Below are 112698 nucleotides of genomic sequence, written 5' to 3'. Positions count from 1 at the left end.
GGACGGTCGTATGTTATGCCGGGGAAGAAAGTTGCCAGGCACTGCCCAAGCCTCTGGTATCTTGGGCCGGGGTAACGTATCCTTCAAAGAGCGGCTCCCAACTTCGGATCTGTTTCTCGGACCCTTCCGAATGCATCCAAACCGCGGCAACTACACGACGCAGTACCGAGGGCGACTTTATAAGCATTGGAATCTTGCAGAATCCAAATGACCTCGTGTATCGGGGCAAGATATTCGCCAGCTTCACCTATTCCGGAAATGACAACATACCTTCGCAGCTAATCCTTTATTTCGAGGGTCAAAAGGGAAAGCCCCCAACCAGCCACCTTATGACCGGGAACTGTTCATCCGCCGGGAAACGCTCGAGAAAATAGGTTCAGCAGGGCCGGTACCTCATTATGCTTCCGGATTGTTCGCTTGATGTTTGGTCAAGTTTTCCTGCATGACGGTTTAACCACTCGACTTGCCGTCCTGCATTATTCAATGTCGAGCCAGATCTTGGAGACTAACATGTACGATGAACGGGTGTCCTCGGGGGGGAAATACAAGAATGCCGACGAATCGTCTGCCCGCAATGCGCAATCACGCGACCCAGGCGATGCCTGGCCCGCGCGGCCGCAAGGGTTCGCAGGGTTTTCCAGTACATCCCCAGATTGGTATGCGTGGATCAATGCCATGCCACCAGGCCTGCCGTCACTTCATGTACTCGGCGATGTTCTGGTTGCTAATCCCGGGGTTTGCGCGACCCTGACCATGCGCAGTCCACAAGGCTTGAACCCTCAGATTTTGATTCTTGACCTCACTCTTTACCAGCAGCCAGGCAACTGGATAGCCCTCGTTTCGAATATTCAGGCCCGGTTTGAGCGCGTTCTTGTTCCTGGATCGCAAGAGTACACGGGTGTCGACATCATCCTCAACGGCGAAAGGGTCGCCTTTATCGACGAAATCGTCAAGGCGGAATAATCCAGCTTCGATCGAAATAATGTTAACGGCGCGCATGCCGGCGGCACGAGGAGCTGCGCACAGACGCAGCTTCGTGCTTGTCCCCTGTCTAGTGCCGGGTCCAGCAGCCGATCATGCTGAAAGCGAGTGAGGCCAGGGCGTGCTTCGACATGGCGCCAAGTCCGTTTATCGCGCCAGCTGTTTCAGCTTTCGCTCGACGAATCCCTGCAGCTCCTGCGTCAGCGTCCCGCTGTCGAGCGCCTTCTGGAAGGCCCCGGCTGCTTCCGGGTTGCGCTTCTCGCCCTGCAGCGAGATGCCCAGCCCCATCCACCACACCCCGTTCTGCGGCGCCGTGCGCAGCGCCACGCCGTAGTGCTCGGCCGCCTCGCGGTGGCGTCCCTCGCGCTGCAGCGCGCCGGCCAGGAAGGCATGGTAGTCGCCATTGCCCGCCGCGTAAGGCAAGGTGCGCAGCAAGGTGTCGATGCCGGGACTGCCGCGCTCCATCTGCAGGCGCGCCATCAGCATCGCCAGCGCCGGCTGGCGCGGGTCGAGCGCCAGGGCTGCGCCGAGCTGGCGCAGTGCTTCGTCCGGGCGCTTCGCTTCGATCAGCAGGCCGACCAGGGTCTGGCGCGAGGGTTCGTGGCGCGGATCGACCCCGAGGGCCGCCTGCAGGCCGGCGATGGCTTCGGTGACGCGGCCGTCTTCGAGGCTGGCCAATGCGCGCCGGTAGGCATTCTCGGCGCGCTGGCCCGGGGTCTCGACGCGGCCGCCTTTCGTGGCCGGCGCCGGCGGCGCTGCTTTGGCGGCCCTCGGCAGGGGTGTGCGCTCGGCCGGCTGGACGGCCTTCGCGAGCTTGGGTGCGGCCGGCTTTTCGGCCTTGGCTACCGGCTGCGGCGCTTCCTCCGCCGGCGGAGGCTCGGATGCCATCGGTGCCTCGGCCGGCGCAGGCGACGAGGCGGCATCCTGGCGTGGCGGCACCGGAATCTCGAGCGCGATCACGGGCGCCACTTCAGCGGGTTTCACTGGGACAGGGGCGGCCACCGGCGCCGCTACCTGCGCAGGCGCCGGATTCTGTCCAAGGAAGCGCCAGCCGGCCAGGCCCGCCGCCGCCAGCGCCACGGCCACGCCGCCGACGACGGCGACGCGCTTCCACGGCAGGCTGCGCTCCGAGGGCGCCACCGCCCTGATGTCGGACGGAAGCGGCGCCGCGCCGGGCTGTCCGGCGCGCGCATCCAGGTCCTGCAGCATCTTGTTGATCAGGCTCATCGCGTCAGGCTCATCGTGCAAGCGCCCATGCCAGGCCGGCGGCCGCCGATGCGGCCACCGCGCCCCCGGCCAGCCAGGCATTGATGGTGCGCTGCACGCCGATCGTATCACGCGCCGCCGTGGCTACGTGGCTGCCCGCGACCTCGCGCTTGCCCTGGCCGTAGCTGAGCATCATGGCCTTGTGCGCCATGATGTTGACCAGGCGCGGCACGCCGCCGCTGGCGCGGTACAGCCCGCGGATCGCGGATCGGCTGAACAGGCGCGCGCCGGTGAAGCCGGCCACGCGCAGGCGGTGCGCCACGTAGTAATCCAGGTCGTCGCGGCTGAGCGCGCCCAGGTGGTAATGGAAGGTGATGCGCTGGGCCAGCTGGCGGATCGACTCCAGTTCCAGCTTGCGGTTCAGCTCCGGCTGGCCGAACAGGACGATCTGCAGCAGCTTGCGCTTTTCGGTCTCGAGGTTGGTCAGCAGGCGCAGGGCTTCCAGGCTCTCCACCGGAATCGCCTGGGCTTCGTCCAGGCACAGCACCACGCGCAGGTCCTGGCCCGCCAGTTCCAGCAGGCGCAGGTTGATCGCCTTGAGCAACTGGTGCTGGTCGACGTCGCGCTCGAGCACGATTTCCAGCTCGTCGGCAAGGGCCAGCATCAGGGTGCGCGGCTCCAGGTAGGGATTCGGGATGTAGGCGGTGACGAAACCCTCGCCCAGGGTGGCCATGAACTTGCGGCACAGGAGGGTCTTGCCGGTGCCGACCTCGCCCGTGATCTTGATGAAGCCTTCCCCGCCGCGCGCCGCCACCAGCAGGGTGTTCAAGGCTTCCTGCGAATGCGCGCTGCCGAAGAAGAAGCTGGTGTCCGGGGTGATCCCGAAAGGCAGCTCGCGCAGGCCGAAGTGGGCCGCGTACATTACTTGCGCTCCCGGGTCCGCGGGTCAAGCGCCTCGATGCGCCGGCCCGCATCCAGCAAATCCTGGCTCCAGTCGTTGGCGCCTTCGACGATGGTCGGCTTGATCAGCACCACCAGCTCGCGCTTCTGGCTGACGCGTTGCTTGTTGCGGAACAGCGCGCCCAGCAGCGGCACCTTGTCGGCGCCCGGCAGCTGGTCGACGTCGCCGCGCGACACCTGGCGCATCAGGCCGCCGATCGCGACCACCTGGCCGCTCTGGCCGCGCACCAGGCTGTCCAGCTCCGAGGTCTCCGACGCCGCCAGCGGCAGGGTCAGGGTGCCGGCGGAACCGAGGTCGACGTTCTTGGTGACGGTCGACACCTGGCTCACCGACGGGTGCACGTGCAGAAGGATGTTGCCCTTGTCGTCGATCTGCGGGGTCACGTCCAGCACCACGCCCGAGAAGAAGGGCTGCAGGGTCACGCTCGGCGTATTGGTGGTGCCGTTGTCGTTGCTGTTGATGGTGTTGGTGACGCCGGTGACGAAGAACTCGTCGGTCCCGATCTTCAGCACGGCCTTCTGGTTGTTCATCGCCGCCACGCGCGGACTGGACAGCACGTGCACCTGGCCCTGCGACTCCAGGAAGGAAATCAGCGCGGCGAAGTTATTCGTCTGGAAGGCGAAGCCGAACAGCGAACCGGCCGCGGTGGCCGCGTTCGACAACGAGAAGCCGGTGCTGGCGGCCAGGCCCTGGCCGTTGTTGATGACGCCCGGCTGGCCGCCGGTGAACGGCAGCGGCGCCAGGTTGGCGCCCGGCGCAATCATGCCGCCCGAGACGCGGTTCGGATGCGAGCTCTTGATCGAGGCGAAGGACGCCCAGTTGATCCCGCTCTGGAAGCTGTCGTTCAGCTCCACCTCGAGGATCTTGGCTTCCAGGATCACCTGGCGGTCGACCGCCAGCTGGGTCGCTTTCAAATAGGCGTCGACGCTGCGCAGTTCGTCCGGCATGGCGCGCACCACCAGCACGCCCGACTGCGGGCTGATCACGACGCTGCGGCCGCCCTCCTTCGAGCCGACGATGGCTTCCAGCGCCAGCTTCAGCTCGCCCCAGAAATCGTTGTCGGAGGTGGTGCGGATATCGGTGCTGTCGACCTGGGCGTTGCCGTTGCCGCTGGCATTGCCGGGCGTATTCGAGCCCTCGTTGCCCTGGCTGTTGCTGGTATTGTTGCGATTGCCGGCCCCTTCCCTGCCTGCGTCCGCGACCGAGGTCGAGCTGACCCGCAGGTTCGAGCTGCCGCGCCGCTTGGCGGTCAGGTAGTTCACCTGGAACATCCGGGTCTGCATCGTCAGCGGGCGGATCGTGATGCGGGTGCCGTCGATCCTGTAGTCGTAGCCGTACATCTCGCGGATCGCTTCCAGCGTCTCGGCGATGGTCACGTCCTTGAGGTTGGCGCTGATGCTGCCGCTGACCTCGGGATGGACCAGCATGTTGTAGCGGGTCCCGGCCACGATCGAGCGGAAGAACTGCTGCGCCGGCACGTTGTTGAAGGAGACGTTGAAGCGTTCCTCGAGGGCCGGCCTGGCCTTGGGCAGCTGGCTGGCGAGCGCGCTGGGCGGAGGCAGCAGCGCATTGGCGACGGCGTCGTCGACGGCCGGCGCGGCCGCCGGTTTGGCCTGGGCCCTGGCCATCTCCTTGCCGATCGCATCATAGGTCTCGTGCTGCGGGGTGCTCTGGCAGCCGGCGAGCAGCAGCGCGCCAGCGACGGCGCCCGACAACAGGGAGAGCTTGTTCATCGTGGTCCTGGACATGGAGGGCTTGGTCATTGGGCCGCGCGGGTCATACCTGCACCTATGCCTGCGACGGCGTCAGCGGCCGCATCCAGGCGCAGGACCTGGCGTTCGCGGCCGCGTACCAGCTCGACCTCGCTCTGGGTCATGCGCGCCACGCGCGCGCCGCGGAAGCTGTCGCCCAGGCGCACCGTCTCGCCGTCGATCACGGCGACGTGGCGTCCGCCGCTGCGGGGCGAGATCAGCACCGACTGCAGGCGCGGCAAGCCGTCGCCGGCGCCTTCGGGACGGCTGGTGTCCAGCGCGGCGGGCGGGCGGGTCGGGTCGGCCAGGGTTTGCGCGGCGGCCGGAAGGCCTGCATACAGCAGGCCGGCGATGATTGTCAGGGTGAGTTTTTTCACAGCTTCATCCATTTGCGGTCCAGACTCAGGGTATAGAGCGTGAGCGTCAGGCGCGACGCCGGGTACTCTTCCACGTCGAGCTGCGCCCTGCCCCAGAACAGCCGGGTCGGCATCGCTTCGAGCGCGCTCATGTAATCGACCATGTCGAGATAATTGCCGCGCACGGTGACTTCGACGCCGTGGCGGTACAGTAATTCAGTGGTGGGGGCCGCGCCGAGCGCCGTCATCGACTCGACCGGCAGCGTGCGCATCGACACCAGCTTGAGGCGGGCATTCGCGCGCAGGATGGTGTCCACCAGCGGCGCCATGCGCTCGGGCGGCACCAGGCCGTGTTCCATGGCCAGCAGCGAGTCGCCCAGCGCGGCGGTTTCCTGCTTGATGGCTTCCAGCTTTTCGCGCGCCGGCGCATCCGGATCGACCTGGTAGGCGAGCACCTTGGCGGTGATCTCGCCATCCAGGCCCATCAGGTTGTTCTGCTGCTGATTGATCTGCGTGCGCAGCGCGGCGTGCTCGCGGTAGATCGGTCCCAGCACGGCGGTGTGTCCGATGAAGACGATGACCGCCGCGACGGCGGCGAACAGCAGGCCGCGTTCGCGCAGGGTCAGCGCGTCGACGCGCGCCATCAGGGCAAGGAGACGCTGTTTCATTTGCGCGGCTCCTCGGGCACCGACTGCAGGCTGAACTCGACCCAGGGTGCGGCGGCGGGCTTGCCGTCCGGGCCGTTGACCGAAGCGGGCTGGTTGATCGAGAGGCTGGCGAAGGACTTCCCCTGCATCAGCGGCTCCCCCGTCAGGCGTGACAGGTAGCCCGGTATGGTGGCGGGGTCGATGGTGCGGCCGCGGATGCCGATGTCCCTGCCGCCGCCGGACACGGACACGCTGGTGAGCCACAAGCCGGTTGCGCTCTGGCGCGCCAGGGCCTTGAAATAGCCGGCATAGCCGGCGGTGTCGCCCAGTTCGCCGCGCTCGATCACGCGCGCGATGTTGCGCAAGGCCGCCAGCTGGGCCTGGGCCTCGGCGATCTCGGCATCGATGTCCTTGTTCTTCTGGCGCGGCGCGAACTCGGCGCTGACGCCGGCCAGGCGCGCCTGCTTCTGTTCGAGGCGCCTGGCGCCGGCATCGGCCTCGGCCTGCAGGGCCGCCGTCTGCACCCGGCCGTAGCTGGCCAGCGCGGCCACGCCGGCCACCAGCACCAGCAGCGAGAAGGCCATCATGGCCGCGGACAGGACCTTCTTCTGCGGCTCGAACTGCGGGTTGAACAGGTTGATCTGCTGGCTCATGCCGCGCCCTCCGTGCGCAATGCGGCGCCAAGCGGAATGAAGAAGCGGCCCTGCATGGCAGCGTCGAGCAGCTCCGGCGTGCGGCTCAGGTCGAACACCTTGGCCAGGTCGAGCGTCTCGACCGGGGTGTACAGGTTGCTCGACAGGTAGTCGTCGAGGCCGCTCACGCCCGACGGCCCCAGCACCAGCTTGGCGATGCTGATGAAGGAATACTGGCGCTCGAAGTTGTCGAGCGAGCGCTGCAGTTCCAGGGTGATGCGGTCGAAGCTGGCGTGCTTGCGCTCGTGGTCCGGCTCGAGCAGCTGGTCCAGGGTGACGTCGATCCGGCGCGACAGGTAGAGCTCGCCGCGATAGGTCACGGTCAGCAAGCCCCCTTCCGGGCTGAAGGACAGCATGGCAATGCCGCGGCTTTCGGGCGCGACCAGGGCCGAGATATTGCGCTGGGCCATCTCCGGGATGTCGATGACGCTGAGCTCGACCTTCCCGTCGCGGAACAGCTGCTGGCGCGGCTTGACGGCGCTGTTGCGGGCCGCAACCACGAACACCGACTGCTGGGCGCGGGCCTGGCTGGCATCGACGGGAATGTCGAGCACGTCGATGGTCGCTTCGTCGACCGGGAAATCGAGCATGTCCTTGAGGCGCCAGCGCACCGCGGTCTTCATTTCCTCGCGCGGCACGTTGGGCGCCTCGAGGCTGATCACCTGGTATTCGCCGGGGCCGAGCAGGGTCACGCAGCGGTAGGCATTGGCATGCCCTTCGCGCGCGGCCTTTTCCAGGGCCACTACGTCGGGCTTGCCGGGCAAGAAATGGGCGAAGCGCACGAAGGGCATGCCCTCCGCGACCGGCTTGATGCTGGTGGCCACCACTGCGTCATCGAGGACAGCAATGGTCAGCCAGCCATCTTTTTTCTTGGCTCTCTTAAAAAAACGCATGCAAGCGGTCTGTGGTCCCGGAAATGATTTCGGTGCAGCAAAGGCTTGATTATATTCAAGCCGCGCTCCAAGGGATCACAAAATCTGGACTTGACCCTCAAAACAAGCAGTTTTTTAGGTCGCTTTGCCACGATTTTTTGTCAATACATCTCGCGCACGTAGATCACGGGGCTTTTGAACTGCCCGAAGCTCACTTTGCCGAAGGTACTCGGCAGGTATTCCTCGCCATTGATGAAGAGGTCGACGTTGCCGGTCCGGTCGCCGACCGGCGCCAGGACCAGGTTGGCCTTGCCGTTTTTCAGCAGCGGCAGCGCGACCTGCTCGGTGCCGGATTTGGTGCCGGCGACCATGACGACGCTCATGTCACAGGCGCCGTTCGCCGCCGTGCTCAGGCGCAGGCTGCGGCGGCATTCGGAAAACTCCACCGCCCCCATGACCGGCACGGTCTGCTCGGCCAGCGCGCTGTTCGCCTCCCAGGCACTGCCGCTCCAGTACTGGGCCTGCAGCGGCACCGGCGTTTTCGCCAGCGGCGTACCGATCGTATTGCCCACCATGAGGCGGCCGTTGATCACCATCATGCCGCCTTCGACCGACGGGTTGCCCACGCGCAGCGAACTGATGGTGTGCGGCGCGGCGCCGGCCGCGGTCTTGCGCAGCTCCGGCGCGGTGGCGCGCACGTGCACGGCGGTCGGCACGGTCCAGTTGCGGGTACCGGCCTTGGCATCGTAACCATTGGCAAGACGGTAAGCGACCTGGCGATCGGTTGTGGCGGCAGGCTCGCTGCCCTTGAAGAACTTGTCGAGTTCCTTGCCGGTTTCGCCAGGCATGCTGACGGCGGTCAGGGTAATGGCGGGCACCAGCTGGTCCTTGAACTTCTGCAGCACCTGGCCATTGCGTCCGTAGGCGCGGACGATGGCCTTGAAGGACTGCTTCGAGAAGCTTGCGCGCGTCACCAGCTGCGGCGCGTCCGCCGGGCAGCCCATGCGCTTGAGACAGCCGAAGCCTTCGTCGGTTTCGGTCCTGAAGTAGGCCGGATAGAAACGGCCGACGAGCGCATTATCGGAAGCCACCGCATCGGCGCTGTCCAGGTAGCCGTCCAAGCTGGCTTTGAGCATGGCGGTACCGGCCTCGTTCCAGGCGAAGCTGCGCTTGAACTGCCTCGCTTCGAACTGCTTCCCTTCGGATACCCATGCGGCGTCCAGCGTCTCCAGCGGCAGCTCATCTCCTATCGCCGCAAGTGACAGCCTGTCGGCCACCGCGAATCCGCCCGTTTCAAGGCCGAAGTTCGGCAGCTTGATACCGCCTTCGCCGAGTGCATACACCACGGCCCGGAAGGGCTCGCCCGCCTCGGCGAAGCCCGCCTCCGACAGCGAGGCAGTGCCCGGGTTCGAAACGCCGTCGTTCACACGCAGGTAATCCACGCCAAGCTTTGCTGGACGCGAGACGAAGCTGGCAGCGATGACGTTACCGGCGGCGTCGCGCATGCGCAGCGTGACGCGTCCGGCATCCGCGTAACGGAACTCATACTCTTTCGACACCTCGTTCGCGGCAAATTCCAGCAGGGCCGCGGTTCCGGCACTCGCGTCCGCGGGCGTGTCGTTCTTCACACAGGCGGGCAAGGTCTTTCCCGCGTAAGTGGCGGTGAGGTTCGCCGTCGACGTCGGGTTATTGCATTCCAGGCTGTAGCGAACGTCGACCGTGCTCTTGCTGGTCGTGCTGACCGGCTTGGCGATGCCGCCCTGCGCACTGGTGATGAAGATCCTGGTCTTACTGCCGGCAATCACCGGCCCCGTAAACCTGGCGCAGCCTTCTCCCGAAGGCTTGATGACCGTCCCTGCAAGGCAGGCACCGGTGGTGAACACATACGCGTCCCGGCTGACCGGCAGGCCGCCGGTGTCACCCTCGACCGTCGACTTGTTGTTGCCGGGCACGCTGTCGGCCGTCCCGGACACCTCGGCCGTGTTGCTGACCTTACCGTCGGTCGTGATTCTCGCCCTGATCTGGACGCTGGCACTGGCTCCTGCCGCGAGCGGCTTGCCGTACTTGCAGGTCACGGTCCGCTCGGACAGCGCGCAGGTCCAGTCGGTGCCGCTCGCCGACACATAGGTCAGCATGCCCGACAGCGTGTCCCTGACCTGCACATTAGGGTCGGCGCGCGCGCCCGCGTTGGTGACGGCAAGGGTGTAGGTGATCTCGTTGCCGAGCTTGAATTCGCCGGACTGGCTCTTCTTGATGGACAGATCCGCCGGCTTCGACGGCAAGGCGAGGATGGCCGTGCCGAGCAGCACCCGGTCGCTTTCAGTGGTGAAGACGGCCTTGGCGTCGGTCGCCCTCGCGGGCGGCGCGGCGAGGGTGACGGTGTCGAAGTCGATCCCAAGCGAGTTTTCGTCCGAATTGGCGCCGCTCTTGGAATTGAATGCGTTGTCCTTATGAATGAACGGCTCGCTGCTCAGCGGCACGCCGGCGAAGCTGACATGGTCCCCCTTCTGGTTGCCGGTCCTGTCGCCTTCCCAGACGATGTAGCCGAACTTGCCCGATCCAGTATTGTCGGCCGGTGGCGTGTAGTCCGGCATCTGCACCGTGACGCTGGTGTTCTTAATCGCCTGCAGGCCTTCGTAGACGTTGACCGTGCGGTAGCGTTCGGACGCGTGCGAGTACACCACCGCCAGAGCGAAGCCGGCCACCATGCTGTTTTCCTTCTGCTTCTTCGAGCAGTAGGTCTCCGACGTGTCGACATCCAGGCCACTGAAGGTGAAGCTGGTCTTTCCCTGGACCTGGGTGGTGACGTCCGCGGCGGCGGCGAAATAGGTGAAGCCGTCGATGGACGAGCTGTAGCGGCGATTGGCCGCTGCGCTCACCTTGGCGCCGTCGAGCAGCACTTCCGTGTCGACGGTGCCGGTGCCGGTCCAGTACAGGATCGCCGAGACCACGGTGGCGTTGGCGGGCAGCGAGATTCCGGCCTGCGCGCTGCCAGCCAGGTCGCACACCTTGGCGCCCCCGGACTTGCTCTGCAGGCTGGCCTGGGTGCCGGCGAAGTTGACGTTGCCTTCGAAAGACTTAGTCAGGGCCAGCGCTTCGGCTGCGGCGGGATTCGCCACCGCACCGGCGATCATGCCGGCGCACATGGCCAGGCGGGTGAAGTTCAGCAGCGTTCTCATATCTCTACCTCGAGCCGGCGTTGTACGTAATCGGGATTGTTCGGGGCTTGCTGGCCGCAGGCGCCTTCGACCGGCTGGTTGCAGGCCACGGCACGGAGGCGCCAGCGCATCACCGGATCGCCATCGGTATTCTTCAGCTCGTCGAGCGGGATGCAGCCCACCGTCACGCGGAAGCTGCCCAGGGTACTCGTGGCGGGAAAGCCGAAGGAGGTGCTGTCCACGCAGCGCCCATGGCGCAGCTGCTCGTACAGCCCCCACTCGATGCCGGCGCGCGCCGCCTGGTAGGCCTTGGCGCCCTCGAGGTCCAGGTTGGCGCTGGCCTGCTGCGAGGTGAACAGGGTGACCGAGGCCACCCCGAGACCGGCCAGCACGACCAGCAGGAAGATCGCGGTGACCAGGCCGACACCGGCCTGGCGCGAACGGAGGACAAGCTGGGCGATCGGCTTCATGGAGTGTTGTCCACGTGGACCTGGCTGACCAGGCGCACCAAAGTATTGCTGTCCTTGCCGACCCGCAGCGCCAGGTTCAGGATCACCAGCGCGCTGCGCCGGGTTGCGTCGCTGCCGTAGCGGAAGATCTGGCTGCAGTCGGCTACGTGCGAAGCGATCACCGCGCGTTGCGGACCGCCTTGTGGCGGCGTGTTCTGGCCGGCCGCGATATCGTAGCCCCAATAGCGCACCAGTTCGTTGCCGCCGTTTCTCAGGGGCTCGCAGGCATAGCTGACCGGCCCGGTCACGACCTGGAAACGGTCGCTGGGCGAACGCATCGGCGTGGCCTGGGTGGCGAAGGGATTGCTGTCCATCGTCACGATCGGGTTCTCGGGCGCGGTGTAGTCGACGGCGGCGACCCGTTCGATGTTCCTGCCCGTCGCGCCGGACCGGTACTGATAGGCGTTCGACTCGATGTCTTCGGACGGAGTAGCCGCACCGCCGACGTTGTAGACGACGATGAAGTCGCCCGGCACGATGCGGCGCATGGTGCCGCCCACGGCGGTGAAGCTGCGGTTCGTGGCATTGTCGAAATCGAGGACCGGGAATCCGCTAACGTCATCGTCCATGGTCAGGTAGCGTCCGCCCGTCCTGGTGAGCAGGAATTCGACCGCACTGCCCTCGTCGTTGACCCGCACGCTGTTGGGCAGGGCCAGGCGCAGGTCGCGCGCCATGCGGCGCAGCGCCAGGTCGGCCTCGTCGGTCGCGGCGGCGCGCGCGGCGGTATCGACGTAGCCCTGCACCGGGGCGCGGATGAACACGGCGACGATGGCGCCGATCACGCCGATGATGACGATCACCAGGACCGCCTCGACCAGCGTGAAGCCGCGCGCGCGGCGGGGAGTCTTTGCTGTCCTCATAGGAAATTCGGCGCGTAGCGCGTGCGGTAGCCGTCGAGCACGATGGTCTCGCCGCCGTAGCGCACTTCGACGCGGATGCGCAGCACGTCGACGTCGGGCGAGGCCGCGTTCGCAATGGGAATGCCGCCGATCGATTCCGGCGTGATGCTGACGCTGGCCGTATAGCCCTCGACGTTCATGGGCTCGCCGTTGGCGTCGGTCAGCTTGCCATTGATGTCGTTGAACGGGTTTGCGCTGCCGTTGGCCTTGGCCGCATAATCGTTGATGTTGTCGAAGGGGCGCTTGCCGCCCGCTTCCGGGCCCCAGTTCTCGGGCACGTCACAGTCCGCGCTGCCCTTGACCCCATCGTCACCGGCCTTGTCGGCGGTCGGGTCGCAGTAGGTGAAACGCGCCAGCTGGACTTCTTCGAGCAGGCCCTCGGCGATCATCAGGGCCTGCTTGCGGCGCAGCGGATCGGCGCTGGCCTTGGTGGTGAGGTTCAGGACGCCGATGATGCCAGCCAGCGCGACGCCGATGATCATGATGAACATGATCAGCTCGATCAGGGTCAGCCCAGCCTGGGAGGTCTTGCGCACCGGCTTACTGGACATAGCCGGTTTCCTGGTTCACGGACACGGTGCGGCTTTCGCCGGGGCTGGCGATGGTCATGACGAGGCCGTCGAACTTGCCGCTGGTCGCGACAGGGCGTCCCAGGGCATCGAAGCTGAATTCGGTCATGGCTGTGGACAGCGAGACCTGCACGCCCTGCGGCAGGCCGAGGCAGTACCAGCGCTCGTCCTGGCAGTGTATCTCGGAGGCTGCGCCGCCGATGCCACTTCCGGTTGCGGCGACCCGGTTCGCGGCTGCGCAGTTGCCCTGAGGCTTGTCATAGCAGAGCGCGATGCGGTCGTCGTCGAGCTGGACGAAGACAGGGGAGTTACGCGCGATGGCTGCCTTCTGGGCGTAGCGCAGCAAGGCGCGGGTCTGGTCCGCGAAGGCATCGGCGTCAAAACCGCTGCGCTCGAAGAAGCGGCTGCCGGCGACGGCAGCCAGGATACCGGCGAGGACCATCACGATGATCAGTTCGACCATCGTGAAACCACCCTGGCGCGCCATATTGAAACGATGGTTCATCGGTTCATCAGCACTGTCCAGGGTGGAAATTCCCAGCAAGGCTGGGGCGGTAAATTACTTGCAATCGAGGCCGGTAACGTCTGCGATCACAGGTGCAGAGGTTGCAGTTGCCTGCGTATAGGTGAACGCGCACTTGGACTTATCCGCTGCGCCTTCTACCTTGAAGGTTTGTACGCCTGCTGCAACGGTGCTGAAATCATAGTCGTTCGAGCTCAGACCAGCAGCCTGTGCGAGCGAAGTACCGGCGCTTGGATAACCATTGGCCAGGTTGACAGACACGCCTTCCATGTCGATCGTTGCCGCGGTGTGGTTCTTGACCAAGACCTTCGCATGCACCAGCGACGAAGCCGACGACACGGCGCCTTTGGCGGCCTTCAGGCTAGCCAGACGGGCATCGGCACCCAGATCGGCGAACTTCGGCAGCGCGGTGGCAGCCAGAATGCCCAGGATCACGATCACGACGATCAGTTCGATCAGGGTGAAACCGCCCTGCGCGCCCTTGCTGGAATATTTGTTCATGTAACTCTCTCCGTAGAAATTGTGCGGGTGAGCCCGCGGTCTTGGGTTATTGTTTTCCGGCCCCGACTTCGTCGATGACCAGGGCGCCGTGGTTCCGGCTCCGTCCGCTGCTACCGGTCGGATAATTCGAGCTGGATAATTCTACCTTGAACTTGAGCAAGTTAGATGTCCCAGAAGAAAAAGTGTCGCTACTTAGCACATAATTGACCGTCCGATCAGTACGGTCGAAGAACCATGCGCCACGCCGTAAGCTCTCCAAGTCGGGCGAGTAATACTCTCCCAGATAGTTGGCTGGCTTTCTGGCAAGCCAAGTCATCGGATTTTCTTGCATTAAAGCAATTAAAGCTTCCTGGCCGCCCGCCGCCCCGAACTGGGTCGCCCGTGCCGCCATGGCAGTGCGCAGCGCCCCCACCACGTGATAGGCGGCGGTACGCTCTGACTGCGCACGCCACTCGAGCAGTCGTCCGAGCAGCACCCCCGCCAGCAGGGCCATCACGATGGCGCAGACGATGAACTCGAAGCGGGTGGCTCCGAGGATGCGGCCGGGCCGCATCATTTCCCGCCGCGCAGGGCAGCCTTGCCCAGGTCCCAGATCGGCAGGAAGATGCCCAGCGCCAGGACCAGCACCATCACACCCAGGAAGGTGATCAGGATCGGCTCGATCTGGCTCGACAGGGTCTTCAGCTCGTAATCCACCTCGCGCTCGTACATCTGCGCGATCTCGTCCATCAGCTCGTCGAGCGAGCCGGATTCCTCGCCCACCGCGATCATCTGCAGTACGATCGGGGTGAACACATTGGCGGCCACCGAGGTGCGCAGGATGCTCTCGCCGCGCTCGACGCCGTCGCGCATGCCTTCGATGCGCGAGCTCAGGTAGGCGTTGTCGGCGGTCTGCGACACCACCGTCAGGGCCTGCACGATCGGCACGCCGCTGCGGGTCGACAGCGCGAAACTGCGCGCGAAACGGGCCATCGTCGCCTTGTGGATGATCTTGCCGGCGATCGGCAGGCGCAGCTTGTGCTTGTCCCAGGCCATCCGGCCCTTGGCTGTCGCCACCCAGCTGCGGAAGCCGAACACCGCGCCGCCCACCATGGCCAGCATGGCCGGCCAGTAGGCGACCGTGAAGTTCGAGGTCGCCAGCAGGATGCGTGTCATCAGCGGCAGCTGGGCATTGAAGGACTTGAACACCGACGCGAACTGCGGGATCACGAAGACGTTCACGATCACCATCGCGATCGCCATCGCGATCATGACGAAGGTCGGGTAGCGCATCGCGGTCTTGACCCGCTCGCGCATGTCGCGGTCGAACTCGAGGTGGTCGAACAGCCGCAGGAAGACTTCTTCCAGGCGGCCGGTCATCTCGCCTACCCGCACCATCGAGAGGTAGAAGGTGTCGAAGACCTTGGGATGGCGCGCCATCGCGGCCGACAGCTCGCGGCCGGCATCGAGCGATTCGCGCAGGTCCTTGATGATCTTGCCGAAGGATTTATTGATGGCCGATTCCTGCAGGCCGGCCAGGCCGCGCATGATCGGCACGCCCGACTTGAGCAGGGTGTAGATCTGGCGGCTGAACAGCTGCACGTCCATCGACGTGACCTTCTTCTCGTTCAGGCGCGCGAGCAAGCCTTCGCCGCCGGCGCCTTTCGAGCCCGGGCCCCTGCGGCTGGGGTTGATCTCGATGGGCGTGGCGCCGCTGCCGAACAACTGGTCGGCGACGGCGCCGCTGTCGGCGCCTTCGAGGATGCCCTGCAGGAGTTCACCGGCGCCGTTGCGCGCCTTGTAGGAAAAGTAGGGCATCAGTCGTCGTACTGGTTACTGATGCGCATCGCCTCGGCGATGGTGGTCCTGCCCTGCACTGCCAGGCTGACGCCGTGGCGGCGCAAGGTCTCGCCCTCCATCTCGGCGTGCGCCACTTTCAGGAAGTGGCCCGGGTCCGGATGGTTGGCCGCCTCGGTGACGGCGCGCGTCATCTCGAGCAGTTCGTAGACGCCGGTACGGCCGCGGAAGCCGGTGCCGTTGCAGTGCGAGCAGCCCTTCCCGTGGAAAAAGGGCGTGGTGGCCGCACGCTCGCCCAGCTCCGAACGCAGCCAGGTCACTTCACCCGGCGTCGGCTGGTAAGGGGTGGTGCAGCTTTCGCAGATCACACGCACCAGGCGCTGGGCCAGCACCGCCTGCAGCGAGCCGCCCACCATGTAGCGCGGCACGCCCATGTCCATCAGGCGCAGCGGGGTCGATGCGGCATCGTTGGTGTGCAGGGTCGAGAGCACCAGGTGGCCGGTCATTGCGGCGCGCAGGCCGATCTGGGCGGTTTCCTGGTCGCGCATCTCGCCGACCAGCACGATGTCCGGGTCCTGGCGCAGCGCGGAACGCAGCACGCGCGCGAAGGACAGGTCGATCTTGTCGTTGACTTGCACCTGGTTGATGCCCTTCAGGCGGTATTCGACCGGGTCCTCGACCGTGATCAGCTTCTTCTCCACCGAGTTCAGTTCGGACAGCGCGCTGTACAGGGTGGTGGTCTTGCCGGAGCCGGTCGGGCCGGTGACCAGCACCAGGCCGTTGGGACGCTGCACCAGCGCGCGGAAGCGCTCGACGATCCGCGGCGGCATGCCGATCGCGTCCAGGCGCAGCGTGGTGCCGCCCTGGTTCAGCAGACGCATGACCACCGATTCGCCGTACTGGGTCGGCATCGTCGAGATACGCACGTCGATGCGCTGGTTGCGCACCTTGACCGCGAAGCGGCCGTCCTGCGGCAGGCGCTTTTCCGAGATGTCGAGGTCGGCCATCAGCTTGAGGCGCAGCGCCAGCGGCGTGGCCACCTTCAGGTCGGCCTCGGTCTGCAGGTGCAGCACGCCGTCGATACGGAAGCGGATCTGCAGGCGCCCGTCCTGCGGCTCGATGTGGATGTCGGAGGCGCGCACCTGGGAGGCGTCGTCGAACACCGACTGCAGCAGCTTGACGATCGGCGCCTCTTCCAGGCCCGGGTTGGCGGCCAGCGCGCCGAAGTCGATCGAGGTGTCGCCCAGGTCCTGCTCGACCTCGCGCGCGAAGTCGGTGATCTGGTCGGTGCGGCGGTAGATGCGGTCGATCGCGCCCACCACCTCGGTCTCGTTGACCACGGCCAGTTCGACGGTCTTCTTGAGCAGGCGCGCGATCTCGTCGTAGGCGAACAGGTCGGTCGGGTCGGACACGCCCACCAGCAGGGTCTCGCGGCGGTCTTCCAGCACCAGGGCGCGGAAGCGGCGCGCGGCCGTTTCCGGAAGCAGGCGCACCAGTTCGGCGTTGATGTTGTAGAACTTGAGGTTGATATAAGGGATGTTCAGCTGGCGCGCGAGCGCGCCCGAGATCTGGTCTTCGGTGACGAAACCGCTCTCGACGAACACACGGCCCAGCTTGCGCCCGGTGCGCTTCTGGTCCGCCAGCGCCTGGTTGAGCTGCTCTTCCGACAGCAGTTTCTGCTGGATCAGCACCTCGCCGAGGCGAATTTTTTCCGGCCTTGCCATGACATCCCTTGTTTTATTACCTGCAACGAATATTTTATGCCAGATCCTGCAAAAATTGACTGCTGGAATTATCGATAGTGACGAAAAGTGTCGCCGTTTCGCCTCGACGAAATGGCATCGCGTGTAAGATGGCCAAGAAAAAACGACAAGGACGCCTCATGGATGAGCCCCGTACGCCGGCGCAGCGCCGCCGCATCTACCTGATGCGGCACGGCAGCGTCACCTATTTCGACGACACCGGCCGACCCCATCTTCCCGAAACCGTGGCACTGAACCCTTCCGGCCAGGTCCAGGCCGATGCTGCCGGCCACGCCTTCCGCGAAGCCGGCGTACGCTTCGACCGCGTGATCGTGTCCGGCCTGCCGCGCACCGTGGAAACAGCGCAGCGGGTGCTGGCGGCGAGCGGCCAGCGGATCGAGCTTGATACCTGGCCGGACCTGCACGAGATCCGCGGCGGCCGCCTGTCCGCGATTCCGACCGATGAACTGAAGCGCGCCTTCACCGGCGCCTTCGAGGGCCTGGTCGACGAGGACCAGCGCTTCCTTGGCGGCGAATCGGTGGGCGAGATGATGGACCGGGTCCATCCCGCCATCGCGCGGCTGCGCGCGGACCGGGACTGGGATACGCTGCTGCTGGTACTGCACGGCGGCGTCAATTGCGCGATTTTATCGCTTGCACTGACCGGCGAGCGCCTGTTCCTGGGCGGGCTGGCCCAGGCGGCCGGCTGCATCAATGCCCTCGACGTCGGCGACCACCCGGCCGACTGGGTAATCCGTTTCGTCAACTACGTCCCGCCGGGGCCGCTGCAAGCGGATGCGCGCGCCACCACCATGGAGCAGCTGTTCGCCCAATACAGCAAGGGCAGATAGGCGCATTCAAAAATAGCACGGCCGTACGCTTCCGCGCTAGAATAAAGAACAAAGCACAACAATGGAGACGCCATGTACGAGGAAATGATGGGCACCAAGCCTGTGTCCGAACGCCAGCGCTTCGACGTCGACGCCCTCGGCGCCTGGCTCGCGGCGCATGTCGAGGGCTATCCCGGCGGCGCCCCGCTGGTCGAGCAGTTCAAGGGCGGCCAGTCCAACCCCACTTTCCGCCTGACCGTCGGCGCCACGCGCTACGTGCTGCGCACCAAGCCCGGGCCGGCCGCCAGGCTGCTGCCCTCGGCCCATGCGATCGATCGCGAGTACCGCGTGATGACGGCGCTGCACGGCGCCGGCTTCCCGGTGCCGCGCCAATATGCCTTGTGCCTGGACGAAGCCATCATCGGGCGCGCCTTCTACGTGATGGAGTGCGTCGAGGGCCGCGTGCTGTGGGACCAGTCGCTGCCCGGCATGAGCCCGAGCGAACGGGCCGCCATCTACGACGAACAGAACCGGGTGATCGCCAAGCTGCACACGGTCGACTACACGGCGATCGGCCTGGCCGACTACGGCAAGCCGGGGAATTATTTCGCGCGCCAGATCGAACGCTGGACCAAGCAGTACCAGGCCTCGGTTACCGAGCCGATCGAGGCGATGGAGCGCCTGATCGAATGGCTGCCCCGGCACATCCCGCCCGGCGACGACACCGGCATCGTGCATGGCGACTACCGCCTGGACAACATGATCTTCCACCCGACCGAGCCGCGCATCCTGGCGGTGCTGGACTGGGAACTGTCCACCCTGGGCCATCCGCTGGCCGACTTCTCCTACCACTGCATGAGCTGGCACATTCCGCCGGGACGCTTCCGCGGCATCGCGGGCCTGGACCTGGCGGGGCTCGGCATTCCCTCGCTGGACGCCTATGTGGCGCGCTATTGCGAACGCACCGGCAAGACGATCCGCGCCGAGGACTTCGATTTCTACCTGGCCTACAACATGTTCCGCCTGGCCGGCATCATGCAGGGCATCATGAAGCGCTACGTGGACGGCACCGCCGCGAGCGCCCAGGCCCTGGAGAACGGCAAGGCGGCCCGGCCGATGGCCGAGATGGCGTGGCAGTTCGCCTCGCGCAGCAACTGATCCCCCCTACTGCAAGGACAAGCACATGGACTTCGCCTATTCGGAGCGCTGCAAGGAACTGCAGGCGCGCCTGCTCGCCTTCATGATTGATCACATTTATCCCAACGAGCGCGCCTTCAACGAAGAGATCGCGGCCAATGCCCGCGACAAGGGCACGCGCTGGCTGCCATTGAAACTGATCGAAGGCCTCAAGCCGCTGGCGCGCGAGGCCGGACTGTGGAACCTGTTCCTGCCGCGCTCCACGCGCGCGCCTGAAGGACTGTCGAATCTCGACTACGCCCCGCTGTGCGAGATCATGGGCCGGGTGCCCTGGGCGCCGGAAGTGTTCAACTGCTCGGCGCCCGATACCGGCAACATGGAAACGCTGGAGCGCTACGCCTCGGAAGAAATCAAGAACACCTGGCTGGAGCCGCTGCTGCGCGGCGAGATCCGCTCGGCCTTCGCCATGACCGAACCCGAGGTCGCTTCGTCGGATGCGACCAATATCGCTACCCGCATCGAGTGTGACGGCGAGCATTACCTCATCAATGGGCACAAGTGGTGGATCTCCGGCGCGGGCGATCCGCGCTGCAAGGTCTTCATCGTGATGGGCAAGACCGACCCGGACGCGCCGCGGCACCGCCAGCAGTCGATGATCGTGGTTCCCGCCGACACGCCGGGCATCCGCATCGTGCGCCCGCTGCCGGTGTTCGGCTACGACGACGCACCGCACGGACACTGCGAGATCCTGTTCGAGAACGTGCGGGTGCCGGCCGCCAACATGCTGCTCGGCGAAGGCCGCGGCTTCGAGATCGCCCAGGGCCGCCTGGGACCGGGCCGCATCCACCACTGCATGCGCGCCATCGGCGTGGCGGAGCGCGCCCTGGAGCTGATGTGCAGGCGGCTCGAGAGCCGGGTGGCCTTCGGGCGCAAGCTGTCGGACCAGGGGGTCTGGCGCGAACGCATCGCCGAAGCCCGCATCCGGATCGACACCGCGCGCCTGCTGACGCTCAAGACCGCGTACATGATGGACACGGTCGGCAACAAGGTGGCGCAGGCGGAGATCGCGATGATCAAGGTGCTGGCACCCAACGTGGCCCAGGACGTGCTGGACTGGGCGATCCAGGCGCACGGCGCGGCGGGCGTGTCGGACGAATTCCCGCTGGCTTACCAGTGGGCGGGGAACCGGGCACTCAGGCTGGCGGACGGACCGGACGAGGTGCACCGGAATGCGGTGGCGAAGCTGGAGCTGGCGAAGTACGGGTCGTGACAAGCGTACGGTGGTCGGCGCTGCCGACCACCGTACATCAGGCGTAGGCGCGCACCAGGAACTCGGCGGCGCAGACCGGCTTGGCGCCCTCGCCCTCCGGCTCGATCGTCACGCTCCACGTCAACTGCACCCCGCCCTCGATCGGCTCGCAGCCCGCGAGCAGCCAGCGCCCGCGCACCCGGCTCCCGCCCGGCAGCGGCGCCGGGAAACGCACCCGGTTCAGCCCATAGTTCAGCCCCATGCGCATGCCTTCGATGACGAGCGCGTTCTCCAGCATCGCCGGCAGCAGCGACAGGGTCAGGAAGCCGTGTGCCACCGGCGCGCCGAAGGGCGACTCGCGCGCGCAGCGTTCCGGATCGACGTGGATCCATTGGCGGTCCTCGGTGGCCTCGGCAAAGGCGTCGATGCGCTCCTGCCCGACCGCGAACCAGCCAGACGTCGCGACTTCGGTGCCGACCAGCCGCGGCAGGTCGGCGAAGGGGATCGATCTAGGCATCGTCCGCTCCCGCGGGACGGCGCCCGAACATGCCCATGCCCTCGATGGTGCAGACTTCCTCGCCGTGCTGGTTGGTGGCGATCCACTTCGACCAGACCACGCCGCGATCGGGCTTCGAGTTCGAGGCCTTCACCTGGGTGGTGAGGTAGCGCACCCTGAGCGTGTCGCCGGCGCGCACCGGGCGCAGCCAGCGCACGCCGTCCAGGCCCGGTGAACCCATGCTCGACGCGCCGCACATCATGCCGTCGACCACCATCCGCATCATCATGCTGCAGGTATGCCAGCCGCTGGCGATCACGCCGCCGTAGATCGAGGCGGCGGCCGCCTCGCGGTCGACGTGGAAGGGCTGCGGGTCAAACTCGCGCGCGAAGGCGATGATCTCTTCCTCGGTCACGGGTCGCTCGCCAAGGTCGATCTCCTGGCCGGCATAAAAATCCTCGAAATACCATTGACGCGTCATGTGCCCTCCTCAGGCAGCCTGCCGGAAGCCCGGCTGCGCCATGAAGCGCGCCAGGTGGTGGTCACGGTCGCCCAGGGTCAGCTCGATCATCGACAGGCGCTTGAAGTAGTGGGCCGCCGCCAGCTCGTCGGTCACGCCCATGCCGCCGTGCAGCTGCACGGCCTGCTGGCCGATGAAGCGGGCCGCCTGGCCGACGCGGTACTTGGCCGCTGACACCACGCGGCGGCGCTCCGCGCCGTCGCCGCCGTCGAGCTTCACGGCTGCCAGCAGGGCCATCGAACGCGCCTGCTCCAGGTGGATCACCATGTCGGCCATGCGGTGCTGGAGCGCCTGGAACTTGCCGATCGGGACGCCGAACTGCTGGCGCGTCTTCAGGTAGTCCAGCGTGGCATCGAACAGCGCCTCCATCGCGCCCAGCGCCTCGGCGCACAGCAGGCCGGCGCCATGATCCGCCGCCGCATCCAGGATGTCCCAGCCGGCGCCCGGAGCGCCGATCACGGCGCTGGCGGGCAGTTCGACGCCGTCGAAACGGAGATTTGCAGCGCGCTGCCCGTCCAGGGTGCGGTAGCCCGTCACCTGCACGCCCGGCGCATCCTTCGGCACGGCGAACAGGGTGATGCCGGCTTCGTCGCGCTGGCCGCCGGCGCTGCGCGCCGACACCACCATCACCCCTGCCTCGGCCCCGTGTACCACCGCGCTCTTGGCGCCGCTCAGGCGCCAGCCGGCGCCGGTGTGCTCCGCGCGGGTGAGGATGTCGCGCAGGTCATGGCGCGACTGCCGTTCGCCCAGCGCGCAGGCCAGTTTCAGGTCGCCGGCGGCGACCCGTTCGAGCAAGGCGCCGTGGGCGCCGCCCAGCTTGAGGAAGTGGGCGCCGAGCACGGTGGCGAAATACGGCTCCGCCACCAGGCCGCGGCCCAGTTCCCGCATCACGACGAACAGGTCGACCGCCGTGCCGTCGAAGCCGCCCTGCTGTTCCGGCACCGGCAGCGCCGTCATGCCCAGCTCCGCCAGCGTGGCCCAGGCCGCATCGGACGTTCCCTGTTCGGAGCGGACGATGGCGCGGCGCTGCTCGAAGCGGTAGTCGCGTCCGATCCAGCGCTTGAGCGCATCGGCGAACTGCAGCTGTTCTTCCTTGAAATCGAAGTTCATGGCATCTCTCCTTACAGCCCCAGGATCATCTGGGCGATGATGTTACGCTGGATCTCGTTCGAGCCTCCGTAGATGGAGGTCTTGCGGTAGTTGAAGTAATAGGACGCGAGCGGCGCCGCATCGTCGTCGCCGGCGACGCTGCGTTCGCTCTCGCCCTCCAGGTAGGCCGGGTCGAAAGGCAGCGCCAGCGGGCCGGCCGCTTCCAGCATCAGCTCGGTCAGCGCCTGCTGGATGTCGGTGCCGCGCACCTTCAGCACCGAGGCTTCCGGTCCCGGCGCCTTGTTCCCCTTGGCCAGCACGCGCAACACGGTCATCTCGAGCGCCATCAGCTCGATCTCGAGCTCGGCGACCCTGGCGCCGAACAGCGGATCCCCGAGCAGCGGGCGGCCGTTCTTCTGCTCGCGGAGCGCCAGGCGCTTGAGGAAGGCCAGCTCGCGCTTGCTGCGGCCGACCGCCGCGATGCCGGTGCGCTCGTGACCCAGCAGGTACTTGGCATAGGTCCAGCCGCGGTTTTCCTCGCCGACCAGGTTGGCCGCCGGCACCCGGACATTGTCGAAGAAGACTTCGTTCACCTCATGGTCTTCGTCCAGCATGATGATCGGACGCACGGTGACGCCGGGCGCATGCATGTCGATCAGCAGGAAGGAAATACCCTCCTGCTTGCGCACCGACGGGTCGGTGCGGACCAGGCAGAAGATCATGTCGGCGTGCTGGGCCAGCGTGGTCCAGGTCTTCTGGCCATTGACGATGTAGTGTTCGCCGTCCCCGTCCACGCCGCGCACGGCCGTGGTCTTGAGCGAAGCGAGGTCGGAACCGGAACCCGGCTCGGAATAGCCCTGGCACCACCAGTCCTCGCAGGACAGGATGCGCGGGAGGAAATACTCTTTTTGTTGCCGGCTGCCGAAAGCCATGATGACGGGCGCGACCATGTCGATACCGAAAGGCATCACGCGCGGCGTGCCGGCGCGGGCGCATTCTTCTTCGAAAATGTGGCGCTGCACCGGCGTCCAGCCGGGACCGCCGAATTCGGCCGGCCAGCCGGGCGCCACCCAGCCCTGCCCGGCGAGGATCTTGTGCCAGCGGACGAAGTCGTCCTTGCTCAGCCGCAGGTGCTTGAGCACCTTGGCTTGCAGGTCTTTAGGCAGATGGGAATCGAGAAAGGCGCGGACCTGGTCGCGAAAGGCCAGGTCCTCGTCCGTGTAGTGCAGGTCCATGTCGTCTCCTTGTTATCGTCGCCTGGAAAAGCACGATCGTTCACAAGGATTGTACCCGACAGTTTTGCCGTACAGTCAAGAATTGTGAAGCGAGGCAGGGTGTGCGCACCCTGCCCGTGATCAGCGCGTGCGGCGGCGGGTGACCGCACATGCCCCCATCATACCCAGCAGCATCAGCGCGATGCTCGACGGTTCCGGCACGGTCGCTTCCGGGGTTTCCAGGAGCGGAATGGCCAAGCCGTTGTCGTTCGGCTTGTTGGCCTGTGGCGGGAGGAAGATCACTTCCGGCCGGTTGCCGTTTTCGCCGGCCTGGCTGCCGTTGCCCGTCGAACCCGTGTCCTTCGAAGCGCTGTCGTTGGTGCTGCCGTTGCCCGCGCCACCGCCGTTCGTGCCGCTGGAGTTGTTACCGCCACCGGTCGAGCCGGTGCTTTGCGAACCATTGCCGGAGGTGCCGCCGCCGCCGCTGGAGACGACCTGGTTGCTGCCGCCGCCGGCGACCAGTCCGGGCGCCTTGGTCACGCCGTTCGAGAGGACCGCACCGTTGGCCGATCCCACCACCGACATGCCCGGACCGGCAGTGGCCGCCAGGATGCCGTGGCCGGACGCCAGCAGGTAGTTCGCCTCGATGCCGCGCTGGAAGAAGAGCGTGGTCTGGCCGTCGACATTGCCGATGGTGCCTGCGACCTTTCCGTAGAGCACGTCAGCGAGACTCACACCGGCACCGGCGGTGTGCGCCACGCCGGCGACGAGGTTCAGGTTGCCCTGCAGGACACCGGAACTCAGCACATCGGTTCCATTGCCCGTAGTCCAACCCGACACGACGCCGGATGGCGGCGCGGCCTGAGTGGAAATGGTGTCGGCGTGGGCTGCGGTTGCGCTGGCCAAAAGGCTAGCGATCACGAGGCGGCGAATTAGCATAACGATAACTCCTTGGGTGGTGTTCAATTGTTCTTCTTACAACCGTAGAGTTATGCTATCACAAGTTAAAGAAAGACTATTTTGAGCGTAACTCAACCGTGCGCGGGGTACGAAATCGAGAAAAACGCCCGAAAATCGGTAGGAATGATCCTACTCGCTATTACCGAATATCCATTTTTGTGACCATCTTTCGATATCAATCGGACAATTCCTACAACTACCTGAGCCAACAACGAAAGGCGCTGTCATCGTTAGCGATGGATGAGGATTGAACTGCTGAGCTCACCCATGATCCGTCGCCCACGAGGCAGTGAACCTGAGCGCGGACGAGCGGGTCCGTCGCGGCAAAGCCTGCGCCATCCATGTGCACTCGATGGCGGACGGAATACTTCTGTTGAATAATTGCTGCGCATCGCAATCGGAGTCATCCATAGGCAACGGTGACGGCGCCAACGAAAATGGCCGGGTCCCGCTTTCGCAAGACCCGGCCATGTTGCCGGTTCAGCACAGGCGCCCTAGGCGCCCGGAAATTAATTGCCGGCGCGCGGGGTCGCCATATAAGGCATGGCACGCGAGGCCATCCGGGTATCGGTACGCAACATCCCCACCTCGTCGGCCAGGATATTGGCGGCCTCCTGCAACAGGATGTCCTTGGCGTCCTTGGCAGCCTTTTCCGCCGCCAGTTCCGCCTGCAGGTCGCGCTCGTCGTACTGCAGGCCGTCGTCCTGGCGCGGCGAGCCGCGCACCGCGGTCACGGCCTTGGCCGGCTTGGTCGGCGCCGGCACCTTGCCGCGCGCTTCCTTGCCGGCCGGGCTGGCGGCCGGCTCGTCGGTGTTGGTGCCGCTGGCGCCGGCCAGGCGTGCTTCGCGCAGCTTGGCGCGGGCATCCTGGGCGTCGCGTTCCTTGCGGCGCACCGCTTCGTTCAGCGAAATCGCATTCTCCTTGCGGATCTTCAGGATTTCGGCGATGTCTTCCTGCAGAAACTGGAACTCCTTGTCCTTGGCGATACGGGCTTCGTGGCGCTTCTGCAGCGGACCAATCAGCTCCTTGAGGTCGCCCGCCGCCGAATAGCTGGCCGGCTTGATCGCCACCCAGGGCAGTGCGTTGTCGTAGGACGATTCGCCAAAACTCTCGAGGTCGGACAGCACCGGCAGCTTGATGTCCGGCGTCACGCCGCGCAGCTGGGTGGTGCCGCCATTGATACGGAAGAACTGCGCGATGGTCATCTTCAACTCGCCGTAGCGCACCTTCTCGGCCGGCGAGAAGCGGTCGAGGTCGATCAGGGTCTGGACGGTACCCTTGCCGAAGCTCGGCTCGCCGATCACGATGCCGCGGCCGTAGTCCTGGACTGCGGCCGCGAAGATTTCCGACGCCGAGGCGGAACCGCGGTTGATCAGGACACCCATCGGACCGTCCCAGGACAGGCCCGGCTGCTGGTCGGACTCGACCTCGATGCGGCCCTGGGCGTCGCGCTGCTGCACCACCGGTCCCTTGTCGATGAACAGGCCGGTGAGTTCGATCGCCTCGGTCAGCGAACCGCCGCCGTTGTTGCGCAGGTCGATCAGGACGTTGTCGACCTTCTCTTTCTTGAGCTCGCCGAGGATGCGGGCCACGTCGCGGGTGGCGCTGCGGTAATCCTTGTCGCCGCGGCGGCGCGCCTCGAAATCGAGGTAGAAGGTCGGCAGCGAGATGACACCCACGCGGCGCTTGAAGGCCCCATCCTTGACTTCGATGATCGACTTCTTGGCGGCCTGCTCTTCCATGCTGATTTTCTTGCGCACCATGGTCACGGTGACGTGCTTGGCGTCCGGACCGGCATCGCCCGGCAGCACGTCGAGACGCACGGTCGAACCCTTCTCGCCGCGCACCAGCTGCACCACGTCGTCGATGCGCCAGCCGAGCACGTCAGTGAACGGGCCGTTGCCCTGGGCCACGCCGGTAATGCGGTCGCCCACCTTCAGCTTGCCCGACAGCGCAGCCGGGCTGCCCGGCACGATTTCGCGGATGACCGTGTATTCGTCGCGCGACTGCAGCACGGCGCCGATGCCTTCCAGCGACAGGCGCATGGCGATGTCGAAGTTGTCGGCCGAGCGCGGGCCAAGGTAGTTGGTGTGCGGCTCGATCGCGGTGGCATACGCGTTCATGAACATCTGGAACACGTCTTCGTTGTTCAGCTTGCGGATGCGGTTGACGTAGTTCTCGTAACGCTTGTCGAGCGTCTCGCGGATGGCTTTCTCTTCCTTGCCGGCCAGCTTCAGGCGCAGCCAGTCGTTCTTGACGCGCTTGCGCCAGAGTTCGCGGACCTCGTCTTCGTTCTTGGCCCAGGGCGATTTTTCACGGTCGAGTTCGATCGACTCGTCCAGGGTGAAGTCGGGCTTGGTCTTGAGCAACTGGCGCGCGTAGTTCATGCGCTCGGTAAAGCGCTGCTGGTAGAGGTTGTAGATGGCGAACGGAACGGTGAGGTTCTCGTTGTTGATGGCGTCGTCCATCTTGGTGCGCATCGGCGCGAACTGGTCGACGTCGGTCTGGACGAAGTACAGCTTTTCGCTGTCGAGCCCCTCGAAGAACTTATCGAAGATCTTGGCCGACATGGCGTCGTCGAGCGGCACCGCCTTGTAGTGGTAGCGGCCGAGCACGCGCGAGGCCCACAGCGCCGCCTGGGTCTGCTCGGCGAGCGGTTTCATCTGCAGGGTGGCGGCAGCCGAGCCGGCGCCGGCGCCGGCAGCCTTGGCAGGCGCAACGGCGGCAACTTTCTCGGGCTGGGCAGTCACCACGTGGGCGGACATCGCGAAGGCCATGGCGGCCATGATCAGGTGGTGCTTCTTCATTCGTCGTCTCTCCGAAACGAAAATACAGTGCCTCGGCGCGACCGGCGAGGCAAGCCGGTCAATACGCCCTTCGTGGGCCATTCTACAGGAAGCTTGGGGGAGGCAGAGCCAGCATCTGCTGATTTACGCCCGTCAATTAAGGCTGGCATAAGCCAGGCATTCACCCTTTGACAAGCTGGAGCAGTTCCGCGCGGTAAAAGCTGGTCAGGCCGGCAAGCAGCAGCACCGGAATCCAGGGCCAGGAGCGCGCCGCCAGCCGCCAGTCCACCGGCGAGGGCCAGAAGGACAGGAATTGCGGCGCGAGGAACAAGGCGAGCGCGAGGTCGAGCGGCTCGAACACCAGGCCGTGGCGGGTGCGCCACCAGGCCACGGCAAAAGGCAGGCCCAGCACCAGGAGCGGCGCCAGCGCGCTGGGCGCCGCGTTGTACCAGCGCAGGTTGGCGAAGGTGACCGAGCCCAGCTCCCAGTTGTGTCCTTTTCCTGGCTTCCTGATGCGCTTGGGGATCACGCTCAGGCCGATGGGCTCGGCATTGGTGAGCAGGCCGACCGAGAAATGCGCCAGTTCGTGGCACAGGGTGCCGGCGGCGGTGAACAGGAAAAAGAAAGGATGGGCGCCCGAGCCGATCCACAGCAGCAGCGCCAGCGCGGCCGAGGGAAGCAGGTACAACAGCATGTCGCCCATGGAGGACCGGCGGCCGGCAGCGGCTCAGCGGGCGTAGAAGCAGCGGCCGCAGGCCTGGCGGTAGCTTTCGTTGCCACCGATGCTGACCTGCTCGCCCTCGCGGATGCGCCGCCCTTCGGCATCGACGCGGATGTTCATGGTCGCCTTCTTGCCGCAGCTGCAGATGTTCTTGATTTCCTCGATGTCGTCGGCCAGCGCCAGCAGGTAGGCCGAGCCGGGGAAAGGCTCGCCGCGGAAGTCGCTGCGCAGGCCGTAGCAGATGACCGGGATGCCGCGCACCTGCGCCACCTGGTGCAGCTGCTGCACTTGCGCGGTGCTGAGGAACTGGGCTTCGTCGACCAGGATGCAGGCGACCGGCGGCGCGCTCGCCAGGAAGTCGGTCTCGCTGTCGAACAGGTCGACCTGGCGCTGCGGGCCGAGGCGCGAGGTGATCAGGCCGACGCCGTAGCGGTCGTCGATCGCCGCCGTGTAGAGCTTGACCTTCTGGCCCTGCTCTTCGTAGTTGTGCGCCACCTGCAACAGGGCGGTCGATTTGCCGGCGTTCATCGCCGAATACCTGAAATAGAGTTTTGCCACGGCGCTGCCCCGAACTGCGTTGTCGTTAAGGATAATTGCCGGATTATAACAAGCGCCCCTGCCCCAGCACCAGGCATCCGGCCGCTTCCGCCGGCCTGCCCATGGGCCGGATTGCCGGCCACGCGGGCACCGGCCGGAACGTCGTGGGTCGCCGCCGGGCCGATGCGGGTATCGGCGCCGATCGAGACCGGGGCCATGTCGAGGATCACGCAATTGAAATTGATGAAATCTGCTCGGCCACCAGTTCGGGATCGCTGGCGTGGTAAGGCTCGCCCGCCAGCATCTTGTGCCGCTCGCTCATGCGCATACAACCTCACTCACCGGGATGGTACTTGCGCTCCAGGTGCTTCTCGATGTCTTCCTTGTAGAACAGCACGTCCTTGAATTCGCCGCGGCTGTACATTTCGGCCTGGTCGGCGAAATGCTTCGAGGCCGGGTTGTTGCTGTTGCCGCCTGCAAGGATACTCTTGGCGCGCACGCGCGGGCCGAATTCCACCACCGCGACGAAGCTGTTGCCGCGGTCGCCGTAGATGCGCTTGGTCTTTTGCTTGGCGACCATGCCGAAGGAAGCCAGCGAGCCCCAGTTGGCCGAGGCGAAACCCACCGGCCAGCTCGGCTTGCTGTCGTCGTACTGCTGGTCGATGTCGCCGCTGATGCGCTGGAAGCGGTTGATCTCGCCCCAGGGCGTCTGCCAGGAGCCGAAGTCGGCCGTCAGTTTGTCGGAGGCCCGCTGCAAGGAAGCCAGGCGCTCTTCGGCGTTCAGGCTGGTGCTGATGAAATCGACGGTCGGCACCCTGGCGGCGCGGGCGCGCGGCGCGTGCTGTGCCACCATGTCCTGGCCCCAGTAGATGGCCAGCGAGGTCGGCACCGATGCCAGGCCGAAACGCAGGTCCCAGCCGCGCAGCGCCGCCACCTGGGCCGCCAATCCGGCCTTGCGCGGATCGCTCGCGGGCAGCGCATCGTAGTCCTTGAGCAACTGCGGCACCAGGGGTTCGAAGGCGGTCAGGTGGCTGTCGTAGGCGGCAGCGATCAGGCTGTCGATGGTGAAGCCCTTGGCGTCCTTCAGCACGCGCTCGGCATGGCGGCCGCGGGCGTTTTCCGGCAGCGACCACATGTAATCGGGCCAGTCCTGGCGCTTCGGGCTGCTCGCGCCCGAAGCACTGAAGGGCCAGTTGTTGGTGTTCGAGATATAGCCGCTGGCCGGGTTGAACAGGGTGATGGTTTCCTTGATGGCGTGCAGGCCCTGCCATTCGGTGGCGGGGGTGCTGCCGTCCACCGGCTTGCTCCAGTCGAAGCGCGGATCGCGTATCGGGATGAAGTTGCCGTGGAAGTAGGCGATATTGCCCTTGGCGTCCGCGTACACGGTGTTGTTCGAGGAGTTGGTACGCAGTTCCATCGCCTTGTAGAAGGCATCGTAGTCGCGCGCCTTGGTACGCGTGTAGGACTGGGTGAGCGCCTTGAGCGGCTCGTCCATCATCTTCACCGCCACCCACTTGCCGTCCTGCTCGCGCACCACCGGGCCGTGGTGGGTGAAATACGCGGTGACGGTCTTGCTGGCCATCGCGCCGGACGGGGTTTTATACGGCAGCCTGACCGCCCTCGCCCGCAGCGGGCGTTCTTCATTGCCGTACTTGTAGAAGAACTTGCCGTCGCGCTCGACCACGGTCTCGAGGTATTCGTCGATCACGTCGCCGCCGCCGGAGGTGTGCATCCAGCCGGCCTTGTCGTTGAAGCCCTGGTAGATGAAGAACTGGCCCCAGGTCACGGCGCCATAGGCGTTCAGGCCTTCTTCGCTGACCATGTGCACTTCGGGACGGAAGTAAAAAGAGGTGTGCGGGTTGATCAGGAGCAGCGCATTGCCGGAAGCGGACAGCTTCGGTGCGATCGCGAAGCCGTTCGAGCCGCGCGGCTCGGCGTCCAGCGCATTGTCGAGTGCAGCCACCTTGGCCGCCATCGTCGCCTGCGGACGCGCCTTGTAGAAACGCTCGAGGTCCTTCAGGTCGATCGATTCGATGTCGCCGCCGATGCTGCCCTCGCTGAAGCTGAGCGCCATCCAGGGCTCGAAGCGGGTGATCAGCTTCGGCTTCACGTCCGGGTGGGTGTGCAGGTAGTAGTTCAGGCCGTCGGCGAAGGCGTTCATCAGCTGCTTCAGCCAGGCCGGGCTGGCGGCATACCTGGCCTGCATGTCGGCGGGGGTGATGTACATCTTCATGCGCAGGTCGCGCCAGATTTCCTTCTCGCCCTCGACCTCGGCCAGGCGGCCCATCGCATTGATGTAATTCAGTTCGACGCGATTGAAGTCGTCCTCGGCCTGGGCGTACAGCAGGCCGAATACCGCGTCCGCATCCAGCTTGCCGAACACGTGGGGAATACCCCACTTGTCGCGCATGATGGTCACCCGCTCCGCCGTTTTCTTCCAGCGCGCCAGCTCGGTCGCGCTGGGGGCTTGTTTCAGCGCGGGCGCAGCGGCCGGGGCCGCCAGTGCGGGGACGGCGGCGCCCAGGGCACAGGCCAGGAAGATCGGAAAAACGCGGCGGCTGATCGTCATGCAAGGCCTCTTTTTTATTGTGATACGCCGGCGTGGACCAGGCGTTGCTTGAGCACTTCGTTCTCGGTCAGCAGGGTCGCGACGCGGTCCTTCAGCGAGGCGATCTCGGCGCGCGCCGCGGCCAGCTCGTCGGCTGGATCGCCCGCCGGCACTTCCTTCTTCGGGCGAGTCGCCATCTTCTGCTCGCGCACCTGGCGCGCGGCCTGCTGCAGCTCCTTGCGGCCACCGGCGACGGCGGCCTTCTGCATGTCTTCGGGCAGCTGGGCCACGTTGGCGGCGGCATTGATCGAGATGGTGCCGGTGCGCACCGCCTCGCGCAGCTCAGGGGTCGCGGCCTTCTGGATGCGTTCGATCTGGCTGATCGTATTGGCCGACACGCGCGCCGCCTTGGCCACCTCTTCGCGGGTATTCCATGGCGGCGGCGGGCGCGAATCCAGGTCGTCCGCTTCCGGCTTGGGCGGCTCCTCCGCCATCTTCTCCGCCATGCGGGCGGTGACGATTTCCTTCTTCTTGAGGGCCAGCACGCCACGCTGGAAGTCCGAGACGCTGCGGCGCGCCAGGTGGTTGTCGATCATCCACAGCATCACGTCGTCGATCGACGCGAAGTTGTTGTTGTGGACGGTACGGAAGGGAATGCCGTGCTTCTGACAGATCTCGTAGCGGTTGTGGCCGTCGATCAGGGTGTCGCGCCACAGCACCAGCGCGTCGCGGCAGCCCTCGGAAAGGAGGCTGCGCTCGAGCGCGGCGTATTCGATGTCGGTCAGTGGGTCGACGAAGGCACGCAGTTCGTCGTTGATGGTGATGTTCAATTGATGTCCTCTTGCTGCTGCGGCAACGAATTGAGCCGCCGTCCGGCATGCTACACCATACCGGCGAGAGGTCCAATGGATGAGTGCATCAGGATGCCTTGGCCGCCTCGGGGCTGGCCTCGGCAGCGACGCCACGCCGGCTCCAGGCGCGGTTCAGCCCTCGCCGCACCGGATCCTCGAACAAGTGGAAGGACAGGACCCCGGCCACCAGGCCCAGGGCAGCGCCGGCGACCGCCGGCAGTTCGCCTTCGGCCACGGCCCTGTAGAAGGGCTGCTGCCACAGGTAGAGCGAGAACGAGCGCTTGCCGAACCAGATCAACAGGCGATGGGACAAGAGCTGCTTCGCCGGTTCCGGAAGGCAGGACAGGAAATTCAGCGCGATCGCCAGGCAGATCGGCCCGATCACGGTCTGGCCGCCGTTCAGCCGGTAGGCGGAAATCAGGTAGGTCCCGAGAACAAAGAACACGAGGGGAACGACGGGATGCGCCGTGTGCGGCGCGGCAGTCGGCCGGGCTTCGCGCACCTGGCACAGCAGCGCCGAAAACAGCAGGCCCGCAGCCGCGCATTCGCTGCGCAAGCTCCACGGGGATGCCCCTGCCGGCGGCGAGCCTGCGTAACGGTAGTAGATCAAGGCGCTTGCCGCGACGCCGGATGCGAGCAGGAAGCTGGCGACACGCGTGCTCCTGCACCACCTTGCTACCAATGCGAGCAGCGCAAGAAACAGGTAACTGTGTTCTTCGACGTTCAGCGACCAGAGATGACCGATTGGCCATGTGCCGGACCAGATACCGATCTCGGCTGGTAGATAGGTCCGGACGAAGAACAGCGCTGCGAGCAATTCCTCCAGCGTGGGCCGATAGGCGTCGGTCCGGACATACGCGGTGTACAGATACATTGCGGCGATGAACAGCACGAAGGTCGGGACGACCCGCGAAAAGCGCCTGAAGAAAAAGTCGGGCAAGCCGACGTTCTTTATGAACAGCAATTGACCGATCAGATACCCGGACAGGGCGAAGAACATCTGCACCCCGAACTGCCCAAGCGGATCGACGAAGGGCCTCGGCCCGAAGTGACCCGCGAGAACGGCCAGGATGGCGAGGCCGCGCCACCCGTCCAGATAGGGAATGGCGGCTTCCCTGCGCACCAGCATGCTTGTCTTCCCTTGTCTCATTCTCATGCACCCTTGCAGCAACTCAACAATGCTACAGCGGCGTACAAGATAAGCAAGGAAAACTGCCTGAGATTCCTCATCTGGTGTGCTGCGCCTGCGCATGACCGACTTATCAAAAGGGTATGTACTGATTATTAAGCTTGCCAAATTTATCATTGCCAGCTAGCAGTGCCAACAGGCAGCGGATTCCGATCGCACCGACATCGCAAGGAGTTGCATCATGCCAAATCTACGCACCGCACTCGCACAACGCCTGGCCAGGGCTGCAGCCGCCGTCCTGCTCGTCGTCCCCAGCCTCCTTGGATGCGCGAGCGGCAGTCCGCCAATCCGAGCGGCGCAGGACTTGGCAGCCGAGACGGTGCGTTCCCCCGAGCAGCGGATGGAAAGGCTCGACAAGAACGCCATGCATGCCGCGATGGCGGACGGGATTACCACCGGACTGGCGCTGTCGGCCGGCGCGCTCGAAATGAATCCGCTGATCGCGACCTCGCCGGCCGGGCTGATCGCGCTGACCGGCGCCAAGATCGGGCTGGTGAAACTGGCCGACCAGCTGCCGGAAGACGAGAAGCGGATGGTGATCAAAAGCTCGGGCGCGGCATGGACCGGCGCGGCCGTCAACAACCTGATGGTGCTGCTGTCCACGCCGACGCCGATCGCGGTCGCCGCCGGGGTGGTGGCGGGTGTGCTGTGGTGGCGCCACAGCAATCGTGTGTATGAGCGGGCGGATCGCGAGATCGCGGCGCGCGGGGACTCGCCGCCGCTGGACAAGCAAGGGCATGAGCTCGCAGTGCTTGCGCCCTCGCCTTAAGCGCCGGCCGGTGCGCGATGCCTACCCAGCAACACGACGACTTCCGCACGTAGTACAATGCCGGCCGACGCGGGCATGGCGAAATTGGTAGACGCATCAGACTTAAAATCTGCCGCCGTGAGGCGTGCCGGTTCGATTCCGGCTGCCCGCACCACTTCCTTACGCGTTCCCTTGTGCAGTGGAGTCGGCTCCTGAACGGGGAGTGACGACGCTTTCCCCCTCCACTCCCCTGCTCCCATCGACACTCCTGTCGGAAAATTTTACATCCCGGAAGAACAACAATGCATTCCTAGAGGGAAGCAATTGCTGGCATGAATATTGCTTAATCACAATAACTACAATAACTCAACTAGGAAGTCCGACATGAAAGCATCACTTCTGGGCCTTGCAATGTTCGCTGCCGCCAATGCGGCGAACGCCGGGGTCATTGACACCATGAATCAGGCAGGATGGGACTTCCGTTGCCTCGGCATTGCCGGCGGTTGCGGCCAGACCTTCGGCCAGGTCTTCACGGTGGACAGTGCTGAAACCTACCTGAGCAGCTTTTCCTTCAACCCCTCCGTCGTTCAAGATGGCCCGCTGAACGTCCAATTCAGCATCTACGCCTGGTCGGGCAACAACAAGGCCGGTTCGGCACTGTTCACGAGCGGCGTGACGAGCCTGAGCAACCAAGTGGGCTCAACGCGCCTCGACTACGCGCCAGGGCTCGCCCTGACGCAAGGGCAGCAATATATCGCCTTCCTGAATACCGCGGGCCTTGGGAATGGGGGCGCAGCCACGAGCGGCTTCGCGTTTGTCGGGCAAACCTATGCCGGCGGCGACTTCTACTGGGAGCGCGTCGCCGGCGATGGTGTCTGGCGCCCTACCGGTGGGGATACCCAATTCCGTGCGGTCTTCACGGCAGGCCCTCCTGCTGACGTACCGGAACCTGCAAGCATGGCGCTGATGGCACTGGGCGCCGCCGGCTTGCTAGGTGCACGCCGTCGCAAGGCCGCCAGGTAAGCTGCACGCTCCACATCGGCAAAAAAAACCGCCGCCGAGAAATCGGCAGCGGCCAAGAACTCAGTCAACACTGAGCTGGAGACACGCGGAGAGAGGTGGAACTATCCACCAGAGAACGTAACCAACATAGGGCCGGCTCTCCCGGCCTGCAAGCGCCGTTTTCTCCCGCGAGTTTGTCAGCCTGTTCGCACAAACATGCGGCGAGGAATTCAGTAGATGGACTCGTAGGCCACCGCCAGGCAGACCAGGCCCACGAAGAACAGCAGGCCATAGACGAAAATGCGCATCGAGGTCGCCAGTTCGGCGACGGCGCGGTCGGCTTTGCTGTCCAGCTTGCCGCGCCGGCGGGCCGCGTTCAGCAGCATCGACACGAAGACGAACAGGGTCGCCAGGATCAGGACGATCTTCATGCCGGATCAGGTGCGCGCCAGGACCAGCGCCAGCGCCACCAGCGTCAGGATAGCCGACACCCCGGTCGCCACGCCCAGCCACAGCATGCGGTTGCGCGCCGCATCCATCTTGGCGATCAGCTGGGCGTTCTGGTCGGCCAGGTTGGCGATGATCTCGGAGGCCTGCAGCATCTGGGTGCGCAGGTCGGCCAGCGTGATCTCGTTCTTTTCGACACGCATGAGCAGGTGGCCGAACATGTCTTCTCCGGGCTCCGCTTCCATGCCCGCCCCCGCAGCCATGCCGGGCGCGCTGCCGGACTTGCGTGCCACCGTGTCCCACAGCCTGCGCGCGCCGGTCGCCACCTGCGGCGCCGCATTGATCACTTCGCTCCACGGCACCGTTTTCAGTACGCTCCACCACCCTGTCGCCATCAGCCTTCTCCATTCGATTCGATTTAACCGCGAGCATACCACCCGCACCACGGGCACGCGAACTCATCCGGACGCTAGCGTGCCGCGCCCTGCGCGCGCCTGCGCTACCATGAAAGCATGTGTGGACGATTCGACCAGAGCCAGACGGCTCGTTATTACGCCAGCGTGTTCGGATGGACCGACGCGGTCTACGACAGCGAATCCACGCCGGCCTGGAATGTCTCGCCGGGCAGCTATCGCCCCGTGATGCACCTACAGGACGGCGAGCGCCGTATCGACGACGTGTTCTGGAGCTACCGCGCACGCTGGGCCGAGGGCAAGGTGCCGATCATGGTCAATGCGCGCATGGACAAGCTCACCAACCGCTACTGGAAACCGCTGCTGAAGAAGGGCCGCGCGATCGTGCCGGCCGAGGGCTGGTACGAATGGACCGGCGAGAAGGGAAAGAAGCAGCCCTGGCACATCCACCGCAAGGACCGTGCGCCGCTGTTTTTCCTGGCGCTGGCGAATTTCGGCAGCTTTACCGAGAACCGCGCCGAGGCCGGCTTCGTGCTGGTCACCGACGCGGCCGACGAAGGCATGCTCGACATCCACGACCGCCGCCCGGTGGTGCTGGAAGCGGCCGACGCCGAACTCTGGCTCAATCCCGCGCTCTCGCCCGAAGAAGCGCTCGACCTGGCGCGCCGCGCCGCCCTGCCCTGCGACGCCTTCGAATGGTACAAGGTGACGCCCGCCGTGAACCGGGCTGGCGCCCAGGACCCGCAGATGGCCCTGCCCCTGGCCGGCTGATTTTTTACCAAACGTAAAAAAAGCCTGCACGGACTCCTTAGTGCTGGTAGGCACCCAGGTCGAAACCGGTGGTCGCGTTACGTGCGCGGCCCTCGATGTCGGTCGACGGTGCGTAGGTCGCGATGCCGCGGCCGATTGCCGGCGAGCTGGTGCTCAGCTTGAAGTTCGGCGTCGCCGCGGTACGCGAGTAGCCGACGAACAGCGGGTTCGAGCTGATCGTGTTGGTGTGGGCCAGGCCGTTCAGCAGGCGGAAGTTGTACTTCGGGTTCTGGAACACCAGGTTGTTCTTGTAGGTGTTGCCGGTACCGGTCTTGCCCTGCTCGGAGATGCCGTACTGGTTGTCGAACACGATGTTGTTGTGCACGTGGACGTTGTTCGCACCGGCCGAGGTGAAGTAATAGTCGCCGCCGCCGACGATGATGCCGAACACCGAGGAGCTCACCGTGTTGTTGACGATCTTCACGTCGGTCGCGTCGTGCCACAGGTGGATCGCCGCCGAACCCACGCGGTAGACCACGTTGTTCATGATGGTGCCCGAGGTCGAGTGGTAGATGCCCTGGACGTAGGTGCAGCCGGCCGGGCCGATGTCGTGCACGACGTTGCCGATCACGTCGCCCTTGACGCCCTTGAAGTAGCTGTCCACGCCGATTGCCGAACCGCCCGCGCTGTTGCATGGGATGGTGGTGGCCATGTGGTGCACGTGGTTGGCCTGGATCACGTTGTACGAGCCGCCGGTGTAGATGCCGAGGGTCCACTTGGTGCCGCTGCCGATCTTGCTGCCGTCGACGTCGAAGCCGATGATGCTGACGTAGTGACCGCGGTTGTCCCAGGCGGTCTTGTTGGTCGAGCTGGCCGGCGGAACGATCTTGGCGCCCCACTTGGTGGTCGAGACCCAGTAGATGCGGCTGGAAGCGGTGCCGTTGCCGGTGGTCTTGATGCCGCCGGCGTAGGTGCCCGGAGCAACCCAGACGGTGGTGCCCGGCTTGATGGCGGCCTTGGCGGCACGCGCCAGGGTCTTGAACGGTGCGGTCTTGGTGCCGGCCGCGGTGTCCGAGCCGGTCGGCGACACATAGTAGTTGTAGGTGGTGGCCGGGATGGTCGGCATGCCGCCGGCCGCGGCCGAGCCGGTATTCGTGTTGCGCTTTGCGTATTCGTCGCTTGCCTTCAGCTGGGAGGCGATGAATTCCATCGTGACGCCATTGTCTAGCGCTTGTGTCCACCAGGCCAGGCCTGCGGCATCCGGCTCACGGCCCAGCAGATCCAGGTACAGCTGGCGGATCTGTTCCGTCTGCGCAGTGGTCGCGGCTTCCAGGGTCGGCACGGTGGCCGAGGTGGCGGCGACTGCATTGCCGGCGCCGAAGGCGGTGACCAGGGCTGCTGCCGTGGCGCAGAGGACGGCGTGGTGGCGGATGTGCGAAGCGAAAGCGAAAGTCTTGTTCATCTGTGTTTTTCCTGTCTGCCCGAAACGGGTGGGCTTAGAATCACGGGCAAAAGAGCCCCCGTGCACCGGGAAATCCGGTACAGCGGCGACCTGCAAAAGGTCGGTGTTCCTGGTTGCTTGATCAGGCGCACGCGCTGCGTACGCCCTCGGGGTGTACAGGCGGCGGAGGCCGCCTGCACGGGATGGAACTACTTGCTTGGTACTACTTGCTTGGTACTGCGGGCTTGCTACTGCTCTGCTCAGTGCTGGTACGCGCCCAGGTCGATACCGGTGGTCGCGCTACGCGCACGGCCCTCGATGTCGGTCGACGGTGCGTAGGTCGCGATGCCGCGGCCGATTGCCGGCGAGCTGGTGCTCAGCTTGAAGTTCGGCGTCGCCGCGGTACGCGAGTAGCCGACGAACAGCGGGTTCGAGCTGATCGTGTTGGTGTGGGCCAGGCCGTTCAGCAGGCGGAAGTTGTACTTCGGGTTCTGGAACACCAGGTTGTTCTTGTAGGTGTTGCCGGTACCGGTCTTGCCCTGCTCGGAGATGCCGTACTGGTTGTCGAACACGATGTTGTTGTGCACGTGGACGTTGTTCGCACCGGCCGAGGTGAAGTAATAGTCGCCGCCGCCGACGATGATGCCGAACACCGAGGAGCTCACCGTGTTGTTGACGATCTTCACGTCGGTCGCGTCGTGCCACAGGTGGATCGCCGCCGAACCCACGCGGTAGACCACGTTGTTCATGATGGTGCCCGAGGTCGAGTGGTAGATGCCCTGGACGTAGGTGCAGCCGGCCGGGCCGATGTCGTGCACGACGTTGCCGATCACGTCGCCCTTGACGCCCTTGAAGTAGCTGTCCACGCCGATTGCCGAACCGCCCGCGCTGTTGCATGGGATGGTGGTGGCCATGTGGTGCACGTGGTTGGCCTGGATCACGTTGTACGAGCCGCCGGTGTAGATGCCGAGGGTCCACTTGGTGCCGCTGCCGATCTTGCTGCCGTCGACGTCGAAGCCGATGATGCTGACGTAGTGACCGCGGTTGTCCCAGGCGGTCTTGTTGGTCGAGCTGGCCGGCGGAACGATCTTGGCGCCCCACTTGGTGGTCGAGACCCAGTAGATGCGGCTGGAAGCGGTGCCGTTGCCGGTGGTCTTGATGCCGCCGGCGTAGGTGCCCGGAGCAACCCAGACGGTGGTGCCCGGCTTGATGGCGGCCTTGGCGGCACGCGCCAGGGTCTTGAACGGTGCGGTCTTGGTGCCGGCCGCGGTGTCCGAACCGGTCGGCGCCACGTAGTAGTTATAGGCGGTGGCCGGGGTCGCGGCGGCGGCGCCGCCGAAGGCGCCCAGCAGGGCGGCGGCGGTCGCACAGAGGGCGGCGTTGTGGCGGAAGTTCGGAGCGAAAGCGAAAGTCTTGGTCATTTGTGTTTTCCTGTGTGCCCGACAGGGCTTGGAATCACGGGCAAAAGGAGCCCCGTGCACCGGAAAATCCGGTACGCCGGCCACCTGCAAAAGGTCGGTGGCATGTTCCTGGTTGCTTGATCAGGCGCACACGCTGCGTACGCCCTTAGGGTGCACCGGCGGTGTGAGCGCCTGTGCGGGATGGAACTGCTTGTTACTGCCTGATGGAGGCCGGGGCGTTTGCGGCGGCGACCTGCGGCGCGGTCTGCGCTTGCGGCGGATTGCTGTCGTAGCCGGCCAGTTGGAATGCCCGGGTCGTCACCTCAGCCGCCCGGCCGGCGCCGGCGGTGCTTGCGGCGGGGACCGCTTCTAGCAGGGCATTGATGCAAAACTTCGAAGCGAGAGCGCTGAATTGTGTCATGAAGATTCCATGCCTCATCAAGTGAATGTAACCATTTGAGCGGTGGAAACTTCCATAGTTCAATCTTTTTGAAGAAAAATTTTCTAAGAGTATTAATCCCTTAAGAGAACTTTCCTCATGGAAATCAAACACTTGCATGAGCTAGATCGAAGCGCCGCACGCAACCATTGCCCGCCTGGAGCGGTCTTAAAGACTGGCTACCAACTAAAGGGACGTGTTAAATGGGCGAGTACATGCAAGTGCGGGCTTTGCTGCAAGAAGGCGAAGCCTATGCGGGACTAATCCTGGGCAAGGAAGAAGATCCTGATTACCACCTGGTGCTGTTGCCGGGCGAAGCGGTCGACGTCAGCTGGCCGAGCGCCGTCGATTGGGCGGCCGGGCGCGGCGGGGTGTTGCCGACGCGCCGCGAACTTGCCCTGCTCTTCGCCAACCAGCGCGAAGCCTTCGAACGCAACTGGTACTGGTCGAGCGAGCCGCACGCAACGCGCACCCAGCTGGTCTGGGGCCAGAACTTCGCCAGCGGCATCCAGACCATCTATGGCCGCCCCTACCGCGGCCATGCGCGCGCGGTGCGGCGCATCGCCGTGCCCTGAGGCCGGCCCGGTTCCGGCGTGCTGCCGGAACCGGGCGGTCCGTGTCGATCAGCGCTCGGGAGCGTTCGCGCGGCCGATCGGCTCTTCGATGTTCGCCAGGAACCAGCTCGTGGCCGCCATCAGGGCCACGTGGCGGCGCAGGTGGTCGGGGTCGACCTTGTCGAGCGTATCGGCCGGGGTGTGGTGGTAATCGAAATACGCCGAAGTGTCGATCAGCGGCGCGAAGCTCGGTACGCCCGCGCGTTCCAAGCCGGATAGGTCGCCGGTCGAGAGTGCGTCCTCGCGCCGGAAGATGCCGGCGCCGATCGGCTGCAGCGCCGCCTGCAGCGGGGCGAACAGTTTGCTCGAGGTGGCAGGCACGCTGGCGCGCAGGCCGAAGGGACGGCCGGCGCCATTGTCGCTCTCGATCGCGCCGATGTGCTTCTCGGCATTGGCCTGCTCGGCAGCCAGGTAGCCGCGCGCGCCGCGGGTGCCGTTCTCTTCGTTCATCCAGGCGATCATGCGGATGGTACGGCGCGGACGGTAGTCGAGTTTCTTGAGGGTCTCGAGCACGGCCATCGCACTGGCGACGCCGGCGGCATCGTCGTGGGCGCCGGTCGCGAGGTCCCAGGAATCCAGGTGGCCGGACACGATCACGATCTCGTCCGCCTTGTCGGTGCCCGGCAGGTCGGCGATCACGTTGTAGCTGTCGGCGTCGGGCAGGTTCCGGGGCGTCAGCACCAGCTTCATGGCGAGCGGACCGCGCTTCGCCAGGCGGCTCATCAGCATGGCGTCTTCCGCGGTGACGGCCGCGGCCGGGATGCGGGCCGTGTCCTGCAGGCCGGTCGAGCCCGTATGCGGGAGGCGGTAGGCTGCGCCGCCGACCGAGCGTACCAGGGCCGCGACCGCGCCCAGCTCGGCCGCCAGGCGCGGGCCGTCGCGGCGGTAGGCGGAGGCCTGGCCATAGGCCTGTCCGGCCAGGCCACGGTCGGCCTGGTGCTGGTCGAAGGCGACGTCGAACAGGACGATCTTGCCCTTCACCTCGGCGCCGCGCGCCTTCAGCTCATCGAAACTCCGGATCACCACCACCGGCGCGGTCAGGCCGGCGGCCGGGGTCGCGCCGGAACCGCCCAGCGCGGTCAGCACCACGCGCTGGGTGATGCCCTGCGGGCGTCCGCTGTACTCGACCAGCTCGCCGGTCTCGGCGCCGCGCACCCAGTGCGGCACCTTCACCGGCTGCAGGCTCACTTTGGCGCCAAGCTTGCGCATCGCTTCGGCCACCTGGGTCACCGCCGCGGCGGCGCCGGGCGAACCGGACAGGCGCGGGCCGATCAGGTCGGTCATGTCCGCCATGCGTTCCCAGGCATAGTCGCTCTGCATCGCCGTGTCGCGGATCTTCGCGAGCGCCACGGGGTCGTTGCCGGGGCTGGCTGCCAGGGCCGCGCTGCTGAACAGCGCGGCGGCGAGAACGGTCAGGACGGGAAGATGGCGGCTGCTGCGGTTCATGCGTCGAATCCTTGGTAAGGGCTGGGGATTCCAACGATAGCGCATCCGGAAAGTTTTTTGGGAGAAATGTTGGCGTCTTTACACAGACTCAGCCCGGCACAAGTTTCACCAGGGTGATTTCCGACGGCGCAACGAAGCGCTTCGGCGGCCCCCAGTAGCCGGTGCCGCGGCTGATGTACACCCACATGTCGCGCACCCGATGCAGGCCGGCGACAAAGGGCTGCTGCAGCGGCACGAACAGATTCCACGGGAAGAACTGGCCGCCATGGGTATGGCCCGACAACTGCAGGTGGAAGCCGGCGGCCGCTGCCTCCGGCGCGCTGCGCGGCTGGTGCGCCAGCAGGATGCGCACGTCGGGGACCAGCCTGGCCCCGGCCGCGGCAGCGTGCGGATCGCTCTTGTGCGCCGGGTGGAAATGGTGGGCCGTGTAGTCGGCCACGCCCGCGATCATCAGGGTGGCGTCGGCGCGGCGCCGGATCACATGCTGGTTCAGCAGCACGGTGATGCCGAGCCGGCGCACCTCGGCGATCCACTCTTCCGCGCCCGAATAGTATTCGTGGTTGCCGGTCACGAAGAACACCCCGTCGCGGGCGGAAAGGCGGGCCAGCGGCTGGGTGTGCAGGCCCAGGCGGTGCACGCTGCCGTCCACCAGGTCGCCGGTGATGGCAATCGCGTCCGCGCCCAGCTTGTTGACGCGGTTGACGATGGCATTCAGATAAGGCCGCTTGATGGTCGGGCCGACATGGATGTCCGAGACCTGGGCGATCGCATAGCCGTGCAGGGCCGGCGGCAGCCCGGCGATCGGCACCTCGACTTTGACCACCCGCGCCAGCCGGCGCGCGTTGACGAAGCCCAGCACGGTGACGGCCAGGGCCAGCAAGGGCACGACGGCGGCGCTGCCGCGCACGAGCCCGGGACCCGGTTGCCCGGCCAGACGCAGCGCCAGCAGCACCAGGTCGCGTGCCACGGTCGTGACCAGCAGCGAGGAAAAGAAGCCCATCGACAGCAAGCCCAGCCACGACACCAGGGGCGACCAGCGGCGCCGCCGCAGCGAGGCAGACATCAGCCCGACCGGCACCAGCACGGTGAGCAGGACCAGCAGCAGCACACCCGCCACATTGAACAGCAGGCCCAGCGCCAGGTCGGGCAGCAGGCGCATGCCTATATATACCTGCAGCAGGACCAGCAGGGACAGGATGGTGGCGAAGGAACGGTTCACGAAAGGACGCTCGGCGGCGGAAAACGGTAACAAGTGTTAGATGGGGCAGGCCCGCCCCTCTGCAAGGGCCGCTTCGCTTGTGTCGCATAGATGTCCGTTTGTAATAATCTGTATTAACGGATGGCAGCGCGAACGGCGGCGTCTATAGTGCGATCCATGCCTGGCGTCGTTCGATCATCCTGATCCCCGCAGAGGCCAAAGGAAAAGCCATGTTGAAATCTACAATTGTTGGTGCGGTGGTCCTGGCCGCGGTTGCCGTCTCCCCAGCGGCAATGGCAGACGACCGTGGCCGGAATACTGCAATCGGCGCCGTGGTCGGCGCGGCGATCGGCCACAGCGCCGGCGGCGGCAGCGGCGCCCTGGTGGGCGGCGTGCTGGGTGCGGCACTCGGCAACTCGATCTCGACCCGCGATGACCGCCGCTACTACGACAACCGTCATTACAGCCAATACGACAACCGCGGTTATGGTCATGGCTACGTCCAGCCGCGCCCGGTGTACGTCCAGCCGCGTCCGGTCTACGTGCAACCGCGTCCGGTCTATGTGGAATCGCGCCCGGTCTATGTGCAGCCGCGTCCGGTCTATGTCGAGCATCGCCGTGACTGGGACCGTCACGACCGCCGCGACTGGGAACGCCACGATCGTCATGAGCGCCGCGACTGGGACCGCGGTGACCGTTGGGATCGTTACGGCCGCTGACCACGAAAGCCGCGCACTGCGCGGCTTTTTTACATCCACTGTTTTCCCGTCCTTTTCTCCTTCCCCCCGCTTGGACTCCCCGAGGGCGCACGGCGCCAGTCACGGAGGCGGGCATGGTCCAGCAAGGCACAATCGTTTCGATGGCGCGCGGCCAGTACCGGCTGTGCGAAACCCTGGGCGGCTCCGCCTACGGCGTGGTGTGGCGCGCCGAGGCCCCGGGTGGCAGCGTCGCCGTCAAGCTGGTCAACAGCGCGCAGATGGCGCGCGCTCCCGCCGCCTTGCGCCACCACTGGAGCGACGCCGCCCGCGCCGAGGGACATTTCCTGAGCCGCCTGGCCCCCTGGGATGGACGCCATATCGTGCGCCTGCTCGACAACGGCGTCCACGAAGGCCTGCCGGCGATGGCGCTGGAATTGCTCGACGGTGATCTGGCCACCCACCTCGGCGTCCGGCGCGCCACAGGACAACTGCCGGACGCCCTGCAGGCCCTCGACTGGACCGCCCAGGTCAACCAGGCCCTGGCCAAGGTGCATGCGGCCGGGTTCCGCTACCTCGACCTCAAGCCCGGCAACCTGCTGCTCGACCGCCGCAGCGGGAACCTGAAGCTGGCCGATTTCGGCACCAGCCGCGCGCTGCGCGAAGCAAGCACCCACGCTTATACAGGCACGGCCAGCTGGCAGGCGCCGGAGCAGTTCTTCCCGCATGCCCGCGGCGAGTACCTGAGCGACCCGCGCAGCGACTACTTCGCGCTCGGCGCCCTGCTCTACTGGCTGGTGTGCGGCCGCACGCTGCGCTACGGCGCCGCCTGCGGCCAGGCCTTTGCGAGCCACGGCCGCGCAGGCGCCGCCGTCCTGCGCCGCGAACACGGCGGCCTGCCGGCGACCCTGCACCCGGACGAAGCGGCCGGCTTTGCGCAGGCCTTCGGCGCGGCCGGAGCGCAGGCAAGCGCCCTGCTGCGCGCCCTGCTGGCAGCCGCACCGGACCGCCGTCCAGCCCACGCGCTCGAGATCAGCCGGATGCTGTGCGCGGTCCGTGAAGCGATGACGCCAGCGCTGGCGAGGGCGGCATGAAACTGCGCCTGGCCGGCGCCGCGCTCGCCCTTGCCTGCCTCTGCGCCCTGCAGCTCCTGGCCATGCTGCTGGCGCCCCCGCGCTACCTGCCCGGGTCGATCACGCTGCGCCTCGCACCCGGCGCATCGGCCACGCTCGGCCACGCCGAACTGGCCGCGGCGCGCGCCGCCGCGCAGCAGTTCATCGTGCGCCGCGATGCAGGGGGACGCTGGTGGCTGCGCAATACCAGCCCGGCGCAAGCCGCAGTACTTACCCGCGGCGACGAACGCCTGCGCACCGGCAGCATCACCCTGGCCGCGGGCCAGCGCCTGCAGGCCGGCGCCAGGGTCTTCGAAGTCGTCGAGGCGGACCAGGACCGCGCGCTCCTGCGCGGCGGCGCCCACGCCTGGGAATTCGATGGCGCGCTGCTGCTGCGCGACGGCGAAGCGCAGCCGGCCTGCCCCGATGCTGGCATGGCGGCGCGCCTGGCCGGCGCATGGAACCGTATCACGCCGTCTGCCCTCGCCTTCCGCCGGCCGCTGGTGTTTGGCGGCCACCTCTATTGCGGCAACCGCCTGCCGGTGCCGGGTCTCGACACCGGCAAGCTGAGCCTGGCGCGCGCAGCGTTCGGCGGGCTGGCGCTGGAGGTGCGCGGTGCGCAGCCGGTCCTGCTGCGGGATGGCGGCGCCTGGACCGACGCCGCCCAGTGCGAGCACGCACTCGACGGGGTGGATGCGATCGCGGTGGGCCGCACCCGCTTCACCCTGGCGCGCGGCGCCGGCGCCCTGATCCTGCAGCCGGCGGGCCAGGTGGTGCTGTTCGCCGAGCCCAAGGCCGCGCCGCCGCCCGGCGTGCACTGGACCTGGACCGAGCGCTCGCTATGGCGCCTGGCGCCGCCGTCCGCGCTGGCCTGCTGCGCCGCCTTGCTGCTCTTTCTGCTGGCGGGTGCGGCCGGCCTGCAGCTCTCCGGTCCTGTACGCAGCGCCGCCGCGGCAGTGCGGCTTTCCCTGTCCAGCGCCCTCCCCGCCATGGCGCTGCTCCTGCTCGTGATGCAGCGCAGCGGCAACGCACCCGGCATTGGCTGGCCCCTGCTGCTGGCCTGGGCCGCGCTCTGGCATGCGCTGCTGTGGCCGCGCCGCCCGTCCGTGCTCGCCGTCGCGGCCGTACTCCTGCTCGGCGCCGGCCTGCTGGTCCAGCTGGAACTCGGATTGGGTGCGCGCGACACCGCCTGGCTGCGCCACGTCGAGACCAGTTGCGTGCTGCTGGCTGCGGGATTGCCACTCGGCCTGCTGCTGCTCGGCGGCCTGGCGCGCGGCATGCTGTCGCGCTCAGGCACCGAGTGGCTGCTGGTGGCGCTGGCGCTCGGCGCGCTGGCCGGCCTGGTGCTGCAGGTCGCCTTCGGCGACGAGACCGGCGTGTTCGACATCCAGCCGGTGGAATTCGCCAAGCTCGCCCTCGCCGCCCTCAGTGCGCACTGCCTCGCGCTGGCGACCGGCGCCGCCGCCACGGGCGGCCGCCGCAACTGGCGCGACTGGCTGCGCATGCTGGCGCCGGTGCTGCTGTTCGTGCTGCTGCTGGCCGTGGCGCTAGTGCAGGTGGACGATTACTCGCCCTTGATCCTGCTGCTGGTGTGGGGCGCCGTCACCCTGCTGGCCTGGTGCCTCGCCACCGGACGCCGGCTGCAGGCGGCGCTGGCGGGCGGCCTGTGTTGCGCGCTGCTGGGCGGCGCCCTTGCGCTGCAGGCGGCCGCGCCCGGATTCGCCGGCGGCTTCTACGCCGAACGCTTCCAGGTCTGGGCCGACCCGGCAGCCCACCCGCATACCGGCCAGCAGATGCTGCTCGGGGCCAGCGCCGTGCGCGCGGGCGGCTGGCTGGGCGCGGACGGCCTGCTCGGCATCGCCTCGCTGGGCGGGCCCGCCGGCGAGGCGCTGCGCATCCCGGCGGTGCAGGACGACTTCGCCCCGTCCTTCCTGATCAACCGCCATGGCCTGGCCGGCGGCCTGCTGCTGTGGGCCCTGCAGGCCGCGCTGCTGGCGGCCCTGCTGCATGCGGCCGCCGCGGCCTGGGCCGGGGCGGCCGGCGCCGGCGACTTCCGGCGCGCCTGGCTCGGGCGCTTCCAGTGCTTCCTGCTGGCCGGCGGGGCGGCCTTCCTGGCCGGGCACTTCCTGCTGTCCTGGGGTACCAACCTGGCGCTGTTCCCCATCATGGGCCAGCCGATGAGTTTCTTGTCAAGCGGCGGCTCGCACCTGCTGTTTTTCATCTGCCCCCTGCTAGCGTTCGGCATGGCGAGCGTTCAATCTTTCGAGGAGAATCCAAGATGCCGGTCTACGTCCAACACGAAATCCTGGCCAAGGTAGGCGATGTGTTCAATGCCGAGGCGCTGTGGCAGGCGCCCGGCCTGGCGCTGTTCTCGCGCCGCCCGCTGCTGCGCGACCTGCTGGAGCGCTCGCCGCGCGAACAGCGCGGCCGCGCCGCCACCCGCTGCTTCTCCCACGTCACCCTGATGCTGCCCCAGGACGAGGTCGACGACGACCGCCACCTGACCCGCGGCGCGCGCGTGCGCGACCTGGCGGCCTCGCTGGCGGCCCTGCACCAGAAGGATTTCGGCGACCTGCTGAAGGGCGACGAGGTGCGCTACCACGTGGTCGGCACCGACGCGGTCGACGCGGGCGAAGTCAAGGTGAAGTTCGGCCATGCCGTCTACCTGCCGGCCCCGGGCGAACAGCTGCTGTACACCGTCACGGCCTTGCGCGACAGCGCGGTCTGGCAGCCGGTATGCGCGGTCTACCCGAACCAGCGCCTGACCCTGATCGGCCAGGATGAAGCGGCCGCCACCTTCGCGGTGCCGGGCTGGCCCTTCGGCGACGAGGGCGGCATCCTGCTGGTCAACGACGGGCCGGATGCGCCGGTCGAGGTGCAGGTCAGGCCGAAGGACAGCCTCGACTGTTGCTTCGACGAGGCCAACGGCTATTACGTCATCCGCGGCAAACAGGAAACCGGCGGCCAGCGCCTGCTGTTGAAGATCAGCCGCGTCGGGGCGCCGGCCGCGGCCAGGGCGCCCAGCGCGCCGCCCCTGTGCACGCCCGCGGTCTGGAAGCCGCGCGCGGCCGCCTCCGGCAGCGACATGACCGCCATGCCGCTGGCGGCGCCCGTGCTGCCGGCGGCGCCGCTGGCGCCGGAGAACGATGCCACCTATGCGCCGGTCGCGCGTCACCGCATCACCCTGGCCGCGCTGGCGCTGCCGCGCCTGAGCCGCTACCGCGACACCGGCGCCGCCGCGCTCGAGATCGGCCTCGGCGCCGGCCTCGCCCCGGCCGCGCCGGGCAAGGACAGCGTGATCCGCTTCCTGGTGGATGATGCCGACGAGGTCCATGCGATCACCGCGGCGGGCCGCCAGCGCGTCGGCGTCCCCGCGCGCTTCGCGCCGCTCGATGGCGCCAGCGTCCAGCTGCACGCGGTGCCGCCGCAGATGGCGGACCGCTACGCGGCCCTGCTGGCCGTTCCCAAGGGACCGGTGCAGCCCGCGGCAGCCGGCACCCGCCTGGTGTTCGGACGCGGCATGCCGGCACTGGCCGCGCTGCGCGTGCTCGATGGCCCCGCTTTCCTGCGCCACGCCGACGGCAGCGCGGGGAACAGCGCCGACCGGCTCGGCCTGTCGCGCAATGCCTTCAGCTGGGAAGCCACGGCCGAGGGCCTGCGCGTGGTGCGCCTGTCCGAGACCCAGGCCCTGTTCCACCTCGATCCCGAACTGCGCCTGGTGGCGCAGATCGTCGACGCGAGCCAGGACCAGCCCTATGTGGTTCCGTCCGGCCACCACCTGGTCGCCGGCCACTACGTGCTGCGCTTCGATGCCTGAGGAATGCCATGCCGAGCCTGACCACCATCGCAGCCTATGGCGCCGGCCTGCTGCTGACCCTGTGCCTGGCGGCCTGGCTCACGCCGCGTGCGTGGTGGCGCCGGCCGAATGCGCGCGCCTTGACTGTGCTGGTGGGCGGGACGGCGCTGCTGGGTGGACTGCTGCATGCGTTGGTCCAGACTGACGAGGCCCCGCCGACCAGGATGCATGCCGCCGGCCCGGAAGCGCCGGCCGCCGGCGCGCATTACCGCGTGCGCACGCACCTGAACCTGCGCGAGGATACCGGCATCCATGCGCGCCGCCTGGCCGTGCTGCCGGCCGGGGCGCAGGTGACCGCGACCGGCGCGAAACGGGGCGACTGGTGGCAGGTCAGCGCAGTGGTCGATGGCCACCGGCTGGATGGCTGGGCCAGCAGCCTGTGGCTGCGCCGGGCCGACGAAAGCGGTCGGCGTCCGCGTTCAGGCTTCTTCTGAAACGGCCAGGCGCATCGGGTTGAAGTACAGTCCCTTGGCGCACTGGGTCGGGCCGACCCGCACGAAGCCGAAGGACTCATAGACCGGGACCGCGAAATTCGAGGAGTTCACCGTGAAGCTGCCGTCGCCGCCCGCCTGGAGCGCGGCCTCGCGTGCCGCTTCCCACAGCGCGCGCGCCACCCCGCAGCGGTGCCAGCGCTTGCCGACGAACAGGTGGAACAGATGGCTGCGGTCGCGCACGGCGACGAAGCCGGCCACCGCGCCGTCGATGACTGCCACGTGATACACATGCCCGCGCGCCAGAAAGCCGCGCACGCCCATCTCGTCGTTCTCGGCGAGGAAGGTGGACGCGCCCTCCGGCGGCGATTCGTGCACGATGTATTCGCGCGCCAGCTCGCGCAGCAACGCAGCCACGGCTGGGATGTCCGTGGCCACCAGCGGTCGGATCAGCATGTCTGTCATGGCAAACGTGTTTTGGGAACGCCACAATATCATAGAAAAGATTTTCCGTACGGCAATTTTATTGACCGTAGGTAGCGATGCCACCTACACTGTCCAGACCATGCCAGACTCCAGCACCAGCGCCGCCTCACCTGCCGGGAACCAGCCCGGCGCCGCCGTTCCGCTGGGTGCTTCCGTTCCTGCGCGCCGCGCCAGGGTGCCCCTGACCCGGCCGCTGCGCCACCCGCGCTACCGCAATATCTGGCTGGCCAACATGGTGTCGAACATGGGCACCTGGACCCAGACCTTCGCCTCGGCCTGGCTGGTCGCCTCGCTGTCGGGGTCGGCGTCGATCACCTCGCTGGTGCAGACCGCGGCCTATGTGCCGATCTTCCTGTTCGCCCTGCTGGCGGGGGTGGTCGCGGACGCCGTGCACCGGCCCAAGTTCCTGTTCTACTGCAACCTCTACATGGCGCTGTGCGCCGCCACCATGGCACTGCTGGTGACCACCGGGCTGGTGGCCGCCACCCCGGTGCTGGTCCTGACCTTCTGCATCGGGGTCGGCACGGCCTTCGTCTGGCCGGCCTGGCAGGCCGCGATGTCCGGGCTGGTCGAACCGGACGAAGTGGAGGCCGCGGCCACCCTCAACAACCTCTCGTACAACCTGTCCGCCATCATCGGCCCGGCGCTGGGCGGCCTGCTGTTCGGCTGGATCGGGCCGAGCGCCCTGTTCCTGGCCAACGCCCTCTCCTTTGCCGGCCTGCTGGGCGTGTACTGGTGCTGGTGGCGCGAGCACACGCCCCAGGCGCCCGAACGCGCAGGCTTCCGCGCCCGCTTCCTGCTCGGCGTCAAGACTGCCCTCGGCTGCCCGCGCTACCGCCGCATCCTGCGCAACGTCTGCTCGGTGTTCTTCTCGACCATCGCCTTCGCCAGCCTGCTGCCGGTGTTCGTGCGCGAGGTGCTGCGCATGGACTCCGGCACCTACGGCACCCTGATGGGCTGCCTGGGCGGCGGTTGCGTGCTGGCCGCCTTCTTCCTGCCGCAAGTGCGGGTCCGCTTCGACAAGTCCGGCGTCCTGGCCGGCGCCCTCGCCGTGTACGGCCTGATGCTGCTGACCATGTCGCTCGCCAGCTCGCTGGCCCTGCTGGTGCCCATGATCCTGTGCGGCGGCATGGCCTGGTCGGCCACGGTCTCGACCCTGAACGCCGCGGCCCAGCTGTCCTTCCCGGCCGAGATCCGGGCCCGCACGCTGTCGATCTACCTGTTCGTCATGTCCGGCGGCTACGTGGGCGGCAGCATCGTCTGGGGCCAGGTGGCGGATGCCTGGGGCGTGCGCGCCGCACTCGGCGCTGCCGGGGTCTGCGTACTGGCAAATGCCCTCATCCTGGTGGCTGGAAGCCGGAAAAATCCCCTCTGATCGGCGCTTCAAGCCGCCTTGTTCAGGTGTAAAGTAGCTGGATTGCCATCACGATCCAGCCCATGCCCGTCGCCTCCGACATCCTGTCCGCTTTCCAGTTCGCGCCGTACTACGAGGTCGCCGTCGCCAGCCGGCGCGGCAGCGGTCCGCACCAAAGGCCCGAGAACCAGGACAACTTCGTCGTCATCGATGTCGCGGGCCAGGCCGTTCACCTGCTCGGCCAGGAACTGCGGCGCACCCGGCTGGCAGGCTGGCCCGCCGGCCATGGCCGGGTGGCGGTGCTGGACGGGATGGGCGGACATGGCCATGGGCGCGAGGCGGCCGAGGCGGTCGCCGCCGGCCTGCTGGGCATTCCTCCCTGCCGCACGGCGCCCGAACTGGGGCGCCACCTCGACGCCCTGCACGCCGGGCTGCAGCGCCACTTCGCCTGCGAGGCCGGCGCCCGTCCGGGCACCACCCTCACGATGCTGGAACTGCCTGCCGGCGCCCCGCCCCTGCTGTATCACGTGGGCGATTCGCGCCTGTACGAGATCGGCCCGCAGCAGGCCGTGCCGCTCACGGTGGACCACGTCCCCGCCACCGCAGCGGCCCTGGCCGGCCGCCTCGACGAGGATGCCTGGTGGCGCCAGGTCCATGGCGCCCATTCACCGCAGATCGCGCAGGCCTTCATCCTCGGGAATGCCTTCAGCAATCCGGCCCACCTGTCCGACCCGCTGTTCGCGCTCACGCCGCTGAACCTGCCGTCCTGGCTGAGCGCGCTGCCGGACCGGCGCATCCTGCCTGTGCGCGAGGATGCCGTCTACCTGCTGGCCACGGACGGCTTCTGGTCCTGCACCGAGCCGCGGCGCTTCGTCGAACGCTGGCCGGGACTGCTGGCCGGGGCGCCGGATGCCGCCGGCATGGTCGCAAGCCTGTTCGATGCGCTCGACAGCGCCCCGCCGGACGGGCTGCATGCCGACAACCTGACCGCGCTGGTGCTGCGTCCGCTGCGCCCGCAGGCCGAGGGCCATGCCGACGAGACCGCGCTGCCGGGCGAGGCCCTGGATTAAAAATTCCAAACAGAAAATAATGTTGCTAATCAATGAATGCGGCGCGCCGCTGGGCTGGAAAACAGCGTAAGCTTGCCATGTTGTCGAACGTAATCGAACCCGCCACCGCGCCATGAACCGCTGCCGCAATCCCGAGCATCCGCACTGCACCGTCTGGGTCGTGCCAGGCGAGCAAACCTGCGCGCACGGGCATGCCCAGCCAGCCGAGGCGGCGGCCTCCCCGCCCACGGTCGGCGGGCTGCCCCCGAGTTTCGACGTCATCAGCGCCTTGCGCGCCCAACGCTCGCCGGCAGCTGCCCCGCAATCCGCCCCGCCGCTACAGCGCCCGCAACTGCACATCAGCGGCTTCGACCCGCGCGCGGCCGGCGGCCGCCAGGCCATCAAGCTGGACTTGCGCGGCATGCCGATGGATTGCGCCGCCGAGGTGCGGATGCTGGTGCGTTCCGGCCTGCGCCTGCGCGACGGCGAAAGCTATCTGTTCCAGCGCACCTCGCGCGGCGACTGGCGGCCGGTATTCCTCGAATTTTCCTCGCGTGGACTGGAACACGGCCAGTACCGCATCGACATCGAGCTGCACAGCCGCCATCCGCAGCAGCCGGCGGCGGCGCGGACCTGGACCTGCTCGCCGGTGATCCTGGTCCCGCGCCCCGACGCCAGCCTGGGCGAGATCCACCAGACCTTCCTCGCCACCCATAAAAACGTGCGCGTGACTGCCGACGACGCCGGCATCGCCCGCGTGCAGGCGCCGGGCGGCGGCAGCCTCGACATCGACGTCACGGCGCGCAACGCGTCGATTGCCCAGCTCGACCTGCGCGATCCGCGCGACGGCGGCGGCAAGGTCGACCTGGGCATTTCCACCATCGCCTGGGACGAAGACCTGATCGAGATCGACGTGCCGGTCAGGCCGGGCATCCATCCCTGTCCGGCCGACAGCGCCTGCCTGGTGCATGCCGAACCCGATTCGAGCACCCAGCGCCACCTGCGCCTGTTTGCGCTCGACGAGTGCGTGCTGGGACGCTTCGAGGAATTCGAACCGGACGCCGACCTGCTGCTGGCACACTACGGCGAGCACGGCGAGGAGCGCGGCGGGCTGACGCGGCGCCTGTCCGGCCGCCACGCGCTGATCCGCCAGGGCCGGCATGGCTTCGAGATCGAGGACGTGTCGCGCTATGGCCTGCTGCTCGACGGCGTCTGGCCGGGCAAGCATGCGCCGGCGCCGCTGCGGCTCGGCATGCGGATTGCACTGACCGCCAGCATCCGCGGCGTGGTCGAGCTGGAAGTGACGGCCCTGCTGCCGCACGGCGTGGTCCTGCACCGTGTCGACGCGGGGGCGCGGGCCGAAGCCTTCTACCTCGTCGCGCCGGATACTGATCCCACGCGCGATCCCGGCCGGGCGGACATCGCCGCGCAGCCGCGCGCGGCCGGCATGCCGGTGCTGTTCCACCGCGAAGGCGGCTTCTGGCACCTCGATCCGGCCACCGGCATCGAGACCCCGCTGGCGCCGGGCGCCGGCATCGAGCGCCTGCACGGGCTTGGCCCGCAGCTGCGCTTTGCCGCCGAGCCCTATCCCGAATCGCGTCTCGAAACACGCACACCTACACCCCGCGCCGGCGAGCGCCGCCGCGGCTTGCCTGCTGGCCTGCCCGCTGCCTGGCTCGACGCCTGAACCGGCGTCAAGGCGTCAGGATCCGGGCGGGCGCAGCACCAGGAAAATCAGTGAAGCCCCCGCCAACAGCGCCGCCTGCAGCGCGAAGACGATGAACGGGATCTTGAGATGGTCTGGGATTTTCATGGCGCGTCCTTTCATGTGCTGGACATACCCACGTGTGGGATGACCACTGTACGCCGGCCCGATAGCGGGGTGCGCCACCTAGCCCCGCATCAAGTCCTTCTGACCGGACATCATAAATAAACATTTTCGTTTACTTATTGGCTGAGCTTCCTTACACTTCCGGCAATACCTCATTGCCAGGGATTTGTATGAAAAACGGTTTGCTCATCGGGAGCGCCTGTCTGCTCGCACTGCTGTCGACGATCGGCGCATCGCTGGCCTATCCGCTGCTGCCGCCGCTGTTCTCCGCCGCCGCGCCGGGCGCTCTGGCCAGCTTCCTCGGCCTGCCGCCCAAGCTGCTGTTCGGGATCGCGCTGATGGTCAACCCGGCCGGCATGCTGCTCGGGAGCGCCGTGCTAGGTTCCGTGTCGGATACTCTCGGACGCCGCCGCATCCTGCTGCTGACCACCCTCGGCGCCGCCGCCGGCCACCTGCTGACGGCCTACGCGCTGCTGATCCAGTCCTATCCGCTGCTGATCGCGGCGCGCTTCGGTACCGGTGTGCTGGAGGGGAACGGCGCCATCCTGCGCGCCCTGCTGGCCGAACGCCTCGACGGTCCGCTGCGCAAGCATGCCCTGTCCTGGCTGAACGGCTCCTCGCACCTGGGCTGGCTCGCCGGCCCCCTGTTGTCCGGCCTGAGCGCGGGCTACAGCATCACGCTGCCCTTCACCATCGCGACCGGCGGCCTGCTGCTGGGCGCCCTGCTCGCGATGCTGGTGCTGGAACCGGAAGCGGGCGGCAAGGCGGCAAGCGGCCGCCGCTGGTGGTCGCTGGCGCGCCAAGGCCATGCCTTCACCCTGCTGCGCCACGGACCGCTGCAGACCCTGTTCCTGATCCACCTCGCCTACTCCTGCGGCGTGGCCGGCTTCTACGAATTCTTCCCGCTGTGGCTGGTCGAGACCGGCGGCTACGACGCGGCCGGCATCGCCCTGGTGAACATGCTCATGTGCGGCACCATGACCGTCACCGCCCTGTTCGCAGGCCGCGCCCATGCGCTCGACGCGCGCCTGCGCGCCAGCTGCCACGCCGGCGCCGTGGCGCTCGCCCTGCTGTGCGTCGGGATCGGCAGCCTGCAGGTCGGCATGGCGGCCATCATCCTGTTCGGCCTGCCGCATGCCTTTTATAATGCGACCTTGCAGGCCTGGGCGGCCGAGCGTTTCGCCGGGCATGGCCAGGGCGCCGTCATGGGCCTGCTGTCCACCACCTTCTGCCTCGCCCACATCCTCATGGCTTTTGCCGGTGGGCTGCTGGCCCTGGTCGACACCCGGCTGGTGCTGGTTGCGGGCGGCCTGCTGGCGGCATGGGCGGCGCTCTCGATGCGGCGCTGGAGCCGCCAGGCTGCGCCGGCACATCAGGAATTCGCATAGGAAGCACCAATGAATACGGCTGAACAAACACTGCTGCTGCTGAAGACCCGGGGCGCGCAGTCCGCCCAGGCACTGGCCGACACCCTGCACCTGACCTCGATGGGCGTGCGGCGCCAGCTCGAAGCGGCCGAAGAGAAAGGCCTGGTCAGCCACGTCGACACCGCGGGCAAGGTGGGCCGCCCGGTGCGGCTCTGGCAGCTGACCGAACTCGGACACGCGCGCTTCCCCGACCGCCATGCGGCGCTCACGGTCGACCTGATCGCCCAGGTCCGGACCCTGTTCGGGGAAAGCGCCATCGACCGCCTGATCGACGCCCGCGAAGCGGCGAGCGAAACCGCCTACCGCGCCGCGGTCGATCCGGAAGCCCCGCTGGCGCAGCGGACCGCGGCGCTGGCCCTGATGCGCGACGCCGAAGGCTACATGGCCGAGACCCAGGTGGCGCCCGACGGCAGCGTGCTGCTGGTCGAGAACCATTGCCCGATCTGCGCCGCCGCGCGCAGCTGCCAGAACTTCTGCCGCTCGGAACTCGACGTGTTCCGGCGCGTGCTGGGCCCCGGCGTGCGGGTCGAGCGGGTCGAGCACCAGCTGGCCGGGGCGCGGCGCTGCGCCTACCGGATCGAACCGATCAGCTAATCGCGGCGCTCTTCGTGGCGCCATGCCGCCGGCCAGGCCGGCAGCGGGATGCGTTCGTCGTCGCCCGGCACCGGCACGAAGGCATTCGCTTCCCAGTCGCGCGCCGCCTGCTCGATGCGCTCGCGGCTGGAGGAGACGAAGTTCCAGAAGATGTAGCGGCGCCCGTCGAGCGGCGCGCCGCCCACCAGCACGAAGCGCGCGCCGGCGCTGGACGACACCCGGACCGGCGGGCCCGGCTCCAGCATCGCCATGGTGTTGGCCGGGATCGCCTCGCCGTCGACTTCGATGGCACCGATCGGCGCGTACACGGCGCTCTCCTCGGGCAGGCCGCCGAGCGCGATCGAGCCGCCCGGCGCCAGCTGCACGTCGAGGTAGAGGGTGTCGCTGAAGGTCGGCACCGGCGAGCTGCGGCCGAAGGCGCTGCCGACCAGCACGCGCACGGTGGCGCCCTCGAATTCGACTTCCGGAATGTCCTCTGCCCTGGTGTGCGAGAACGCGGCGGGCGCCTCTTCGTGCTCGTGCGGCAGCGCTGCCCACAGCTGCAGGCCATGGGTGCGGCGCACCCGCCCCAAGAGGTCTTCCGGCGTGCGCTCGGAATGGACGATGCCGCTGCCGGCCGTCATCCAGTTGATCGCCCCCGGTTCGATGCGCTGCTCGGTGCCGAGGCTGTCGCGGTGCATGATGGCGCCCTCGAACAGATAGGTGACCGTCGCCAGGCCGATGTGCGGATGCGGGCGCACGTCGTGGCGCGCGCCGGGCTGGGCCTCCACCGGCCCCATGTGGTCGAAGAACAGGAAGGGCCCGACCGACTGGCGCGCGGCCGCCGGCAGGATGCGCCGGACCGTGAAGCCGCCGCCGAGGTCCTTGTCATGCGATTTGAACAGGTGGGCAATGGGCATGGCGATTCCTCTGTGCTGGATGATGCGTTTTAGAGCGCCTAACAAAACCCCGAGGGCAAGGCGCATCGTCGAAGACAGTACGCCAGTACGGCGAGACGATGCAACGCAGCCATCGGGGGAATTGTTAGGCGCTCTTAATGTACACCATCCGCGCGCCTCACATCAGCTCACGCAGCACCCGAAAACCCACGATGTCGTTCGACAGCACGCTGGAAAAGCCGTTGCGCAGGGCCGAGCGCAGGTAGCGCGGGTTGTACAGCCAGCAGCCGCCGCGCAGGATGCGGCGGGCCGCGTCGCCGCCGGTTTCCCAGGCGCTGCCGTCCAGGGGCGCGCCCTCGTAGCTGTCGTGAACGACGTCCTGCACCCACTCCCACACGTTGCCGTGCATGTCGCACAGGCCCCAGGGATTGGGCGGGAACATGCCGCCCGGCGTGGTGCCGCCCCGGTAGGCGCCGCGCGGGCCGCCGTTGTAGCTGAAGCGGCCGTCGTAGTTGGCCTGCTCGGGGCTGATGGTGTCGCCGAAGCTGAAGGCCGTGCGGGTGCCGGCGCGGCAGGCATATTCCCATTCGGCTTCGCTCGGCAGGCGGTAGCGCTTGCCGGTGCCGGCCGACAGCCATGCCAGGTAGTTCTGGGCGTCGTGCCAGGTGACGCCCACCACAGGATGCGCGTCGGTCTGGGGGAAGCCCGGCGCCAGCCAGTCGACTTCGCCCTGCGGCTCCCAGCCGGTGGCCTGCACGAACTCGCGCCACTCGCCCACCGTGACCGGATAGCGCCCCAGCGCGAACGGGCGCTCGACGCCGATCCAGCGCTGCGGCGTCTCACGCTCCAGCCATTTCTGCTGGGCGCCGGACGCCATCGCGATCTTGCGCTCGTGTTCGTGGGAACCCATCTGGAAGCGTCCGGTCGGAATCAGCACCAGCGCGGGGCCGCTGCCTCCGCCTTCGAGGAAGGGATCGCACAGCACGCCGTCGCCATCGGCAACGGGGCTGCCCGGCGTCGGGATCAACTGCTGCAGCTCGGCGGCGCTGCGCGCCGCCTGCAGTTCGCGCGCGCGTTTCTGTTCGGCGAGGTAGGCCGCGGCCAGCCTGGCCTGGGCCGCCTTGCGCTGGGCCTCTTCCTGCGCCAGGCGCGCCTTGGCGGCTTCTTCCTCGCGTTTGGCCAGCAATTGCCGGCGCAGCGCTTCCTTGCGCGCCGCCCGCGATTCTTCCTGGGCGGCGCGTTCCAGGCGCTGCTGCTCGCGGCGCTGGCGGTCGATCACGGCCTTGGCCGCGGCCCGGGCCTGCTCCTCGGCCAGGCGCCGCGCCGCCAGCTCGCGTTCGCGGCGTTCCTGCTCGGCGCGCGCCAGCGCCTCTTGCGCCGCCAGCTCCTCGGGCGACGGGCCGGCGGCATTGCGCAAACCGTCCAGCAGCGCACGCACGCTCGCCGGGCGCGCCGCCGGATCGTGCGCAAAGCCCGCGCGCAGGGCTTGCCACTGGTGCGGCTTCAGCGCCTCCGGCGCCACGGCGGGATCCGGCGGTAGCGCACCGTCCAGCATCTGGTAGATCATCATCGCCACCGCATACACGTCCAGCGCCGGCGCCGGCTGCCCATGCGCACTGCCGGCTTCGGGTGCGCGGTAGCCGGCGGTGCCGGAACTGGCCGGCGCCTCCAGCACGGCGCCGCCGCTGCCGCCCGCACGGGCACGCGCCGCGATGCCGAAGTCGAGCAGCTTGACCTCGCCGCGCCTGGTGAGGAACACATTGCCCGGCTTGATGTCGCGGTGGACCAGGCCATGCTTGTCCCAGGCATAGTCGAGGGCGGCGGCCACCGGTTCGAGCAGGTCCAGCACGCGTTCGAAGGGCAAGCCTCCCTCGCGCGCCAGCAGGCTGTCGAGGTCTTCGCCATCGAGGCATTCCATGATGATGAAATAGCTCGTGGTGGCCGGGTCCTGGGCCCATTCGTAGACGCGCACGATGTTCTCATGGGCCAGGCGGCGCGCGCGCGTGGCTTCCTGGATCAGCAGTTTGGACTGCAGCGCCGATTGCGTCAGCTGCGGCGGCAGGATCTTCAGGGCCACCTGGGCGCTGTGGCCCAGTTCCGCCTGGGTGGCGAGGTCGGTCGCCTGCCAGACCTGGCCCATCCCGCCGTGGGCGATCAGGCGCTCGAGCCGGTAGCGCCGGTTCTGCGGGCCGAGTTCCTGCCCCGCCATCAGCCCGAGCTCGGTGCCGGGGCGCTCGCGCCGGGCCGGCGCCCCCTCCAGCTCCGCCGGAGGAGGCAGATAGGCCGCATCGAGGATCGCGTTCTTGCGCTCGTCGAACTCGGTCCGGCTCAGCAGGCCGTCCTCGTGCAGGGCACGCAATTCGCGGATCTTGTCGATGGCGGTCTGCATTGCTTGCATCAATGGGGCAAGGCCGCGCCGCAGGTGCCGCAGAACGCTTCGCCTGCGCGTGCCGGATGGCCGTGGGCGCAGGCGCGCACGGCCGCCCCAACGCCGGCGCCGAAGCGTGCCTGTGCTTCCAGCAGTGCGACCTGGTGGCGGCGGTCGCGGTCGACCTCGAGCTCGCGGCGTGATTGCTCTTCGCGCACCAGCAACAAGGCCTCCTGGGAGGTCAGCTTGCCTTCGCTCGCGAGCTTGGCGAGCGCGGCCAGCTGGTCGGCGTCCATGGTCGCGTGCACCCGGGTCTTCATGAAATCGTTCAGGGCGGCCGCGTTCGGCGCCGCCGCCAGCGCCAGCTTGGCGGTATCGTCCATCGCGGCGAAGGCTTCCAGGCGGCGCAGTTCCAGCGCATGGCGGCGCTCCTCGCCGTCGAGCTGCACGTCCTGCAGCGCCTGCGCCTGGCGCGCATCGAGTTCGATGGTGCGCAGCAGCTTGTCCTGCTGGGCCGCCGTGCGGGTGCTGTCGATGCGCTGGCGGGCCTGCTCATCTTCCCACTCCTGCAGGCGTTCGGCCTCGCGCCGGCGCGCCGCATTGGCCAGCGCCAGGCTCTGGTGGTGTGCCAGGTGTTCTTCCTCGTCGATCGCGCGGGCCCGGCGCGCGGCATCCGCTTCATCGGCGCGCAGGCGCGTGAGTTGCTCCTGCTTGCGCGCGCCATCCTCGATCAGGGCGGCCTGTTCGAGCTTGTAGCGGATCTGCTGCTGCAGCAGTCCCTGCGAGAAGCGCTGGCGTGCGATCGCCTGGCTCTGCCGGGCATCCTGCTGCGCCACTTCGAGCTCGCTGCGCATCCGGACCTGGGCCAGGGCACGCAGGTGTTTCCATTCCTGGGCTTCATCAAGGCGGCGTGCGCCCTTCTTGGCCAGTTCGTGCTCGAGTTCCGCCAGCACGTCGCCGGCGCCCCGTTCCAGCGCCTGCTTGCGCGAAGTGGCGTCGAGGATCCGGGCATACAGTTCGATCTGGCGCGCCCGCACCGCATGGGCGCGGTCGGCGCCCGTCAGTGAGAGCTCGGCGCGCGCGATGGCGTCGTCCTGGCGCAGTTCGCGTTCGCGCTGGCGCACGCGCGCAGCCTGTTCGGCGCGCCGCAGGCGCTGCCATTCCTCGGCGTCATACAGGTCGTCCAGGTGCTTCGCGTGCTCGACCTGCACGTGGCGCTCGTCGGCGGCCAGCCACAGGCTGCCGACCCTGGCGCGGTTGGCGTCGTACTTGTCGTGGCGCAGTTCGACCGTGTCCACCTTGACCACCGCCAGCCCGTACTCGGCCAGCAGCAGCCTGAGGCCGCCCTGCAGGCGCTCGTCCAGCTGCTCGCGCAGTGCGCGATTGCCTGCCATCTCGCGGATCGAACGTGCGCCGACGAATTCCTCGGCCAGCTGTCGCATCGGCGCCGCCAGGAGTTCGCGCAGTTCGTTCACGCCGATCGTGCCGGGCATGGTCATGAAATGGCGCGCAAAGGCCGGCACGTTCTCGATGCGCAGGCTGACCGCCAGGCGCACGCTGACCGCCAGCTGCTCGGACGTGAGAACCTCATCGAAGCGGAAGTCGACCGGCAGCGCGCCGGTGCGGGTGACGAGGATCTCGGCATGCTGGTCGCGCAGCAAGTGGTTCAGGCGGGTGAAGAAGCCCTCGATCTCGTACTCGCCCTGGGGCACTTCGGTGGCCTTGTCGCCCTGCAGGATGTAGGCGCGCGCCGTGGCCGGCACGCGCAGGGTCTTGACGAAGATGCCGGACAGTTCGCGCACCCCGAAGAACACGGCCAGTTCGTCCGGGCCGGCGACCCAGCGGTTCTCGCGCAGCACCGGCCGGTTGCGCGGCGCGCCGAGGATGAGGCCGCAGCCGGCGCAATAGCGCGCATCGCCCCCCTGCTTGCGCTCGCAGCGCGGGCAGCTGGCGCCTTTCACTCCGAACATCTGGAACATCGTCGACTCCGTTTCATTCCGTGCAACAAACTGCCCATCGATTCTAGCAAACCGGGGCGCGATTCAAATGATCCCGATCCTGTCCACGCAGGCCAGGCTGGCCCCGCGTGCCTTCAGGTCCTCGCGCCAGCCCGGCGGCAGCAGCGCCTCCCAGGCGCGCGGCACCAGGATGCGGTCGCCCGGCGCGGCTTCGCGCCCGAGCAGCGCGCACTTCGCCTCGCTGCCCTCGACCGTCTCGACCCGCCCCGCATGCCAGGCCGTGGACTGGCCGGTGGCCAGCACCCGCCCGCGCGCCAGGAACTCGCGCCCGCGCGCCATGCGGTCGGCCATCACCAGGGCCAGCTCGAAGGAGCCGCCCTGGAAGCGCGCCTCGCCGAAACGCACCGTGCTGCGCCACTGTCCCAGGCCGCGGCCGTCGAAATGGCGCGCCGCGCCCAAGACCGCGCGCACCCGTGCCTGCAGGGCGGCATCGACGCCGGGGGCCGCGATGCTGGCCTCCTCGTCGCCTTCATGCGGCGCGGGACGCACGCTGACCTCGACCCAGCACAGGGTGTCGCCGGCGCCGCCGCTGACCAGCGGGAACCAGGCGCGCGCCGCCGACACCGCGGCCGCCGGATCCGGGTGCCCGGTCAGGGCGCCCAGGTGCGGCAGGCCGTCTGCGCCGCCGGCCAGCACGCCGACCGGCACCTGGCCCAGCCCATGGCCGTCGATGCGGCCGAGCTGCCAGGCGTCGGACCAACCATTCGCCACGACCGGACGCTGCGGCTGCCAGACGCCCCGCACCATGCGGTCGGCCAGCACGCAGGCCAGTTCCCAATCGCGGCTGTCCGCAAGGGGGGCACGGTCGAGGCCCAGTACCACCTGGTCGCGGCTGTCGAGGCGCGGCTCGGTATGACGCGCCAGCCGCACCACTTCCTGCATGCGCTGGGCCAGCGCCGGCGCATCCGGCACGCTGCACTTGACGTCGGCGCGGCCCGCACGCGGACGCAGGCTGGCGGTGACGCTCAGGAAGGAGCCGTCCGGGGCGATGCTGCGGACGGTGACGGCGGCTGCGTTCATGCGCCCTCCCCGTAGACTTCACGCCGCGCGGCGCAGTCGCATTCGAGGTTGGCGACGATGCGGTCGAGCTCTTCCAGCAGCGCCGGCACCGCCACGGCTTCGCTCAGCTTCATGCGCGCCAGCAGGGCCCAGGCTTCATCGAGCGCGGCGGCGGCGCGGCGGCTGTGGCGGGCGCGGCGCAGCTGCTCGCATCCCGCCAGCGGCAGGCCGGGCGCGGCCAGCGCCAGCGCGGGCATGGTTCCCACCGACAGGCTGACCAGGTCGAGCCGGCGCAGCAGTTCCTGGTGGCGGCGGAAGCTCGCGCAATCGGCCGGCAGCACGGCCAGGCGCAGGCCGCACATCAGGCCGGGCAGTTCCAGGAACAGGCGGCGCAGCGCCTTCGCATCCTCGCGGGCGGGGTCGAAGGCTTCCTTGGGCGGCGGCAGCACCGAAGCGGCGGCGGGCTGCAGCGCGAGCCGCGCCGCCAGCAGCGCCGCCAGGTCGCGCGCCGCGCCCAGGTCGACCGGCACGCAGTCGTCGACCATCACGCCGAAGCGCGTGTACAGCAGCTGGTTGAAACCGGTGCGGAAGGCATTCCACTCCTCGAAGCTGGTGCAGGGCGGGAGGTCCAGGTTGCCCTGGGCCAATTCGCGCTGCAGGGCCGACTGCAGCGCGTCGATGAAAGCGTCCAGCGCCAGCTGCGCTTCCGCTTCGCTGGCGAGGAACAGGTCGAAGCGCTGATGGGTTTCGCGCGGGTCCGGCGTATCGATGGCGATGCTCACGCGCAGGCCGATTTCCGGCGCGGCGGCGAAGGGCGTCAGCTCGCAGCCATACGGCCCCGGGTGCACGCACCAGGCGGTCTCGCCGTCGACCGGCGCGAGGCGCGCGCCTTCGCTCAGGCGCCGGGTACGCCCTTCCCGGTTGGCCAGCACGGCGAAGCAGCCGGCCGGCACCGTGCAGCCCTTCGCCAGCGGCAGCGCGATGAAGCGCGCGCCCAGGCCGGTGAGATCGGGGGCTGGCTGGCGGAAGGGCCGTGTGAACAGGTTCAGCATGCTAGTTCCGGGCCGGCTCCACGGTGAATACCGCGCCGTGCTGCTGGAAATGGCGGGCCGGCGCCTCCGCGAAAGGCCAGGGGCCTTCGCATTCGCCGTCGCCGTCGAGCACTCCTTCGAGCACGGTGGCGCCGGCGCCGTCCAGTACGCGCAGCAGCTGCCCGCCGTGCAGCAGGCCGGCGGCGAACGGCGACTGCGGATCGAGCTGCAGGATAACCCGGCCCTCGACCACGTGCAGGCGCCAGGCGCCATCGTCGGTCACCAGGGTCTCGAAGCCCGTGCCGCCGTCGGCCGCGCGCAGCATGCCGCGGCTGCCCTTCCAGCTGCGTGGCGCCGCTTGCGCACGGCGCGCCTCGGCCAGCGTGCGCAGGCGGCGCGCAGTCAGGGGCGATGCCTGCAACGCGGCCCGCTCGCCGTCCGTCAGCGGACGGCTGCCGTCGAGCGCCGCCAGCAGCACGGCATCGTCCAGCATCAGCCGGTCGCCTTCGACCCGGCGTCCCGCCAGCAGCTGCGCTTGCAACTTGCGGTCCAGTTCCGTCATGTCCATCACGTATCCTCCTTGGTGCCGGCCGCCACGCCCAGTCCGCAGCGCATCCTGCCTATGGCGGCGTCGCGCCGCTTGCGCAGGGTCGGCAGCGAGACCCCGTCCAGCAGCGCGAGTTGCTGCATGGTCGGCAGTTCGCCGCTGGCCGGGTCCAGCCATTCGGACGGGTAGCTGTCCTCGAAAGGCCCGAGCAGCTTCAGGTAGACCGCCAGCCGCACCGGCAGCGAATCGCCCGCCATCATCCGCAGCGCCCAGCTGCCGGTTTCCTGGGCCGCCGCCGCTTCCTGAAGGTAGCGGGGGGACAGTGAAACACGCTGGGCCAAGGCCTCGTCCAGCAGCGGCACGGGCTCCGGCTCCGATGCGTCCTGTTCGTCCGCCGCGGCAAGGTCGAGTTCATCCTGGCGGGCTTCGAGGATGCGGTCCGGGCCCGGCGTGCTCGCCTCTTCCGATTCGCCGAGCACGCGCCAGTAGTCGTCCAGCCAGGCGCCGGCGTCGTGCGCATCCTGCAGCCAATCGCGGTCGCCGTTGGCCGACAGGGCTTCGTATTCCCCGATCTCGCGCAGCATCGCGCCGATCCTGGCCGGATTGTCCTTCAGGCTGGCGAAGCGCTTGGAACGGGTGTGCAGCGGCCCGGCCGCGCCCGTTAACTGTTCCAGCGTCGCGCTCCAGCGCAGGATCCACTCGGGGCGGCAGTCGGCGATGCTGCGCAACTGGCGCGCCTCGATCGGTTCGGCGTCCAGCACGCGCCCGAGGATCGCCCCCACCTGCGCGCGGTGCTCGCGCCAGGCCGCGAACAGGCGCGCCAGCTCGCCGTAGGCGGTGTCGAGCATGCGGTAGGCATACATCCGGTTCGGGCTGCAGGGACGGCCGCAGGCGGCCTGGTAGTTGTCGCTGTCCACCTTGTCGCGCAGGACGGCGAACAGGTCGTTGAATTTCTTGCGCAGCAGCGCGTCGCCGCCGGGCAGGGTCCAGAACGCCCCCATGCGCGCGTGCTCGCCGGCCAGCGCCGTGCACAGGGCGGCCCAGTCGGCCGGCCGCGCCTGCAGTTCGAGCAGCAGGCTCAGGGCCAGCTCGCGCACGCTGTCGCCGTAGCTGTTGCCGGGCAGCTCGCCACGGCCGCCGCCGGCCTGCAGCAGCTGCGCCATCGCCTCCACGTAGTCCGCCAGCAGTGCGTCGGCCTGCGGCCCGGCCAGCCGGGCAGGGTCGATGCGGGCGAGCGCCTGCAGCGAGCACTGACCCAGCAACTTGCGGACCTGCTCCCAACCGTGCTCCTGGTACCGGGTTCCCGGCAAACGCATACCTTCCTCATCCTCGATGGCCATCCGCCCGGGGCGGATTGTCAACAGATGATGCCATACAAACACAAAAACGAGGCGCGCAGATGAGGCTCAATCCCCCTTCTGTTCAGGGGACCGGGCCTGTCCGGAATCTTGCATGGAGCGCAACAAGGCGGCGATGACCGGCGCGGCATGGGCGCCCCCGGTCAGGCGCGACTGGCTGACGAAGGCGGCGAAGGCGAGCCGGCGCGTCTGCCCCGGCAGGCTGCCCGGCTCCAGCCAGCCCATGAACCAGACCGTCGCCATGCCGTCCTCGCCGGTCGGCGCCGTGCCGGTCTTGCCGAACAGGCCGGGACGCAGGCGGTCGAACTCCCTGCCGCGGAAGGCGGATGCCGCGGTGCCGCCATCGACCACGCCCTTCATGCCGGCGCGCACCCGGTCGAGCCGCACGCCCAGGCCGGGGCCCGGCTGCACGGCCGCATCGCGCCCGTCCAGTTCGAGCAGCAGGCGCGGCGTCACGGTCCGGCCCTGCCCGACCGCTGCCGCGACCAGCGCCATCTGCAGCGGGGTCGCCTGCATGCGCAGGCCGATCGCCATCTGGCGCACCTCGTGGCGGCTTGAAATCGGGTCCAGCAGCGAGGGGCTGGCCTGCAGTGCGTCCCAGGCCGACCAGCGGAAGTCCTGCGGCAGCAGGCCGCCGTCGAGGCGCAGCGGCGTACCGAAGCCGAGGCGGCGCGCCATGCCGGCCACCGGACGCAGCGCATCCAGCGCGCCGGGCTCGAGCTCGCGTACGCCGGGAGCGCCGCCTTGCGGGCGGCCGCCCAGGCTGCGGTCGCCCAGCTCGGCGGTCCAGGCGAACCAGGTGTTCACGCTGTGGCTCATCGCCTGCGCCAGGCCCAGGCGGCCTTCGACGGCGCGGGCGCCGGCCAGCTGTTCGCGGAAGTTGGTGATGCGGGCGCCACCCTCGAGCGGATAGGCCGGGGCGCCGGTGCGGAAGCCATAGCCGGCATTGCGCGCCATGGCGTCGATCTCCGCCAGCGGCATGCCCTGCAACAGGCGTTCGAAGCGGGCGTCGCCGCGCGCCGCCGCTTCCAGCCCGAGGGCGGTGACCACCTTGAAGGTCGAGCCGGCGGCGCGCTGCGCCCCGCCGTCGTGCTGCAAGGCCGGCAGGCGCAAGGGACTGCGGGCCGGATCGGCACGGTCGAAATCGCGCACTTCGGCCCAGCGCCCGGCCTCGACCACCCCCATGCCGCCGCCGGCGGCCGCCAGCACGTCGCCATTGCCGGCGTCGAGCACCACCAGGCCGGCCTGCCGCCCGGCCGCCACGGCCCGCGCGCCGCTGCAGGCTTTGCCGTCCCAACTCCCTTCGCGCAGGCCGACGCAATCGAGGGCCGCCTGCGCCGCCGCCTGCAGGCCCAGGTCCAGGCTCAGGCGGGCCGTGTGGCTGCTTCCCGGCAGCCGCGCCAGCATGCCGGCGACGCTAGCCCCATGCTCGCGGTGCACGCCCAGCAGCGTTCCGAGGCCGGCCGCCTGGGCCGCGCTGCTTACCCTGCCATCGGTCCACAGGGCTGTGCCATCGCGCGCGCCGAGACTGACCTCGGCCAATGCCGTGCGTGGCGCGCCGTCCGCCGCCGGCAGCGCGTGCCAGGCCAGGCGCCCGCCCTCGGCGCGCAGGTGGCGGTAGGCGGCATCCGCACTGCCGGCCAGGCGCGCCAGGTCGAGCGGTTCGAGCTCGAGCACGATGCGGCGCGCGCCCGGCAGCGGCTCCAGCAGCACGCGCTGGACGGCGCCGGGATCGGGGCAGGCGCGCCCGTCGCAGGCATCGACGACGCTTGCCGTGGCGCCTGCAACCCGGCGCAGGCGCCCGGCCAGCAGCAGCTCGCTGCGTTCCGGGCGGTCCAGCACCAGCACCGCGCCGGCGGCCTGGCCGCCGCCGTCCCAGGCGCCGATGCGGCGCCATGGCGCCCAGCCTTCCGGCAGGCGCGCGAACAGGCGCATCGCCCCCACCGGCAAGCCGTCGTCCTGCGCCACCGGCACGCCGCCGACGCTGGCCTGCCATGCCGTATTGCTGCCCGGCCGCTGGCGCCAGGCCAGCAGCCTGCGTTCGCTGTTGAAGACCCGCAGCTGCTCGCGCACGAAGGCGCCGTCGGCGCGGTAATAAAGGCGCTCGAGCAGCTCGCGGCCATCATCGTCGAGGCGCAGCTGTTCCCAGCCGGGCAGCGGCGCGCGCCGGTCCGGCCCTGCGGCGAGCCAGGCGGCCAGGTCGCGCGGCGCCAGCTCGGCCAGGCCGTTGCGGCCCAGGCGTACCAGTCCGCGCGCCTGCAGTTGTTCGAACAGCAGGGCGTCTTCCAGGCCGCGCGGCCGGGCCGCCGGCACCTGGTAGTCGCCCGCTGCCAGCGTGAGCGCCGGCAGGGCCACGCCGTCCCCGAAAGCCTGCACCAGGCCCACCCCGGCCACGCCCGCGACCGCGCGCTGGAGCAGCAGTTCGCCGGCCTGCGGACAGGTGCTGCTCGCGCGCCGCGTGAACCTGAGCGCCCCGTCCTGCCATACCAGCCAGCCGGAGCTGCCCAGCAGGCCTTCGCCGCGCACGCCGCGCGTGACCACGCCCTGGCCGGCGTCACTGATCCACGCCGCCCTGCCCGCGCCGGCGTTCCAGCCGAGCCGCAGGGCTTCCCGTGCATCACCGCGCAGTTCCATGCGCGGCATGGCGGAACCCGGCGCGGCCATCAGCGGGTTGCGCGGCGCCGCGCCGGCCAGCTCGGCGAAGGGATAGCCGATCCGCAGCGGCAGCAGGCGCGGGCGCTGACGATCGGCCAATTGCGTGCACAGGTCGATCCGCAGCGGCGCCTCCAGGCGCATGCCGGAAGCCACCAACAGCGCAGCCGCGCCGTGCCGGACCAGCGCGATGCCGGGCTCGCGCGCCACGCGCATGCTCACGCCGCCGAGCAGCGGCTGAAGCCTGGACAGCACGGCGTGGCCGGACGGTGCGGCGCCGCCGGCCGCCGACAGCGAACGCGCCGCCAGCGCCAGCACCACGGCGCCCAGCAGCGCTGCGGCGCAGCCCAGCAGCAGCCAGGGATCGAGGGCCGGCCGCTGCGCAGGCGCTGGGCGCGCACCGGCGCGCAGGTTGCGCGCACGCCGCCGCGCGGTGCTGCCGGCGGCGATGAAACCCATCAGTGAGGCGAGTGTCGCTGTCATCGGTCTGCCTGGTTGGCGCGGCCCGGCCAGGCCGCTTCGCGGATGACTAGCGGGGGGCGGCTGAAACCCATCCATGCACCTCAGGCGCGTGCAGCTTCGCACGGGCTTTTCGACAGGTCGTCCCGCGTTTTCCGCGTCTCGTCGCAATCGGCTCGCGCCAAGGAATGCCCTGGCCTACAGTGCACACATCGACCACCCACCCGCAAGGAGAAATACCATGAACGTCATGAAACATATGGAAGCCGTGTTCGTCGTCGCGATGAGCCTCGCCGTCTCGGGCAGCTACCTGATGGATGCCATCCCGGAAGCCCAGGCCCGCACCTACAGCGCCGACGCCGCCATGGTCGCCAGCGGCGACCGGATGGCCACCGTGACGGTCAGCGCCAAGCGCCTGTCGGCCGAAGAAAAGCAGGCCACCGGGGCGCGCGGATGAGTGCCGCAGGCCTGCCCGTTGTCGCCCCGGCGCGACAGCGGGCGGCCCGTGGCGCCGCGATATGTTTCAGCCCGCTGCGCCGCGCGCCGCCCCATCTGTTTCAGTTGTAAGCATCTGCTTCAGTGCTCCCTCCCGCCGTCCGCCGGCGATATAGTGGGTCATCCGTTTTTGGATCTGGAGACCCGACATGAAACGCACGCTTACCTTCGCTGCCCTGATCGCCCTTGGCGCCGCCTTCGCGCCGACACAGGCCATGGCGCAGACCGATTTCCAACTCTACATCGGCTCGGCCCCGCCGGCGCCCATCTATGAACACGTGCCGGGCCCGCGCCACGGCCATGTCTGGTCCCCGGGTTACTGGGAATGGCGCGGCCACCGCCACGCCTGGGTGCCGGGTCACTGGGTCTCCGCCCGCCCGGGGTATGTATATGCCCCGCCGCGCTGGCACCAGCGCCAGAACGGCTGGTACATGGAGCCGGGGCGCTGGGACCGTGACCGCGACGGCATCCCCGACCGCTACGAGCGCCGCGGCTATGCCCCGGTGTACGCGGGCGGCTACCGTGACGGCCGCGATTACTACCGCGACGGCCGCGGATATGGGTATGGCTACCACCGCGACCGCGACCGCGACGGCATGCCCGACCGCTACGAGCGTGGCGGCCGCCGCGACACCGACCGCGACGGCGTGCCGAACCGCTACGATCGCGACCTGGACAACGACGGTGTCCCCAACCGCTACGACCGCGACGTCGACGGCGACCGGGTACCGAACCGCTACGACAGCCGGCCGGAGAATCCTTACCGCCGCTGATCGCCTGTAGCAACGGTCCAACAACGGGAACGGATTCACGTACGACGTGAATCCGTTTTTTATTATGGCTCTCCACCTTGACCAAGTCTATGCGACCGAGCCGCCACTGCAGGACTTCGAGCGTTTCGCCAGCCTGATCGCTCCAGCTTGGATCGACGCTGCCTTGAGCCACGGAGTACGACATGCCGCCGATCGACGGACGGCGGCTGGCACCGCGGCGCTCTTGGGCGACAAGCCCTCCCACTCCTGGCGTCCCTTGCGATTTCTGCCAGGTCTTCCATGCCCATCGAGCGGCCCTGAAAGGAGATGGTCTTGCCAGCGAGGATGGCTTGCTCGGCCTCGAGGTACTTGGCGAGCATTTGTACTGATGTAGTGAATTATTAGTCAATAAGTTGACCAGCATAATTACGCGGAACTTTGTCAGGCCATCGTTCGTCAACTTGCTCCTTCCCTTCACAGAATCGTTTAGAGACTACCTCAAGTGTTTTTTCATTTCTGCATTGCCACATTGTCACGTTGCGATGTTTAAATTCATCCCACTGGAAGCTCTCGTTCTGCGCTTTCAACCGCGGAGTCAGATTCGGCATTGTTCCCACAGTCGATGGCAATTCTCCTGACATGTGACTTTTTTGTTCTACTGCCTGCTGCGCTAGTACCAGGGGGGATAATACAAATAACAAAAGAAGACTTAGGTAATTTCGCATGAGGCCTCCTACAATTCGATTGTCAACGACTACTGTAAGTTACAGTGGCAATGGGGGCAACGTTGGTGTACCAACAACATCGATTAGCTTGTCTGAGTATTCGTGAACTGTATCATGCATCGCTCCATGATCTGAAGCGTCATTAAAGTACGCAAACTCACCTTCTGGGTCACCAATGACAATCGAAGGATTGTTGATGACAGGATGTACTGGATAACTAGCATCGTTCTTTAGCGGTGGATAAGTTGAAGGGATAATTGAAATCCCCCCGACATCCGACGGAGGAGCCCCCGTTCCGCCGCTTGTCGATCCACTACCACCTGATCCCCATCCGAGATTTGGCGGAGCAGAGCTTTGTTGATAAGTCCAACCTTCTGAGACCGTATCATCTAGGTTCGTTTGGACCCATCTTCCAGTAGTAGAGTTAGTGTGCAACGTTGGAGATGCTGTTATTAGCGTACCTTTTTCTGCAGTGTAATCTTTGCGTGGAGGCTCCCCCAATTCATGTGCGGCGGCATGTTCTTGAGGTAGAACCGCAGTATCACTACGGTCGCCCAAAATATTGCCTTTAACATGATAAATCTCGTGAAGCAGACCCAACGCGGCTGATTGAGCCCCCACCGAATTATCGGCAGAAATAACTATTAATGCCTCTTTCGGATTCCAATATATCTGGTGGTTACCGGCTCCGTCGCGGAACATGTGTGTCGGACCTGTTGTTACGAAAACGTTAAATGTTTGACTGTTCAGCGCGGCCGCGGCTGTAGGACTTTGTATTAAATAATTAACAGCAATAGCAACATTAATTAAGTCTGCAGATGTTGGTGAACCATTAACAACGATTGGCACTTTTACTCCGTAGATTAGGAACGCTCTGACTCATCCGCCAGGCATTCCACTCTACAACCAAAATTTTCGACCAATCCTTCCTAATTGTCACAGAAAACAATATTACTTTTTCACAATATGGCCGACTTGCCAATCTCCCTTGATGAATCGATAAAATTGTGAGCGGCTGATGTTGTACTCACGCTACTGGACCAATCGTCGGACGCGAATCTATTGCCCGCACTCCTGTTTTGTACAGCGCCGGCGGTGCAGCCGGTGCCGGCGGTTTGTGCTGCGCCGGTGGTGGGCCTCACCGGCTCGGTTGCGGCTGCAGCCTGCTGGCTGAAGAGGTCGCCGATCAACCCGAGCCTCGCCTGCCATTTGCGCAAAATACTCGTCCGTCGACTCCTTCGAGAAATGCATGTAGCCGGGTCCCGGCTTGGTGATCTGGAGACGGCCATAGATCAGGTCCTTGGCCAGGTTGGTACCAACCTGCCATAGGAACAGGCCGCGCTTCTTGGTCTTGCCGCGCCAGTCGATGTCGACCTTCGACGCCGTCCTTGATGTGCTTCTCACGGCCCGAGCGCCCCTTGACCGAAAAAAAATTCTTCCGGCCCAGCGCGGCGTGCTTGTGCACGAAGGCGTAGACCGCCTGGGTGTAGTACGCGTAGATGGCAGCCGTTGGCCGCCCGCGTGCGTGAAGTCCACCTCAAACAGGTACTCGGCAACGTCCTCCCACACCTGGTCCTCGCTCGGTTTGCCGTAGAGATTGCGGCGGTCAATCTTCCAGGTCTCGCATCCACGCCCATAGCCGCGCACCATCACTTCGATCCGGTTGTCCTGGGTATCGCAGCCGACCAGCAGCCGCGCGCATCCCGTCCGCACGGGGCCCAGCTTGTAGGGCTCGTCACGCTCCTTCAGCTGCTCGGCGTCGAGCGAGAATTCCTGAAGCTTCGGCGTCGAGCAGGTGATGATCTTCGGGAAGGTCGCGTCTTCCAGCTGCTTGGCTGCCAGCACGTCCGGGAGCCTTCCTTCTCGACGTCGCGGTCGAGCGCGTCCAGCTCGTCCGGCGGGGCGACGTCGACCGGGATCCGGCGCTTAGGCGCGCGGTGTGCCGCCGCGGATGTGCAACAGACAGCCGAGAAATTTCTTCTGCGCGAGCAAAAGGCCCACAGTGGCGAAGCTTCCGCTGCCTTTTTTGCTATCCTTGCGCCCATGCCAGACCACGACGTCCTGTTCGCCGCCGCCTTCAAGGGAGAACTCGCCACCAGCCGCAAGCTCGCCGCCCGCACCGGGATGCCGGAAAGCGAAGCGCTGCATGCCACCCTGACCCAACGCGCCGGCGTCGCCGGGCTGGAGCAATTGCTGGCGGCGCGCGCCGCCGAGCGCCTGCGCAGCGAACACGGCGCCGCCGCACGCCGCGCCCAAGCCGCGGCGGCGCTGGCCCGGCGCAATGCGGGCCCGGCCGTCGCGCCCGCCTGGCGCGCCTGGTTCGACGGCTCGGCCCACCCTAATCCCGGCCGCTGTGGCATCGGTGCGGTCCTTGAGGGCCCCGGCGGCCTGCGCATCGAACTGTCGCGGGCCGCCGGCTACGGCAACAGCAGCGAAGCCGAATACCTGGCCCTGATCGCCGTCCTCGAAACGGCGCTCGAACATGGCGCGGACACGCTCGTGGTCCATGGCGACAGCCAGGTCGTGATCGACGACGTCAACGCGCCCGACAGCGCCAGCGCCTTGGCGCTGCGCGCCTACCGCGCGCGGGCGCGCGCCCTGCTCGGCCGCTTGCCCGGCGCCGGCCTGCGCTGGATACCCCGCCACAAGAACAGCCAGGCGGACGCGCTGTCGCAGCGCGCCGTGCCGCTCCCTGCCACCGATGACCCCCATGAATCCGACCGACGATCCACCCAAGACTGACCTCGCCACCTGGCGCCCGCGTTTTGCCGCCATGGCCGCCGGCGCCAGCGGCGGCGACGGCGCCCACGACAGCGCCCATCTCGAACGGGTCTGGCGCAATGCCCGGGCCTTGCTGGCGCAGCATCCGGAAGCCGACGCCCTGGTGGTGATGGCGGCCTGCTACCTGCACGACCTGGTCAACCTGCCGAAGAACGACCCGGACCGCAACCAGGCCTCGCGCCGCTCGGCGCAGCTGGCGCGCCACCAGCTGGCGTGGATGAACTTCCCGCCCGAGCGCCTGGACGCGGTGGCGCACGCCATCGAGGCGCACAGCTTCTCGGCGAATATCCCGGCCGAGTCGCTGGAGGCGAAGATCGTGCAGGACGCCGACCGCCTCGACGGTCTCGGCGCCGTCGGCCTGGCGCGCATGTTTTATATTGCCGGCCGCATGGGCAGCGGCCTCGCGCATCCGGACGACCCGCTGGGACTGGCACGCGAATTCGACGACCGCAGCTACGCGCTCGACCACATCATGGTCAAGCTGGCGAAGCTGCCGGAGATGATGCAGACCGAAGGGGGCCGCGCGCTGGCCGGCGAGCGCCTGGCGCGCCTGCTGGCCTTCCGCGCGGAGTTTGCCGCCGAGAGCGGCGTATCCGACGTTGCGGCATCCGACTAACGCTTGCTCAATGTTAAGATTGCCAGACCTCAGCCCTCCGAGACACCCATGACCAGTCCGACCGCGCCGAAGTCCGATACCACGAAGACCACTCCGGGGAACCTCAACTTCGTCCTGGTCTGCATCTTCATCGACATGCTCGGCATCGGGCTGATCGTCCCGGTGATGCCCCTGCTGGTCGGGCAATTCGTGCCGGCCCGCGACGACCAGGCCCTGTGGTTCGGCGTGCTGGCCGCCACCTTCGGCGTGCTGCAGTTCCTGTTCATGCCGGCGCTGGGCGCACTCAGCGACCGCGTCGGGCGCCGCCCGGTGCTGCTGTATTCGATGGCGGGCATGTGCATCAACTTCCTCGTCACCGCCTGGTCGCCATCCCTGTTCTGGCTGTTCGTCGGGCGCATCATCGGCGGCATGTCCTCGGCCAGCATGTCGGTGGCCTCCGCCTACGCCTCGGATATCTCGACCAGGGAAAACCGCGCCAGGAGCTTCGGCAAGATCGGCGCCGCCTTCGGCCTCGGCTTCATCTTCGGCCCCATGCTGGGCGGCCTGCTGGGCAACGAGGACCTGCGCCTGCCCTTCTACGTGGCCGCCCTGCTCGGCGCCGCCAACCTGGTCTACGGTTATTTCATGGTGCCGGAATCGCTCGCGCCGGGCCAGCGCCCGCCCTTTGCCTGGGCGCGCCTGAATCCGCTCGGCGCCCTGCTGCGCCTGGTGCGCCGCAAGGAGATCCGCGGCCTGGTGCTCGTGATCACCCTGGTGACCTTCGGCCAGATGATGCTGCAGTCCACCTGGGTGCTTTACACCACCTTCCGCTTCGACTGGACGCCGCGCGACAACGGCATCGCCATGTTCTGCGTCGGGCTGGTGTCGGCGGTGGTGCAGGCAGGCCTGCTGGCGGTGCTGATCCGGCGCTTCGGTGAAGTCCGCCTGGCGCTGATGGGGATCGCCTCGGGCGCCTTCGCCTTCCTCGGCTACGGCCTGGCGACGCAAGGCTGGATGATGTATGCCCTGATCCTCTGCAACGTGCTGGCCTTCGCCGCCACCCCGGCGCTGCAGGCGATCGTGTCCAAGGCTTCCCCGGCCGACCAGCAGGGTGAGCTCATGGGTTCGCTGCAGTCGATCAGCAGCCTGGGCGTGATCATCACCCCGCTGCTCGGCACCGCCATCCTGGCCACCGTCAGCCACCTGCCGCCGGGCGACTGGCGCATCGGCAGCCATTTCCTGCTGTGCGCCGCGCTGCAGGCGCTGGCGGTCCTGGTGGCCTGGCATTACTTCCGCACCCACCGGGTACACGACACCCACGCCCGGGAGCAGAGCGAAAAGATGCGCGCCTGATGCCGGCAAGCGTCCTGGCGGCCGCGCCGGGCGTGCGCCGTTCGGGAGCGCCGGCGGCGTACACGGCCCGGCTGTTGGTTCTCAGCGGCGTGGGCGTGACGCTGGCATGCCGCAAGCGATTGCGCGGCACCCTGGTCCCTACCTGCGCGCCAGGCCGCTGCTTGCCCTCGGCCGCGGCGCCGCGCGAAACCTCGATCGTGTTCGCGGGCGGCGCGGCACTGCTGCGCCTGAGCTAGAACTTCATTTCCAGGGTCGTGCGCAGCTTGATGCCGCCGGGGTAGTCCCAGCGCCGCTTTTCCAGCCCGCCGACAGGGTCGAAGTAGCTCGGCTCGAAGGCGCTGTCCTCGCCCAGCAGGTTGGACAGGGCAAGCCGCAAGACCAGTTTCGGATTGAAGGTCCAGGCCGCGTAGGCGTCCAGGTCGGTCCGGGCGGTGCGGTAGAAACCTCGGTTGGCCGCCACCTGCACATAGCCGCCGCGCCGGTGCGCCACGCTGGCGCCCGCCGCCAGCGCCCCGGATTTGTAGTCGGCGCCGAGGTTGGCCGTGAGCGGGATTTGCTGTTCCATCCGGTTGTGCGGGCCGGGCACCGATTCCACCTGCGACCAGTTGCGGCTGACGCTGGCGCGCAGGTCGACGGCCGGCGCCCCGGCGTACAGCGCCTTGAGCGGGAACTTGGTCTCGATCTCGAGGCTGCGCATGAGGGCGCGGTCGTCGTTGACGGGCGTGAAGATCCAGCGCAGTCCGTCGAAATAGATGCGGTTGCTGGTGTAGTCGTCGATGCGGCGCAGCGCGCCGCTCACCGAGACCATCGCGCCTTCGGCCCAGTAGTGCTCATAGGCCGCGTCGATGCCCCATGCCAGTTCCGGCTTCAGGTTCGGGTTGCCCTGGTAATCAGCCTCGGTGGCGCTGTTGTTCTCCCATTCCGAGCGCTTCGGCACGATGCTGCCCAGGTCGGGGGTCTTGTAGGTGCGGCTCAGGGCCAGGCGCAGCTGGTCGCTCTGCTTGCCATCCTTCGACGGGATCTTGTACAGGCTCTGCAGGATCGGGCTCAGCACACTGGAACGCACCCGTGTCGATTCGACGGCATTGCCCGACACGCGGGTACGCACACCTTCCCAGCGCGTGCCCAGGTAGACCGACCACCGGGGATCGATCGTCCATTCGTCCTGCAGATAGAAGGCGGCCCGGCTGACGTTGGCGCGGAAGTCCTCGTCGGGCAGGTGGCCGGGTGCGAAGCGCCGGACCCGGTCGCGTTCGGCGCGGATCTCCGAGCTCGCATTGACACGCAGGTCCCAGCCCATCGCCAGCACATGGCCGCCTTCCATGCTGCGGGTGGCCTTGCCGGTCGAGTTCAGGCCGCGCGCATGGGTGTCCGACAGCGTGCTGCCCTCGGTCTCGGGCAAGCCCGCCGCATCGCGGCCGCTGCGGCGCACGAAGCGCTTGTGCGACGACCATTCGGCCCCTAGCTTGGTGTCGAGCTTCGTGCCCGACGCCAGGCTGCGGGTCCAGTGCAGGTCGGACTTCAGCGTGCGGTCGTCGAACTCGCCGAAGGTCTGCAGGTCGGGCGTCTGCGGCGGCCGTCCCAGCAAGGTCGTGACGACCGGATGCCCGTTGTTGCGGAAGCTGGCGCTGTTGAACATGGTTTCCCATGCGAGGGTGTCGCCGTTGTCGAGGGTCCGGTTCAGGCGCGGGCTCAGGTTCAGCCGGTTCATCCGGCCCTCCTCGCGCGCGTAGGTCGTGCGCAGCATGTCCCTCATGCCGTCGGGGCGGATGTTCTCCTCGCGGCCGCTCCAGTCGCGCGACAGGCTGTCGTGGTTGCCGCTGGCCGAGAACGACCAGGACGACTTGTCGCCGCGGTCGGCCACCTGGGTGCTGAAGGTCGGGCCGCGGAAGTCGCTCGACAGCAGGTAGCCCAGCTTGGCCTCGCGCTGGCGCTTGTGCACCTTCTTGCGCAGCACGATGTTGATGGTGCCGGCGACCGATTCGGCGGAGAACTCGGCAGTGGCGACGCGCAGCACTTCGATGCGCTCGATCATGTCGGGCGACAGGGTGTCGAGTGCGAAGCCGGCCGGGGTGCGTTCGCCGTTCACGAGAATCTGGGTATAGCCGCCACCCAGGCCACGCATCCGGATCTGGGTGTTGCGCCCGCTGCCGGTGGTGACGGTGACGCCGGGAATGCGCTTCAGGACGTCGGCCACGGCGGTGTCGCCGTAGCGAACGATTTCCTCGCTCTTGATGACGATGCGCGCGGCGGTGTCGTCGCGGCGCGCGTCGTAACCCGCTCCCTTGACCTCGACCTGCTGGATGGACTCGCCCGTGTCGGATTGCTGGGCGAATGCCGGGGCACACAAGCAAGCGACGAGGACAGCAAGATATCGGGGTTTCGGCAAGATCATTCTCCAGTCTCCAGAAGTAATTGTTCAATTAATGCGAACAACTATATTCCATTTAATGGAAGAATGTAAACGCTCGAGAGAATGTTTTATTGCTAACTCATAGCAATACAAGCTTCCATCGACAAGAAAAAGCCCGGCTCGACGGCCGGGCTCAGGGTCGAGACAGGGACGATCAGAACTTCAGTTCATAGGTCGCGCGGTAGCGCACCCCTTGCGGGAAGGTGAAGCTGCGGTTCTGCGAACCGAAGCGTGCATCCTCGTAGGTGTTGTCGTTGACGAAGTCCTGGTGGAACATATTGCTGATCGCAAAGCGCAGCTGGCGCTTGGCATCGAACTTCCACAGCGCATACCAGTCGAGCTCTCGGCGCGGCGCGACATAGGCACGCTGATTCACCGACACCCGCACCGGACCGCCCTTGCGGAAGGCGAAGCTGCCGCCCGTGGTCAAGGCGCCTACCTTGTAGTCGGCGCCCAGGTTGACCGTCAGCGGGGTCTGCTGGTCGAGGCGGTTGTCCGGGCCCGGCACCGATTCGACGCGCGACCAGTTGCGGTTGATGCTGGCGCGCAGGTCGACCGCCGGGGCATCCTGCATCACGGCCTTGAGCGGGAACTTGGTCTCGATCTCCAGCGAGCGGGTCAGCGCGCTGTCCTGGTTGCTCGGGGTCTGGATCCAGCGCTCGCCGTCGAAGAAGGTCAGGTTGCGGGTGAAGTCGTCGATGCGGCGCTGCGACACGCTCACCGACAGCAGCGCGCCCTCGGCCCAGTAATGCTCATACGCCGCATCGATGCCAAAGGCCAGTTCCGGCTTCAGGTTCGGATTGCCGCGGAAATCCGGCTCGGTCGGGCTGTTGTTTTCGCTGACCTGGCGGCGCGGGGTCAGGCTGCCGACGCCCGGCGCCTTGTAGGTGCGGGTCAATGCCAGGCGCAGCTGGTCGCCCCCGCCCTTGCCGCTCTTGCTCGGGAACTTGTACAGGGTCTGCATGATCGGGCTCCAGACATTGGAGCTCGACTCGCCGCGGCCGAAGGTATTGCCGGTGACCCGGGTGCGGATGCCTTCCCAGCGCGCGCCCAGGTACATCGACCAGGCCGGCGTGATATTCCATTCGTCCTGCGCGAACACGGCCAGGCGCTTCACGCGCGCTTCCGAGACCTCGTACTGGGGCAGGCTGCCGCTCACGCGCACGCGGTTGATCTCATTGCGTTCGTCGTCGCGGGTATCCACGCCGCCGTCCCAGCCGAAGGCGAAGGTATGGCCTTTCTGGATGGTGCGGCTGTACTTGCCGGTGCTGTTCAGGCCGCGGTCGCGGCCGGTCAGCTGGCTGGTGGTGTCCAGCAGCGGCACGCCGGCGATGGTGGCGGCGGTGCGCTGCGAACTACTGTCGCTGTTGCCGGCGTTGACGCCGACCTTCAGGTCGAGCTTGGCGCCCGACTCGAACTTGCGCGCCCAGCTCAGGTCCGAGCGCAGGAAGCCGTTCTCGCTCTCGAAGGCGTTGAACAGGTCCGGGTAAGGCGGCGGCGCGCCGATCAGGGTGGTGGTGTCCTGGTTGAAGCGGTTCTTGAAGCGGTGGTAGTTCAGGAAGGTCTGCGAGGTCAGGATATTGTCCTGGCCCAGGGTCCAGTTCAGGCGCGGGCCGAGGTTCAAGCCGGTGACCTGGCCTTTTTGCGGGAGGCGCAGCGTGCGCAGCGAGGTGGTCTGGCCATTGAGCGCCGTGGCCGTCTCCGTACCCCAGGATTCGAACTCGAAGCGGTCCTGGAAGGCGTTGGCCGACAGCGAGTACGAGAAGGCGCCGTCGCGGTCCGACATCTGCAGGTTGGCATTCGGGCCGTAGCCGTTGCTCGAGCCCTGGGCCGCGAGCTTCAGTTCGCGCAGGCGGTTCTTCACCGAGCGCTTCAGGATGATGTTGATGGTGCCGGCCACCGACTGTGTCGAGAACTCGGCGCTGGCCGCGCGCAGCACCTCGATGCGCTCGATCGAGTCGGGCGCCAGCGAGTCCATCGAGAAGCCGGCCGGTGCGCGCTCGCCGTTCACCAGGATCTGGGTGTAGCCGGCGCCCAGGCCGCGCATGCGGATCTCGCCGCCGCGGCCGTTGCTGCTGTTGACCGTGATGCCCGGCACGCGCTTGAGCACGTCGAGCACATTGGTGTCGCCGTACTTGGTGATCTCTTCGCTGTTGACCACGATCTTGGTGGCGGTGTCGTCGCGCCGCGCGTCATAGGTGTCGGCCGTGCCCTTCACTTCCACCTGCGAGATCTTCTTGCCGCCCTCGGCCTTGGCGTCGGCTTTCGGAGCCTGGGCCTCCTGTGCGGATACAGCGAGGGCCGGGAGGCAGAGGCTGACCGCGGCGGCGAGTGCGGTCAGGCGGAACGGACGGAAGATGGAGGACATGGTTACTTCAAAAGTGATAGGAGTAGCAATTGTCTCAGACGCAACTTCGGCTGTCTCCAAGAATCGAATATGCATGTGGCAAGTTTTCGATGCATACGCCCCGGCTTGGCACAGTGGAGTACACTGCGCCTGAGGCGGCCCTCATGCATTTCTGTACATTTCCCTGCAACAAGGCCGCTATAATGCGCGATCGATTTCACACCGAGAGGCCCGTAAAAGTGTCCCGTCTAAAAGTTCTACCGCAATATGTGATGCCGAAAACGGCGCTGACCAATTTCGCAGGCCGCGTGGCCGGTGCCAAGGGCGGCGCCATGACCACGCGCCTGATCCGCTGGTTCGTGGGCAAGTACGGCGTCAACATGGATGAAGCGGCGAACCCGGACATCGCGAGCTATAGCAGCTTCAACGAATTCTTCACGCGCCCGCTGCGCCCGGACGCGCGTCCGCTGGCCCAGGCCGATTTCGTGTGCCCGGTGGACGGCGCGATCAGCCAGTTCGGCGACATCGACGACCACCACATCTTCCAGGCCAAGGGCCACCAGTTCACCTCCGCCGAACTGGTGGGCGGCGACGCCGCGCTGGCCGAGCATTTCCGGCACGGCCACTTCGCCAACCTGTACCTGAGCCCGAAGGACTACCACCGCATCCACATGCCCTGCGACGGCCGCCTGACGCGCATGATCTATGTGCCGGGCAAGCTGTTCTCGGTGAACCCGACCACGGCGCGCGGCGTGCCGGGCCTGTTCGCCCGCAACGAGCGCGTGGTCTGCGTGTTCGAGTCGGAACAACACGGCCCCTTCGTCATGACCCTGGTTGGTGCGACCATCGTCGGCAGCATGGCCACCGCCTGGCACGGCGTGGTCAACCCGCCGCGCATGCCGCGCATCTGCGAGTGGACCTACGACTCGCAGCCGGTGGTGCTGAAAAAGGGTGAAGAGATGGGCCGCTTCCTGCTCGGCTCCACCGTGGTCATGCTGTTCAAGCAGGGCACGATCGCCTTCAACAAGGACTGGGCGCCGGAGCGTCTGGTACGTCTCGGCGAAGTCATGGGGAACCGTCCGGGCTGACGCTCTTCCCGTGGCCGCGCTCGCGGCACGCCTCTTCCATCACATCCAGGAAAGCCCGGGTCTTGGCCGGCATCAGCCGGCGGCCCGGGAACACCGCCCAGCCGCTGGCGGTCGGCAGATCCCACTCCGGCAGCACCCGCACCAGTTCACCCGTGCGCAGGTAGGGCTGGGCAAAGGTCAGCGAACTGCCGGCGATGCCGGCGCCGCGCGCCGCGATCCTGGCCAGCAGTTCGGGCGAGTTGGCCGTCAGGCGCGCCTGCAGCCGCCGCTCCCAGCGCAGTTTTCCACGGCTCAGCACCCAGGGCACGGCGCCGCCGTTGCGGCTGAGCAGGCATAGCACATCATGCTTTGGCAGGTCGTCCGGATGCTCGGGCAGGCCATGGCGCGCCAGGTAGGCCGGCGAGGCATACAGGCCGAAATACTCCACGTTGATGGGCCGGGCGTTGAGCGAGGAATCGTCCGGCAGGTCGCCCATGCGGATCGCGATGTCGTAGTTCTCGGCGATCAGGTCGACCCGGCGCGGCGACAAGTCCATCTCCAGCGACACGGCGGGATAGCGCTCGATGAAGCGCGCGATCACCTCGTGCAGGCCGATATTCGCGAAGTCGCCCGGCACCGACAGGCGCAGCTTGCCGCTGGGTGCGGCCTGGCGGTGCTGGGCCAAGGCGCCGGCCGCCTCGACCTCTTCCACCACCTTGCGCGCGTGCTCGAGCAGGCTGGCGCCGAATTCCGTCACCATCAGCTTGCGCGTGGTCCGCTGCAGCAGGCGCTCGCCCAGCTTCTGTTCGAGCAGCGCGATACGGCGCGACACGGTCGATTTCGGCAGCTGCACGCGCTCGGCGGCGCGGCTGAAGCTGCCCGCTTCGACGATCCGGGCGAACAGCAGCAGGTCATTCGGTTCCACGTCCATGATTGTTCCATCAGCAGAATAATGTTATCCATTCTACGGGCTTCCGGCCCGATTATGGAACCATTACAGTGTGTCCATCAACACTTCTTTCTTGGAAAGGGACACCAACATGAACATCCTGCACATCACCTCCAGCGTCCGCGGCAATGATTCGGAATCGACCCGCGTCACCAAGCTGATCGTCGACAAACTGGTCTCCGCGAACCCGGACGCCAAGGTGGTTCGTCGCGACTTCGGCGCCCAGCCGCACCCGCTGCTGGACGGCGCCGCCGTCGGCGCCCTGTTCACCCCGGCGGAACAGCGCAGCAACGAACAGGCCGCCCGTGTGGCCCTGGACGACGCCCTGATCGCCGAAGCCCAGGCCGCCGACGTGATCGTGATCGGCGCCCCGATGTACAACTTCGGCATGCCGGCGCAGCTGAAGAACTGGTTCGATGCGATCGCCCGTTCCGGCGTGACCTTCCGCTATACCGAGACCGGTCCGGAAGGCCTGCTGAAGAACAAGAAGGTGTACGTGGCCACCGCCCGTGGCGGCGTCTACCCGGTGGAAGCCGATCCGCAGGTGCCGCACATCCGCATGCTGCTGAACTTCCTGGGCATGACCGACCATACCTTCATCTACTCGTCGGGCCTGAACATGGGTCCGGATGCCGCGGCCAAGGGCCAGCAGGCAGCCAACGAAGCGGTGGAAGCGGCACTGGCCTGAGATTCGCCGCATGAAGGCGGCGCATGAGGAACCGACACACAAGGAGAACAGCATGACCCATACTACCGCAACGCTGGTGAAATCGCGCGGCGTCGAGCGCCTGGTCCAGGGCCAGTTCGTGATGGACGGCGCGGGCGTGAAGATCAACCGCGTGCTCACCGGTTCGCTGCAGCGCCGCCTCGATCCCTTCCTGATGCTGGATGCCTTCGGCAGCGACAAGGCCGGCGACTACATCGCCGGCTTCCCGGAGCATCCGCACCGCGGCTTCGAGACCGTGACCTATATGCTCAACGGCCGCATGCGCCACCGCGACAGCGCCGGCAACGAAGGGCTGGTGACCAATGGCGGCGTGCAATGGATGACGGCCGGCCGCGGCGTGATCCATTCCGAGATGCCGGAGCAGGACGAGGGCCTGATGGAAGGCTTCCAGCTGTGGCTCAATCTGCCCGCCAAGGACAAGTTGATGGACCCGTGGTACCGCGACATCCCGGCCGAGGAAGTGCCGCGCTTCACCACTGAAGACGGCGTGACGGTGCAGGTGATCGCCGGCGACACCCATGGCGTGGCGGGCGCGGTGCAGCGCGAGCACACCGAGCCGCTCTACCTGGACGTCGAGATCCCGGCCGGTGTCAGCTTCGAGCAGCCGCTCCCGCAGGGACACAACGCCTTCCTCTACGTGTACCGCGGCGAGGCGGTGGTCGAGGGCAAGGCCGTGGCGAAGACCCGCATGGCGGTGCTGGACAATGCGGCGGGGGCGGACGGCGTGCGCATCAAGGCGCTGGAGCCGACCCGGCTGATCCTGCTGGCCGGACGTCCGCTGAACGAGCCGATCGCCCAGCACGGCCCCTTCGTGATGAACACCACCGAGGAGCTGTACCAGGCCTTCGATGACTTCAGGGCGGGCAAGTTCGCTGCCTGATACACTGACGGGATGACGCAAGCTCATCCCGTTTTTTTATGCCCTTGATCGACACCGTCGCCGCCCTGCTGGCGCGCGCCAGCCGCGCGCTCGGCTTCGAAACGGCCGACTCCTTCCCGCCCGGCCATGCCTATGCGCGCACGCGCTGGAACAAGGCCTATTTCGACATCCCCTCGGACCTGAAACCCGATGCGATCGAGCAGCGCATGTGCGAGGCCATCGCCAACACGCCTACCCTGTTCGGCGAGATCCTGAATCCGACGCCGCGCATGCAGCGCACCCTGCTGGGCATCATCGAGCAGCGCCTGCGCCGCGGACAAGGCGCCCCAAGCGACCTGGCGCAGCTGCTGGTTGCGGCCTACCGCAGCCCGCATACGGTGGAAACCGTGCCGGGCCTGCGCCAGGCCATCCGCGATACGTCAAGCTACGAGCCGCACGTGCAGGCGAATGCCATCCTCGCCTTCCTGGCGGATGCGCCGGCCGCCTTCGGCGTCATCGAGGCGCGGGCCTGAGCAGCACCGGACGCGCCGCATTGCTCGGCACATAGCGCTCGCGCAGCAGCATGAAGGGCGTCTCCACCAGTTTGTACAGCAGCCAGCCGCTCAGCACAGACAGCGCCAGCAGCGCCGCGATCGTCAGCGGATGCTCGGCGCCGAAGCCCTGCGCCTTCATCCATGCTGCCGCCATCACGCACAGCGGTTTATGCAGCAGGTAGATCGCGTAGGACCACAGGGCGAGCGGCCCCGCGCCGGGCACGCGCAGGCTGCGCAGCAGCGAACCCTCCGCCACCGCAGCCACGATCAGCAGCGAGAAACCGAGCGCCATGGCGGGGAAGCCGAACACGGTGATGCCGAAGCCGTAGCGGTCGTCGAGGAAGAACCAGAACGCGACGGCGGAAACGAGCAGGCCGATGCAGGCCATCAGGTTGCCGCGCCGCGTCAGCCGGCCCCAGAGGCCGGCATGGTGGTTGCGCAGCAGCGCCAGCGCCACGCCGGCCAGCAGTTCATCGTACCTGCATAAGGTTGAGTAATAAATGTGCTTGAAATAGAAGTAAAGCTTATAGTTCTGGCCCGCCATCTCCTGCCACAGCTCGGCGCGGACCAGCATGCCGGCGATGAAGGCCAGGGTAATTCCGGTCCAGGCCAGCCGCAGCGATCCCCCGAACAATGCCCCGAGCAGCGCCAGGGCCGGCAGCAACATGTAGAACTGCTCCTCGATCGCCAGCGACCAGCTGTGCGAAAAGGCGCTGCCCGGCTCCAGCGCGAAGTTCTGGATGAAGCTCGCGTACTCCCACAGCGGCAGCAAGGGGGCGTCGCCACGGAAGGCCGGCCACAGGAAGTACAGGGCCAGCACCACCCAGTAGTTCGGCAAGGTGCGCAGCAGGCGCCGTGCATAGAAGCGCTTCAGCGAGAAGCCGCCCGGACTCTTCATCGCGGCGAAGATCTGGTTGCCGATCAGGTAGCCCGACAGCGCGAAGAACAGGTCGACGCCGACCCAGCCGACCTGCCCCACCCAGCCGAAGGTCGGCGCGTCGCTCACGAACAGCACGTAATGGTGCAGCACCACCAGGGTGACGGCGAGTGCGCGCAGGGTATCGAGGCCATGGACGCGGATGCTTGCAGGGGGCATGCTGGTCAGCGCAGTGAGTAAATGGCGAATGATGCCATGGGCTCTCCCGAAATGTCCGATAAAATGTCGGCACCCATTTTTCCCCGGATCGCCACCGCAATGACTTCCCCGACCAAGTACCAATTCAAGTCCGTCAACTACACCGGCCTGCAGGCCGGCCCGCGCGTCATCATCATGGGCGCGACCCATGGCAACGAAGTATGCGGCACCATGGCGATCCGCCGCGTGATGGAAGAACTCGACCGCGGCGCGCTGCAGATCGTGGCCGGCAGCGTCACCTTCGTGCCGGTGGTGAACCCGAAGGCCTATGAGCAGAACACCCGCAACGGCGACCGCAACCTGAACCGCAACCTGTTCCCCAAGGACGAGCCGCAGGACTTCGAGGACCACATCGCCAACTGGCTCTGTCCCCTGCTCGCCCGGCACGACGTGCTGCTCGACCTGCACTCCTTCAATGCGGTCGGCGGCCAGCCTTTCGTGATGGTCGGCCCGCTGAACAACGACGGCCCGCTGCAGCCCTTCCGGCATGCCGAGGAAGAGCGTGCCTGGGCGCGCCGCCTGGGCGTGAAGCGCTTCGTGGACGGCTGGCTGGCGGCCTATGGCGACGGCGTCAAGCGCCGCAGCCGCAATGCCGACGAACTGGAAACCGTGCTGCGCTACGGCGTCGGCACCACCGAATACATGCGCACCACCGGCGGCTACGCGCTGACCCTGGAATGCGGCCAGCACCTGGACCCGGCGGCGCCCGAAGTCGCCTACCGCGCCATCATGAACACGCTGGCCCACCTGAAGCTGATCGCGGCCCCGGACCCGGAACCGGTGCCCTTCGAGGAGATGGAAGCGCTGTCGATGGTCGTGGTGCACGACAAGCTGCATGCCGACGACCAGTTCAACCGCGCCTGGGCCAGCTTCGATCCGGTGCAGGAAGGCGACGAGATCGGCGTGCGCGCCGACGGCAGCAAGGTGGTGGCCGAGTTCAGCGGCCGCATCCTGTTCCCGGACGCGAAGGCGAACGCCAACTCGGAGTGGTATTACCTGACCCGCCCGAACCCGCAATTCGGCCGCGAGTAAGCACCGGTCACGGCGCCATCGGTCGAAACGATGGCGTCGCCAGCAGGATTTCCGAACATATCGTAAGATGACGATATTCGGATCGAAAGAACCCGATACAAGGAAGAGCAGATGGACATCGACGCGATCCACAAGGCCCTGGCCAACCCGGTGCGGCGCCAGATCCTGCACTGGCTGAAGGATCCGCACCAGCATTTCGCCGAGCAGGAGCACCCGCTCGACCTAGGCGTGTGCTGCAAGCTGATCGACCAGCGCACCGGCCTGTCGCAATCGACCGTGTCGGCCCACCTGGCGACCCTGCACAAGGCGGGGCTGGTGCACACGCGGCGCGTCGGACAGTTCATCTTCTTCCAGCGAAACGAGGAAGTCATCCAGGCCTTCCTCGACCAACTGAACGACGGACTTTAGGAGTAAACAATGACCACCATGACGAGCATGTTTGACCCGATCAAGCTGGGCGCACTCGAACTGCCGAACCGCATCATCATGGCGCCGCTGACCCGTTCGCGCGCCGTCGGCCCGGGCCGCGTACCGAATGCGATGATGGCCGAATACTACGTGCAGCGTGCCTCGGCCGGCCTGATCCTGTCGGAAGCGACCGCCGTGACGCCGATGGGCGTGGGCTATGCCGACACCCCGGGCATCTGGTCGGACGAGCAGGTGGAAGGCTGGAAGATCGTCACCGACGCCGTGCACAAGGCCGGCGGCCGCATCGTCCTGCAGCTGTGGCACGTGGGCCGCATCTCCGACCCGGTGTTCCTCGACGGCCAGCTGCCGGTGGCGCCGTCCAGCATCGCGCCCAAGGGCCACGTCAGCCTGGTGCGCCCGATGCGCGACTACACCACCCCGCGCGCGCTCGAGCTGTCCGAAATCCCGGCGATCGTCGCCGCCTACCGCAAGGGCGCCGAGAACGCCAAGAAGGCCGGCTTCGACGGCGTCGAGATCCACGGTGCCAATGGCTACCTGCTCGACCAGTTCCTGCAGGATTCGACCAACCAGCGCAAGGACCGGTACGGCGGCCCGGTCGAGAACCGTGCCCGCCTGATGCTGGAAGTGACCGACGCCTGCATCGCCGTATGGGGCGCCGACCGCGTCGGCATGCACCTGGCGCCTCGCCGCGACTCGCACGACATGGGCGATTCGAATCCCCGTGAAACCTTCGGCTACGTCGCACGCGAACTCGGCAAGCGCGGCATCGCCTTCATCTGCGCCCGCGAAGCCATCGGCGACGACAGCCTGCGCGCCTACCTGAAGAAGGAATTCGGCGGCGTCTACATCGCCAACGAAAAGCTGACCAAGGAAAGCGCGCAAGCCCTGATCGCCTCGGGCGAGGCCGATGCGGTGGCCTTCGGCGTGTGGTTCATCGCGAATCCGGACCTGCCGAAGCGCCTCAAGGAAGATGCGCCGCTGAACCAGCCGAAGCCGGAGTTGTTCTATGCGCCTGGGCCGGAAGGCTACATCGATTACCCGACGCTGAACTAAGCCGGGGGCTCGCTGCCTGATGGATTCCCGCATGCGCGCGGGAATCCGTTCATACGTTCTACAATCGCATATGTATGTGGTGTAAATGGCACTCCGCTCATGCTATTCTTGCGCGATTATTTTTCCGCGCACCAAGCCTGCGCTGTCCCAGGAGACCACGTTGAAACACTTCGCCCCCCGCGTGATGGCCTTTGCCGTCGCTTCCGCCTTCGCCTTCAACACCGCCAACGCTGCCCCGGCCCCTGCCCGGGCCGAGAAGGCCTACCTGTCGGAAGCCGACGCGATGGCGCGTTCGGCGCGGGTGTCGAACGTGGACTACGTGCTCGATTTCACGCTGACCGGCAAGGAGAGCTTCGCCGGCACCACCACGGCCAGCTTCGACCTCAAGGACACCGACTCCGCCCTCACCATCGACCTGGACAAGGCGACCGTGAAATCGGTCACCGTCAACGGCAAGCAGGTCGCGACGCGCTATAACAACTGGTTCATCACCCTGGCGCCGGAAGACCTGGTCAAGGGCCGCAACACCGTCACCATCAGCTACGAACGCCTGCACAGCACCAACGGCGAAGGCCTGCACCGGATGGTCGACCCGGTCGATAACCGGGTCTATACATACTCGCATTTCGAGCCGGCCGCAGCGCACCAGATGTTCGCCGTGTTCGACCAGCCCGACCTGCGCGCCACCTACACCGTCACCGTCGACGCACCAGGCGACTGGCACGTGATCACCGCCACCCGCGAGTCGGCTGTCGCCGACGCCGCCGGCGGCAAGCGCTGGACCTTCCCGAAGACCAAGAGCCTCAGCCCTTACAACTTCTCGCTGCACGCCGGTCCCTACCAGGTCTGGGAAGACAAGAGCGGCAAGTACCCGATGCGCCTGTTCGCGCGCCAGTCCGTGGCCAAGCAGGTGACCCCGGCCGACTGGTTCCGCTACACCAAGAGCGGCCTGGCGTTCTTCGACAATTACTTCGGCATCCCTTACCAGTTCGAGAAATACGACCAGCTGCTGGTGCCCGACTTCCTGTACGGCGCCATGGAGAACGCCGCCGCGATCACCTTCGCCGAAGGCGGCTTCCTGTACAAGTCCGAGATGACGCCGGCACAGAAAGCCAGCCTGGCCGAGGTCATCATGCACGAGATGGCGCACCAGTGGTTCGGCGACCTGGTCACCATGAAGTGGTGGAACGGCCTGTGGCTGAACGAGAGCTTCGCCTCCTTCATGGCGACCCTGGCGACCGCCGAAGCCACCGAGTTCAAGGATGCCTGGCAGTCCTTCTACCAGCAGGACAAGCAGAGCGCCTACAACCAGGACCAGAAGGTCTCGACCCACCCGATCGAGGTGCCGGTACCGTCGTCGGCCAACGCCTTCGACAACATCGACGCGATCACCTATTCGAAGGGGGCGTCGACCCTGAAGCAGCTGCGCCACATGCTGGGCGAGGAAGTGTTCCGCAAGGGCGTGCATAACTACCTGGTCAAGTACTCGTGGCAGAACGCAAAGCTGGAAGACTTCATCGGCAGCCTGGGCGAGGCCGCCGGCCGCGACCTGGGCAAGTGGACCCAGGACTGGCTGTACCAGGCCGGCGTGAACACCATTACCGCCAACTACAGCTGCTCCAAGGGCAAGATCAGCGCCTTCTCGCTGGCGCAGACCGCGCCGGGCAAGACCCTGCCGACCCTGCGCGAGCAGCGCGTCCAGGTGGGCGCCTTCAAGCTGGAGAACGGCAAGCTGGTGCTGGCCAAGAACGTGCCGGTCACCTACAAGGGCGCCAGCACGAAGGTGCCGGGCATGGTCGGCGCGGCCTGCCCCGACCTGGTCTATCCGAACTACGAGGACTGGGGCTTCGTGAAGGTCAACCTCGACAAGCGCTCCTTCGAGACCGCCCGCAGCACCCTGGGCGGCGTCGAAGACCCGCTGCTGCGCGCCATGCTGTGGCAAGCCCTGTGGGACGGCGTGCGCGACGCCAAGCTGCCGCTGAACGAATTCATCGACGTGGCGCTGGCCAACGCCCCGCAGGAGAAGGATTACACCCTGCTGGGCGACGTGCTGGGCAAGGTGAGTACGTCGAAGTACTACCTCGACGCGATGGCACTGCAGGAAAGCCCACAGCGCGCCTACGCGAACGGGACCATGAAGAAGCTGGAAGACATGGCCTGGAACGGCGTGCTCGCCTACAAGGGCGACGACAACTTCCAGCGCCGCTGGTTCGGCACCTACATGGGCATGGCGAACAGCCCGGAAGCGCTGGCACGCCTGGCCGGCATGCTCGAGGGACGCGGCACCGAAGGCCTGAAGATCGGCCAGGACCAGCGCTGGGCCATCATCAACCGCCTGAACCGCTTCAACTACCCGGGCGCGGCCGCGCTGGTCGAGGCCGAGCAGGCGCGCGACAAGTCCGACACCGGCCAGGGCGCCGCGCTGGCCGCGACCGTCGTCCGTCCGGATCCGAAGGTCAAGGCCGAGTGGATGAGCACCGTCGAAGACCTGAAGACCAAGCTGCCGTTCTCGCGCATCCGCACCGCGATGGGCAGCATGTACCCGGTCGAGCAGCGCAAGCTGGCCGAGCAGACCGCAGCCGAGCGCCTGGCGAAGCTGCCCGCGATCGACAAGGCGGCCGGCCCGGTCTTCATGCGCAGCTACGCCGGCACGATGATCCCGGCCAGCTGCACCCCGGCCAGCGTGCAGCGCCTGCAGCGCGCCGCCGACAGCATGAAGGAGCTGTCGGCCGGCACCCGCCGCTCGCTGCTCGACACGCTGCAGGAAGACCAGCGCTGCGTGGCGATCAAGAAGGCGATGACGGCGAAGTCCTGATCGCCGGTGCTGGCGGCATTCCCACGCCGCACGCCCGCTTGGCCCTTGCTGGCCACGCTGGGCGTCCACCTGCTGCTGGCCTGGAGCTGGCGGATCGCGCTTCCGGCCAGCGCTCGAGGCGGCCCACAAGGACCGCAGAACTGGAAGCGTGACCAGTTGTACCTGCTGCCCCCGGGCTAGTGTCGGAAGTATTTACACTTTCGTCCGACATGGACCGCCATGCCTGCCGGCTCCCCTGCGTACAGCTGCAAGGGCACGGTTTATGCTTCGATCCAGCTACACCTTTTCGAAAGGAGTAGCCATGAAACGCATCGTTCTGTGCTTCTACACTTTCCTGCTTCTGTTCGCCAATGTTGCGGCGCAGGCAGCGATCCTCACCTTTACCACGACCATGACCGGCCCCAAGGAGGCGCCGTCCAACAACTCGGCGGGAATCGGCACGGCAAGCCTGCTCATCGACGATGTCGCCGGTACGATGGCGGTATTGGCAAACTGGACCGGGCTGACCGGCACCACCACGATCGCCCATATCCACTGCTGCACCACCCTTCCCCTGGCCGGCACCGCGTCGCCCGCCACGATCGTGCCGAGCTTCCCGGAGTTCCCGGCCGGCAGCACTTCGGGAAGCTACCAACGCGTCCTCAGCCTGACCGAAGCGTCGACCTACAATCCCGGGTTCATCAACGCCAACGGCGGCACGGTCGCAGGGGCCCGGGCGGCCTTCCTGGCCGGCCTGACCTCCGAACGCGCCTACTTCAATATCCACACCACCGCGTTCGGAGGCGGCGAGATCCGCGGCTTCTTTACGCCGGTTCCGGAGCCGGGCGGCATCGCGCTTCTCGCCATCGGCGCGGCGGGCTTCGGCTTCCTGCGGCGGCGCGGCCATCCGGCGGCCAGGACCTGACTCATTTGCCATCCGGTGGCGCCGGCGGCGGCGCGCACAGCTCCGCCACCCGGCGCCAGGCCCCGGTGCCCTCGCACACCACCGGAGGCCGTCCCTGCAGCAGCCTGCCCAGGTCGAGCGGCTTGCCTTCGTTGACGATCACGTTGCGGTTGATCGGAATACACATCGCGTCGTGCCAGGCGGCCGCATAGCCCTGCGGCGTCGGCAAGGGTCCGCGTGCGCGCACGGCGGCGGCCTCGCAGGCCTTCTTCGTCTTGTAAGTTCCGCGCAGGCTCGTGCTCTCGAGCATCACATCACGGTGCTGCTGCAGGTAGAGCAGCAGGATCATGGTAAACATCGCACTCCCGTACTGGCGCCGGACGGTTCTCCTGCACGCCTGACCTTGTTCAAACAGCCCGTCCGGGCCGCGCGCCAGCCTGAAGGTCAACAGAAAGGACCTTCGATGTAAGACCGACCTCGACCGTATCATCGCATGCCTCGACCGCTTTTGCAGTTTTGATATGCTTTGTGTACAAGAGGTTTCAGGCGGCTATACCGCGCGATGGCGATCCGGCGCGGCGAATACGAATACCTGCTGCCCACCCTGCAGGGCGAGGCCCTGACCCTGGCCACCTGGCTGGTGGCCGGCGACGGCAAGCTGGCGATGGAACGGCGTTTCCAGCTGGTGCGCGACAGCGACGGCGCCACCGTGCCGCGCGGGCGCTGGGACCTGGTCTGCATCGAGATCAGCAGCGGCTGCGCCGCGTGTTGCGCACCATCAAACTACACGTTTGAGGCAAGCGGCCCCCTTCCCGCTTCTGCCGGGTCAAACTGGGCTTTCACATTCGCTGCCGCGAGGGAAAGATGCGCCACTACCCGTTCACCGCCGTCCGGTCCGCCCTGCTCACCGCGCTGCTCCTTGCCATACTGCTCTCTGGCTGCCGCCTGCGCGAGCCCGGGCAGGAAGACCTCGTCATACCCGAACTGGTGCGCACCCACCTGTACGTGTCGCCGTCCGGCTCGGACAGCAATCCCGGCACCCGCGACGAACCCTTCCGCACGCTGGCCCGCGCCGCCCAGGCCGTCACACCCGGCACCACGGTGCACGTCGCACCCGGCACCTATTTCGGCGGCGTACGCACCAATACCCATGGCACCGCCGAGGCACGCATCGTGTTCGAATCAAGCGAACGCGGCGGCGCGCGGCTGGTGCCGCCGCTCGATTCGCGCCAGCCGGCGGCCTGGGACAACCGCGCCAACTACCTCGACATCATCGGCTTCGAAATCGACGGCAGCCAGTACCAGAGCGGCATGAAGTGGCTGAGCGGCATCTACAACGGCGGCTCGCACAACGGCATCCACCACAACCACATCCACCACGTCGGCAACGACGTGCCCTGCGAGGCCAAGGGCGGCGCCGGCATCGGCATCGACAGCTACTACAAGGGCAACGACGCCGAAGTGGTCGGCAACCACGTGCACGACATCGGCCCGCCCGAATGCCGCTACATGCACGGCATCTACGTCAGTACCACGGCCAGCGTGCGCGACAACATCATCTACCGCGCCTCGGGCGCCGGCATCCACCTGTGGCACGACGCCAGCCACGTGACCATCCGCGGCAACACCGTGGTCGGCTGCGGCACCGGCATCGTGGTGGGGGGCGGCGACTTCTATCACAGCAAGGGACCGAACGACCACACGCACACGGCGAACAACATCGTCTACGACAACGGCCACGGCATCCTCGAACAAGGCGCGACCGGCGCCAACATCAGCTACCGCAACAACCTCGTGTTCCAGAACGCGGGCGGCGACTGGAGGCTGTCGGCCGGGCGACAGCATACCGGCACCGTCACCGCGGCGCCGCTGTTCGCCGACTACAGCCGGGCGCTCACCACGCCCGACTTCCGGCTGCAACCGGGCTCGCCGGCCATCGGCAAGGGCATGGCGCCCGGCGCCGGCGATGCGGTGGCCCTGCGTCCGCGCAGGCAGATCGACATCGGCGCCGTGCCCTATACCGAATCGGAGCCGGCGGGCGTGCCCTCACCGGGAGCACAGTAGGACCAGGGCGCCCCCATTGCCGCGGGCGCCCGGCGTCTCACAGGATCTCGCGCACCAGCTCGAGCGGCCGGCACAGGCGCACGCCCTTCGGCGTGACCACGAAGGGGCGGTTGATCAGGACCGGATGCGCGGCCATCGCATCGAGCAGGGCCTCGTCGCCGACGCCCGGCTGCTCAAGCCCGAGTTCGCCGAACAGGGCTTCCTTGCTGCGCACCGCCTCGCGCACCGTCAGGCCGGCGACGGCGATCATTGCCCGCAGTTGTTCGCGTGAAGGCGGCGTCGCCAGGTAATCCACGACTTGCGGCTCCACGCCCGTCTCGCGGATGGCCGCCAGGGTGTTGCGCGAAGTCCCGCAGCGCGGGTTATGGTAAATCGTGATATCCATGTGATGAATGCTCGTCAATATTGCTGAAAAAGTAGCGGCATCATAACCACAGCTCATGTCAGGCGCCAGCTTTTTCCCTTGTTCCCCGCTGCGGCTCGCTATAGAATTCCTCGCTTATTTTCCGGCGGCAAATATTAGCTTCCGAATAATAAGATTTTGTACAGCGACGGAGAATCGATGAGCGAACACCTGCTGCGTCCCGCGGCACTTCCCACCAGGGGCCAGCGCACTGCGCTTCGCCTGCTGAATCTGGCCGGCTGGCAAGTGCACTTCAAACCCTTGCCGGGACCGCACGGAATCGCCGTCGTCTATCCACACACCTCGAACTGGGACTTCCTGATCGGCCTGCTGGGCAAGTGGGCGGTCGGCCTGAAGTTCAGCTGGCTGGCCAAGGACTCGCTGTTCCGCGGTCCGATGGGCGCCATCATGCGCTACTGGGGCGGCATCGCCGTCGACCGCCGTGCCTCGATGGGCGCGACCCGCCAGCTGGCCCAGAACATGCTCGCCTCGCCCTGGTGCTGGATCGGCATCACGCCCGAAGGGACGCGCAGCTACCGCCCGTACTGGAAAAGCGGCTTCTACCACCTGGCCACCACTGCCAGGGTGCCCCTGCTGCTGGTTTACATCGACTACCGCGCCAAGGTGCTGAGCGTGGTCCATACGCTCAGCCTGAGCGGCGACACCGAGAATGACATGGCCGCCATCGCGGCGGTGTACGCGGGCCGCCAGGCGCTCTACCCGGACCAGGCCGCGCCGATCAAGCTGGCGCCGCCGCGCGACCCGGACGCACCGCAGCGCCGCCGCGCCTGATCAGAATTTCAAACCCACCGCCACCGAGGCCGTATCCCGGTCGGCCGCCGCGTAGTAATCCCCGCCCCAGGAAGGCTGGTAGCCCAGCTCCGCCAGGTAGCGCTGGGCGTACTCGAAGCGCAGCGCCAGGTTGGCGGACTTGCGTCCTTCGTTCAGCAGCAGGTCGCCCGACCAGCCTTTCACGTCGTGCACGAACAGCAGGCTGGCGCTGGCCGCCAGCTGCGGCGCCGGCGTCGGCAGCCGCAGGTCCAGGCGCAGCCGGTAGCCCCAGGCGTTCGGCGTCGCATACCCGCGCAGGCTGCACTGGCGCGCCGCATCGGCGGTATTCACCGCACAGCTTCGGTTGATCGCGCCGACGCCGAAGATGTCGGCGCGGCCATAGCGCAGCTTCGATGGGTCCGGGAGGCCGCGGGCGTGCTTGCCGACCACTTCCGCGCTTGCCGCCAATCCCAGACCGGCCAGCGTCCATTCATGGCGCACGCCGGCCTGCGCCTGCCAGACCGCATACAGGTCATAGCCATGGAAGATTGCGCCCGGCGCCACCGCATCGGCGCGCGCGCGCAGCAGCGCGGGCGCGGTCGCGCTCATGAAGGGCGGCAGTACGTCGCCCGGCGCCAGCATGAAGGGCAGCGCGGGCCGGTAGGACACTTCGCCCTGCATGCCGGTGCCGGCGCGCTTGTGCGAGAAGGTCGCCGCCGTGATGCGCAGGCCTTCGACGTACTCGGTGAAATAGGCCATGTTCTGCCCATCCGGGTCGCCGGGGATCAGCGCCGGACCGGCCGGCCGGGTCGAACGGCGCAGGCCGGGCAGCGCGCTGCGCGCGTTGTAGCGCGCGTGGTACAGGCCGAATTCGCTGCCTTCATCGATCCGCCAGGTGAGGCCGGCGCCGAACTCCTTCGATTCCGGCGTCGGCGTCGGCAGCCGCTTCTGGTAGGCGCCGAGGGGGATGCGCGCGCGGTCGCTGAGCATCGGCTGGCCGCTCATCACCCGGTCGCAGCCGTCCACCAGGTAGTCGCTCATCGACCATAGCGTGCCGCAGACGTCGAGTGCCGAAGGGCGGAAGCCGGTCTGGTAGTAAGCCTCGAGCGCCACGCCGGACGGCAGGCCGATGCGGGGCTCGATGCGGCCGAACAGCATCGGCCGCGGCAGCATCGTCTCGGCCGCGAGCGGCGCGGCCCGGTGCAGGCCCGCCATGTCGCGCGGGTTGAGCGCCTCGAGCCCGCCCGGCGTCATCGAGCGATCGCCCCAGGCCAGGGTTTGCTGTCCGGCGCGCCCGAGCACCGGCATGCCCGCCAGCGTGGCCTTGCCCTGCACCCAGGCATCGAGCAGCGCGATGCCCGAGAAACGCGACAGGCGCGGAGCGCCGCTGTCCGACAGCGGCTCGCCCGCGGCATAGTTGTTGGCGACATTGCCCCAGGGCCGGCCGTCGCGCGCCAGGCCGGCATCGTGCCAGGCCTTCGCGCGTACCAGGCCCGACCAGTTGCCTTCCACCGCCGCGAGCTCCACCACCGCCCGGACGGCGCGCGAGGCCGCGTCGCCCCTGGCGTAATTCAGGTTGGCGTCGTCCGCATTGCCGCCGCCGCCAAGGCCGGACAGGCCGGCTGCGGCGGCGTTCACACCCGTGAGGAGATGGGGGTCGCGCTGCTGGACCCGGTAGATATTCCCGGCCGTCAGGCGGCCGCTGGCCTTGATCTCGGCCGCATGGACCTCGACGGCTGCGAGCGCGGCAAGCGCAAGGGCCGCAGCTGTGCTGCGAACGGCGACACGGGTCGCCGGCGTCTGTTGTCGGGTCATCCCTACCCTTTTTGGTTTTTGCGCCGAACCAATCCTAATGGCCCAATTACCTGGCGTCAATACAAGCCTGGGTTTCAGGCACTGTCGTGCCGCACCGACAGTTCGTCCCAGGCCATGGCGGCGCTCAGGAACAGGCGCCCGTTGAGCGCCTGCAGCAGCTTGCTTTGCTTGAGCCGGTCCATCACCGGCCCTTTCACTTCGGCCAGATGCAGCAGCACGCCGCGCTGGCGCAGCGAGGTATTCAGCTCGCCGAGCCCGAACAGGGCCGAGGTATCGATCGCATTCACCGCCGACAGCACCAGCACCAGGTGGCGCGTGTCGGGACGGGCCGCCAGTTCGTCTTCGATGCGCTCGTTCACCGCCTCGACGTTCCCGAAGAACAGGCCGGCATCCACGCGCAGCATCAGCAGGCCGGGCGCCGTCTCGGTCGAATAGCGGTCGACGTTACGGAAGTGTTCGGTGCCGGCGATGCGGCCCAGCACCGCGATGTGCGGTCGGCTGGCGCGCCAGATCAGCGCGCCCATCGACAGCGCCACGCCGACCACCACGCCCGCCTCGACCCCCAGCACCAGCACGCCGGCGCCGGTGGCCAGCAGCGCCGCGGCGTCGGCGCGGTCGTAGCGCCAGGCGGTATGGAGCAGCGAAAGATCGAGCATGCCCAGCACCGCGACGATGATCGTGGCCGCCAGCACCGGCAAGGGCAGCAGCGCCAGCCAGCCGGTGGGCGCCGCCAGGGCCACGGCCAGCAGGCCGGCCGTGATGACGCTGGCCAGCTGGGTGTTGGCGCCGGCCGAGAAGTTCACCGCCGAGCGCGAGATGCTGCCCGTGACCGGGAAGCCGCCGCTCAGGGCGCTGCCGAGGTTGGCCGCCCCCAGGCCCACGAGTTCGCGGTTGCTGCCCAGCTTTTCGCCGCGCTTGAGCGCCAGCGCCTGCGCGCCCGACATGCTGATCAGGAAGATCATGAAGCCGATCAAGAGCGCCGGCTGCAGCAGCGCCTGCCAATGTGCGCCCGAGGTGGCGAGGTTCAGGCCCGGCAGCCCGGCCGGCACCGCGCCGGTGACGGCCACGCCCTGCGCGTCCAGCCCGAGCGCCACCACCAGCGCGGTGGCGCCGATCACCACCAGCATCGGGGCCAGCTTGGCACCGATGTCTGCTGCCGCCGCCGACAGGCCGAGGCGGGCCAGCGTGCCGGCCATGAAGTGGCGCGCCCACACCAGCAGGGCCAGCGCGCCCAGGCCCAGCGCCGCGCTCGGCCAGTGCACGGCAGGCGGCATGGCGCCGAGCAGCGGGCGCAGCTGGCCCCATGCGATCAGGATCGCCGAGCCGATGGTGAAGCCGCTCATCACGGGCCGCGAAAAGAAGTTGGCGAGGAAGCCGATGCGCAGCAGCCCGCAGGCCAGCAGCACGGCGCCGGAGAGCAGCGCCAGCTGGGCCGCCAGCACCCCGTACAGCGCGCTGCCCGGGGCGGCCAGCGGCGCCAGGCTCGATGCCGTCATCAGCGAAATGATGGCCATCGGGCCGATCGACTGGGTGCTGCTGGTCCCGAACAGGGCGTACAGCAGCGGCGGCACGATGCTGGCGTAGATCCCGGCGACCGGCGGCAGGCCGGCCACCAGGGCGTAGGCCATGCCCTGGGGGATCATCATCATCGCGACGACGATGCCGGCGCTGATGTCGCCCGGCAGCATCGCGCGCCGGTAGTGCTGCAGCCACTGAAGCATACGATATTGCCTGACAGAAAAGCCGCTAGCGTAGCATGCGTATTACTGCATGGCGAGTTCGACGCAGTTGCGGCCCGCCCGCTTGGCGCGCGCCAGCGCCGCATTCACCCGCACCGTCAGCGAATCGCCGTTCTCGGTGTCGCCCAGCTGGGCCACGCCGAGGCTGACCGTCACGTGGTCGCAGCCCGGGATCTCGGCCTGCTCGACGGCCGCGCGCAGCTTCTCGGCCATCTTGAGGCCGTCGATGGCGCTGGTATGCGGCGCGATCACCTGGAATTCCTCGCCGCCCGAGCGCACCAGCACGTCGCTCGAGCGCAACAGTGCGCGCGCGGTGTCGGCCACGGCGCGCAGCGCCATGTCGCCGACCGGATGCCCGTAGGCGTCGTTGACGTTGCGGAAGCGGTCGATGTCGAAGGCGATCAGGGCCAGCGGCAGGCGGTAGCGGCGCGCGCGCCGGATCTCCTGCTCCAGCAGGTATTCGCCATGGCGCCGGTTGGCCACCCCCGTGAGCGCGTCGAGGGTCGCCAGCTGGGTGACGCGGCCAAGCAGCTCTTCGCTTTCGCGCATCAGTTCCGCCATGCGCAGGCCGAAGGCGGCCAGCTGCGCCAGGTCGTCGAAGGCGCCCAGCTGGGCGCGCGAGAACGGACGCCCATGCTCGAACAGCAGGCATAGCGATCCACGCGGGGCGCCGGGACCGGCGGCCGGAATCGGCAGGCCGAGCACCATCTGCACGCCGTAGGCGCCCAGCGCCTGGGCCAGCTCCGCTTCGCCGGCCTTGGCGACCTCGTCGAGCAGCGCGGTCTCGCCGCCGGCCGCCGCCAGCAGGCCGGGAAAGGCGTGGCGCAGCGGCGCCTGCAGCAGGCGCTCGCCGCGCCCCAGCAGCGCCGCCAGGTCCAGGCCGGCCCTGCCGTGCTCGGCTTCCAGGCGCAGGTCGTCCCCCGCGTGCAGCTGGAACATCGCGGCATGCACCACGCCGGGCCAGCCCAGCAGGGCCGCGCACAGGCGCTCGCCGAAGCGGATGCTGTCCTCGGCCTCGGCCAGCGCCTGCTGCGCCTCGCTGCGCACCGCCAGCAGCGCCGCCAGTTCGGTTTCCACCGGACCGGCCGGGGCCGGCGGCGCGAAGCCTTCGCGCAGGCGCGCGGCCACGGCGGCGGCCAGCTCTGCCGGCGCCAGCGGCGTGATCACATAGGACAGGGCACCATGGGCCATCAGCGCCGGCAGCCAGCGCGCGTTGGTGAAGGGGCACAGGACCAGGGTCGGGGCGCCGGCGCGCTGCGCGATCAGCTGGCCCAGTGCCGGCAGGTCGATGCCGATCTCGAAGCGCTCGAGATCGAGCACCAGCACGCCGGCCGGCTGCCGGGCCAGCAGCGCAGCAGCCTGCTCGGCGCCATCGGCCACGCGCAGGCCGTCGAACAGGCCGGCGCAGGCATGCTGGAATGCGCTCCTGCGCTGCGCGGCCGGATTGACGAACAGGCCGCACGAAGCGGCTTGTATGCTTGCCTGTGGAGGCATCCCTTCCTTCATTATTATTTCCCGACGTGCTGTTTGGTAAGAATCGATGGCAAGTTTGCCATATTGCTACACGGGCCGATAGTGAAGAATTGTCTCCGAGTGTGTGGAAGCGCACCGTCGCCTGCCTGTGCCGCATCGATACTCTCCCGGTCGATTGAACGTTCACGGGAGTTTGGAATGGCACACCAGGATGACGTAGCGAACAAGCAGAAGGCGATCCAGAGCCGCCAGGACCAGAAGGACGCCAGCATGCAGAAGGCGGAAAGCGACGAGGCGGTGCAGACCGGGATCCCGCAGCCGGCGCCGCCGATGCCGGAGCAGCACCTGGCCAAGCCCGGCATCGAGGCCGAGATGGAGCTGAAGCCGAAGTTCATGGCCGAGCAGTACAAGGGCAGCGGCAAGCTGGAGGGCATGGCCGCCATCGTCACCGGCGCCGACTCGGGCATCGGACGCGCGGTCGCGGTGCTGTTCGCGCGCGAAGGCGCCGACGTCGCGGTGATGTACCTGAACGAACACGAAGACGCCGAGGAAACCAAGCGCTGCATCGAGGCCGAAGGCCGCCGCTGCCTCACCATCGCCGGCGACGTCAAGGATGCCGCCTTCTGCAAGGACGCGGTCGACAAGGTGGTCGCCGAGTTCGGCCGCCTCGACGTGCTGGTCAACAACGCCGCCTTCCAGGAGCATGCCGGTTCCCTGCTCGACATCACGGAAGAACGCCTCGACGAAACCTTCCGCACCAATATCTACGGCTACTTCCACATGGCGCGCGCCGCCCTGCCCCACCTCAAGCAGGGTTCGTCGATCATCAACACCGGCTCGGTAACCGGCCTGAAAGGCTCGGGCAAGCTGCTCGACTATTCGGCCACCAAGGGCGCGATCCATGCGTTCACGATGTCGCTGGCGGCCAGCGTGATCGAGCAGGGCATCCGGGTCAACTGCGTCGCCCCGGGACCGGTCTGGACCCCGCTGAATCCGGCCGACCAGTCGCCCGAGAAGATCAAGGAATTCGGCGCCAGCACTACCTTCAAGCGTGCCGCCCAGCCGGAAGAACTGTCGCCGGCCTATGTGTTCCTGGCCTCGCCCGTCTGCTCGGGCTACATCACCGGCGTGGTCCTGCCGATCACCGGGGTCGTGGGCGAGTAAGAATAACCAGACAAGGAGACTGCCATGCCGCGCAGCATGTGGAAGGGTGCGATCAGCTTCGGGCTGGTGCACATCCCCGTCGATATGTATCCGGCGGTCGACAACAAGGGGCTCGACCTGACCATGCTCGACCGCCGCGACTTCTCGCCGGTCGGTTTCAAGCGCTACAACAAGAGCAACGGCAAGGAAGTCTCCTGGGACGACATCGTCAAGGGCTACGAGTACACCAGCGGCGAATACGTGGTGCTCTCGGACGAGGACCTGCGGCGCGCCAATCCCGAGGCCACCCAGACCATCGACATCCTGGCCTTCGTCGACGCCGAAGACGTCTCGCTGCTCTACTTCGAGCAGCCCTATTACCTCGCGCCCGGAAAGGGCGGCGACAAGGTGTATGCGCTGCTGCGCGAGACCCTGCGCAAGGCCGGCAAGATCGGCATCGCGCGCGTCGTCATCCGGGTCAAGCAGCATCTCGCGGCCCTGGTGTGCGTGGGCGACGCCATCGTCATGAACACCCTGCGCTACGCCGACGAGATCCGCGACGCCGGCGACCTCAAGATCCCCACCGCCAGCGACAAGAAGGCCGCCATCACCGACAAGGAACTCAAGATGGCGATGGCCCTGGTGCAGGGCATGGCCGAGGACTGGGAGCCCGAGCAGTACCACGACGCCTACCGCGAGGATGTGCTGGCCCTGATCGAGAAGAAGGTCAAGGCGCACCAGACCAAGACCATCACCATGCCCGAGCCGGGCGAACCGAAGCGCGAGACCGGCAAGGTCATCGACCTGGTCTCGCTGCTGCAGGCCAGCCTGGGCAAGAAGCCCGGGAAGGCGGCGGCCGCCGACGACGACGACGACGAACCGCCGCCGCCGAAGAAGCGCCGGCTCGCCGCCGAAGAGGAAGACGAAGAGGAAGCACCGCCTCCGCGCGCGCACAAGACCGCCACGAAAGCCGCGGCCAAGCCGGCTGCGAAGAAAGCCGCCGCCAAGTCCACCGGCGCAGCATCGACGGCCCCCGCGCGCCGCAGGAAGGCGGCCTGACGGATGGATGAATTCATCGATTTCCTCCAGTGGCCGGCGATGCTGGTCACCCTGCTCGCCGCCTACCTGATCGGATCGCAACGCGCCGGACGCCGCGTATTCGGCTTCTGCACCTTCATCGTCAGTAACATCCTGTGGATCGTGTGGGGCATTCACGACGAGGCCTGGGCGCTGATCGCGCTGCAGGCGGCGCTGATGGTGACCAACATCCGCGGCATCTTCAAGAACGAACCGGTGGCGAAGGAAGAGTCCGCATGAAAAGCCTGCCCTTCCTCGTCCTGACACGGGCAGGATTCGACGACATCGCCCGCCGGGTCGACCTCGGCCGGGCCAGCCTCTACCTCAATCCGGGACTGCTGTCGGAAGACGACATCGCGCGCCTGCGCGAGAGCGGCAGCGCGGTGCACGTGATGGCGACGCCGGTGAGTCCCTCCAAACCGCAGGAAGTGCAGCAAGCCCTGCTCCTGACCCGCAACGACATGGGCAGCGTGTGGGTCGAGCATGGCGCGCCGCGCTCGGCCACCTCGACCGACCAGGTGCAGCGCGCCGACGCACCGGTGGTCTCGACCACCCCGCTGCGCCGGCGTCTGGCGCGCACCGCCGGCGCCCTCGCCGGCAGCGTGCTGCGCCGCCTGCGCTCGCCCGAACAAGGCCGCGCGCTGATGGCCGTGCCCTACCTCGGCTTCGGCAACGCCACCCGCGTCTGGCTCAAGGGCCGGCTGCTGGACGAATACGGCTTTCGCGAACAGAGCGTCGCCGACAGCGGCTGGGCCAACCTGGTCGCCTTCTACCAGCGCCTCGAATCGGACGAGGTGGCCGATGCGCGGGTGCTGGCCCACTTCGGCGGCGTCACCCATGAGGTGCGTACCGACCGCGGCGGCTATTTTTCCTTCGATATCAGCGCCGCGGCGCCACTGGCGGGCGGACGTCACACCGTCGAGCTGGAATTCCCGGACAATATCCAGCCCGACGGCCAGCCCCTGCGCACGGTGGCCGAGGTGCTGGTGCCGGCCGCGACGGCGCGCTTCGGCATCATCAGCGACATCGACGACACCGTGCTGTGGACCAACGTCACCAACAAGCTGAACATGGCCCTGATGCTGGCGCGCACCAACCACCACACGCGCAAGCCCTTCAAGGGCGTGGCCGCCTTCTACCGCGCGCTGCGCGACGGCGCCGGCGGGGCCGAGAACAATCCCCTGTTCTACGTCTCGAGCAGCCCCTGGCATTTGTACGGACCGCTGGTGGAGTTCCTGAAACTCCAGGATGTCCCCCTCGGCCCCCTGCTGCTGCGCGAACTGAGCGTGCGCCAGGTCCTCAAGATCAACGATCACGGCAACCACAAGCTGGAGCAGATCGAGCGCATCCTGGACTTCTATCCCGGCATGCAGTTCGTCCTGATCGGCGACAGCGGCGAACAGGACCCGGAGATCTATACCGAGGTGGTGCGGCGCCATCCGGGTGCGGTACGCATGATCTATATCCGCAGCGTCAATCCCGACCCCTCGCGCATCGATGCGCTCGACCGGCTCATCGACGAAGTCAGCAGCACCGGCATCCAGCTGGTGCTCTCGCCGGACAGCGTGTTCGCGGCCTCGCATGCCGCTGCCGAAAAGCTGATCGCGGTGGACCGGCTGCCCGGCGTCCGCTCCGACAAGCGCGAGGACGAAGAGGCGGCTCCCGCGAAGACGGGCATTGCAGCTTCCGGCGACGTATAAGGGAAAAACTATTGGACCGATATAATTAATTAAGTTTATTAATTTACTGCTGAGCCATAGAATTCCTTGTTAAATTTTCTCCCCTACACCGCAAATATTTGATCTTTAGTAATATTTCCTAGTCTCCAGCGCCGTCATCGATGCCGGCGGCGCCGGCTTCGGCGAGATCGAGGATACGTACAACCAGACTGGCCTGTGCGTCGCCTACGTCAGCGGCTTCACCGATTTCGATGCCTACCTGGCCGGCAACCCGACCCACATCACCTTCTATGACGGCTTCGAGTGGTTCTCGGATTACGGCTGGGTATCGGCCAGCGTCACCTACGACCTGGGCCTGGTGCGGCGCATCGGCGCGCTGGCGCTGGGGAACGAGGAGTCGTCCGGCTTCGGCAGGCTCGACCTGAGCTATTCCGCGGATGGGATCAACTTCTCGACGATGGCGTCCAAGCTGGCGCCGACGAATAAGCCGAAAGACCAATGGTATCCGGCCGACGTGTTCCGTTTCGCGGCCGTGGACGCCCGCTATATCCGCTTCGACCTGTCGGAATGCCCGCAAGACGGCGGCGACCAGTTCTGCGCGATCGGCGAAGTCGCCTTCGATGCGGTCGCCGTGCCCGAACCGGCCCCCCTGGGACTGCTGGGTCTCGGCTTCGCGGGACTGGCGGCGCTGCGCCGGCGCCAGGGCTGACGCACCACCCTCCCTCACTCGTCGAAGCCGAGCAGCTTCATCGCCCTGGTCAAGCCCTTGGCCGCCTTCGCATAGCCGGCCCAGGGCGCATTGCCCTTGTCCAGGCGCGTGTGCACATTCGCCACGGTCCACTGCGCGCTCGACTTGAGCTTCATGAGCTCGTCCCATTCCAGCGGCACGGAAATGCCCAGTCCCGGCCTGGCGCGCGCCGCCCAGGCGCAGATGGTGGTCGCGCCGCGTCCGTTGCGCAGGTAGTCGATGAAGATCTTGCCGACCCGGTTCTTCGGCCCGCTCTTGAAGGCGAAGCGGTCCGGCAAGGTCGCCGCCAGATGGCGCACGATGGCTTGCGAGAAGGCTTTTACCGTGTCCCAGCCGTACTCCGGCTTGACCGGCACCACCACGTGCAGGCCCTTGCCGCCGCTGGTCTTGAGGAAGGAGGGCAAGCCCAGCTCGTCGAGGAAGGCGTGCATGATCTGCGCCGCTTCCTGCATCTGCGGCCACTCGACGCCTTCGCCCGGGTCGAGGTCGAACACCATGCGGTCGGGGGTTTCGTAGCTCTTGGCAAAGGCGTTCTGGGTATGCAGCTCGATCGCGTTCAACTGCGCCACCGACAGGATGCCCTCGACGCCCACGATCTCCAGCATCGGAGGATTGTCCGGGTCGAGCGCCGCGTCCATCTGCTTCACGCCCGGCAACTTCCTGACGTCGGCATGCTTCTGGAACACCAGTTCGGCGCCGATGCCGGCCGGGGCGCGCACCAGGGTCAGCGGACGGCGCTTGAGGTGCTCCATCATGAGATCGCCCACCAGCGCGTAGTAGCGGATGATGTCGAGCTTGGTAATGCCGGTGGACGGGTCGACCACCCGCTCCGGATTGGTCACGCGCAGGGTTTCCGGCAGTTTGCCATGCAGGCCCGCGGGCGGCGGGGCGACCGGTTCGTCCGCCAGGGCCGGCTTCTCGATGTCCTCGATGTGGCGCGGCTCTTCGCGCGTGATGCCCTTGGCCGGCTTGTCCTGGCGCAGGCCCTGGAACACCGGATGGCGCACCGAGCCGCTGCTGGTCCATTCCGAGAAGCTGACTTCCGCTACCAGCACCGGCTTGACCCAGTGGTGCTGGCGTCCCGGCACCGCGCGCGGCGGGAAGGGACTCTCGGAGGTAGCAAGCGCCTCCAGGCGCTCGCTGATGTCCATCAGGGTGGCGTGGTTGAAACCCGAGCCCACGTTGCCGGCGTAGCGCAGCACGCCCTCGCGGTCGTAGGTGCCGAGCAGCAGCGAGCCGACGCCCTTGCGCGAGCCCTTCGGGTCGGTGAAGCCGCCGATCACGAATTCCTGGCGCAGGCCGCACTTGAGCTTGATCCACTCGGGCGAGCGGCGCGACACGTAGCGCGAATCGCGCCGCTTGCCGATCACGCCTTCCAGCCCGACCTTGCAGGCGGCCACCACCAGCTCGTCCGGGTTGGTCCCGAACTCGGCCGAGAAGCGCACCTTGTCGGACTTGGCCTTCTTGAGGATCTGTTCCAGCGCCGCGCGGCGCTCGACCAGGGGCACGTCGCGCAGGTCGTAGCCGTTGCAGTAGGGAGCATCGAACAGGAAGTACACGATGTCGGCCGTGCGCACGCCGTCGAAGGCCAGCTGCAGCAGGCCGAAGTTCGGCTTGCCGTTCTCGTCGTGCACGACGATCTCGCCGTCGTACCAGCCGTCCGGCAACTGCATGCGCTCCAGCTCCTTGCGCAGCGGCTGCAGCTTGTCGGTCCAGTCGTTGGCATTGCGCGTGATCAGGCGCACCTCGCCGTTCTCGACCCGCGCCAGCATGCGGTAGCCATCGAACTTCATCTCGAATACCCAGTTTTCCGGATCATGCGGCGGCGCGTCGACGAGGGTCGCCAGTTCGGGCGAAAACGCTTCGGGCAGCGCCGCCTCGACCACGCCATCCGGCAGGCCCGGCGCCGCGCGCGCCCTGCTGCGCGTGGATTTCGCTGCGGGCTTCGCGGCCGCCTTGGCCTTCAGGGCCGCCACCTTGCCGCGCGCCCGCTTTGGCATGGGCAGTTGCTTGACGCTGTCGGGCATCTCGTCCACCACCGAGAATTCGGCCGCCGGACGGGCATACTCGTCGTTTTCCTTGATCAGCAGCCAGGGTTCCTGCTTGTCCTCGCCACGTCCCTTCATGCGCACCAGCACCCAGCGCCCGTGCATCTTGTGGCCATGGATCTCGAACTTCAGGTTGCCCTTGCGGTAGCCCTCTTGGGGGTCGCCGACCGGCTCCCAGGTGCCCTTGTCCCAGATGATGACCTTGCCTGCGCCATACTGCTTGGGCGGAATGGTGCCTTCGAAGTCGGAATAAGAGATCGGGTGGTCCTCGACGTGCACGGCCATGCGCTTGTCGTGGGTGTCGTAGCTCGGCCCCTTGGGCACGGCCCAGCTTTTCATGGTCCCGTCGAGTTCCAAGCGGAAATCGTAGTGCAGGCGGCTGGCCCAGTGCTTCTGGATGACGAAGGTCAGCGCCTCCGTGCCGGGAACGCCGCCTTCCGCGGGTTCGGACGTGATATCGAAATTGCGCTTGGCCTTGTACAGTTTGAGCGCGTCTGGCATGTGGCACCTCCAGCTAAGGGCGTGGGGACAGTGTAGGTTCACGTCGGCCGGCGCGACTGTACGCCAGCTAACCCTGCCTTACCAAGTGTAAGCGGATGTAAATGCGGTCAACCCTGCCGTTTCAGCCCTCGTTGAATGCCTGCCAACACGGGAATCTTCCCGGTTGCCAACCCTGAATGAGGAAGCCACTATGCGCAAGATCGTTGCTACCCTGATTGCCGGCCTGTTCGCCACCTCGGCGTTCGCCCAGGCGACCGTTACCGAGGCCGACGCCAAGGCCACCAAGGAAGTTGCCCAGGCTGAAGCCAAGCACGACAAGCAGGTCGCGAAGGCGGATGCGAAGGTCGACAAGGCCGCCGCCGACGCCCGGAAAGACGTCGCCAGGAGCAAGGCCAAGGCCGACAAGAAGAAAGCCGACGCCAAGGCCGACAAGGCTGAAGCCAAAGCGGAAAAAGCAGCAGAGCATGCCGACACCAAGAGCGAGCAGATGACGACTGCCGCCACCAAGTAGACGCCGCCCAGCCCCCCCATATGGCAAAGGACAGGTTCGCCCTGTCCTTTGTCGCTTTCGGCTCCCATATCCGGTTCCCATCCGGCTCCGCGATGGCGTCTACAATAGGGTTTTCCCCAGCCGTGAGCATGCCATGCACCGTATCGTCTTCCTCGACCGCGACAGCCTGCAGGCCCGGGTGCGCGCCCCCGCCTTCGACCATCAATGGCAGGACCATGCCGCCACGCTGGAGGATGAGGTGGTGGAACGCCTGCGCGGCGCCAGCGTGGCCGTCACCAACAAGGTGCCGCTGCGCGCCGAGGCCGTTGCGCGCCTGCCCGACCTGAAGATGGTCGCGGTCGCCGCCACCGGCACCGACAACGTCGACCTGGCCGCCTGCCGGGCGCGCGGCATCGTGGTCTCGAACATCCGCGATTACTCCCTGGTCTCGGTACCCGAGCACTGCTTCGCCCTGCTGCTGGCGCTGCGCCGCCAGTTGCGCGCCTATACGGCCGACGTCGAAGCCGGACGCTGGGAACGCTCGAGCCGCTTCTGCCTGCTGGATCACCCGATCGGCGACCTGGCCGGCAGCCGCCTCGGCATCGTCGGCTACGGCGCGCTGGGACGCAAGGTGGCCCAGCTGGGGCGCGCCTTCGGCATGGAGATCGCCGCCACCTCGCGCTCGCCGGTCGACGATCCCGGCGTGCTGCAGCTGCCGCTCGACGAGCTGCTCGCCAGCGCCGACGTGCTCAGCCTGCACCTGCCCCTCACCGAGGCGACGCGCCACCTGATCGGCGCACGCGAACTGGGCTTGATGAAACCGACCGCCCTGCTGATCAACACGGCGCGCGGCGGCCTGGTCGACGAGGCGGCGCTGGCCGAGGCCCTGCTGGCGAAGCAAATCGGCGGCGCCGGCTTCGACGTCCTGAGCAAGGAACCGCCGCTTCCCGACAATCCGCTGCTGCAGCTGCGCCTGCCGAACTTCATCCTGACGCCGCACGTGGCCTGGGCCAGCGGCGGCGCGATGCAGACCCTGGCCGACATGCTGGTCGATAACATCGAGGCCTGGGCCGCCGGACGGCCGCGCAACGTGGTGGCCTAAAGGGTCGCCGCCGCCTGCGCCGCTCCCTGGAGCGCTTGGGGATCCGGCGCGCACAGCGGCAGTTCGAGGATGAAGGCGGCGCCCTGCCCCGGGCTGCTCTCGACCCGCACCGTCCCCCCGAGCAGGCTGGTGACGATGTTCCAGGTGATGTTCAGGCCCAGGCCGGTGCCGCCCTGCCCCATGCGGGTGGTGAAGAAGGGATCGAAGATGCGCGCCTGGTCCTGGACGGGGATGCCGCGCCCGTCGTCGCGGAACACGATGCGCACGCTGCCGCCGTCCAGCAGGCCGGCTTCCAGCAGCATGGCGCCGGGCCGGCCGTCGAAGGCATGCAGCAGCGCGTTGTTGACGAAGTTGATGATCACTTGCCCCAGCGGACCCGGGAAGCTGTCCATCACGAGCCCCGGCGGCACCGCGAGTTCCAGGCGGTGTCCGGCCAGGCGCACGGTGTTCATCAGGGTGGCCGCGATTTCCTGGCAGGCCTGGGCCAGGTCGAAGCGGCGCCGCTGCGCGCTGGCCTGGTCCACCGAGACCTGGCGGAAGCTGTTCACCAGTTCGGCGGCGTTGTGCAGGCTGCGCATGATCAGGCTGGACGCCTCGCGCGAGGCTGCCACGTAATCGGCCAGGTCGGAGCGGCGCAGGGTCGCGCCGTCGAAGCGCGAGGCGATGTCGCTGGTTTTCTCCTGCAGCGTACTGGCCATCAGGAGGCTGTTGCCGATCGGGGTATTCAGTTCATGGGCGACGCCCGCCACCAGCGAGCCGAGCGAGGCCAGCTTTTCCCGGGCCGCCAGCTGCGCCTGGGTATCCTTGAGCTGGCGGTAGGCGCTGGCATTGTCGATCGCGACGCCGACATAGGCCGCCAGGGTTTCCAGCATGTCGAGATGGACCTGGCCAAAGGCCTGCGCTGCCGGGCTTTGCACGATCAGCGCGCCCAGCACCCGCTCGCCGACCATCACCGGCACCAGCAGCAGCGAGCGCGGCGCCATGCCGGCGCGCCAGGCGCAAGGCAAGGCCAGTTCCAGCGCGCGCCCCGGCGCCAGCGCCGGCAGGTAGTCCGGCAAGGCTTGCCCGATGTCGCCGGCCAGCACTTCGCGCCCGCGCGCGATGGCCCAGGCGGCGAGGTTCCGCTCCGGGTCGTCCGCCAGCTCGAAGGCCTCGCGCAGTTCGCCATCGACCACCGCATACACATAGGCCAGCGTGCCGCGTTCCGGGTTGCGCAGCACCACCGCGAACAGGCGCGCATCCATCAGTGCGTGGACGTGCTCGTACAGGGTACGCATGATCGCTTCCTGCTCGAGGTTGGCGGTCAGCGCGCGCCCGATGTCGGACAGCAGCGCGATGTTGCGGTGCGCCTGCTCCACGACCTCCTTCTGTTCCTCGACTTCCTGCTTGCGGCGCTCGGCCGATTCCTTCTGGCGCCGCAGTTCGTCGGTGCGGGTGCCGACTTCGCTTTCGAGCAGGAGCTTTTGCGCCACCAGTGCGCGGATGCGCAGGCGGTAGCCCGCCGTGAACAGCGCCACGACCGTCAGCGCCGCCAGGCTGCGGAACCACCAGGTCTTCCAGTACGGCGGCGTGATCGTGATGCGCAGGCTGGCCGCTTGCTCGCTCCAGACGCCGTCCTTGTTGCTGGCGCGTACCCGGAACACATAGTCGCCCGGATCGAGGTTGGTATAGGTCGCATAACGCCGGCGGGCGTCGGTGTCGACCCAGTCGCGGTCGAAGCCCTCCAGCTGGTAGGCGTAGCGGTTGCCGTCCGGGTCGGCGAAATGCAGCGCGGCGAATTCGAGCGAGAACACCGAATCGCGGTGCGACAGCGTCAATGCCTTCTGCCCGTGGAAGTTCGGCGCGGCGCGCGAGCGGTTCAGCACCAGCAGGTCGGTCAGCACGACTGTGGGGGCGTAGGGGTTGTCGCGGATCGCATCCGGCTCGAAGGCGGTCAGGCCGTTGATGCCGCCGAAGACCATCTGCCCGCTCCGGCTGCGCAGGGCGGCGCCGACGAAATAGGAGCCGTCCACCAGGCCGTCCTTCGCCGTGTAGTTCTTGACGCTGCCGTTGGCCGGGTCGACGCGGGTGATCCCGACCGTCGTGCTGGCCCAGACGAAGCCGTGACTGTCTTCGAGCACGGCGCCGATCGGCACGGTTTCCCGGCCGGCGGCGAAGGGATAATAGTGGAAGCGCACCCCGTCCTTGCCCTGCTCCATGCGGTGCAGGCCGCCCGCGGTGCCCACCCACAGCTCACCGCGCGCCGACTCCATCAGGTAATAGATGCGGCTGTGGCGCAGGCCGTAGGGGTTGGCGCGGTTGTCCGGAGCGTAACGATAGCGCGAAAACCGCCCGGTCGCCGGATCGTAGCGTTCCAGCCCCGTCTCGGTGCCGACCCAGACGATGCCCTGGCGGTCTTCCAGCACCGCGAAGCCGTAGTTCTCGCCCAGGCTGCCCGGATCGTCCGGATCGTGGCGCCAGCTGCGCACCGCGCCGGCGCCCGGCGCCAGCGCCGCCAGGCCGCCGCGCGTGACGATCCACAGCGTGCCGCTGCGTCCCGCATGGATCGCCTGCACGTAATCCGCGGCCGGGTCGGCGCCCAGCGACACGCGGCCGAAGCGCCCCTCGGCGTCGCGCCATGCAAGGCCGGTCGGGGTGCCGATCCAGGTGCGGCCACGCGCCAGCGCCAGCGCGGTGACGACGTCGTCCGGGAAGCCGTCCGCGCCGACGCGCGCGAAGCGCCCGCCGCGGTCCATCCGCATCAGGCCGTCGCCGCTGGTACCGATCCACAGCCCGCCGTCCGGCGCGTCGGCGATCGCGCGCACCTTGGCGCGCGCCAGGCCCTCGGCGCCGCCGTAGCGGGTGAAGCCGCCGCTGGCCAGGTCGGTGCGGTTGACGCCGCCGTAGTGGGTGCCGGCCCACAGGGTGCCGGTGCGGTCGACCAGGATCGCGCCGACATGGCTGTCGGACAGCGAATGCGGGTCCGCCGGGTCGTTGCGGTAGCCCACGAAACGCCCGGTGGCCGGGTCGAGCCACTTGAGGCCGTCCACGTCGGTGCCGACCCAGAGGGTGTTGCCGGCGTCGTGGTAGAGGGCATTGATGCGCACCTCGCCCAGCCCCGCGCCGGCGCCGATCCGGCGCCGTCCCGCCTGCACCGGCCGCCCCCCTTCCAGGCGCCAGGCATGCAGGCCGACCTCGGTGCCGATCCAGAGCGTGTCGCGCGGCCCCATCGACAGGGCCAGCACGGTATTGCGTTGCGGGTCGCCGGCATCGATCTCGACATGCTCGACGCGTTCGGCACCGGGCGCCAGGCGGTCGAGGCCGGCCGCGGTGCCGATCCACAGATTGCCCTGGCCGTCGAGCGCCAGCGCGCTGACGCGGTTGTCGCGCAGCGTCGCCGGGTCATCCGGATCGTGGCGGTAGCTGCGGAAGCGCCCGCTGGCAGGATCGAGGTGCAGCAGGCCGTCGCCGGTCGCCAGCCACAAGCCGCCGCCGGCGGCGGGGACGATGGCCGCGACGCTGCGGTTGCCGCTGCCGTGCCCCACATCGCTCGGGCGCGGATGGCGCACGAACTTGCCGCTGGCCTCGTCGAAGCGGGTCAGCCCGCCCTTGGTGCCGAACCACAGGCGCCCCTGCGCATCCTCGTAGGATGCCATCACATAGTTGTCCGGGATGCTGCCGGGGTCGCTCGGATCGTTGCGGAAGACGGTGACGCGGTAGCCGTCGAAGCGGTTCAGGCCCGCCTGGGTGCCGAACCACATGAAACCGCGCCGGTCCTGCAGGATGGTCAGCGCCGACTGCTGCGACAGGCCCTGCTCGATCGACATGCGTTCGAAGCGCAGGCTGCGCGGCGCGGCCAGGGCGCTGCCCGCCCAGATCCATGACAGTAAAGGCAGCAAAAGAGCGACCAGGGCGAGGCGCGGTCCCGGCTTCGAGGCAAACATAGGTGTCCTAAATCGATCCAACGCGCTTAATCTACCAGAGCTGGTTTGCCTATGGAAAAAAATGACTCTTCCGGAAATAAAAACCCGCTGCTATAATGCGTGCATCGGGCGGCTGTAGCTCAGCTGGATAGAGTACTTGGCTACGAACCAAGGGGTCGTGGGTTCGATTCCTGCCAGCCGCACCAGAATTTGAGGGACCAGATGGAAACATCTGGTCCCTTTTTTCGTGGCGCTGTCACAGGCGATTCAGCAAATAGCGCCGAGCCCGCCTGCGGTAGTCATTCAGGCGACGCAGCCGCCGTCGGGTGCCTTTTTCGGCTTCGTTATTGGCGCTGTCACCGTTATCTATGGATGACTCTGATTGCAATGCGCAGCAATTGCTCAACAGAAGTAATCCGGCCGCCATCGAGTGCCCAGCGCCAGCCCAGGTAGTTCGGTAAATAGC

Annotated in this window: 99 protein-coding genes, 2 tRNA genes and 4 pseudogenes; 45 read left to right on the top strand and 60 right to left on the bottom strand. The window is 67.4% G+C overall.

Annotation, left to right across the window (positions count from 1 at the left end; translation table 11 throughout):
- The first annotated feature begins 510 nt into the window (after positions 1-510).
- The gene (locus tag AC56LK_RS16315) at positions 511-963 is read left to right on the top strand and encodes a hypothetical protein (RefSeq protein WP_497185540.1); all 453 of its coding nucleotides are present in this window, start codon (positions 511-513) and stop codon (positions 961-963) included.
- Positions 964-1128: 165 nt separating this feature from the next.
- Here AC56LK_RS16315 and AC56LK_RS16310 read toward each other — a convergent pair whose 3' ends face one another.
- From AC56LK_RS16310 to AC56LK_RS16270, 9 genes are all read right to left on the bottom strand, one after another.
- Positions 1129-2208 carry a tetratricopeptide repeat protein gene (locus AC56LK_RS16310; RefSeq protein ID WP_497185539.1) on the bottom strand — a complete coding sequence of 360 codons (1080 nt, stop codon included), beginning with the start codon at positions 2206-2208 and terminating at the stop codon, positions 1129-1131.
- A gap of 10 nt (positions 2209-2218) precedes the next feature.
- The gene (locus tag AC56LK_RS16305) at positions 2219-3109 is read right to left on the bottom strand and encodes an ExeA family protein (RefSeq protein ID WP_497185538.1); all 891 of its coding nucleotides are present in this window, start codon (positions 3107-3109) and stop codon (positions 2219-2221) included.
- Positions 3109-4881: a pilus (MSHA type) biogenesis protein MshL gene (mshL, locus tag AC56LK_RS16300; RefSeq protein ID WP_497185537.1), complete on the bottom strand. Its 1773-nt coding sequence runs from the start codon at positions 4879-4881 to the stop codon at positions 3109-3111. Before mshL ends, AC56LK_RS16305 begins: the two co-directional genes overlap by 1 nt.
- Positions 4882-4907: 26 nt before the next feature.
- On the bottom strand, positions 4908-5276 hold the full coding sequence (locus AC56LK_RS16295) for a hypothetical protein (protein ID WP_497185536.1): 369 nt from the start codon (positions 5274-5276) through the stop codon (positions 4908-4910).
- The gene (locus AC56LK_RS16290) at positions 5273-5923 is read right to left on the bottom strand and encodes a hypothetical protein (RefSeq protein ID WP_497185535.1); all 651 of its coding nucleotides are present in this window, start codon (positions 5921-5923) and stop codon (positions 5273-5275) included. The genes AC56LK_RS16295 and AC56LK_RS16290 overlap by 4 nt, the downstream gene beginning before the upstream one ends.
- Positions 5920-6555, bottom strand: coding sequence for a PilN domain-containing protein (locus AC56LK_RS16285; protein ID WP_497185534.1), 636 nt, complete (start codon positions 6553-6555; stop codon positions 5920-5922). Before AC56LK_RS16285 ends, AC56LK_RS16290 begins: the two co-directional genes overlap by 4 nt.
- Complete coding sequence (gene pilM, locus AC56LK_RS16280) at positions 6552-7487, bottom strand: type IV pilus biogenesis protein PilM (protein ID WP_497185533.1); 936 nt, start codon at positions 7485-7487, stop codon at positions 6552-6554. Before pilM ends, AC56LK_RS16285 begins: the two co-directional genes overlap by 4 nt.
- A gap of 140 nt (positions 7488-7627) precedes the next feature.
- Positions 7628-10645: a DUF6701 domain-containing protein gene (locus tag AC56LK_RS16275; protein ID WP_497185532.1), complete on the bottom strand. Its 3018-nt coding sequence runs from the start codon at positions 10643-10645 to the stop codon at positions 7628-7630.
- Positions 10642-11094 carry a pilus assembly PilX family protein gene (locus AC56LK_RS16270; protein ID WP_497185531.1) on the bottom strand — a complete coding sequence of 151 codons (453 nt, stop codon included), beginning with the start codon at positions 11092-11094 and terminating at the stop codon, positions 10642-10644. The genes AC56LK_RS16275 and AC56LK_RS16270 overlap by 4 nt, the downstream gene beginning before the upstream one ends.
- A 14-nt stretch (positions 11095-11108) precedes the next feature.
- Between AC56LK_RS16270 and AC56LK_RS16265 the strand changes: the two are divergent.
- Positions 11109-11327 (top strand): annotated as a pseudogene (locus tag AC56LK_RS16265) (hypothetical protein); the annotation flags it as partial.
- A 579-nt stretch (positions 11328-11906) separates the two neighbouring features.
- Here the strand turns inward: AC56LK_RS16265 and AC56LK_RS16260 are convergent.
- The 7 genes and pseudogenes from AC56LK_RS16260 to AC56LK_RS16230 form a co-directional block, all read right to left on the bottom strand.
- A pseudogene (locus tag AC56LK_RS16260) lies at positions 11907-11993 on the bottom strand (prepilin-type N-terminal cleavage/methylation domain-containing protein); the annotation flags it as partial.
- Positions 11990-12583 (bottom strand): type II secretion system protein, encoded by a 594-nt coding sequence (locus tag AC56LK_RS16255; RefSeq protein ID WP_497185530.1) that lies wholly within the window; start codon positions 12581-12583, stop codon positions 11990-11992. The pseudogene AC56LK_RS16260 and the gene AC56LK_RS16255, both read right to left, overlap by 4 nt.
- Complete coding sequence (locus AC56LK_RS16250; RefSeq protein WP_497185529.1) at positions 12573-13106, bottom strand: prepilin-type N-terminal cleavage/methylation domain-containing protein; 534 nt, start codon at positions 13104-13106, stop codon at positions 12573-12575. Before AC56LK_RS16250 ends, AC56LK_RS16255 begins: the two co-directional genes overlap by 11 nt.
- A gap of 54 nt (positions 13107-13160) precedes the next feature.
- Positions 13161-13625 (bottom strand): prepilin-type N-terminal cleavage/methylation domain-containing protein, encoded by a 465-nt coding sequence (locus AC56LK_RS16245; protein WP_497185528.1) that lies wholly within the window; start codon positions 13623-13625, stop codon positions 13161-13163.
- 46 nt (positions 13626-13671) lie between these two features.
- On the bottom strand, positions 13672-14178 hold the full coding sequence (locus tag AC56LK_RS16240; protein WP_497185527.1) for a hypothetical protein: 507 nt from the start codon (positions 14176-14178) through the stop codon (positions 13672-13674).
- Entirely contained in the window at positions 14178-15422 is a 1245-nt protein-coding gene (locus AC56LK_RS16235; RefSeq protein WP_497185526.1) for a type II secretion system F family protein, read from the bottom strand. Before AC56LK_RS16235 ends, AC56LK_RS16240 begins: the two co-directional genes overlap by 1 nt.
- Positions 15422-17125, bottom strand: a complete 1704-nt coding sequence (locus AC56LK_RS16230; protein ID WP_497185525.1) for a GspE/PulE family protein — start codon at positions 17123-17125, stop codon at positions 15422-15424. Before AC56LK_RS16230 ends, AC56LK_RS16235 begins: the two co-directional genes overlap by 1 nt.
- A 158-nt stretch (positions 17126-17283) precedes the next feature.
- On the opposite strand from AC56LK_RS16230, the gene AC56LK_RS16225 reads away from it, so the two are divergent.
- The 3 genes from AC56LK_RS16225 (at position 17284) to AC56LK_RS16215 (ending at position 20380) form a co-directional block, all read left to right on the top strand.
- Complete coding sequence (locus AC56LK_RS16225) at positions 17284-17994, top strand: histidine phosphatase family protein (RefSeq protein ID WP_497185524.1); 711 nt, start codon at positions 17284-17286, stop codon at positions 17992-17994.
- A gap of 72 nt (positions 17995-18066) precedes the next feature.
- Positions 18067-19131 (top strand): phosphotransferase, encoded by a 1065-nt coding sequence (locus AC56LK_RS16220; protein ID WP_497185523.1) that lies wholly within the window; start codon positions 18067-18069, stop codon positions 19129-19131.
- Positions 19132-19156: 25 nt separating this feature from the next.
- The gene (locus AC56LK_RS16215; protein ID WP_497185522.1) at positions 19157-20380 is read left to right on the top strand and encodes an acyl-CoA dehydrogenase family protein; all 1224 of its coding nucleotides are present in this window, start codon (positions 19157-19159) and stop codon (positions 20378-20380) included.
- A 37-nt stretch (positions 20381-20417) separates the two neighbouring features.
- Here the strand turns inward: AC56LK_RS16215 and AC56LK_RS16210 are convergent, their stop codons facing one another.
- From AC56LK_RS16210 to AC56LK_RS16155, 12 genes are all read right to left on the bottom strand, one after another.
- The gene (locus tag AC56LK_RS16210; protein ID WP_497185521.1) at positions 20418-20876 is read right to left on the bottom strand and encodes a MaoC family dehydratase; all 459 of its coding nucleotides are present in this window, start codon (positions 20874-20876) and stop codon (positions 20418-20420) included.
- Positions 20869-21336: a MaoC family dehydratase gene (locus AC56LK_RS16205; protein WP_497185520.1), complete on the bottom strand. Its 468-nt coding sequence runs from the start codon at positions 21334-21336 to the stop codon at positions 20869-20871. Before AC56LK_RS16205 ends, AC56LK_RS16210 begins: the two co-directional genes overlap by 8 nt.
- A gap of 9 nt (positions 21337-21345) precedes the next feature.
- The gene (locus AC56LK_RS16200; protein ID WP_497185519.1) at positions 21346-22485 is read right to left on the bottom strand and encodes an acyl-CoA dehydrogenase family protein; all 1140 of its coding nucleotides are present in this window, start codon (positions 22483-22485) and stop codon (positions 21346-21348) included.
- Between the two features lie 11 nt (positions 22486-22496).
- A complete protein-coding gene (locus AC56LK_RS16195; RefSeq protein WP_497185518.1) occupies positions 22497-23699 on the bottom strand; it encodes an acyl-CoA dehydrogenase family protein in 1203 nt (400 codons plus the stop codon).
- Between the two features lie 120 nt (positions 23700-23819).
- On the bottom strand, positions 23820-24485 hold the full coding sequence (locus tag AC56LK_RS16190) for a PEP-CTERM sorting domain-containing protein (protein ID WP_497185517.1): 666 nt from the start codon (positions 24483-24485) through the stop codon (positions 23820-23822).
- Positions 24486-25147: 662 nt separating this feature from the next.
- A complete protein-coding gene (locus AC56LK_RS16185; protein ID WP_497185516.1) occupies positions 25148-27445 on the bottom strand; it encodes a carboxy terminal-processing peptidase in 2298 nt (765 codons plus the stop codon).
- 160 nt (positions 27446-27605) lie between these two features.
- Complete coding sequence (locus AC56LK_RS16180) at positions 27606-28127, bottom strand: hypothetical protein (protein ID WP_497185515.1); 522 nt, start codon at positions 28125-28127, stop codon at positions 27606-27608.
- A 24-nt stretch (positions 28128-28151) separates the two neighbouring features.
- Entirely contained in the window at positions 28152-28673 is a 522-nt protein-coding gene (locus tag AC56LK_RS16175) for a thymidine kinase (protein ID WP_497185603.1), read from the bottom strand.
- Between the two features lie 235 nt (positions 28674-28908).
- On the bottom strand, positions 28909-29004 hold the full coding sequence (locus AC56LK_RS16170) for a maltose acetyltransferase domain-containing protein (RefSeq protein ID WP_497185514.1): 96 nt from the start codon (positions 29002-29004) through the stop codon (positions 28909-28911).
- A 12-nt stretch (positions 29005-29016) separates the two neighbouring features.
- Positions 29017-31251 (bottom strand): penicillin acylase family protein, encoded by a 2235-nt coding sequence (locus AC56LK_RS16165; RefSeq protein WP_497185513.1) that lies wholly within the window; start codon positions 31249-31251, stop codon positions 29017-29019.
- 14 nt (positions 31252-31265) lie between these two features.
- Entirely contained in the window at positions 31266-32060 is a 795-nt protein-coding gene (locus tag AC56LK_RS16160; protein WP_497185512.1) for a ParB N-terminal domain-containing protein, read from the bottom strand.
- A gap of 88 nt (positions 32061-32148) precedes the next feature.
- Positions 32149-33210, bottom strand: coding sequence for an acyltransferase family protein (locus AC56LK_RS16155; protein WP_497185511.1), 1062 nt, complete (start codon positions 33208-33210; stop codon positions 32149-32151).
- A gap of 241 nt (positions 33211-33451) precedes the next feature.
- On the opposite strand from AC56LK_RS16155, the gene AC56LK_RS16150 reads away from it, so the two are divergent.
- From AC56LK_RS16150 to AC56LK_RS16140, 3 genes are all read left to right on the top strand, one after another.
- Positions 33452-34039, top strand: a complete 588-nt coding sequence (locus AC56LK_RS16150) for a hypothetical protein (RefSeq protein ID WP_497185510.1) — start codon at positions 33452-33454, stop codon at positions 34037-34039.
- 69 nt (positions 34040-34108) lie between these two features.
- A tRNA-Leu gene (locus AC56LK_RS16145) sits at positions 34109-34193 on the top strand.
- A gap of 209 nt (positions 34194-34402) precedes the next feature.
- The gene (locus AC56LK_RS16140) at positions 34403-35041 is read left to right on the top strand and encodes a PEP-CTERM sorting domain-containing protein (RefSeq protein WP_497185509.1); all 639 of its coding nucleotides are present in this window, start codon (positions 34403-34405) and stop codon (positions 35039-35041) included.
- Between the two features lie 209 nt (positions 35042-35250).
- On the opposite strand, the gene AC56LK_RS16135 is transcribed toward AC56LK_RS16140, so the two are convergent.
- Both AC56LK_RS16135 and AC56LK_RS16130 read right to left on the bottom strand, forming a co-directional pair.
- Complete coding sequence (locus AC56LK_RS16135) at positions 35251-35451, bottom strand: hypothetical protein (RefSeq protein WP_497185508.1); 201 nt, start codon at positions 35449-35451, stop codon at positions 35251-35253.
- Between the two features lie 6 nt (positions 35452-35457).
- On the bottom strand, positions 35458-35862 hold the full coding sequence (locus AC56LK_RS16130; RefSeq protein WP_497185507.1) for a hypothetical protein: 405 nt from the start codon (positions 35860-35862) through the stop codon (positions 35458-35460).
- A gap of 117 nt (positions 35863-35979) precedes the next feature.
- On the opposite strand from AC56LK_RS16130, the gene AC56LK_RS16125 reads away from it, so the two are divergent.
- Complete coding sequence (locus AC56LK_RS16125; RefSeq protein ID WP_497185506.1) at positions 35980-36651, top strand: SOS response-associated peptidase; 672 nt, start codon at positions 35980-35982, stop codon at positions 36649-36651.
- Between the two features lie 37 nt (positions 36652-36688).
- Here AC56LK_RS16125 and AC56LK_RS16120 read toward each other — a convergent pair whose 3' ends face one another.
- The 3 genes from AC56LK_RS16120 to AC56LK_RS16110 all read right to left on the bottom strand — a co-directional run bounded on the left by AC56LK_RS16120 (position 36689) and on the right by AC56LK_RS16110 (position 40030).
- Positions 36689-38092 carry a right-handed parallel beta-helix repeat-containing protein gene (locus AC56LK_RS16120; RefSeq protein WP_497185505.1) on the bottom strand — a complete coding sequence of 468 codons (1404 nt, stop codon included), beginning with the start codon at positions 38090-38092 and terminating at the stop codon, positions 36689-36691.
- Positions 38093-38331: 239 nt separating this feature from the next.
- Positions 38332-39492 (bottom strand): right-handed parallel beta-helix repeat-containing protein, encoded by a 1161-nt coding sequence (locus AC56LK_RS16115; RefSeq protein WP_497185504.1) that lies wholly within the window; start codon positions 39490-39492, stop codon positions 38332-38334.
- Positions 39493-39685: 193 nt separating this feature from the next.
- On the bottom strand, positions 39686-40030 hold the full coding sequence (locus AC56LK_RS16110) for a hypothetical protein (protein WP_497185503.1): 345 nt from the start codon (positions 40028-40030) through the stop codon (positions 39686-39688).
- Between the two features lie 95 nt (positions 40031-40125).
- On the opposite strand from AC56LK_RS16110, the gene AC56LK_RS16105 reads away from it, so the two are divergent.
- Positions 40126-40485, top strand: a complete 360-nt coding sequence (locus tag AC56LK_RS16105; protein WP_497185502.1) for an Lcl C-terminal domain-containing protein — start codon at positions 40126-40128, stop codon at positions 40483-40485.
- Between the two features lie 48 nt (positions 40486-40533).
- Here the strand turns inward: AC56LK_RS16105 and AC56LK_RS16100 are convergent, their stop codons facing one another.
- Together AC56LK_RS16100 and AC56LK_RS16095 are read right to left on the bottom strand one after the other, a co-directional pair.
- Positions 40534-41970, bottom strand: coding sequence for a M20/M25/M40 family metallo-hydrolase (locus tag AC56LK_RS16100; RefSeq protein ID WP_497185501.1), 1437 nt, complete (start codon positions 41968-41970; stop codon positions 40534-40536).
- An 88-nt stretch (positions 41971-42058) separates the two neighbouring features.
- On the bottom strand, positions 42059-43129 hold the full coding sequence (locus AC56LK_RS16095; protein ID WP_497185602.1) for a metallophosphoesterase: 1071 nt from the start codon (positions 43127-43129) through the stop codon (positions 42059-42061).
- A gap of 269 nt (positions 43130-43398) precedes the next feature.
- Here AC56LK_RS16095 and AC56LK_RS16090 point away from each other — a divergent pair, with 269 nt between their 5' ends.
- From AC56LK_RS16090 to AC56LK_RS16070, 5 genes are all read left to right on the top strand, one after another.
- Entirely contained in the window at positions 43399-43887 is a 489-nt protein-coding gene (locus tag AC56LK_RS16090; protein WP_497185500.1) for a PXPV repeat protein, read from the top strand.
- 113 nt (positions 43888-44000) lie between these two features.
- Positions 44001-44957 (top strand): protein kinase domain-containing protein, encoded by a 957-nt coding sequence (locus AC56LK_RS16085; protein ID WP_497185499.1) that lies wholly within the window; start codon positions 44001-44003, stop codon positions 44955-44957.
- Entirely contained in the window at positions 44954-47293 is a 2340-nt protein-coding gene (locus tag AC56LK_RS16080; RefSeq protein WP_497185498.1) for an FtsW/RodA/SpoVE family cell cycle protein, read from the top strand. The genes AC56LK_RS16085 and AC56LK_RS16080 overlap by 4 nt, the downstream gene beginning before the upstream one ends.
- Complete coding sequence (locus AC56LK_RS16075) at positions 47254-48792, top strand: hypothetical protein (RefSeq protein ID WP_497185497.1); 1539 nt, start codon at positions 47254-47256, stop codon at positions 48790-48792. The genes AC56LK_RS16080 and AC56LK_RS16075 overlap by 40 nt, the downstream gene beginning before the upstream one ends.
- 8 nt (positions 48793-48800) lie before the next feature.
- Positions 48801-49265 carry an SH3 domain-containing protein gene (locus tag AC56LK_RS16070; protein WP_497185496.1) on the top strand — a complete coding sequence of 155 codons (465 nt, stop codon included), beginning with the start codon at positions 48801-48803 and terminating at the stop codon, positions 49263-49265.
- Here the strand turns inward: AC56LK_RS16070 and AC56LK_RS16065 are convergent.
- Positions 49251-49718 carry a GNAT family N-acetyltransferase gene (locus AC56LK_RS16065; protein ID WP_497185495.1) on the bottom strand — a complete coding sequence of 156 codons (468 nt, stop codon included), beginning with the start codon at positions 49716-49718 and terminating at the stop codon, positions 49251-49253. The genes AC56LK_RS16070 and AC56LK_RS16065 overlap by 15 nt on opposite strands.
- Positions 49719-49827: 109 nt before the next feature.
- On the opposite strand from AC56LK_RS16065, the gene AC56LK_RS16060 reads away from it, so the two are divergent.
- The 5 genes from AC56LK_RS16060 to AC56LK_RS16040 all read left to right on the top strand — a co-directional run bounded on the left by AC56LK_RS16060 (position 49828) and on the right by AC56LK_RS16040 (position 56003).
- A complete protein-coding gene (locus tag AC56LK_RS16060; protein WP_497185494.1) occupies positions 49828-51123 on the top strand; it encodes an MFS transporter in 1296 nt (431 codons plus the stop codon).
- Between the two features lie 62 nt (positions 51124-51185).
- A complete protein-coding gene (locus AC56LK_RS16055; RefSeq protein ID WP_497185493.1) occupies positions 51186-52172 on the top strand; it encodes a PP2C family protein-serine/threonine phosphatase in 987 nt (328 codons plus the stop codon).
- 112 nt (positions 52173-52284) lie between these two features.
- Positions 52285-53838 (top strand): FHA domain-containing protein, encoded by a 1554-nt coding sequence (locus AC56LK_RS16050; RefSeq protein ID WP_497185492.1) that lies wholly within the window; start codon positions 52285-52287, stop codon positions 53836-53838.
- 314 nt (positions 53839-54152) lie between these two features.
- Positions 54153-55370, top strand: a complete 1218-nt coding sequence (locus tag AC56LK_RS16045) for an MFS transporter (RefSeq protein WP_497185491.1) — start codon at positions 54153-54155, stop codon at positions 55368-55370.
- Positions 55371-55379: 9 nt separating this feature from the next.
- The gene (locus AC56LK_RS16040) at positions 55380-56003 is read left to right on the top strand and encodes a helix-turn-helix transcriptional regulator (RefSeq protein ID WP_497185490.1); all 624 of its coding nucleotides are present in this window, start codon (positions 55380-55382) and stop codon (positions 56001-56003) included.
- Here the strand turns inward: AC56LK_RS16040 and AC56LK_RS16035 are convergent.
- The 8 genes from AC56LK_RS16035 to AC56LK_RS16000 all read right to left on the bottom strand — a co-directional run bounded on the left by AC56LK_RS16035 (position 56000) and on the right by AC56LK_RS16000 (position 68337).
- Entirely contained in the window at positions 56000-56902 is a 903-nt protein-coding gene (locus AC56LK_RS16035; protein WP_497185489.1) for a pirin family protein, read from the bottom strand. The two genes, AC56LK_RS16040 and AC56LK_RS16035, sit on opposite strands and share 4 nt — an antisense overlap.
- 157 nt (positions 56903-57059) lie before the next feature.
- Positions 57060-59270, bottom strand: a complete 2211-nt coding sequence (locus AC56LK_RS16030; protein ID WP_497185488.1) for an SUMF1/EgtB/PvdO family nonheme iron enzyme — start codon at positions 59268-59270, stop codon at positions 57060-57062.
- 8 nt (positions 59271-59278) lie between these two features.
- Positions 59279-61228: an SPFH domain-containing protein gene (locus AC56LK_RS16025; RefSeq protein WP_497185487.1), complete on the bottom strand. Its 1950-nt coding sequence runs from the start codon at positions 61226-61228 to the stop codon at positions 59279-59281.
- 63 nt (positions 61229-61291) lie between these two features.
- Positions 61292-62287 (bottom strand): hypothetical protein, encoded by a 996-nt coding sequence (locus AC56LK_RS16020; protein ID WP_497185486.1) that lies wholly within the window; start codon positions 62285-62287, stop codon positions 61292-61294.
- Complete coding sequence (locus tag AC56LK_RS16015; protein ID WP_497185485.1) at positions 62284-63318, bottom strand: hypothetical protein; 1035 nt, start codon at positions 63316-63318, stop codon at positions 62284-62286. The genes AC56LK_RS16020 and AC56LK_RS16015 overlap by 4 nt, the downstream gene beginning before the upstream one ends.
- A gap of 1 nt (position 63319) precedes the next feature.
- Positions 63320-63865, bottom strand: a complete 546-nt coding sequence (locus AC56LK_RS16010) for a hypothetical protein (RefSeq protein ID WP_497185484.1) — start codon at positions 63863-63865, stop codon at positions 63320-63322.
- The gene (locus AC56LK_RS16005) at positions 63865-65160 is read right to left on the bottom strand and encodes a hypothetical protein (protein WP_497185483.1); all 1296 of its coding nucleotides are present in this window, start codon (positions 65158-65160) and stop codon (positions 63865-63867) included. Before AC56LK_RS16005 ends, AC56LK_RS16010 begins: the two co-directional genes overlap by 1 nt.
- A 90-nt stretch (positions 65161-65250) precedes the next feature.
- Complete coding sequence (locus AC56LK_RS16000; RefSeq protein WP_497185482.1) at positions 65251-68337, bottom strand: penicillin-binding transpeptidase domain-containing protein; 3087 nt, start codon at positions 68335-68337, stop codon at positions 65251-65253.
- Between the two features lie 217 nt (positions 68338-68554).
- Between AC56LK_RS16000 and AC56LK_RS15995 the strand changes: the two genes are divergently transcribed.
- Together AC56LK_RS15995 and AC56LK_RS15990 are read left to right on the top strand one after the other, a co-directional pair.
- On the top strand, positions 68555-68770 hold the full coding sequence (locus AC56LK_RS15995; protein ID WP_497185481.1) for a hypothetical protein: 216 nt from the start codon (positions 68555-68557) through the stop codon (positions 68768-68770).
- 187 nt (positions 68771-68957) lie between these two features.
- Positions 68958-69581 carry a YXWGXW repeat-containing protein gene (locus AC56LK_RS15990; protein WP_497185480.1) on the top strand — a complete coding sequence of 208 codons (624 nt, stop codon included), beginning with the start codon at positions 68958-68960 and terminating at the stop codon, positions 69579-69581.
- A gap of 380 nt (positions 69582-69961) precedes the next feature.
- Here the strand turns inward: AC56LK_RS15990 and AC56LK_RS15985 are convergent, their stop codons facing one another.
- From AC56LK_RS15985 to AC56LK_RS15975, 3 genes are all read right to left on the bottom strand, one after another.
- Positions 69962-70285, bottom strand: coding sequence for a hypothetical protein (locus tag AC56LK_RS15985; RefSeq protein WP_497185479.1), 324 nt, complete (start codon positions 70283-70285; stop codon positions 69962-69964).
- Between the two features lie 39 nt (positions 70286-70324).
- On the bottom strand, positions 70325-71134 hold the full coding sequence (locus AC56LK_RS15980) for a hypothetical protein (RefSeq protein WP_497185478.1): 810 nt from the start codon (positions 71132-71134) through the stop codon (positions 70325-70327).
- A 210-nt stretch (positions 71135-71344) separates the two neighbouring features.
- Complete coding sequence (locus AC56LK_RS15975; protein WP_497185477.1) at positions 71345-72130, bottom strand: terminase gpA endonuclease subunit; 786 nt, start codon at positions 72128-72130, stop codon at positions 71345-71347.
- Positions 72131-72328: 198 nt separating this feature from the next.
- Between AC56LK_RS15975 and AC56LK_RS15970 the strand changes: the two genes are divergently transcribed.
- Genes AC56LK_RS15970 through AC56LK_RS15955 form a run of 4 tightly spaced genes read left to right on the top strand, consistent with a single transcriptional unit; the run spans position 72329 to position 75250 of the window.
- On the top strand, positions 72329-73027 hold the full coding sequence (locus tag AC56LK_RS15970) for a ribonuclease HI family protein (RefSeq protein WP_497185476.1): 699 nt from the start codon (positions 72329-72331) through the stop codon (positions 73025-73027).
- The gene (locus AC56LK_RS15965; RefSeq protein ID WP_497185475.1) at positions 72996-73682 is read left to right on the top strand and encodes an HD domain-containing protein; all 687 of its coding nucleotides are present in this window, start codon (positions 72996-72998) and stop codon (positions 73680-73682) included. The genes AC56LK_RS15970 and AC56LK_RS15965 overlap by 32 nt, the downstream gene beginning before the upstream one ends.
- A gap of 48 nt (positions 73683-73730) precedes the next feature.
- Positions 73731-75014: a TCR/Tet family MFS transporter gene (locus tag AC56LK_RS15960; RefSeq protein WP_497185474.1), complete on the top strand. Its 1284-nt coding sequence runs from the start codon at positions 73731-73733 to the stop codon at positions 75012-75014.
- Positions 75014-75250: a hypothetical protein gene (locus AC56LK_RS15955; RefSeq protein WP_497185473.1), complete on the top strand. Its 237-nt coding sequence runs from the start codon at positions 75014-75016 to the stop codon at positions 75248-75250. Before AC56LK_RS15960 ends, AC56LK_RS15955 begins: the two co-directional genes overlap by 1 nt.
- Here the strand turns inward: AC56LK_RS15955 and AC56LK_RS15950 are convergent.
- Together AC56LK_RS15950 and AC56LK_RS15945 are read right to left on the bottom strand one after the other, a co-directional pair.
- On the bottom strand, positions 75247-77403 hold the full coding sequence (locus AC56LK_RS15950; RefSeq protein ID WP_497185472.1) for a TonB-dependent receptor plug domain-containing protein: 2157 nt from the start codon (positions 77401-77403) through the stop codon (positions 75247-75249). The two genes, AC56LK_RS15955 and AC56LK_RS15950, sit on opposite strands and share 4 nt — an antisense overlap.
- 178 nt (positions 77404-77581) lie before the next feature.
- Positions 77582-79795: a TonB-dependent receptor plug domain-containing protein gene (locus tag AC56LK_RS15945; protein ID WP_497185471.1), complete on the bottom strand. Its 2214-nt coding sequence runs from the start codon at positions 79793-79795 to the stop codon at positions 77582-77584.
- 182 nt (positions 79796-79977) lie between these two features.
- On the opposite strand from AC56LK_RS15945, the gene asd reads away from it, so the two are divergent.
- Positions 79978-80862 (top strand): archaetidylserine decarboxylase, encoded by an 885-nt coding sequence (gene asd / locus AC56LK_RS15940; protein WP_497185470.1) that lies wholly within the window; start codon positions 79978-79980, stop codon positions 80860-80862.
- Here asd and AC56LK_RS15935 read toward each other — a convergent pair.
- On the bottom strand, positions 80840-81478 hold the full coding sequence (locus tag AC56LK_RS15935; protein ID WP_497185601.1) for a substrate binding domain-containing protein: 639 nt from the start codon (positions 81476-81478) through the stop codon (positions 80840-80842). The two genes, asd and AC56LK_RS15935, sit on opposite strands and share 23 nt — an antisense overlap.
- A gap of 165 nt (positions 81479-81643) precedes the next feature.
- Positions 81644-81772 (bottom strand): annotated as a pseudogene (locus AC56LK_RS15930) (helix-turn-helix domain-containing protein); the annotation flags it as partial.
- Between the two features lie 109 nt (positions 81773-81881).
- On the opposite strand from AC56LK_RS15930, the gene AC56LK_RS15925 reads away from it, so the two are divergent.
- The 3 genes from AC56LK_RS15925 to AC56LK_RS15915 are packed head-to-tail and all read left to right on the top strand — an operon-like array spanning position 81882 to position 83909.
- A complete protein-coding gene (locus tag AC56LK_RS15925; RefSeq protein WP_497185469.1) occupies positions 81882-82478 on the top strand; it encodes an FMN-dependent NADH-azoreductase in 597 nt (198 codons plus the stop codon).
- A 52-nt stretch (positions 82479-82530) separates the two neighbouring features.
- Positions 82531-83397 (top strand): pirin family protein, encoded by an 867-nt coding sequence (locus AC56LK_RS15920; protein ID WP_497185468.1) that lies wholly within the window; start codon positions 82531-82533, stop codon positions 83395-83397.
- Positions 83398-83435: 38 nt separating this feature from the next.
- Complete coding sequence (locus AC56LK_RS15915) at positions 83436-83909, top strand: hypothetical protein (protein ID WP_497185467.1); 474 nt, start codon at positions 83436-83438, stop codon at positions 83907-83909.
- On the opposite strand, the gene AC56LK_RS15910 is transcribed toward AC56LK_RS15915, so the two are convergent.
- Positions 83890-85026, bottom strand: a complete 1137-nt coding sequence (locus AC56LK_RS15910; RefSeq protein ID WP_497185466.1) for an acyltransferase family protein — start codon at positions 85024-85026, stop codon at positions 83890-83892. The genes AC56LK_RS15915 and AC56LK_RS15910 overlap by 20 nt on opposite strands.
- Positions 85027-85125: 99 nt before the next feature.
- Between AC56LK_RS15910 and AC56LK_RS15905 the strand changes: the two genes are divergently transcribed.
- The 5 genes from AC56LK_RS15905 to AC56LK_RS15885 all read left to right on the top strand — a co-directional run bounded on the left by AC56LK_RS15905 (position 85126) and on the right by AC56LK_RS15885 (position 91298).
- Positions 85126-86097 (top strand): succinylglutamate desuccinylase/aspartoacylase family protein, encoded by a 972-nt coding sequence (locus tag AC56LK_RS15905; RefSeq protein ID WP_497185465.1) that lies wholly within the window; start codon positions 85126-85128, stop codon positions 86095-86097.
- Positions 86098-86208: 111 nt separating this feature from the next.
- Positions 86209-86505, top strand: coding sequence for an ArsR/SmtB family transcription factor (locus AC56LK_RS15900; RefSeq protein ID WP_436106331.1), 297 nt, complete (start codon positions 86209-86211; stop codon positions 86503-86505).
- Between the two features lie 18 nt (positions 86506-86523).
- Complete coding sequence (locus tag AC56LK_RS15895; protein ID WP_497185600.1) at positions 86524-87579, top strand: alkene reductase; 1056 nt, start codon at positions 86524-86526, stop codon at positions 87577-87579.
- A gap of 160 nt (positions 87580-87739) precedes the next feature.
- Positions 87740-90394, top strand: a complete 2655-nt coding sequence (pepN, locus tag AC56LK_RS15890) for an aminopeptidase N (protein ID WP_497185464.1) — start codon at positions 87740-87742, stop codon at positions 90392-90394.
- Positions 90395-90695: 301 nt separating this feature from the next.
- Positions 90696-91298, top strand: a complete 603-nt coding sequence (locus AC56LK_RS15885; RefSeq protein WP_497185463.1) for a CHRD domain-containing protein — start codon at positions 90696-90698, stop codon at positions 91296-91298.
- A 1-nt stretch (position 91299) separates the two neighbouring features.
- Here the strand turns inward: AC56LK_RS15885 and AC56LK_RS15880 are convergent, their stop codons facing one another.
- Positions 91300-91635 carry a hypothetical protein gene (locus AC56LK_RS15880; protein WP_497185462.1) on the bottom strand — a complete coding sequence of 112 codons (336 nt, stop codon included), beginning with the start codon at positions 91633-91635 and terminating at the stop codon, positions 91300-91302.
- Between the two features lie 506 nt (positions 91636-92141).
- On the opposite strand from AC56LK_RS15880, the gene AC56LK_RS15875 reads away from it, so the two are divergent.
- A complete protein-coding gene (locus AC56LK_RS15875) occupies positions 92142-93341 on the top strand; it encodes a right-handed parallel beta-helix repeat-containing protein (protein ID WP_497185461.1) in 1200 nt (399 codons plus the stop codon).
- Positions 93342-93378: 37 nt separating this feature from the next.
- Here the strand turns inward: AC56LK_RS15875 and arsC are convergent, their stop codons facing one another.
- Positions 93379-93726, bottom strand: a complete 348-nt coding sequence (gene arsC, locus AC56LK_RS15870) for an arsenate reductase (glutaredoxin) (protein WP_497185460.1) — start codon at positions 93724-93726, stop codon at positions 93379-93381.
- 177 nt (positions 93727-93903) lie between these two features.
- On the opposite strand from arsC, the gene AC56LK_RS15865 reads away from it, so the two are divergent.
- A complete protein-coding gene (locus AC56LK_RS15865) occupies positions 93904-94536 on the top strand; it encodes a 1-acyl-sn-glycerol-3-phosphate acyltransferase (protein ID WP_497185459.1) in 633 nt (210 codons plus the stop codon).
- Here the strand turns inward: AC56LK_RS15865 and AC56LK_RS15860 are convergent, their stop codons facing one another.
- From AC56LK_RS15860 to AC56LK_RS15850, 3 genes are all read right to left on the bottom strand, one after another.
- Complete coding sequence (locus tag AC56LK_RS15860) at positions 94537-96330, bottom strand: DUF1302 domain-containing protein (protein WP_497185458.1); 1794 nt, start codon at positions 96328-96330, stop codon at positions 94537-94539.
- Positions 96331-96404: 74 nt separating this feature from the next.
- The gene (locus AC56LK_RS15855) at positions 96405-98051 is read right to left on the bottom strand and encodes a SulP family inorganic anion transporter (protein WP_497185457.1); all 1647 of its coding nucleotides are present in this window, start codon (positions 98049-98051) and stop codon (positions 96405-96407) included.
- A 42-nt stretch (positions 98052-98093) separates the two neighbouring features.
- Positions 98094-99563: a GGDEF domain-containing protein gene (locus tag AC56LK_RS15850; RefSeq protein ID WP_497185456.1), complete on the bottom strand. Its 1470-nt coding sequence runs from the start codon at positions 99561-99563 to the stop codon at positions 98094-98096.
- A 177-nt stretch (positions 99564-99740) separates the two neighbouring features.
- Between AC56LK_RS15850 and AC56LK_RS15845 the strand changes: the two genes are divergently transcribed.
- The 5 genes from AC56LK_RS15845 (at position 99741) to AC56LK_RS15825 (ending at position 104150) form a co-directional block, all read left to right on the top strand.
- Positions 99741-100706 carry an SDR family oxidoreductase gene (locus AC56LK_RS15845; RefSeq protein ID WP_497185455.1) on the top strand — a complete coding sequence of 322 codons (966 nt, stop codon included), beginning with the start codon at positions 99741-99743 and terminating at the stop codon, positions 100704-100706.
- Between the two features lie 24 nt (positions 100707-100730).
- Positions 100731-101744 carry a non-homologous end joining protein Ku gene (gene ku, locus AC56LK_RS15840; RefSeq protein WP_497185454.1) on the top strand — a complete coding sequence of 338 codons (1014 nt, stop codon included), beginning with the start codon at positions 100731-100733 and terminating at the stop codon, positions 101742-101744.
- A 3-nt stretch (positions 101745-101747) separates the two neighbouring features.
- A complete protein-coding gene (locus tag AC56LK_RS15835; RefSeq protein ID WP_436106345.1) occupies positions 101748-102002 on the top strand; it encodes a hypothetical protein in 255 nt (84 codons plus the stop codon).
- Positions 101999-103462, top strand: coding sequence for an App1 family protein phosphatidate phosphatase (locus tag AC56LK_RS15830; RefSeq protein ID WP_497185453.1), 1464 nt, complete (start codon positions 101999-102001; stop codon positions 103460-103462). Before AC56LK_RS15835 ends, AC56LK_RS15830 begins: the two co-directional genes overlap by 4 nt.
- Positions 103463-103799: 337 nt before the next feature.
- Complete coding sequence (locus AC56LK_RS15825; protein WP_497185452.1) at positions 103800-104150, top strand: PEP-CTERM sorting domain-containing protein; 351 nt, start codon at positions 103800-103802, stop codon at positions 104148-104150.
- A gap of 14 nt (positions 104151-104164) precedes the next feature.
- Here AC56LK_RS15825 and ligD read toward each other — a convergent pair whose 3' ends face one another.
- Complete coding sequence (ligD, locus tag AC56LK_RS15820) at positions 104165-106738, bottom strand: DNA ligase D (protein WP_497185451.1); 2574 nt, start codon at positions 106736-106738, stop codon at positions 104165-104167.
- 190 nt (positions 106739-106928) lie between these two features.
- Between ligD and AC56LK_RS15815 the strand changes: the two genes are divergently transcribed.
- Together AC56LK_RS15815 and AC56LK_RS15810 are read left to right on the top strand one after the other, a co-directional pair.
- Positions 106929-107249, top strand: a complete 321-nt coding sequence (locus tag AC56LK_RS15815) for a hypothetical protein (protein ID WP_497185450.1) — start codon at positions 106929-106931, stop codon at positions 107247-107249.
- A gap of 133 nt (positions 107250-107382) precedes the next feature.
- Positions 107383-108330: a D-2-hydroxyacid dehydrogenase gene (locus tag AC56LK_RS15810; protein WP_497185449.1), complete on the top strand. Its 948-nt coding sequence runs from the start codon at positions 107383-107385 to the stop codon at positions 108328-108330.
- Here the strand turns inward: AC56LK_RS15810 and AC56LK_RS15805 are convergent.
- Positions 108327-112253: a sensor histidine kinase gene (locus AC56LK_RS15805; RefSeq protein ID WP_497185448.1), complete on the bottom strand. Its 3927-nt coding sequence runs from the start codon at positions 112251-112253 to the stop codon at positions 108327-108329. The two genes, AC56LK_RS15810 and AC56LK_RS15805, sit on opposite strands and share 4 nt — an antisense overlap.
- 108 nt (positions 112254-112361) lie before the next feature.
- Between AC56LK_RS15805 and AC56LK_RS15800 the strand changes: the two genes are divergently transcribed.
- Positions 112362-112438: transfer RNA gene (locus AC56LK_RS15800), tRNA-Arg, on the top strand.
- Positions 112439-112594: 156 nt separating this feature from the next.
- Here the strand turns inward: AC56LK_RS15800 and AC56LK_RS15795 are convergent.
- A pseudogene (locus AC56LK_RS15795) lies at positions 112595-112698 on the bottom strand (IS1595 family transposase); the annotation flags it as partial.

This window comes from Telluria sp. ZB4P36, assembly GCF_059685865.1.
Note: the sequence above shows the minus strand (reverse complement) of the source record. Positions and strands in the feature narration are given on the sequence as shown.

Bases quoted from the DNA above. Each gene is read 5' to 3' on its own strand.
- AC56LK_RS16315 (WP_497185540.1), top strand. From the start codon at position 511: ATGTACGATGAACGGGTGTCCTCGGGGGGGAAATACAAGAATGCCGAC.
- AC56LK_RS16310 (WP_497185539.1), bottom strand. From the start codon at position 2,208: ATGAGCCTGATCAACAAGATGCTGCAGGACCTGGATGCGCGCGCCGGA.
- AC56LK_RS16305 (WP_497185538.1), bottom strand. From the start codon at position 3,109: ATGTACGCGGCCCACTTCGGCCTGCGCGAGCTGCCTTTCGGGATCACC.
- mshL (WP_497185537.1), bottom strand. From the start codon at position 4,881: ATGAACAAGCTCTCCCTGTTGTCGGGCGCCGTCGCTGGCGCGCTGCTG.
- AC56LK_RS16290 (WP_497185535.1), bottom strand. From the start codon at position 5,923: ATGAAACAGCGTCTCCTTGCCCTGATGGCGCGCGTCGACGCGCTGACC.
- AC56LK_RS16285 (WP_497185534.1), bottom strand. From the start codon at position 6,555: ATGAGCCAGCAGATCAACCTGTTCAACCCGCAGTTCGAGCCGCAGAAG.
- pilM (WP_497185533.1), bottom strand. From the start codon at position 7,487: ATGCGTTTTTTTAAGAGAGCCAAGAAAAAAGATGGCTGGCTGACCATT.
- AC56LK_RS16275 (WP_497185532.1), bottom strand. From the start codon at position 10,645: ATGAGAACGCTGCTGAACTTCACCCGCCTGGCCATGTGCGCCGGCATG.
- AC56LK_RS16270 (WP_497185531.1), bottom strand. From the start codon at position 11,094: ATGAAGCCGATCGCCCAGCTTGTCCTCCGTTCGCGCCAGGCCGGTGTC.
- AC56LK_RS16255 (WP_497185530.1), bottom strand. From the start codon at position 12,583: ATGTCCAGTAAGCCGGTGCGCAAGACCTCCCAGGCTGGGCTGACCCTG.
- AC56LK_RS16250 (WP_497185529.1), bottom strand. From the start codon at position 13,106: ATGAACCATCGTTTCAATATGGCGCGCCAGGGTGGTTTCACGATGGTC.
- AC56LK_RS16245 (WP_497185528.1), bottom strand. From the start codon at position 13,625: ATGAACAAATATTCCAGCAAGGGCGCGCAGGGCGGTTTCACCCTGATC.
- AC56LK_RS16240 (WP_497185527.1), bottom strand. From the start codon at position 14,178: ATGCGGCCCGGCCGCATCCTCGGAGCCACCCGCTTCGAGTTCATCGTC.
- AC56LK_RS16235 (WP_497185526.1), bottom strand. From the start codon at position 15,422: ATGCCCTACTTTTCCTACAAGGCGCGCAACGGCGCCGGTGAACTCCTG.
- AC56LK_RS16230 (WP_497185525.1), bottom strand. From the start codon at position 17,125: ATGGCAAGGCCGGAAAAAATTCGCCTCGGCGAGGTGCTGATCCAGCAG.
- AC56LK_RS16225 (WP_497185524.1), top strand. From the start codon at position 17,284: ATGGATGAGCCCCGTACGCCGGCGCAGCGCCGCCGCATCTACCTGATG.
- AC56LK_RS16220 (WP_497185523.1), top strand. From the start codon at position 18,067: ATGTACGAGGAAATGATGGGCACCAAGCCTGTGTCCGAACGCCAGCGC.
- AC56LK_RS16215 (WP_497185522.1), top strand. From the start codon at position 19,157: ATGGACTTCGCCTATTCGGAGCGCTGCAAGGAACTGCAGGCGCGCCTG.
- AC56LK_RS16210 (WP_497185521.1), bottom strand. From the start codon at position 20,876: ATGCCTAGATCGATCCCCTTCGCCGACCTGCCGCGGCTGGTCGGCACC.
- AC56LK_RS16205 (WP_497185520.1), bottom strand. From the start codon at position 21,336: ATGACGCGTCAATGGTATTTCGAGGATTTTTATGCCGGCCAGGAGATC.
- AC56LK_RS16200 (WP_497185519.1), bottom strand. From the start codon at position 22,485: ATGAACTTCGATTTCAAGGAAGAACAGCTGCAGTTCGCCGATGCGCTC.
- AC56LK_RS16195 (WP_497185518.1), bottom strand. From the start codon at position 23,699: ATGGACCTGCACTACACGGACGAGGACCTGGCCTTTCGCGACCAGGTC.
- AC56LK_RS16185 (WP_497185516.1), bottom strand. From the start codon at position 27,445: ATGAAGAAGCACCACCTGATCATGGCCGCCATGGCCTTCGCGATGTCC.
- AC56LK_RS16180 (WP_497185515.1), bottom strand. From the start codon at position 28,127: ATGGGCGACATGCTGTTGTACCTGCTTCCCTCGGCCGCGCTGGCGCTG.
- AC56LK_RS16175 (WP_497185603.1), bottom strand. From the start codon at position 28,673: ATGAACGCCGGCAAATCGACCGCCCTGTTGCAGGTGGCGCACAACTAC.
- AC56LK_RS16170 (WP_497185514.1), bottom strand. From the start codon at position 29,004: ATGAGCGAGCGGCACAAGATGCTGGCGGGCGAGCCTTACCACGCCAGC.
- AC56LK_RS16165 (WP_497185513.1), bottom strand. From the start codon at position 31,251: ATGACGATCAGCCGCCGCGTTTTTCCGATCTTCCTGGCCTGTGCCCTG.
- AC56LK_RS16155 (WP_497185511.1), bottom strand. From the start codon at position 33,210: ATGCTGGTGCGCAGGGAAGCCGCCATTCCCTATCTGGACGGGTGGCGC.
- AC56LK_RS16150 (WP_497185510.1), top strand. From the start codon at position 33,452: ATGCCAAATCTACGCACCGCACTCGCACAACGCCTGGCCAGGGCTGCA.
- AC56LK_RS16140 (WP_497185509.1), top strand. From the start codon at position 34,403: ATGAAAGCATCACTTCTGGGCCTTGCAATGTTCGCTGCCGCCAATGCG.
- AC56LK_RS16135 (WP_497185508.1), bottom strand. From the start codon at position 35,451: ATGAAGATCGTCCTGATCCTGGCGACCCTGTTCGTCTTCGTGTCGATG.
- AC56LK_RS16130 (WP_497185507.1), bottom strand. From the start codon at position 35,862: ATGGCGACAGGGTGGTGGAGCGTACTGAAAACGGTGCCGTGGAGCGAA.
- AC56LK_RS16125 (WP_497185506.1), top strand. From the start codon at position 35,980: ATGTGTGGACGATTCGACCAGAGCCAGACGGCTCGTTATTACGCCAGC.
- AC56LK_RS16120 (WP_497185505.1), bottom strand. From the start codon at position 38,092: ATGAACAAGACTTTCGCTTTCGCTTCGCACATCCGCCACCACGCCGTC.
- AC56LK_RS16115 (WP_497185504.1), bottom strand. From the start codon at position 39,492: ATGACCAAGACTTTCGCTTTCGCTCCGAACTTCCGCCACAACGCCGCC.
- AC56LK_RS16110 (WP_497185503.1), bottom strand. From the start codon at position 40,030: ATGCAAGTGTTTGATTTCCATGAGGAAAGTTCTCTTAAGGGATTAATA.
- AC56LK_RS16105 (WP_497185502.1), top strand. From the start codon at position 40,126: ATGCAAGTGCGGGCTTTGCTGCAAGAAGGCGAAGCCTATGCGGGACTA.
- AC56LK_RS16100 (WP_497185501.1), bottom strand. From the start codon at position 41,970: ATGAACCGCAGCAGCCGCCATCTTCCCGTCCTGACCGTTCTCGCCGCC.
- AC56LK_RS16095 (WP_497185602.1), bottom strand. From the start codon at position 43,129: ATGCGCCTGCTGCCCGACCTGGCGCTGGGCCTGCTGTTCAATGTGGCG.
- AC56LK_RS16090 (WP_497185500.1), top strand. From the start codon at position 43,399: ATGTTGAAATCTACAATTGTTGGTGCGGTGGTCCTGGCCGCGGTTGCC.
- AC56LK_RS16085 (WP_497185499.1), top strand. From the start codon at position 44,001: ATGGTCCAGCAAGGCACAATCGTTTCGATGGCGCGCGGCCAGTACCGG.
- AC56LK_RS16080 (WP_497185498.1), top strand. From the start codon at position 44,954: ATGAAACTGCGCCTGGCCGGCGCCGCGCTCGCCCTTGCCTGCCTCTGC.
- AC56LK_RS16075 (WP_497185497.1), top strand. From the start codon at position 47,254: ATGCCGGTCTACGTCCAACACGAAATCCTGGCCAAGGTAGGCGATGTG.
- AC56LK_RS16070 (WP_497185496.1), top strand. From the start codon at position 48,801: ATGCCGAGCCTGACCACCATCGCAGCCTATGGCGCCGGCCTGCTGCTG.
- AC56LK_RS16065 (WP_497185495.1), bottom strand. From the start codon at position 49,718: ATGCTGATCCGACCGCTGGTGGCCACGGACATCCCAGCCGTGGCTGCG.
- AC56LK_RS16060 (WP_497185494.1), top strand. From the start codon at position 49,828: ATGCCAGACTCCAGCACCAGCGCCGCCTCACCTGCCGGGAACCAGCCC.
- AC56LK_RS16055 (WP_497185493.1), top strand. From the start codon at position 51,186: ATGCCCGTCGCCTCCGACATCCTGTCCGCTTTCCAGTTCGCGCCGTAC.
- AC56LK_RS16050 (WP_497185492.1), top strand. From the start codon at position 52,285: ATGAACCGCTGCCGCAATCCCGAGCATCCGCACTGCACCGTCTGGGTC.
- AC56LK_RS16045 (WP_497185491.1), top strand. From the start codon at position 54,153: ATGAAAAACGGTTTGCTCATCGGGAGCGCCTGTCTGCTCGCACTGCTG.
- AC56LK_RS16040 (WP_497185490.1), top strand. From the start codon at position 55,380: ATGAATACGGCTGAACAAACACTGCTGCTGCTGAAGACCCGGGGCGCG.
- AC56LK_RS16035 (WP_497185489.1), bottom strand. From the start codon at position 56,902: ATGCCCATTGCCCACCTGTTCAAATCGCATGACAAGGACCTCGGCGGC.
- AC56LK_RS16030 (WP_497185488.1), bottom strand. From the start codon at position 59,270: ATGCAGACCGCCATCGACAAGATCCGCGAATTGCGTGCCCTGCACGAG.
- AC56LK_RS16025 (WP_497185487.1), bottom strand. From the start codon at position 61,228: ATGTTCCAGATGTTCGGAGTGAAAGGCGCCAGCTGCCCGCGCTGCGAG.
- AC56LK_RS16020 (WP_497185486.1), bottom strand. From the start codon at position 62,287: ATGAACGCAGCCGCCGTCACCGTCCGCAGCATCGCCCCGGACGGCTCC.
- AC56LK_RS16015 (WP_497185485.1), bottom strand. From the start codon at position 63,318: ATGCTGAACCTGTTCACACGGCCCTTCCGCCAGCCAGCCCCCGATCTC.
- AC56LK_RS16010 (WP_497185484.1), bottom strand. From the start codon at position 63,865: ATGGACATGACGGAACTGGACCGCAAGTTGCAAGCGCAGCTGCTGGCG.
- AC56LK_RS16005 (WP_497185483.1), bottom strand. From the start codon at position 65,160: ATGCGTTTGCCGGGAACCCGGTACCAGGAGCACGGTTGGGAGCAGGTC.
- AC56LK_RS16000 (WP_497185482.1), bottom strand. From the start codon at position 68,337: ATGACAGCGACACTCGCCTCACTGATGGGTTTCATCGCCGCCGGCAGC.
- AC56LK_RS15995 (WP_497185481.1), top strand. From the start codon at position 68,555: ATGAACGTCATGAAACATATGGAAGCCGTGTTCGTCGTCGCGATGAGC.
- AC56LK_RS15990 (WP_497185480.1), top strand. From the start codon at position 68,958: ATGAAACGCACGCTTACCTTCGCTGCCCTGATCGCCCTTGGCGCCGCC.
- AC56LK_RS15985 (WP_497185479.1), bottom strand. From the start codon at position 70,285: ATGCGAAATTACCTAAGTCTTCTTTTGTTATTTGTATTATCCCCCCTG.
- AC56LK_RS15970 (WP_497185476.1), top strand. From the start codon at position 72,329: ATGCCAGACCACGACGTCCTGTTCGCCGCCGCCTTCAAGGGAGAACTC.
- AC56LK_RS15965 (WP_497185475.1), top strand. From the start codon at position 72,996: ATGAATCCGACCGACGATCCACCCAAGACTGACCTCGCCACCTGGCGC.
- AC56LK_RS15960 (WP_497185474.1), top strand. From the start codon at position 73,731: ATGACCAGTCCGACCGCGCCGAAGTCCGATACCACGAAGACCACTCCG.
- AC56LK_RS15955 (WP_497185473.1), top strand. From the start codon at position 75,014: ATGCCGGCAAGCGTCCTGGCGGCCGCGCCGGGCGTGCGCCGTTCGGGA.
- AC56LK_RS15945 (WP_497185471.1), bottom strand. From the start codon at position 79,795: ATGTCCTCCATCTTCCGTCCGTTCCGCCTGACCGCACTCGCCGCCGCG.
- asd (WP_497185470.1), top strand. From the start codon at position 79,978: ATGCGCGATCGATTTCACACCGAGAGGCCCGTAAAAGTGTCCCGTCTA.
- AC56LK_RS15925 (WP_497185469.1), top strand. From the start codon at position 81,882: ATGAACATCCTGCACATCACCTCCAGCGTCCGCGGCAATGATTCGGAA.
- AC56LK_RS15920 (WP_497185468.1), top strand. From the start codon at position 82,531: ATGACCCATACTACCGCAACGCTGGTGAAATCGCGCGGCGTCGAGCGC.
- AC56LK_RS15915 (WP_497185467.1), top strand. From the start codon at position 83,436: ATGCCCTTGATCGACACCGTCGCCGCCCTGCTGGCGCGCGCCAGCCGC.
- AC56LK_RS15910 (WP_497185466.1), bottom strand. From the start codon at position 85,026: ATGCCCCCTGCAAGCATCCGCGTCCATGGCCTCGATACCCTGCGCGCA.
- AC56LK_RS15905 (WP_497185465.1), top strand. From the start codon at position 85,126: ATGACTTCCCCGACCAAGTACCAATTCAAGTCCGTCAACTACACCGGC.
- AC56LK_RS15900 (WP_436106331.1), top strand. From the start codon at position 86,209: ATGGACATCGACGCGATCCACAAGGCCCTGGCCAACCCGGTGCGGCGC.
- AC56LK_RS15895 (WP_497185600.1), top strand. From the start codon at position 86,524: ATGACGAGCATGTTTGACCCGATCAAGCTGGGCGCACTCGAACTGCCG.
- AC56LK_RS15885 (WP_497185463.1), top strand. From the start codon at position 90,696: ATGAAACGCATCGTTCTGTGCTTCTACACTTTCCTGCTTCTGTTCGCC.
- AC56LK_RS15880 (WP_497185462.1), bottom strand. From the start codon at position 91,635: ATGTTTACCATGATCCTGCTGCTCTACCTGCAGCAGCACCGTGATGTG.
- AC56LK_RS15875 (WP_497185461.1), top strand. From the start codon at position 92,142: ATGCGCCACTACCCGTTCACCGCCGTCCGGTCCGCCCTGCTCACCGCG.
- arsC (WP_497185460.1), bottom strand. From the start codon at position 93,726: ATGGATATCACGATTTACCATAACCCGCGCTGCGGGACTTCGCGCAAC.
- AC56LK_RS15865 (WP_497185459.1), top strand. From the start codon at position 93,904: ATGAGCGAACACCTGCTGCGTCCCGCGGCACTTCCCACCAGGGGCCAG.
- AC56LK_RS15860 (WP_497185458.1), bottom strand. From the start codon at position 96,330: ATGACCCGACAACAGACGCCGGCGACCCGTGTCGCCGTTCGCAGCACA.
- AC56LK_RS15855 (WP_497185457.1), bottom strand. From the start codon at position 98,051: ATGCTTCAGTGGCTGCAGCACTACCGGCGCGCGATGCTGCCGGGCGAC.
- AC56LK_RS15850 (WP_497185456.1), bottom strand. From the start codon at position 99,563: ATGCCTCCACAGGCAAGCATACAAGCCGCTTCGTGCGGCCTGTTCGTC.
- AC56LK_RS15845 (WP_497185455.1), top strand. From the start codon at position 99,741: ATGGCACACCAGGATGACGTAGCGAACAAGCAGAAGGCGATCCAGAGC.
- ku (WP_497185454.1), top strand. From the start codon at position 100,731: ATGCCGCGCAGCATGTGGAAGGGTGCGATCAGCTTCGGGCTGGTGCAC.
- AC56LK_RS15835 (WP_436106345.1), top strand. From the start codon at position 101,748: ATGGATGAATTCATCGATTTCCTCCAGTGGCCGGCGATGCTGGTCACC.
- AC56LK_RS15830 (WP_497185453.1), top strand. From the start codon at position 101,999: ATGAAAAGCCTGCCCTTCCTCGTCCTGACACGGGCAGGATTCGACGAC.
- ligD (WP_497185451.1), bottom strand. From the start codon at position 106,738: ATGCCAGACGCGCTCAAACTGTACAAGGCCAAGCGCAATTTCGATATC.
- AC56LK_RS15815 (WP_497185450.1), top strand. From the start codon at position 106,929: ATGCGCAAGATCGTTGCTACCCTGATTGCCGGCCTGTTCGCCACCTCG.
- AC56LK_RS15810 (WP_497185449.1), top strand. From the start codon at position 107,383: ATGCACCGTATCGTCTTCCTCGACCGCGACAGCCTGCAGGCCCGGGTG.
- AC56LK_RS15805 (WP_497185448.1), bottom strand. From the start codon at position 112,253: ATGTTTGCCTCGAAGCCGGGACCGCGCCTCGCCCTGGTCGCTCTTTTG.